The following is a 109,756-nucleotide window of genomic DNA, read 5'->3' as shown; positions in this document are numbered from 1 at the left end:
ATCTTGGCGCCCCGCTCTTTTCGGGCGCGCGCGGCATGAGTCATGACATTGACCTGCGTGTTCACCGGGTTCGTGCCCCAGATCACGACCAGGTCCGAGAGCGCCATTTCCCGCGGATCGACGCCGGCGATCTTCCCGGTGCCGATGGCAAAGCCGATACGCGCGACATTGGCGCAGATCGTCGAGTAGAATCGCGAATACTTCTTCACATGGGTGAGACGATTGAGGCCGTCGCGCATCACGAGACCCATCGTGCCCGCGTAATAATACGGCCATACCGACTGAGCGCCAAAATCCCGCTCCGCCTGGAGAAACCGCTCCGCGATCTCGTCCAATGCCTCGTCCCAGGAGATGCGTGCAAAATGCCCTGATCCTTTCGGACCGACGCGACGCATCGGATGCATCAGCCTTTCAGGATGATGAATCCGCTCGGCATATCTCGCGACCTTGGCGCAAACCACGCCAGCCGTATAGGTCTGCAGTTTCGAGCCGCGAACGCGGCCGATCGTCTTCCGATCGAGCACTTCGACGTCGAGCGCGCAGGCGGACGGACAATCGTGCGGGCAGGTGGAATGGCGGATATCGACGCGGGTCTGCTGGTTCATGCCCGATTGGTAGCATCAAAGAATGCATCCGCCGAGAGCATTCGCGAGGCATTCGCATGAACAAGATTCGTACGTGTCTGCATCACCGCAGATCTGGTTCTGGACGCGGACAAGTCGCCGCCGACGACGGCTGATCCGCCTTTAGGGGCGAGATGAAGACGGCAAGAAAAGACGATAGGCTTTGTTGCGTGCTCGTGTTTGCTGCCTGCGACGGCCTACATCGCAGCGCACCATCACGAGCCCTCAGCTGACGGCAATTTCGATTGCAAAGCGATTTTCATATATTAATATATCAGTTGAGGAAACGAAAATGTCCGGTCGCCCCCCGAGGAAATTGGCCGCAGCGCCACGGCCCGTGGTGGCCCGCATGCGCCGCAATGGTCGACCCCGCGGCGCGACAGCAGCGTCACGCATCTACACCGATCTCAGGTCGGAACTCGTGTCGCTCGTGCGCCTGCCGGGCGAACCGATTTCGGAAGCGCAGATCGCGACGGCCTATGGCGTCAGCAGGACACCGGTCCGCGAGGCCATTCTGAAGCTCTCGGACGAAGGGCTGGTCGAGATCTTTCCGCAGTCCGGCATCTTCGTCTCGCGCATTCCGGTCGCAGCACTCCCCGAGACCATCATCATCCGAAAGTCTCTCGAAGAGACCACCGCACGGATGGCGGCCGAGCATGCAACATCGAGCCAGTTGCTCAACCTGCATGCGACCCTCGAACGTCAGCGCGAGGCCTGCGCCGCAAAGGATCGCGAAGCCTTCCACCAGGCCGACGAGATGTTTCACGCTGGCATCGCCGAGGTCGCCGGCTATCCCGGTATCTGGAAGCTGATCGTTCAGGTCAAGGTTCACGTCGACCGCTATCGCCGCCTGACCTTGCCGCAGATCGGACGGATGGCCGAAGTGATCGCAGAGCACGAACCAATCCTTCAGGCCATCGAACGGCGCGATCCGGATCGTGCCCGGGCTGCCATGGCGAGTCATCTGGAACGCCTGCTCGACGACATCTCTGAAATTCAGACCAAGAATCCAGAGTATTTCGATCAACCAAGCTAGCGAGATGATCGCATCGAACCTTGCGGCGACACGATCACTTCGGCGGAGAGACGCCATGAAAAGACGCGATTTCATCAGACTGAGCGTGGGCTTTGCGGGCGTTGCAACGCTGCCGCCGATCTCGGCCGCCCTTGCGCAATCGAAGGCGGTGTTCAAGGCATCCGACGTTCAGCCGCCGGGGTATCCGACGGTTGCAGCAACAGAAAACCTCGGCAAGAAGCTTTCGGCGGCCACCAGCGGCAGGCTGTCGATCCAGATGTATCCGTCCGCTCAACTCGGCGGCGAGAAAGAGACCATCGAGCAGACCCAGATCGGGGCGATCCAGATGCTGCGGGTCAGCGCCGGCGCGCTCGGCCCGATCGTCGATGACGTCAACGTCGTCAACATGCCCTTCCTGTTCAAGAGCATCGAACATTCGGAAAAGATGATGGACGGTCCGATCGGTCAGGACCTTCTGGACCGCGTCAGCGCCAATGCCAGCGCAAATCTCGTCGCACTCTGCTGGATGAATTCGGGTGCGCGCAGCATCTACAATACCAAGAAGCCCATCAGGACGGTGGAGGACGTGAAGGGGCTGAAGATTCGCGTGATCGGCAATCCCATCTTCATCGACATGATGAACGCGCTCGGCGGCAACGGCGTCGCGATGGGGTACGATCAGGTCTTCAGCGCGCTGCAGACCGGCGTGATCGACGGGGCCGAGAACAATCTACCGAGCTACGTCTTCAGCAATCACTACACGGCCGCGAAGTACTATTCGCTCACCCAGCATCTCGTCATTCCAGAAGTCCTCGCGTTCTCGAAGCGCGCCTGGGCGAACCTGTCGACCGACGACCAGACCTTGATCAAGAAGTTCGCACGCGAAGCACAGATGGAGGAACGCGAACTCTGGAAGGTCTACGAGCGGGAAGCGATGGAGAAGGCCAGGGCCGCCGGCTCCGAAATCGTCGAAATCGCCGACAAGGCGCCGTTCCAGAAGGCCGTAAAGCCGGTCTGGGACAAATACGGTCCGAAGCACCAAGAACTGATTAAGCGCATTCAGGACATCGCGTAGACCGCGCGCTCGGTTCGGACGATCGGGAGGCTTACGATGGCCGGACTCCATCTCCGGCGATGGATGCGCTGCATCTCGCCTGCGTCATCGCGGGCGTGACGGCGCTCGTGCTGATCTCAGCCCTCATCCTTTGGGCGGTCTTCACGCGCCTACGTCCTGAACAGCGCGACCTTCTGGCCCGAACCGATGGCCGTCCTGTTGTACTGGCGCCACCAAGCCACAACGCCGTCCTGTACTCGCGCGCGACCGGTGGGGCGTTCTCGATCAGCGCGCTGCTCATGGCGGGTATATTCCCGGGACTGCTGCTCGGCTTCTCGCGGATCCTGCTCTGTACCGTGTTCGCCTATCGCGAAGACCATCCCCACAGCCGGCAGGTTCCAGCCAAGGATGCGGTCAAGATCACGATCGATCGCTGGCCGGATGCGGCCATCATCGGTTCAGCAGGACGCCGGAAAATGCCTCTCGGCCCCTACTCGTCCTCGTCTTGACCGGTCTCTGCCAATCCGCGTAGCGGCTCGGGATTCAGAAGAACGATCGCCCCGTGCTCGAGGCGGACCCAGTCCCGCGCGGCCCACGCACGCAATTGCTTGTTGATGCTCTCCCGCGTCATGCCGACCATTTCGCTGATCTCCTGCTGAGTGATGGCAATGGTGCGGCTCGCGGCATCCAGCTTGCGCTTGTCGGTCAGGCCGAGCAGTGCACTGGCAAGGCGGCGAGGAAGATCCTGAAGGATGACCTGCTCGACCTGGTCGCTGGTCCAGCGCAGCCGATCGCAAAGCAGCTCGATGAATTTCATTGCCAGCACCGGTTGGCTCTTCACGAACGGCAGGAATTCGCGCCGATCGATGACCAGTATCTCGCAATTCGTGTTGGCCGTTGCATCGGCTGTGCGTTCTCGTCCGTCGAGCACGGCGACCTCGCCGAATATCTCACCCGCGCTGATCAGGTTCAGGATGGCATTGCGGCCGTCGGGCGACGAGACACTGATTTTGACGGTGCCACTGATCACGGCATATAAGCTCGAGCCAGGATCGCCTTTTGAGAAGATGGTTGCACCGCGCTTGAGCGATGTCGGCTTGGCGTAGCGGCAGAGCTGATCGACCGCATCAGCCTCGAGCTCACGAAAAATCGGATGCTGACGCAGCACCGACAGTTTGCCGTTATTGGTAGGTCGGACGCTCGCCCGCTTTTCCTCAGTCACACCGCATCTCCCAGGCGTCCGAATACCGCCGCCCAAGGGAAATGTCCAAAGCTGGTGGCCAAGGCCCCGCGGATATCAGGGGACTATGGACACGCCTACAGCCACCAGCAAAAACGATCCCTCGGACTTGCGACCACCGATCCTCGATTTCATTGCATCTCGGAATACGGCAGATCGGCGGATTGTCCAGGAAAATGCGGCGAACGCTCAACGGCGAAGCCATGTGCCAATCGACGCCGGAGGCGTTTACGCCGCCGGGACGGGCCCTGCATACATTGTGCAACGCGTGAGAGTCGTCCAGCCGCCCCGTCGGACCGGCAGCGCTACTCTTCTGAGCGCAAGATGCCGCAGCCCAAGGGCAGCCTGTACCTCACACCCGATGCCTTGTCTGTGAATCAGCCCAAAGCAGGACCGCAGCGAACCCGACAAAAACCCCCACAACTGCAAAGCTGACCATCATAGCGTCCAGCGGCATGTCTCTCTCCCCCTGTTCGAGTTTGAGACACAGTTCCCTATCGGCTGCGCGACAGTCCTTGATCCAGATCAATGCAATACGGATTTCGCCCGCGATGTCAGGCAGCAGCCATTGCTTCAGCTCGCGCCGAGTCCCGAAGCGAGACGCCCCCGGGCAGGATCGCGATGATGCCCTCCCGTTCGAGCTTCGTGAACGTTCGACTGACGGTCTCGATGGTGAGCCCGAGATAGTCGGCGATATCCTGCCGACTCATCGGCAACGGTACCATGTTAGAGGCCCCCCGAAGCTCCACCAGCCGATCCCTCCAGCCAACGAGGAATGTCGCGACCTTCTCCTCGGCTGATCGGCGTCCGAGAAGTACCATGTGATCACGCGCCTGATTCAGCTCCTGCACGGCCAGTTCGTTCATCCGGCGCAGCAGATTCGGCTTGTCCTCGGCAAAGCGTCCGAACGGTCCCTTCGCGAACTGGCAGACGGTGACGGGACCGATCGCGTCAGCCGAAAATCCGTGCCGTTCCTCCGTCGTCATGCCGACGAAGTCGCCGGGCAGCGCAAATCCGACGATCTGCCTGCGTCCGTCGGGGAGAAGCTTGTAGAGCCTCATGACCCCATCCAATAAATTGTAGAAGCAGGACGACGTATCTTCTTGCGCGAAAATCGTCTCGCAGGTCGCAAAATGGGCTCGGCGGCTGAGGTGCTCGAATTCGCGCATCTCAAACTGGTCGAGCGACGCACAGACACTGAATCCCCGCACGGCACAATCGGCACAGGCCTGCCCGTGGAAATCGATTGCAACAAGAGACGTCTTCATACGAGGGCTCCGGTGGGCCAAGCGCAAAGCGAATGGTTGCATTCTAACGGACGCTCGAAGTTCCGATTGATTCAAATCAAACGAACCAACAATCCGGGCCCTATCGTGGCCGCCACTCCCAACACCAATGGATATCGTGAATGCAGCGGCTTGTTCTGTGCCACCTTCTCGCCGCCACGATGTTGGCGACACCGTCATACGCAGCGTCGACAGCAGAGCAACGCGGACAGGCTTTCGCGAAGGCCCACTGCGCACGATGTCACGCCATCGGTCGAACGGGAGAGAGCCCCTTCGAACCGGCCCCTCCGTTCCGCAGCCTGCATCTCCGCTACCCGATCGAATCGTTGGGCGAAGCGCTCGCGGAGGGGATCATGACTGGTCACCCGGCCATGCCCCAATTCCAGCTCGCGCCGCCGCAGATCCACGATCTGCTCTCGTATTTGAAGAGCTTGGAATAGCCCCGTCGATTCAGAGCGCCTGTATCGTCCAGGTCAAAATCGATTTGGCAATCCGGCCGAAGGCCTCGTCGAAGGCGGACACGGCATCAGCAGGATCAAGCCGGGCAACGGGCTGGTTTTCGTCAAACAGCCGAGACGCGATGGCCTTGCCGTTCTTGTCGACGAGGCGAGCCGACAGGCCGATCTCCACCGCGGCGGTATCGGCATTGATCCGGAAACGGCGGACATCAATCAGCAGCTGAAAATCCGGCTGGCCCAGATCGGATGTCCGCAGCGGAGCGTGGGCCACATCGTAATTCTCGAAGGCATCGATCAGACGTGATTGCAACAACTTGGGGATGCTGTCAGCCCACAGGAAATCACCGAACCCCGGGTAATCCTTTGTTGGCGTGAATAGCATGCGCTGAGTCTGCAGCATCGCCACGGCCGTGGGCTCAGGTATCGCAAGCTGCCCCTTGATGGTCTTGTTGACCGGCCCCAGTTCTCGCGGCGCGCTCAGATCATAGGTGACTTTCTGTGCTGGAGCACCGCCTCCCGTCATTTTCTCCAGACCCGAGACGATTCCATCGAGCTTGCCGGTATTCCGCGCAAGGCCGTCTGAGAATGTCTTGAGGTTGGCGATCGTATCTTTGAGCGGCCCTGCATTCTCCGCAAGAACTGCATCGACACGCCGCAGGGCGTCCCGGGCGGCCTGCGTCATGCTTTGTCCGGCGCCCGGTTCTGCAATCAAGGTCGATACGGCACTCGCCGCTCCTGCCGACGCGCCCCCCTCCAGCGCGATCACCGGCACTCCTGTCAGCCCCTGAAATTCCAACCCTACTTTGGTGTCGGCGCGCACGGGAGTCGTCGACGCCACGGAAATCGTTGCGTTGACCCGACGCGGATCGTTCGCCGCCAGACCGAGCTCGGTCACCTCGCCGACCCGGATTCCATTGAACAGAACGGCAGCCCCGACCAGCAGGCCGGGCACCGAGCCCTCGAACTGCACGTGATAGGTCGTGCGAGGACCGAGTCCTCCGGTGTTGTTGAGCCAGTAAACGAAGCCAAAGATTGCGACGATGGCCGCCAGCACGAAGCCGCCGATGACAGCGAAGGGTGCACGGGTTTCCATCTTTCAACTCGCTTTTGGTTGCAGCATCTGGGATCGCTTGCCGTGAAAATAGGCTTTGACCCATGGATGTTCTGATCGGAGGAGGTCGCTCATAGGACCAATCGCCACGATCCTGCCATCGGCCAACGCAGCGACACGGTCGCAGACCGTGTTGAGGCTGGCGAGGTCATGGGTCACCATAAACACCGTCAATCCCAACGTCAGCTGGAGCGTCTTGATCAGGGCATCGAAGTCGCCGGCGGAAATCGGATCGAGGCCGGAGGTCGGCTCGTCAAGAAATACGATCGCCGGATCGAGAGCGAGGGCGCGCGCCAGCGCCGCGCGCTTCGTCATGCCACCGGATAGCTCGGCTGGGAATTTATCACCGTCCTCTGCGCGAAGGCCGACCATTTCGAGCTTGGCTATCGCGATCTCATCCATCAACTCCTGCGACATCTGCAGGCTCTCGCGCAGCGGAAACTGAACGTTCTGCTTGACCGTCAGTGACGAGAACAGAGCTCCCTGCTGGAACAGAATTCCCCAGCGCTTCGCTGCCGCCTGCGTCGTCCGCTCCTCGGCGCTCCCAAGGGTTGTCCCCATGACCTCGATAGACCCGCTGCGCCGAGGAATGAGCCCGATGATCGTCCGCATCAGGACGGATTTTCCGCCGCCTGACGCGCCTACCAACCCGAGAATCTCACCGCGACGAACGTCGAGCGAAAGATCGTTCAGAACGAGCTGCCGGCCGAACCCGACAACGAGATCGGTCACGCGGATCGCGCTGGACACGCCAAGATCATCCATTGCTACATTCCAATGGACGCAAAGAACACGGCGAAAAGACCATCGAGCACGATGACCAGGAAAATGGATTTCACCACGGATGTCGTAGTCTGTTGCCCCAGCGATTCGGCACTACCTTTCACACGAAGTCCCTCACTGCAGGCGACAATGCCGATCACCAAGGCCATGAACGGCGCCTTCAATATTCCCACTTCGAAGTGCGTCACCGAGATGGCATCGTGTAGCCGGGCGATGAAGATTGCCGGTCCCATGCCGCCATAGAGCTGGGCCACCAGCCCTCCTCCATACAGGCCAGCCATCGAGCCAATGAAGGCGAGAATTGGCAAGGTCAAGATCAACGCAACGATACGGGGCAGGATCAGCACCTCGACAGGATCAAGTCCCATCGTCACCAGCGCATCGATCTCCTCGCGCATCTTCATCGATCCAAGCTCGGCCGTGTAGGCGCTTCCCGACCGTCCTGCCACCATGATCGCGACGATCAGAACGCCAAGCTCGCGCAGGACCAGAATTCCGACCATGTCGACGACGTAAGACTCGGCACCGAAACGTCGAAAATGGAAGATCCCCTGCTGGGCAATGATGGCGCCGATCAGGAAAGTGATCAACACCACGATTGGAATGGCCTGCCATCCGATGCGGTACATCTGATAGACGAGGGAGGTCACGCGCAGAGATCGCGGCCGGCGCAGCGTCCGCAGCAGCGCAAAGAACAGCGCGGCCAACATGTCCAGAAACACCTTGATATCCTGGGCGGCCCCCAGACTCGAACGACCGAGGTCGGTGAGTTTGGCAAGGATCGGGTTCAGTCTCGGTGCCGGCGCGACGGCTCGCCGATTGACCTGCCGGACCTCCTCGACGAGGCCGATGTAGTTTTCTGCCACCCCGGTCGTCTCGACCCGCCGACCGCCAACAGCAGCCCGGCGGCCGAGCTTCTCAAGCAACCAAGCCCCCACGGTATCGATTTCGCTGACGGCTCCAAGATCAAGCTTCACCGCAGTCGCGCTGTTGATGCTGTTGCCGACAGAGCTGGTCAAGCTCTCGAGCTCTGCCACGTTCAGGGACACCCATGATCCGCTCGGACGAAGCTCGAGCACATCCTCCGTCGTCGCGGCGGTAAGTCCCGGATGAGCACGCAATTGGATGTCTCCCTCATTCGGCGCGCCGAGGCACACCCGTTCCTAAATCGCGCCGATCTGCCTCGCTTGATCTGCGTCAATCCCGTCAGCGCAACGGGTTGAGCGAAATCAAGCATCGTGCCGAGCTACGTTCTACAGTGATTTTGACCCGAGGACAAAACATGGCCATCGACCCGACGACGCTCCGGACCGAGTTGGAGAGCCTGACGCGCGAGCTAAGCCAGCTGTTGCGGGGCGCGGGTGCGCCGCGTGACAACCCGGACGCGCAACCAGCTGCCGGAATGCTCGCTGCAGCGATCGAGGGGCTAGACATGCGTCTAAGTGAGACCGACGTTCAGGTGGAGCGGATGATCAGGGATCGTCCGATCGCGGCGACAGCTTCGGCCTTCGCCTTCGGGCTCGCGGTTGGCCTCCTGCTGCGGAGAACTTAAGTGGATACCGAAAATGTCGTTAAACATTTGCGCCTTCTCTGGCGGACGGACCGGGTCATTGCCGACATCAGGCTCCGGCATCTGCTCGTCGGACTCGGCCTCCGGGCCTTTGCGGCGCTGATCGCCGTCTTTGGCCTCCTGATGTTCGAGCTGGCGGCCTACCTTGCGTTGGTCCAGATCACCTCTGCAGTCGTGGCAGCCGCAGCACTCGGAGCCTGCAATATCGCGATTGCGGCGATCCTCCTGATCATCGCATCCCGTGCACCGTCCGGCCGGGAACTCGAACTAGCCAACGAGATTCACTCCTCGGCGATGGACTCGCTGCAGTTGGAAGCACGAGCTTTGCAGTCCCGGATATCGAGCGTGGTCAACTATCCGCTCAACAGCCTCATTCCGCTGCTCATCGTTCCCATTGCGACGATGATCATCAGAACTCTCCGCTCGCATGGCGCCTCCGAAGGCGAGGCGGCGAGGCCACCGTCCAATGACGACCACCATCCGACCTGAACCGATGGATCCGGTGAGAGGACACCAAACACCTAAGCTTAGAGCCTGAGTTTGACATTGCAAAGGTCGCGCTCGGTTGGATCGGTTCTGACCTCGAAACCGAGGTTCCTACACATCTCCAGCATGACGACATTCTCCTGCAGGACGTCACCGGAGATCATCTTCAGGCCCTCCGACTTGGCATATTCGATGATCAGCTGCATCAATGCCCAGCCGAGTCCGCGTCCCTTGAGATCCGACCGCAACAGGATTGCGTACTCCCCGCTCTCGTAAACCGAGTCGGAGTGAATCCTCACGACGCCGACCAGTTCGTTTGTCGCTTCATCGAACGCCACAAAAGCCATCGCGCGCGCATAGTCGAGCTGCGTCAGGCGCGCGATGAACTCGTGCGTGAACTCCTTCATGGGGGCAAAGAATCGAAGACGCAGGTCTTCCGGAGTGACATGCTTGAGGAACTCATGAATGGTTGGCTCATCCTCGGGTCGGATCGGTCGCGCAAGGATCCGCCAGCCGTCCTTGACCTGGAGATGCCGTTCCCATTGGCTCGGATAGGGCCGAACGGCGAAATTCGACGGACCAGAGCCTTTGAATTTCGGCGGAACCCTGCCGACGGCGACGCGCGCATCGACGGCCATGACGCCGCTCTCGTCGGCGAGCAGCGGATTGATATCGAGTTCGCGAATCTCGGGAACGTCTGCTGCAAGCTGCGCAAGCTTGACCAGCACCTGTGCGACTGCATCGGGCTTGACCGCGGGGACATCACGATAAGCGCGCAGCAATCGTGAGACGCGCGTGCGCTCGATGAGGTTTCGCGCCAGATGGAGATCGAGCGGAGGCAGACCGAGCGCCTTGTCGTTGATGATCTCGACGGCGGTACCGCCCCTGCCGAACACGATCACGGTTCCGAAGGTCGGATCGTCGGCAATGCCCATGATAAGCTCCCGCGCCTTGGCGCGGACGATCATGGCTTGCACGATCACGCCGGAAATCCGTGCGTCGGGCCGAAGGGCCTTCGCGCGGGCCATGATCTCGTTCGCCGCGTTACGCACGGCCTCGGCCGTGGTGAGATTGAGCACGACACCGCCGACGTCGGATTTGTGAATGATATCTCTCGACAGAATCTTGAGAACGACAGTTGTGCCTTGAGCGAACAACTGTTCCGCATACCCGACCGCCTCGTCGACCGAGGACGCAGCGAACGTCGGCACCATCGCAATATCGTAAGCCTCCAGCAGGCGACTGATCTCGACCGGATCGAGCCAGGTCCGCCCGTCGGCGAGGGCTGTCGCTATAATTCCGCGGGCTGCGTCGACGTCGGGCGCAAAAGAGCTCGGCATGGCCGGCGGGACAGCGGCAAGCGATTCGACCACCTCCCGATGACGAACGAGATGCATGAAGCCGCGAACGGCATCATCCTCGGTTGGATAGTTCGGAATTCCTGCCCCGCTCAAGGTCTCGATGACCGGCTGCTCCGCGCCGACCCATGCCGCCAGAACCGGCTTTGCCCAGCGCCGGTGCTGCTTTCGATAGGTACTGACGAACTCGGTGACAGCCGTGGCGATGGCGCTCGCGGATGCAATCGCGGTCTGAACATTCATGACGAGAATTGCATCGTTGGCTTGATCGGCGAGCAGCGCTTCGAGCGCGAGCGTGTAGCGTGCGGCATCGGCATCGCCGACGATGTCGACCGGGTTGGATCCGGACCAGGTCGGCGGCAGGATGGCGTCAAGTTTGTTGTGTACGACCGGCGAAAGTGCGGCAGGCACGCCTCCGAGCTCGACCAGTCGATCCACGGCGAGCACGCCGATCCCGCCGCCATTCGTGAGAATGGCGAGCCTCTTGCCCATGGGCGACTCCACCCGCCCCAGCGTTTCGGCGCAGTCGAACAACTCGCGCAGATCGGAGACCCGCAGAACGCCGGCCCGGCGAAAAGCCGCATCATAGACGGCATCGGCTCCCGCCAGAGCGCCCGTATGTGTCGCCGCAGCTTGCGCACCGACGGCACCGCGGCCCGACTTTACGACCACAACCGGCTTGACCCTTGCCGCCCCTCGCGCCGCGGACATGAACTTTCGCGCGTCCTTGACGGCTTCGATGTAGAGCAGGATCGCGCGGGTCCCACCGTCCAACGCGAAGTGGTCCAGAAGATCTGCGAGATCGACGTCCAACTGATCGCCGATCGAGACGATTCCAGAAAACCCAACACCGCGCTGAGCAGCCCAATCTACCATCCCCGCCGCGATAGCGCCGGACTGGGAAATGAGCGCCAGGCTTCCTGCAACCGGCATGTGTGCCGAAAAGCTCGCATTGAGCTTGATGGTAGGCATCATGATTCCGAGACAGTTCGGCCCGATGAGACGCATGCCGTATTTCTGCGCCGCCTTCTCGGCCTGGTCGGCGAGCGACCCCTCTCCGTGCCCGAGACCCGAGGTAATGATCAAAGCCCCTGCCGTCCCCAACGCGCCTGCGCGATGAATGAGATCCGGGATCGAAGGGGGGGGCGTCGTGATCACCACCAGTTCCGGCACAAACGCCAGTTCGGCGAGGCTGCCAACGGCTGCGATATTGGATATTTCCCGATAGCGAGAATTGACCAGGCCAAGCTTGCCCTCGAACCGCGCCTTGACGATATTGTCGAGGATGGCCTTCCCTACCGAGTTCGGTCGCGGACTTCCTCCGATCAGAGCGATGGAGCGTGGCAAAAGCAGGTTCCGCATTCGGTAGGTCGACATTTGCACGTCCAACATCAGTCGGTGAAAGGCGGGTGAATCCCGGAGACTGATCTTAGTTTCAATCCGCAGCCGGTCTAGCGCGACTTATCATCCCAGCATGGTGACGGATGCAACCCCGCTGCGTTCCCTGACTGCGCCTGCCGGTTCTGCTCGGTAGGCCGCAGTATTCGGACCAAGTCCTTGATGAGCATCAAACGATTGCCGGGCTGATTATCTTATTACCCTGCAAATTCGTCCGGGAGGCTCTCCGATGCGAGCGATGGTTCTGCGAAAGCCTGGAGCGCCTCTGCAGCCCGAGACACTCGCGGACCCCGATCCTGGTCCCGGTGAGATCCGCGTCAAGATCAGGGCATGCGGCGTGTGTCGCACTGACCTGCATGTGTACGACGGTGAGCTTCCCGACATCCGGTATCCGCTCATCCCCGGACACGAGATCGTCGGTCATGTCGATCAGATTGGTCCTGGTGTGACGACGCACAGGCTCGGCGAACGCGTCGGAATTCCATGGCTGGGGCATACATGCGGCCATTGCGCGTTCTGCGCACGTGGTATGGAAAATCTCTGCGACCAGCCGACGTTTACCGGCTATACGCGCGATGGCGGCTATGCGACCCACACCGTCGTCGACGCAAATTATGCATTCCCGCTCGATGGTCTGGAGGATGACATCGCCACCGCACCACTGTTGTGCGCCGGCCTGATCGGCTGGCGATCCCTGGTCATGGCAGGGGAAGCCGAGAGGCTTGGCATCTACGGATTCGGCGCGGCGGGTCACATCGTTGCCCAGGTGGCCCGCTGGCAGGGGCGTCATATCTATGCGTTCACCCGCGAGCACGACGAGGCTGCGCAGGATCTGGCTCGCCAACTTGGCGCCACATGGGCCGGAGCGGCGGGCCAGCGTCCCGATGTTGCTCTGGACGCGGCCATCATCTACGCGCCAGCTGGCGAGCTTGTTCCGGCCGCTCTGCGGGCTGTTCGGAAGGGTGGCCGGGTGGTCTGCGCAGGTATCCATATGAGCGACATTCCGACGTTTCCCTATTCCCTTCTCTGGGGAGAACGCCAAGTGGTGTCCGTCGCCAACCTGACGCGACAGGACGGTCTCGATTTCCTGCATGTCGCGCAGCAGGCTCAGATACGGACCCATACGACGCCCTATCCGCTGTCCGACGCAAATGACGTTCTGGCCCGCCTGAGGCGGGGTGACGTCGTCGGCGCGGCGGTGCTTATCCCGGACTTTTGAAGTGAATGTGGTAACCCCGCCCATGGCATCACCATCCGATCAGGAACTGGTCTTCTCCTTCTTGGGCAATACCACCCGACATCCAGGTGTCCGCCGGATCGACACGCACGCGGCTTCAGTGTTTCTGATCGGCGACCGCGCTCTGAAGATCAAGCGCGCCGTTCGGCTGCCATTTCTGGACTATTCGACGCTCGATCGGCGCAAGGCAGCGTGCGCGAAGGAAATGGAGATGAATCACCCGTTTGCTCCAGACATCTATCGGCGTGTCGTCGCCATCACCAAGGCGCCAGACGGATCATTCGAAGTCGATGGATCCGGCACTCCGGTCGAATATGCCGTCGAGATGCGTCGCTTCGATGACAGCCGGACATTCGATCACCTCGCTCGCCACCAGCAATTGGAGATCGGCTTGGGCGAACGTCTGGCGGAGACGATCGCGGCGTCGCATGCCGTGGCCACCCGGATGCCGTCCAACGCGTGGACGCAGTCGCTTCCAGTCTGGATCGACGCGTTCGTCGCCAGCTTTCGAAACGTCCCACTATTTGACGCTACGCAAATCGAAGAACTCCGCGCTCTTTGCCACTCGGCCTTCACACGGCTCTGTCCCCTGCTCGAGCAACGCGCAAAAGAGGGGCACGTGAAGCGCTGCCACGGCGACCTCCATCTCGCAAATATCGTTCTCATCGACGACAAGCCGGTACTGTTTGACGCCATCGAGTTCGACGACCGGATAGCCACGATCGACGTCCTCTACGATCTCGCGTTTCCATTGATGGACCTCTTGCACTTCGGGCAGTCGATCGCCGCCAACCATCTCTTGAATCGCTACCTCTCGATCGCTGCGCCCGACCAGACCGGTGGATTGGCTGCTCTGCCTCTGTTCATGGCGATCCGGGCCGCTATCCGTGCGCAAGTCTTTCTTGCAAGGCTCGACCGCAGTGATGCCGAACACTCGGAGGCAGACCGCTCTGCGACCATCGGGATCGCAGAGAGCTACTTCCAACTTGCGCGCAGCCTCATTCGGCCGGCGGAGCCGAGGGTGGTCGCCGTCGGCGGATTATCGGGAACGGGAAAATCTGCGCTCGCCCGGGCTCTGGCTCCCCTCTTGGCTCCTCCACCGGGAGCAATCGTGTTGCGCAGCGACGTGCTGCGCAAGCAACTATCCGGCGTGAAGGAAACCGAACGCCTCCCAGCTGCAGCCTATACGCTGGCATCGAGTGCACAGGTCTATCGAGAGTTGACGACGCAGGCCGGCCGCGTGCTCTCACAAGGCTTCACGGTGATCGTCGACGCCGTGTTTGCACGTTCGGATGAACGACAGGCGATCCATGATCTCGCGAACCGGCTGAAGGTGCCCTTTGCCGGCCTCTTCCTCGTCGCAGATTTGCGCAGCCGGCAGGAGCGGATCCACCATCGAGTCGACGATGCGTCCGATGCAACGGTTGGAATTGCCGAAGATCAGGAACGCTACGACATCGGCGCCCTGGATTGGCTCCGGGTGGATGCGTCGGGCACGGCCGAGACGACACTGGAACAAAGCCGATCATTGCTCCGGATCGGCACCTGAGTCCGGTGGAATAACGCTGCCTGACCGCCACAAGCGGCGACTACGTGTGCACGTAGTCGCCCGGCGCGTCTCCGAGATCATTTGAACGATCTGCCCCGAGTTGCGGCGGCGCGCCCGGTGCACCCGACTGCTGTCCAAGCCACGCCGTCCACGCCGGCCACCATGACCCCTCCAGTTTTGGCGAGGTGCTCTGCCACTCGTCCGGCCCGAGATATGGCGCGTCGGCTGCCTTGGTCCGCATCTGATGGGAGCGCCCCTGCTCGCCCGGCGGCGCCACGATGCCGGCATTGTGGCCGCCGCTCGCGAGCACGAAAGTGACGTCGGCATCAACTTCGTAGTGGACCTTGTAAGTCGACTTCCAGGGCGCAACGTGATCACGCAGGGTCCCGACCACGAACATCGGCGTGTGGATGTCCGAGAGCGAAACGGGTTTCCCCTCGACCCGATATCGCCCCTCGGCGAGATCGTTGTTCAGGAACAGCTTGCGCAGATACTCGGAGTGCATCCGATACGGCAGCCGCGTCGCATCTGCGTTCCATGCCATCAAGTCGCTCGGATTCGCGCGCTCACCGAGAAGATAGTCGCGCGAGACACGCGACCAGATCAGATCGTTGGAGCGCAGCAATTGAAATGCGCCCGCCATCTGCGTGGTGTCGAGATATCCACGCTCCCACATCATGTCTTCGAGAAAGGCGACCTGGCTTTCATTGATGAAGAGCGTCAGCTCTCCCGCTTCGGTGAAATCGGTCTGGGCCGCAAACAGCGTGATCGTCTTCAGACGCTGGTCACCGTCCCGTGCCATGGCCGCCGCCGTGATCGAAAGAAGCGTTCCGCCGAGACAATAGCCTGCGGCATGAACCGGCGTATTCGTAATGATCGTTCCGATCATCTCCAGGGCCGCCATGACGCCCAGCGAGCGGTAGTCGTCAAACGCAAGATCCCGGTCTTCCGCGCCGGGGTTTCGCCAGGAGATCATGAAAACCGTAAAGCCTTGGTCGGTCAGGTATCGGACCAGCGAATTGTGCGGCGATAGATCCAGGATGTAATATTTCATGATCCAAGCCGGTACGATCAGGACCGGCTCTGGTCGCACCTTCTCGGTCGTCGGCAGGTATTGAATCAGCTCAATCAACTGATTGCGAAGCACAACCTTGCCCGGTGCGGTCGCGACGGTCTTGCCGGCGACGAACTCACCATTGCTCGATATCTTTCCGGGCTGCATTACCTGCATGATATCGGCGAGCCAGTTCTGCCAGCCGAAGATCAGGTTCTCTCCACCGCTTTGAAACGTCTTTTCCAAGACTTCCGGGTTGGTCGCGGCAAAGTTCGATGGTGCGAAGATGTCGAGCAGTTGACGAATTGAAAAGTCGACGACGGCTTCGTTGGCGGGGTCGACACCACGAATGCCGGTCGTCGCCTTGTGCCACCAATCTTCCCCGAGCAGGAACGCCTGGGCGAACAAGTTGAACGGGTACGTCGCCCATTGCGGCGTGGAAAAGCGATGATCGTTCGCCTGCGGTTTGATCAGGTCCCAAGGACCACGATTCGGGTCTGCAAAATGCAGGGACCGTTCAGCGACCTGCTTTGCGCCGTACCAGGCATCTCGAACGATTTCGATCTGGCGCTGAGGTGCTGCGGCCAGATGACAAGCCCAATCCAGATACGCCATTGATAGAGCGGCCGGGGAAATTCCGCCGGTGAGCCGAGCCAGCATCGCGCTGAAGGCCTTGTCCAGCTCGTGATCCTCGCGCCGAAGCTCCCCGGAGTTCGCGTCGGCTTCGCGGGAGAGCAGCTTTGCGTCGGATGCGGCGAGCGCAGCAGCCGGCTTCAAAGAGGTCCCTGCAGAGACAACGGCACTGCTTCGGTCGTTGTCGGTCGTTCCTTCGCGTTCCCGTTCGGGACGCGACACACCCGCACTCTTCAGTTTCGCCACCGTTGCCCCATAAGATTCACGCTGGCATCAATCAGGCGCTGCCCGTGTTTGAAAAGTCGATCGCAATCACGCCTGACGAAATCAATCTGATGCCGTCCACATTCCTGAACCATCGCCTGGATTCCCGTCACGGAATGCACGCCGGCCAGCTTCGACACGAACTCGGCCAGCAGATGCGTCTCCGTACGCGCGCGATCCAGCACTTCGTTGCTGGCAAACAGAATCTCCTCCATGATGATCTGCTGGGAGCCAACGAGCAGCTCAAGTGCGTGCTTGTTGGAGAGAGCGACACGTTCGGACAGTTCGGCCGTTTCGTCGGCCAGGATCTTGGTCCCGGAGAACTCGGACATGGGCACCTCTCCTCTCGCTGGATCAGAAGGCCGTATAGCTGCAATTCAAAGCCAAGACCTTGAGCTGCGTCAATGACGGCGGCGGCACCTGCTTTGACCTGCGTCAATTCAAGACCGTGGCAGCGGGTTACTTTTTCTTAGCTTTTGACATTGGAGTTCGCCATGCGCGCCCATCAGATCATGACCCGCCCCGTCATCACCGTCACCCCTGACACTTCCATCGTGGATGCGGCAAATATCATGCTTCAACGGCACGTCAGCGGCCTTCCAGTGGTCGATCCCGGCGGAAAGCTGGTGGGCGTCGTCTCGGAAGGCGATTTCATCCGCCGAACGGAGATCGGCACCGGGCGAAAGCGCGGCCGCTGGCTGCGATTCATTCTCGGGCCCGGAAAGTCGGCGGCCGACTTCGTCCACGAGCATGGTCGCAAAGTGTCAGAGGTGATGACCAAGTCTCCCTTGACGATCACCGAGGACGCCGCGCTGGCTGAGATCGTGGAACTGATGGAAAAGAACCACGTGAAACGGTTGCCCGTGGTCAAGGGAGACCGAGTGATCGGCATCGTGTCACGGGCGAACCTGCTGCAAGCGGTCGCCGCGCTCGGGCGGCAGGTTCCGGATCCAACGGCCGACGACGATCACATCCGCAACCGCGTGATCGACGCCCTCGAGAAGAACGACTGGTGCCCGTTCGGATTGTCCGTCATCGTTAAGGACGGCATCGTTCATCTGAGCGGCGTCATTACCGAAGAGCGGTCGCGGCAGGCGGCAATCGTTGCCACCGAGAACATCTCTGGCGTCAAGAAGGTGCATGATCATCTGTGCTGGGTCGACACCATGTCGGGCATGTACCTGAACTCACCGGAAGACGATGAGATGGCCAAAGCCGGCTGATGGCTGCTGAGGACGCTGCCGCTCCTCCGTGTCCGGCAACAGTGACGATGCCCTCAGGCTCCCGGATTATTGCGTCCGAACGTCCCTACCCGACGCAGGGCTTCGATCTCCTGCTCGGTGTACCCAAGCCTGTGGCGCAGGATTGCGGCCGTATGCTCACCGAGCCGCGGCGCCGCCGTCGGCTCGACGGTTGGTGTGAGCTTCATGGTGATTGCAGGCTCGACGTTGGGTATCGAGCCTGCTGTCGGGTGCGGAATACGACAGGTGCGGTCGCGCATCCGGACCTCGGCCGCGTTGAACGCCTGCTCGACCGTTCGAACGCGTCCAACCGGAACTCCAGCCTGGTTCATCCGGGATATCCAGACATCCATCCGTTCCGTGGCAAGGATGTCGGCGATGAGGCCGCGCAGTTGCGCACGGTTGACCCATCGCGCCCTTCGCGTGGCAAAGCGAGGATCGCTCAGGAGATCCGGACGACCAAGCACCTCAGTCGACAGCCGGCGGTAGAGCCGATCGTTGGCACATGCGATGTAGAGCGGGCCATCTGACGCTTCAAAGACGCCGACCGTCGGAGAGTCGTTCGGCGAATTTCCCGTTCGCGTGGGGTTCACGCCATTCATCAAATACGCCATTCCGGAGAAGCCTGTCATCGCCAACGCGATGTCGAACAGCGCCACCTCGACGTGCTGCCCGCGACCGAGCCGCTGCCGGGCGGCAAGTGCCAACAGGATGGCATTGCAGGCGGACATGCCGGTGGCCAGATCAACGATCGGAGGACCGGTCCGCACCGGCGGACCGTCGGCGAAACCGTTGAGGGACATGAACCCGCTTTCGGCCTGGGTGATCGGATCGAACCCTGATCGCCACGCGAATGGACCGGAGCGTCCGTAAGCCGAGATCGAGCAATAGATCAGCCCGGGATTGGTGCTGGACAATGCCTGATAGTCCAGCCCGAACTTCTCCATGACGGACGACGAGAAATTCTCCACGACGATGTCGGCCTTGGCGATCAGCGCACGCGCGACGTCTCTGGCCTGCGGGATCGTGAGATCCAACACCATGCCGCGCTTGTTGCGATTGAGGCTGAGGAACGCAGCGCTCTCTCCGCCGAGCTCGGCGTGCTCGTATGCCCGGGTATCGTCCCCCGTGAGCGGCTGCTCGATCTTGATCACCTCGGCGCCGAAATCGGCCAGCGTCTGTGTGCACGCGGGCCCTGCGACGACACGTGTGAAGTCGATCACCAGCAGACCAGCCAGCGCGGTCGGCGCGTCAGGCGACCGTGGCGCACGCTCTGGCAGGGTGACCTCGGCCGGCATCCCAGAGTCCTTCCCGTTGCTTTGATCGTCTGAAGCGATCTTCCATTCACTGCCGGGCGCAGCTTGTCTCCAACATCCCGACAACGCATGGTTAGCTCAACGGCAGCCGCAAAAAAAGCCTGGCTCGGAGCTGTCGAGCCGGGCTAGTTCTGCTGCAGCGCAATGCAATCTGCATAAGGCGTCGGTCGACAGCTCACCGCCGGATCATCTTGCGCCAATAAAGCGAGTTCCCCCAGGCCCAGGGCCGGCCCGGTTGGAACAACACATATCCGCACCGAATGAAATTGTTCGCGGAAACGATGTTGCAGGTCGTGTCCGAAACGATGCAATCCAGTCCCGAGCGGCGCGCGCGCAGCTCGATCGCACGCATCAGCCGCCGCTGCAGGCCGTAACCACACCGCTCTTGGAGAACACCAACCCTCGAAAGGTAGGCGATGCCTTTGCCGAGGGATGACGGCGTCATTCCGGCGAAGGCAACGGGCCGTCCGAGCTCGGTCGATATCCACCATTGTCCGCTCTCGAAATCAGGCAGAGGCGCGCAATCGAGGAATGTGCGCGCATGGAGCTCCTTCAAGGTGTCGAGAACGTCAGGCTCGCAAGCGTCGACCTCCCTGATGCGGAAGCGGCGGTCTCGCCGTAAGGTCCTGGCTGGCACGGCATTACCTTCCGAGCACGACTTTGATGCCGAGCCAGATCGCGCCGATCAGACCTGTCGCGATGACCGTGATGACGGCCTTGAACGTGTAGCTCTGAGCCTGCTCCACGCTCTTGCGCCAGCGCCGCAGGTGCTGGAAATCGGCTCTCAGCTCCTTCCGATCCTCCTCCTCGATGCCGAACGAGGTGAGAATGGTCGCGATCGCCCTCATCACGACGGCATCGATCTCGTCGCGCTGAAGCTGACTCTGCTTGGCCAGGGTCTCGGCGACGACGGCCGTGATTTCGTCATGGGTGATGTTCATCGCCTGATGATCCTCGCTACATTTTCGAAGCCGCGCTTGGCAAAATAGAAGGAGATGACGAGATTCGCGGTCGTCGACGCGAAGCCCGCGAGCGGATCCGTCGAGCCGAGCCCGAGCACCTTGTCCCACACCAGCAGCTTGGCAAAGTAGATCGAGACGCAGTAGCCGATGAGCTTGTCCGGCTCGTACCAGCAGCCGATTTCGGCCGCACGCAGCCGGAGCTGCGCGTCGCTTTCGGAGACCTGCGCGGCGATCTCCGTCGCCGCCAGGTCTGCCGCGATCTTGGCATCCGCGTTGCCTGCCCTCAGCTTCGCCTGGTAGGCATCGATCAGCCCCTTGATCACCGGCCCGCCCAGGAATCCCAGAATGCTCATCCACATGTCACGACGCCCTCTTGAGCGAGCGCAGCCGTGCCAGAATCGTGATCAGCGAGATCGCGAGAAAAATCCGGCCGACGGCACGGGTATCGCCGATGGCGGCACTGATCTGATCTTTCAGGCTCGGGTCTCCGAGCGCGTCACTGACGTTGTCGGCGATCGACAGCAGAAACCCGATGACCGCCAGCGCGTAACCCCAGGCGATCGTCAGCGAATGACGACACGCGGCCTTGACTTTCGTCCACATGATGAATCCTTTCCGAAAAAAATGCGGAGACGACGCCGCCGGCCCTGCGCGAGCCGCGCTCGGCGCCCTGCAATAGTTGAATTTTGTCCGAGGCCCGCCCGTCCGTCGGTACACCGACGGGGAGCACGAGGATTGCGCCGGTCAGCGATCGCCGAGAATGCGTTTCACCAGGGCAGCAAAAAGGGCCCCAATGGAGCCCTTTGCCGGATGTCTGATGGATGCGGAAGCCGACGTCGGAGGCCCCTTGTCGGGTGGCCGTTCCGCCCCCACAAGACCGGGCGGGAAGCTGATGGTCGCATCGATCTCCATCATGGCCTTGAGCATCCCGGCGCAACCCGGCTGCCGGTCGACGGCCTGGGGATCGTAGACGCCGTCGCGGACATACTTGCCGGCACGATATTGATCGGTTCCGGCCCAGACATAGGGGGACGGCACGCCCCGGCGTGCATAACCGAGCCCATTATACTGCTCGAGAAGCGTCAAGGCGCCGCCAATCGACCAGTCCCGCCACCGCGCCGCATGCGGCGCGCAATTGACGAGCGCATCGACCGCGGCGTCCTCCCACGAGGCGAATGGTCCCCGTCCCGCAGGCACATGGACCGACACCCGGTCCCAGGGATCCCCCTGCGCCAGCGACCGCGACCAGCTCTGCGCCGATTCGCGCTCGTGGATGACGGCGATGATCGGCCAGGGGACGCCGGTACGCTGGGAAACGGCCTGATAGCGAGATTTTGCGGTCAACAAGCGCCGGGAAGCCAGGTCAAACGATCGGGTGAGCCTCGCCTTCCCCCAGCGTCGGACGTTGGCGTTCGTCAGCGTTTTCAGGTCCATCATGACTCCAAACAAAAAGGCCGCCATGGCTGGCGGCGTATGTCTTTCTCAGTTCCGAAAATTGCGCGCTTTTATTGCCTCGTGAACGTCCTGGTAGCTGTCGCTCGCCCTACCCGAAAAACGTCCCCCCCCTGCTGGTCACCGGTCTCTCGGAGACGCAGCTTCGGACTCAGAATGCGCAGGAATACGGGAATAGCTAGCAAGACATTTCCAGATATTGCAAACGGTGTCCAAGTGTGGTCTCGTATTCACTTACAGATTTAGACCGTTCGGACTGACAACTGTGACAAGTTTGATTTTCGGGGCGGGGGGGATGGTCGGAAGCCGCATCGCCCACGGCTCACCCGGGGCAATTTGCGTATCGCGCCAACCGAGACCAGGATGGTTAGTTGCCGACCTCGGACGCCGGGAAACGATCGATCTTCCCGAAGCAGAAGTCATCTATTGCGCCACAAGTCCCATAGCTTTTTCGATGGTTATGCCTGAGGTGCTCCGGCGTAAACCGCGCCGCATCGTTGTCATTACGTCAACGAGTGTTTTCAGCAAGATCCACTCCGAGGATGCACGCGAGCGCGCAGATATGACGAGTCTTCGAGCTGCGGAAGACCGCATCATCCACGCGTGCGAGAGGGCCGAGGTGGAGTGGACCATACTGCGGCCCAGCCTAATTTACTGCGAAGGCCGCGACCAGAACGTGACGCAGATTGCGCGCATCGTCCGCAAACTGCGTTTCATGCCGCTCTACGGACGAGGGAACGGCCTGCGCCAACCGGTGCACGCCGAGGATCTCGGACGTGGCGCACTTGCCGCTGCGATCAGTCCCGCAGCAGCAAACCGCGCCTATTCAACAACTGGTGAGACTATCACCTATCGGGAAATGGTAGGCCGCATTTTTGATGCGCTCGAGATGCGCCGACGCTTCATATCGTTGCCTCCGTTGGCATGGAATGCGGCCTTTGCGATCGCGCGGCCCCTCTACCCTGAAATTACCCCGGCTATGGGCAAGCGTATGGTCAAGGACCTTGCATTCGATTCGTCCGAGGCTACCGCAGATTTTGGATGGCAATCGCGATCATTTGCGCCGTCGTTCAGATGATTCGCATAATGTAGTTGCAAAGGATAGTTGGCTGAATGTTGTTGTGCACCCCGCCGCCCCCCGATGCATCGGTCGTGAACGGGTGCACATGGCGGCTACTCGCGCCGCTGGTCGAGGCCCCGCCGGTGCTTGTCGCCGCGGGAAAGCTTCCTCCTCCGAGTTGGTTAGCAGACACATTCGCAACGCTGTAGCTATGAGTGTGGTCTGGCGTATCGTTACCGGTATTGCCAGTATGGATATGCGATGGCATTTCGCTAACCGTTAGGGTATGCGCGTCCTCGCCACCGGCCCCACCGGAACTATGCCTCACACTTGCCAAAGCGCCGGCCACAAGCCTGTTTGCCGTCGTGCCGCCCATATTGTCGGGGCGCGCAGTCACGCGCCCGCGAAGGTCCGGTAGATTAAAAGTGGTCGTTCCGTCCCCCACCCCATAGGTAGTGCCGACCAAGGCGAACAGCGTGGCATAGGCTGTCCGGCTGATTGCTTGGCCGAACGGGAAGGCGAACGAACTATTCGGCGCAGTCGGCCCCCAGTAGTCGATCCCCCCCGCAACTGGAATACAGTACGGATTGCCGTAGTATCCGCGCAGATAAAATGCCCCATCACCATTGTTATAGACTGCTACATAGGGCGTCCCCTGGATCATCGATCCCGCTGGTAGATCGGCATTGGGCGCGCTGCGTAGCGGCTTCGGGCCCAAAGAGTCGACGTTTAGAGTGCACGTGCCGGTATTGGTGACGTGCGGGGTGAACGCGATGATCTGTCCGTTGAGATGCGGCAGCGAATCGAATTGCTGGTTGCTCGTTACGGCGTAGGCGGTGCTCGTGCCGCTCGTTGCGATCGCGCCCGCGATGTCGTCGCGATATTTTGCGGTCGCCGCCATCATGGCCCGAGCGGAGTCGTTGATGCTCGACGGGACCTGTCCTTCGGACCAGTTGATCGTTGGATCGGCCGTGGCATCCGCCGATGCGGTCTGCGACCATCGATAGAGTGTCATTCTGCTTCTCACATAGAAATGGCAGCCGCGCGGGCTGCAGGGGCCGGTTTGTGGCTGTTCGATGCGGGGATCGCGGCACGTGCCCGATGATCGATCACGCATCCATGGCTAGGTCTCTCGCCGTAGCGTCAGATACTGCTCGCATGCACAGGACGGCGCCCTGGCGATCAGCAGATTGCGGATCACCCCTTTGGGCACTCCGGGACTTTCTCTTGCGATCGCGTCCACACGCGTCTGCACGACGCGCTCGATCTCACCCCGAAGCTCCTGAATCCTGTCTTCGATGGTCAAATTGCTGCGATTCTGCTTCACCGTTCTGATCCTCCTTCATCGTACGCTCCGCCGATCGGAGCCGAACGAGCATCTTGTTCGTATGCGCGAGCGCGTGCTGCGTGCGTCTCAAGCTCTTCTCGCGCCTCGTCTCGTGGTCCGCGATGAAACGCTTCAGGTCGTGGGGCAAGGCCTTGAAGCGCTCCTTCCAGGGACCTGGCCAGGATTGCGGGGGCGAGAGCTTGGCGATGCCGTCGAGGACGATCGCGACCGGCGCTCCCGCCGTGGGATCAGCCAATCCCAATGAGACATGAGCTCTGGAGATGTCGAGAATCGCCTCCCAGAGCGGCTCGACACCGATGCCGCCGTGTTCTCGGGCAAAGCGGGCGACCGCCGCCGGCGAGGCCGGGCAGAACGTCTCGCGCTCCCGCTCACACCAGCGTGCAAACAGCGGAGCGCGCTGCCTGCGCGCCTCGGCAAGCGCAGCCAGAACGGGGTTTGCCATCGGTGGTCTCACGGCCTGCCGGACCTGCGAGCCTGATAGAGCGCCACCGCATCCTTGAGATCACCTGACGATGTCAGGCGGGCATTGAGCGCGCGCAGATCCGTCCGTCCCCGCTCCCCTGAGGAGACTGAGACACCCGGCCGCACCACGGGCGGGACAGCCTTCGTCACCGCGGCATCCTTTGCCCGCATCATCAGTCGATATCGCGCCGCGTCGTACATCATCCGCTGAAAGGTGGCGTGGCGCATCAGTGGCTCGGTCTGGAACAGCCGGTTGAGCTCCGACGCCGAGATCCCGCTCTCCTTTGCCGACGCCATGATCTCCGCGGCAACGGCCTGGCGTATAGCGCGCGGCTCGCTCTTCAGCATGTCCTCGAGCCGATCGTCCTGGTCGTGCGCAAAGGACTGGAAGCTCCGTTGAGCCGCTTCGGCGTGCTGGCGCTGCGCCTCGGCCTGCTGTGCCAGCAACTGATCCGACATCGCGACGGCTGCCTGGATGCGTCCAAACCTTGCCGGATCCTCGCGCGACATCCGTTCGAGCGCGGCGGGGACCTGCCCGGCAGGCATGCCGGCGAATTCGGGAAACTGGCTGAGAAAGCTCGCTTGCGCAATCTGGACGGCAGACGCCAGACCTTCCTGATAGGATTGGCGGGCCTGCTCGGCTTCGCCGATCTTCTCCTCGATCGCCTGCAGCACCTGCGGATGCTGCAACACCTTCTCCAAGTCAGGCGCAAGTCGCGACGAGGCATCGTGCTGCGCCGGATCGATCTCGGCAGCAGACTCGGCAGCCCGCGAGGCCGGTTCGAAGCCGTCGGGCTCACCATTTGCCGGCGAACCCAAGCGGTCGCCCGGATCGGAATCCGGCGTCCCGCGAGATACCTCACCCGCCTCAGCGGCCCGGACGCGCGCGTGATCACGCGCCGCGCGATCGAGCGTGACCGACTCGCCGCGATCGACCACGTTGCCGGCTTCGTCGACATACTCCCGAACCATCACCGGCGGGCGTGGATCGGTGCGCTGCTCGGCAGCGTCGCGCAGCGATGCAACGTCGCCGTCGAGCGGTTCGCGCTCCGGCCGCTCCTCCGGATCCGGCATCGGCCGATAGCCGGCATTCTCCAGTTCGAATGCCGCCCCCGTCAGGAGGTGCTCTGATTCATCTGACATTCACTACCGCTCCCTCGAGATGCTGCTCCGAGCTACTTCTTGCCAAACGCGCCGCTGAACGGCTGGAGCAGGCTGCCGATTCCGCCGGCGATCTTCGCAAACTGATCGGCACCGGACATCTCCTGTGTTCCGGTCATGGTGCCGTTGGTCTGCTGACCGAGCTGAGCGATCGGCGTTCCGATCTGTGCCAGGAGCCCCAGCGCCTGCACCGGAATTCCGCGGCGCTGCGCCTCCTCCGCCAAGGTGGCATTGGCGCCATAGTTCTGCGCATCGAGCGCCGCCTGCGACGCTGTCACGCCCTGCCCCTGGTTGGCGAGGGATTGCTGCTGCATGCCGCCGAGCATGTTGGCCGTCGTGTTGCCGGCGCCGTACAGCGCGTTGGCCGCGCTCAGCTGGTTCTGGACGTCCTGATTGTACTGGGCCGCGATCACAGGCGCTTCCGCCGCCGCCACGCCGCGGCCATACGCCATCTGGTTGGCGCCGCTGAAGTCGCGCCCGGCAGCTGCAAACTGGCCGTTGATGGACGTGCCGACATCGTTCTGGATCTGCGCCAGTTGCGCCGCGAGCGCAGGATTGTTGCCGATCATGCTGCCATTGGCGTAAGGCGTCAGCTGCCCCTGCAACGTCTGCAGATTGGCCTGGGCCGCCGGCGCCTGCGCCAGCGCGTTGCCGCCATTGAGCAGCGACTGCGCATAGGCCCCGATGCTGCCGGCATAGGGATTACCCTGCGCCGCGTTCTGCTTGAGCGTATCGAGCGCGCCAGTCTCGGCGCTGGTCAGCCCGGTATTGTTCAGGCCATTGCCGACCTGAGACAGGATGTTCTGCAACATCGGCTGCGCCGGCTGCCACGGCTGCGTCTGGGATTGCTGGGTCTGCGTGCTGGATGATTGTCCGCCCATTGGCGAGGAGCCTTCTTTTCTGAGAATCAATTGCCTAGCTGTTGATCGGATCAGCAGCTAACGCATCTCGAGCAAATGCCGGGATGGTTGAAGACTTCCATTTCACCAATAAGCCGGTCGCGACACGAGAGTGCGAACGCTGCGGCCATCTTGAGCAGACTGCGCCGAGGATCTTTCTGATTCCTGATCGACCGGACTGGTGTTTGTAGGCTGCGGAGCAGAAGTACCGCCCGCATGGCGGCCACTTACCCGCTTTTCGGCCCAGTCTCTGAGATAGCCGGCGGTCTTTCCTGCTAAGAACGGATTCGCCTTCATCGCGCTTGGCTTGAGTAACTGATCCAACGGTGTTGCAGGATCAGCCGTAAGAACAGATCTGGCACCACCTGCGCCGGCAAAGTGCGCGAGATACAAATTTCCGGGCGTCGTCGCCAGTCCCCACCTCTGAAGTTGCCTGCCGTTCTCGTGCAGGTACGCTTCCGTCATCTCGCGGGAAAGGTCGGGGTTGTTGCGGAGCGCTAGAAGTTCCTCCCGGGTTCCCCTGATCTCCGGGTGATAGCGAGCCATCAGCTCAAGCCAAGTGCCATCAATGAACTGTCCAAGTCCCGTAGCAGAGGATCGCGGGTTTTTAGCATTTGGGTTTCCACTGCTTTCAGCTCCGACGAATCTTTCCGTCAATGCTGACGGCGCAAGATGGCTATCACCCGCGGCAACTGGCTTGGAGACTTGCGGGCCCGCAATACCTTTCCGCGCTGTCGAGTCAAACGACGGAGGCGCGCTCGCACCTGTGGCTCCAGATGGCGCGTTTAGCCCCCTTGCCCAACCCAGCCGCTGCTGCTGACCTGAGTAGCCGCCCTGCTCCTGCTGCAGGCCGCGCATCCGGTCGATCAGCGCAGCCTGCGGATTTACCTCAGATCTGATATCGAAGCCGGGCCCTGCGGCGTTGCCTTGCTCCGGTACTGCCGGCTGCGACGGCATCAAACCCTGGAACGCCTTGAGCAGACCCTCGCCCCAGCTGCCATAGGTCTGCGGATCGAACTCGCTGTCGTCAAATCTCGGCATCAACTGATCTCCTTTTCCATGATCACGTGTGTCTGCGCGTAGCCCTCGAGCACGCGCTGCCAGCCTTTGCGCCCGAAGATGCGGACGCGTCGGCAGCCTTCTGCCTTCGCATAAGCCTCGATGCCGCCGATCAGCGGCAGCCAGCGATGCCGACGCCGGCCTTCGCAGGCGACGATCACGCACATTTTCCCTGCGTCGGTCTGTTCGATCCGGGTCGTCGCCACCGCATCGATCGCGACCTCGCCCTCGTCCCTGCTCAGCGCCAGCCACAGCAGCGCGCGGCCCTGGCGAATGTCACGCTCGACGTCAGCGAAGGCCGACAGGCCCGTGCGCGAGATGGCGCACTGCAGCCGCTGCGCCACCCGCGGCCAGATCAGTCCGACCTGGTCGGGATCGACGCAAGCGAGCTCAGCCGAGCAGCGCATAGAGAAACGTCCGCGTCGTGACTGCACTGCTGGCGTGGGTGAGCGTGAACGAGCCGTTGGCGACCGCGCTCACATAGATCGTCCCGTTGCCGAGCTCGGCCGCCGCGCTGGCGGTCGCCGGCGTCAGGATCGGGGTCGAACCGGCTGCACAGTTCTTGTCGGCGACCACTGTCGCCGTCGTGCCCGCCGCCAGGGTGACGCTGCCGACGGCGTTGGAGCGCCCGGCGGCGAGCTGCTGCAGCGCCAAGATGATCTTCTTGAGATCGGTCTCGGTGATGCCGGGGACGTAGGCCGTCATAGCGTGCCGCTCACGGTGAGATCCGGCACCACGCCCGCACAGAAGCTCCATGACGCGTCGGCCGGAATCCTGACCTTGAAGCGGGCATAGCGTGTGTCCTTGCGCAGGTCGCAGCGCCCCGTCCGCGTGTTGACCGAGACCTCTGCCCCCGCGACAGCAGCCGCCGACGGCTTGTCGCGCGAGGAGACCGATCCGAACAGCGAAGTCGAGTCGGTGACCGGCCGGAAGCCGCGGATCATGATCCGATTGTCGTCGGTGCCCTGCTCTGCGCTCTCCATTGTCGCCTCGAGATTGTTGCCCCGGAAGAAGCCGAGCACATGATTTGCCGAGAACTGCGCGATCTCGGGCTGGACAGCCGTCGCGTAGGCGTCGAGGCTCAGGGTCATTGCGTCGATCGACGACGAGATGCTGTCGAGATTCTCGAGCGTGAGGCCGGTCTGCGACATGCCGAGCAGATATTCGCCGGTTGCCGCGATCGAAAAGAAGCGGTCGAGCAGGAAATCATAGCCCAGCAGCTTGTCATAGGTGCCGATCGCGCCGGAAATCGACCTGTAGGACCAGAACACCCGCGTCGAGCGCGGATCGGCCGCCCCGATCAGCAATTGCAGATTGCCCTTGTCGAGATCGGCTAGGAAAGTGCGGTCGACCTTCTCGCGGCCGATCGGCTGCGGCAGGCCGCCGGGCTCGATCTTGTGAAAGCCCTGACCGGCATAGAAGAAGATCCGCTCGCCGGCACGGATGATCGAATACGGCGCGTAGAGACCCTTGTCCTGGGTGATGCGATCGATCTGGAAGATGATCGGCGATCCCGGGACGTAGGACATGCGCCTGATCGCCTGATCCTGGAAGATGATGCCGGCTTCCCCGCCGGCAACACCGCGAACGATGCCACCGTCGGGAAAGTCCTGATGATCGGACCCTGCCGTCAGGCCATCCCAGGACGTCGCCGAATTGAAGTTGTTGAGACCCGACCATTGGATGCGATAGGGCGTCGACAGCAGGCCGGAGAGCACCAGGAAGCGTCCAACGACGCTGATATAGGCGGCCTGCGGCGGTGAGCCCAGGGCGTTGTCGAACGCGGTCGACGACGTCAGATCGAACACCTGCAGCAGCGCATTCGCCTGGGTGGCGAACACGAGATTGCCGGTCTGCGCAAACTGCCACTGGGCCGCCGCTGAGAGCTGTGCATAGCTGGCGCCGCCCTTCGAAACATCGAGCCAGGTGAAGTCCGTGTTGTTGAGGCGGTAGAGCTTCGTCGCCGTCGCAGCGAAGGTCACGACGGTGCCGTCCGATTTCAGGGCGTAGAACGCACCGCGGCACGGCTCCGGCAGAGCCGACGTGTAGGCCGAGAAGGACGGAAATGGGCCGTAGCCATCGCCGCGCGGAACGACGTTCTGGATGTTCCGGGTGGCCTGACCTTCATAGTCGCTCACGTCGGGCCGATATTCGCCAAAGGCAAGGAGAGGCATGTCACCTCCAATCATCGATTACCGCCGGCGGACCTCCGCCGCGGTCAAGAGGAAACAGAAAAGATCGGTAACGCCGATGGTCCCTGGGCCTTGAAACGGCGGCGCGCATCAGGCTTGAACAGATGATGACCACGACGAGGACATCATTCGCCCGTCCAGGGCGGCGCCGAAGGAGACAACGCATTCCACGAGATCGACGATGCCGAAACACCGAGCCAATGGTCGGCCACAGCTGGCGCCGGCAACCAGGCCTGCTCAGGATCGGTGCTGCTGCTCCAATCGATCGTCCCCACGCCGAGAGGATACCAGGCCTCGAAGCCGCGCCCGTAGCCGACGTCGTATCCCACGAGTTGGTATGAGGTCTTCTGACCAGTCATTGCGCCAAGGAATGCCGATGATTGGCCGCTGACGGTATGAGCCCGCCCCGCGGCCTGCATCGTGCCGGCCGTCGTGATGGAATTTCCCGCCGCGACGAAATCGCCGCGGGCGGCGAAAGCACCGAACGAATACAGGACCGCGGTGCCCGCCGTCAGCCAGCTGTTCTGCGCGCCGAGAAGACCGATGCGCGCCCCCGCCGAGCCACCGGCATAGACGAGCGCCGCGGTAATCTGAGTGAGTGCAGACTGGAAGCTGGCTGCGCGGCCTGCAAGCGTGACGGCGGCCGGACTCGCAACGAAGATCGTATTCGTTGCGGAGCCGCGCGGGAGTTGCGCGATCGCCAGCCTGCCGACGGCGTCGAATCCGAGCAGTGACATCAGTAGTACTCGTCGATGATGATGATGCCGGAGCCACCAGCGCCGCCAGTCGTGCCGTTCGACCCCGCAGAACCGCCGCTGCCCGCTGCGCCGACCGAATACGCGTATGTCGCGGCCGGAGCAGCAATGTACTTCTCCACGTATCCTCCGGCGCCGCCCCCGGCAGCACCGCGCCCGCCCGAACCGCCGTCGGTGCCTCCGCCTCCTCCGCCGCCGCTGCCGCTATTTGTCGCCGCCGCACTTCCTGCGGAGCCGATCCATCCGCCTGCTCCACAGCCGCCGAATGCAGAGTTGGCGCCATTCCTGCCTTGAAGCACCGCGCCTGTTGAGCCGCCCGCACCATCGGTCGGCGTGCTGTGACTACCTCGGATATTGAGGTCACCGCCCGCCGCGCCACCACCACTCGCGTAAGCGTTGCCGTACGGGCCGCCGTTTGCTCCTCCTGAGGCGGTCAGGAACGACGAGCCGAACGTCGTGTCACCGCCGACGCCACCAAATGTCGCTCCCGTCGTGCCGCCGCCGCCCCCACCGCCCCCGCCGCCGACCATGCGGACCAGCAGCGCCTTGCATCCGGCTTTGAGAGTGTAGGTGCCAGATCCTGACGTCAGGACGGAGCGCGTCCAGTTGCCGGGACCTGCAGCCGCGGCGATATTGCTCCGCGCCTGCGCCTGCTGTGTGCTGGTGAAGGCGTTCGCCTCCTCGATCGAGATGAGATCTTCCTTCAGCGCGACGATCGCGACTTGTGGCGCAGCCGAAAAATTGATCTTCGCCGTCGTTCCGGCCGAGGTGAACAGAATCGTCGTCCGAGCGAAGGTGCCGGTCGACGAGGCGTAGGCGCCCTCGCCGATCTCCCATTGCGTCAGGTCGGCACTCTCGGCCCTGTATTTGTAGAGCCGGCCATTGACCGCGCCGGCTGCGGCCGGGCTCTGATAGCCCTGGACGGCCGCGGCATAGGTCCAGTCCGTCGTGCCGCCGGCGGTGGGCAGGAACCTGCAGATGTCGAGAAAAGCTGCCATGTCAGGTGATCGTCAGGATGCCGTTCACTTGGTCGAGGTCGACCGTGAACGTATTGCCGTTGGTAAGCGTGACCGAGGTGCCGTAGTCCCACCAGCCGATCAGTGGCTTGGTCGCCGATGTCGCGTTGTAGAGCACGGCGTATTGAAAGGGCCCGATCGAACCGCCGGCCGCGGTCCACGACGGATCGCTGCCGCCGATGAAGCGGAAGGTGCCGGAGGTCTGTCCGCCGGTGATCGCACCGATCGAGACGCCGCCTGCCGTGTAGCCGTTCCCGGTCGCCAGGTCGGCCGGCGTGTTGTAGACCGTATTGGTCGCGACCGGCGCCGTGCTGGTGAGATAGATCCTGTAGACATGCGATGTCCCGGTGAGCATGTCGTGCAGGGCGTGCGCGACATCCTGGACGAAGCAATTGAACTTGTTGAAGGCAGCCATGTGATCCTCTGTGTTGGACGGCGTCTCAGACGACTTGGCCCGAGAGCCGCATCGCCATCGGACCGGCGTTGAAGGTCGACGTCAGGCCAAGAGCATTGAGATCGGCGAGCGCGCTGGTGAAGCCGAGCCCCCAGGTCTGAATCCGTCCGTCCTCTTTGAGATACGGCGCCGACTCCAGGAGAGCGCCGTAGAGATAGAGATCGGGTGCCAGCGTGAGCAGCCAGTTCGAATCGTTCGATGCCAGCGGCGGAATGGTCCGTCGGTAGACCATCTCGATCGTGTAGGTCGCATCAGGCCGCGGCGCGAGCTCGATCTGATCGCCGAAGACCGAGAAGTAGCGCGGCTGGCCAGCGACGTCCGAGACGCGAAAGCGATACTCATCGAGTTGCACGCCTGACTTGAATTCCAGCGCAGGCTGACCGCGCGCGCTGGTCAGCCGTATCCGCCGCATCGACTGGAAGTCGGACGGCAGCGCGATGAACTCCGGCTCGCTCGCGCCGAGATCGACGACCGCAATGGCCCGCTGCTCCATCTGCCGCACGAAGAGCTGCCGGTTGAACTTGGCTTCGGCGAGCTGGATGAAGCTCGGGATCCGCGCCACCAAGGTCGCGTCCTGGTCGCGCGCTAGGTATTCGGTCACTGCGGACTGCAACGATGAATAGTTCGAGATCAGCGGCATGACGGCTCCGCCCTCCATCCGCTCTGCGGCGCAGGCTTGTCGGTGCGCAGATAGGCCCAATCCGGATCATTCAGCTTCTTCTGCACGATCGCGTCGAACTCGGGCGTGAACAGGCGAAGCCGGGTATTGCCCCTGGCATATTCCTCGTTCAGCCATTTGACGTAGATGACGTTCGGAATGCGCGCGACGTGGCGGCCCCAGTCGCTGTGCTGCGCGTCGCGGCGCGCTTCGCTGTTCCAGTCCAGGATGGGCGCAACATCCTGGAGATGCTCGATCACGAGGCCGGAGCCGTCGCGATCGAGATGCGGGCGAATGGTCAGCCCATCCATCACGACAGCTCCGTGATCCACAGCGTGCCGGCCGTCGCCGTGACCAGGCCATTGCTGGCCGCCTTGATAGCCGCGATGTTCTGCCCGGGCGTCACGGTGACGTATTCGACCGTGTTGGCCGGGAGAAAGACGTCGGACACGGTCGCAGTCTGGGCGCCGTCACCGATCCGGTAGCAGCAGGCCGAGCTCGCGGCCAGGCGAAGCTGGAACGTGCCCGGACCGAACTTGTTGGTGGCCCCGACGCTGCCGTCGTAGGCGATGGTCTGCGTGCCGCCGATCCGAGATGATGGCTGTTTGGGAAAGAACGACATCTCAGGCTCCCCTGACCGCAAGCGAAAAATGCATCGGCACTGATGTTCCCGACGCGCCGGAGGGCGACAGGGCGATGATATCGTCTTCGTTGAGGTAGACCGGCGACGCCGGCACCACCGAGAACAGCTGCCCCGCCGCGGAGCCTGACTGCGGGACAGCGAAGCTTGCGACCGGCGCCCCGTTCACCGTCACGGTGACAGTGCCGTCGGCCGTGGTGATGGCGCCGCCGAGGATGCCGGCGACTTTGAGCAGCCTGCCGCGGAAGGGCGCACGGACATAGGCGGCGACGGGACTGGCGCCGCAGGAAGGCGTGTAGGCCGTCAGATCGGCCGTGTTCAGGGGACGATTGCCGGGAAGCGGCATGAATGAACCTCCAAAAGAAACAGGCGGCCCGAGAGCCGCCTGCAGGTCAGGGTGATGAAAGATCGGACTATGCGGTGGTGTTGTCGAAGATGCCGCCGCTGGCCTTCTCGTTGCGCGCGACCAGCGCGTATTCGGCGAGGATCTGGCGCCGATCGGAATCGCCGGTCTTGGCCAATGGAATCGAGATCATGTTGCGACCGTTGAGATAGGCCACCGCCCACTTGTCCATCTCAAGCACGAGCACATCGCGCGCGCGTTGGAAGCGGCTGGCGACCACCTTCAGCTTGCCGAAATCGGATTCATAGGCATCGACGGAGGCGACGATCTTCTTCGACTTGGCCTCTTCGATCGCCGTCGAGCGGCCGGTGAAGGTCGAGAACACCTGCTTGTTGAACGCGCCGGTCAGGATCGTGCCCGGCTTGCCGCCGTTGATCCAGATCGACGACAGCACCGTCTTCAGCCGCGCCTCGGTGAAGGCGATCTGAGTACCGTCCGTACGGGTGCCCGAGCCGTCGGCCGCGGCCGGATCGGCCGCGCCGCCGGCGCTGCCCTTCGACGTGTTGGAGACGATCCATGACAGGATCGAAGCCGTCTTGCGCGGCGTCGTCGTGTTGCCGATCAGCTTGGCCTGGTTGGTACCGCAAAGAATGGTCTCGAGATCGCGCTTGAGCTCGAGACCCTTCAGCATTTCCTGATAGGCGAGCTCGTTGTCGCGACCGGCATGGTCGACCGCCTGCTGGGTGCCGGAGACGCGCGCGACCTTGTAGGAGATCTGGCACTGGTTTCCGAGCCGAACGGTCGGCGTGGTCACGTTGGTGTTGGGATCGTCGCCTTCGAGCTGGGCATTGGTGCCGTCGGCAGGCGCGAGCGCCTGGGTCTGCCACTCGTGATTGACGGCGGTCGCCTTCTCCTTGTCGACGCCGCTCATGAATGGGGTGTCGACCGGATCGATGCGATAGATCATGTCGCTGAGATCTTCGCGATTGCCGACCGCCTGATAGGTGACAAAAGTGGACGTAGGTGTGGTCATCGATGATCCTTGTTGATGGTTCGCCCAACGGAAGGCGTACGCCGCAATCGCACCGCCGTTGCGGTGGTCACGAGCGGACGTTTCGCCGATCGGCGCTGCGCAGTTCCGAAAATGGTCGAAGTCGTTCAGGTCCCGCCGGCGCGATGGCGCGGGAGATCGCTCCCGGTTCGGCTCGCGCGAGACGTCAATGCCGTAGCGCCCGTTGCGTGCAGGGTCGGCAGAACCGCCCATCGCGCACTCACCGCGTCTAACGCGGTGAAGCTCGACAGCACGGCACAGTCAATCGAAGCCGGGGATGTCCGCGGCTCGCAAAAAAGCCCGCGGCGGGGTCTCCGGCGCGGGCTTCATGTAAGTCTTTTGATGTTGCCTTTATGAAGGTGATTTGCCCGACGTGTCAATGGATCATGAGATGAACGTGAACGAGACATCGAGCTCCTCGCAGAGGCCCCCGACGCTGATCATCGTCTGACGGCGTGGGCGCCGGACCTGACCGTGCAGATCGAGAAGAGCGCGATCGAGATGAGGCTGGAAACGGTAACGAACGCACCCGCCGTCGCACCCGTCGTGACATCAAGACCAAACGAGAAAGACATAGCGATTGCTCCTGCAAACAATCACGAGCCACAGACTACAACGAGGGCCGGCCGCTATGCTGGGTGACTGCTGGTCCAAGTGCAGAGTAGCGAGGTCGCGCCTCTCTCTCCAGCATCAGAAACATGACATTCAGTTCCGCCAAAGTGGCCGCAAAAACAGCGAAACAAACGACACCTTCGCTGCCTTCCGGTACGACCGTCCCGAGCGACGCAAGGATGGCACCGCAGTAGAGCAGAACAAATTGGAGTAGGACGTCAAAAAGCCAGAGGCCATTTTCGAATCAAGTCGCTTACGGTGTCTTCCGACTTCTCACGGCTTCGGCTCCCGAGCAAATCTACTTTGCCGTGCGGCTAACCGGTCGTCTCACGGGGTGGCTCGTCGCGGCGCGGTCCAACCGCGAACCGACGGGATCCGCTGGAGTATCTCAAAACGATTCTTCACACCACTCCACCAATGCTTGTCCGCAGGACCATCCTCGCGCATTATTTCTGCTCATGGATATTTGGATGGTAATCTCTGCAATCTCTCATGGATCATAGATGACTTTCCCGAGGCGGTGCCGCGCGGCGAGCGCATCGACATCGTCTTGACTGGCGGGGTAGGCCTCATAGATGATCTTCGTCTTGAAGAAGACGTCGTACCGTGGATTGAGCGTCCACGCGACCCTCGAATAGATTCCGAACTGATCGTAGAGGTTCTTGACCATCCGCCTCGTATAGGGACTGTCCGGCGGACCCTCGAACTGGGGCTTCACCGCTCTCTCTGCGTAGAACGCCTGCTCCGCACGAATGGCGGCTCTACTCTTTTGTTCCTGCTCGGAAGACGTATCCGGACAGGATATCCGCCGCAATCTCTTGCCGCGCCCATCTTCAGCGTCGCCAACCGATACACAATCCGTCCGCAGGTCATCTACGACGCGCCACGCAACGATGGAGCCACTCGTCACATAGGCCTGGTCCGACGAGATCAGCAGAAAGCTTGCGCACGCGGCCATACAATAATCGTAGACGACGACCGCTGCATGGCGGTCTCGTAGCAGGCGAGACAGGGTCATAGCCGTCGCAGCCTGTCCTCCGAAACTTCTGACCACGAATAGACCACCATATTGGAGATCGTGTATGGTGGAAAGATCCATGCCGTCATCGATCCAGCCGTCGAAACAAACGATACGCCGGTCAGGTCCGGAGGCAATCGGACGCTGCAGCGGCCCCCGGCAATACTCGACAGCAAGGTGCTCGAGATCCCAATTGGCCTCGCTTTGAAGCGGATCAGCCTTTCCTGGTGGGACGATGATCAGAACCATCGCCAGAACGACTAACCAGCGAGCAGTCGCAAAGGTCCATGAGCCGAATGGCATTCGGCATCCTTCCTGAATTCACCTTGAGGAGGATCGATCACCAGGATTGGCAGCCATGAGCCTGGTCAGCAGGTCGAGCAGACCCCCACTTCCGATCTGGGCGCCAGAAACCTGCGGCTGGCTCGACGTGCCGAGGCCGAACAGCACGGCCGGGCCCGCAGCGCGCGCGGCCATCGCGTCCATCTGTCCGCTCCCGCCCTTAGCCGCCAGTCCATCAGTTGGCTGCAGCTTTGCTGCCAGAGCAGGCGCCATCATCTGGAACGATCGGCTGGAGACACCTTGAGAGACCGGGGAAGGCGACTCCGGCCGGAGCGGCGCCTCGTTACGACGATAGAACCACGGCGATTTCTCGATCCATTTCGGCGCTGGCGGCGGCACATAGACGGGCCGGCGGTTTCGATAGAGATCCTCGAAACTCGGAACGGTCCAACGGTCGGCGTATCCCGGAGGATCACCAGCGAAATTCGGATCAGGGACAATCGGCACGGAATGCAATGAAGCCTTGTCTCTCATTTTCCTACCTTCAAAAGAGCCTTGCTTCAAAAGAGCCTTGATGTTGATGACAATCCGGCGAGCTTGCCGATCATGGATCATAGATCACGTCGCGCGCGCCGAACTGGTTGGCCAATGCCGTCGCCTCCTCTTGCGACTGAGGATAGGCCTCGTAATTGATATCCGCCTTGAACAGACGCTTGAGCGAGGTCGGACTCAACATCCATCCGATCTCTGGAAAACGTCCTGTCTGATCGTAGAGCCGCTTCAAGCGCTTTCGGACATATTCGCTGTCCGGCAGCGGCTCGAAATGATACCGATCGACGACCCTGTCCTGATAAAATTGCCTGAGCACCGGAGCATCGCTCGCAAAAGAGAGACGCCATTCCTTTCCGTTCGGACACTCCGCACGCCACAATTTCGGAACGCTGGAATCATGCGGCTCACGAAACGTGACCTGGCAATCCGATAAGAAGTGCTGCCATACCACGATCGTATTCTTCACGACGTAGGTTCTCGCCGACGCCACGAAGTAATACTCCGCACAATGGTAGGCGCAGACGTCGAACACCACCACGGTTGCGTTGCGGCTGCGCAGCAGATCGGAGACGCTCATCGCGGTGTCGCGCTTGCCACCATAGCCGCTCAACACGAATAGCCCGTTATCAGCGATCTGGTTCACCGTCGACACGTCGACATCGAGGCCGGTCTTCGCGCTGAAGCAGACGATCGTTCGGTCAGGACTGATCGCCGTCGGTTGCGGGACGTCACCGCGACAATATTCAACGGCGCGATGATAGGCCTCGGGATTCGGTTTCGCGTCCTGGGCGGCCAGTCCGGTCGCATACAGAAGGAGAAAAATGGAGCCGGCCCACCGAAGCAATTTGCTGACCATCCGTGGCCCTCTGAACGGTCGCCGTCCTCTCTCCTGTCGTCCAGCCGCGCTCCAGCGCAGCCCACAACCTCGGTACTGGTATCGTGGCATTGTCGCTTCTCATCGTTTGCATTCTGGAGCCTGAACGGCCAAAAGGTGCGTGTTTCCGGAAACCTCCCTCCCAGCCACGTTCCTTGAAGTATGAGGTAACAGCCGTATTTGCTGAAGGAGAGGTTGTCGTTGGCACTCTCAAATTCCGGATACGGTAGCGAGAACGTTCGCCCGCCAGCGCGATCGATACGCACGATTCCGCGCGTCGTGTGCCGGCAAAATTCTCCAAAAAATCGGACCGAGAACTTTCGCGAAGCTTAGAACAAACAAAGAACATGTCAATACAGCTTTTGATTGTTCTCCGTCAAACCACCCTACAGCACGCCGAACCGTTTCCTGCGCTCCGCCGTCCGCGCGAGCTCCCTCAGCTCCGCCTCCGCCAGCTTGCCGTTGGCGATGATCGCGCCGAGATGGTCGCGCACTTTGCCGACGATGTTGATGGCGAGGAACAGCTTTTCGCGGCCGGCGACGTCGTCGATCTGGGTCTGCCGCCAGGCCGCGCTGTAGCTCGCCTCCAGCACGTCGAAGGCGCCGGCGAGCAGTTCGTCGTCGAGCAGCGCCTTGGCGCGAGTCCCCCGCGCCGCCGTCTGTTGCAGGATGCTCTCGTCAGTCATCGTGCCGCTCCTTCTGCTCATCAGACGCGCGATTGGCATGAGCTGCAGTTGCAAGGCCCACGGCCGCTTCGGCAATCTTCAGCTCGTGAGCCGCACGCACCTGTTCGCGCTTCTGCGCCGCCTCGATCGACTTGAGGTGCGCATCGAGCAGCGCGATCTTGGCATCCAGCCCGGCCTTGATCTTGGCCAGCTCGATCTCCGCCTGCATCTTCACCTGCTGATGGACCATGTCGTTGTGCGCCTGCTGCTGCGCCAGCTCCGCCTTGTGCGCGGCGATCGCCTGCTCGGTCTGCAGACGCGCCTGCGCCGCGAGCAGCTTCGGATCGGGTGGCGGCTGCAGCGGCGCCGGCGGCGGATGCAGCGGCCGGCCGGTCTGCGGGTCGACCGCGGCCGGATCATTGAAGAATCGACCGGGATTCTTGTGCCCCATGATCCGCGTCAGCTCGGCCGCCGTGTTGTAGAGCTCGCGATCGCCGACCAGGTTGATCTTGCCGGCCATCGCCAGCTCCTTCTGGACGTTGGCAATCGCCATGGTCTGCGCGAACTGCTGCGCCTTGCCGCCAGAGCCGAGCCCGACCTCGATCGTCATGTCGTCGCGCGTCTTCCAGCTGCGCGGATCGATTTGGACCCAGGCATTACGCAGCCGTACGGTCTGGCGCTGCTGACCGTGCTTGCGGATCGTGCCATGCAGCAGGCCGAACATGTCTCGCACGCCCTCCGCCATGATCCGCGCGATCAGCTTGATGCGCATCTGCGAGGCGGAGAATACTTGCGCAACTGCCGTCGCCGACTGGTTCTGCAGCGCGTTGGCGTCGATGCCCTGCGCCTGCTTCGAGAGCCCCGAGCGGCTCTCAAGCTCGGCATCGATATATTGCAGCATCGGATAGATCGAGCTGGTGATGTCAGGCACCACCTGCCAGTTCAGCCCGCCCGCCGTCTTGGTGCGAACCACACCGCCTGGACGCGAGACCAGGAGATCGTCCAGCGTGTTGGGGCCGGCGTTCGCCTCGGCCACCTCGACGCGGGGATTGTTGTGCAGATAGAGATTGTCCAGCGCGCCGCGCTTCAACGCCGTCTTTTCGCGCTGCAGCGGCATCACCAGATCGGCGATCGAACGCCCGAAGAAGCGGTGCGTCATCGGCACCGGCGTGGTCGCGGCGAACGGGATCGCGTCGAACGGCGTGATGCAGTCCTGTCCATCCTTGCGCAGGATCTCGCCCTGGTCGCCACCGGTGATGATCTGGTACAGGCACGGCCTGCCGTCGCCTTCATAGTCGATCCGGACATAGTGCTCGGTGATGCGCACGAGCCTGGTGCCCGAATTCGATGCGCTCGACGATGCCCGTGAATGCTCGTCGACCGTATCGCGCGCAAGCGTTTCGACCTGCGTCGTCCCGGTGTAGTCGCCGAGCGACTTGATCTGCGCAGGGTCGAACCCTTCGGCAATCAGCTGAGCCTCCGTTTTGGTGACGATCTCGTGGAAGCAGTAGTTGCAGTCACGGATCGAGCGCGCGCCGCGCTCGATCCCGAACTCCTCCGGCGGCACGCCCATCACCCGCGCATGGGCGAATTTTCGCGTGGTGACGATGGTGACGTCGTGCGTGATCGGTTCCGGCACCGGTTGCAGCGGCGCCGGCGGCAGAGGCATGGTCATGGTCATGGACTCGTTGATGCTGGAGAATGGACAAATCGAGCCGGCGCCTAACGGCTTTCGCCCCGTGACGCTTCGGTCAGGAGGTAGTCCTGAATCATCCCGAGCAGACCGCCAACGGGAGTACCGGCCTGCCCGCTCGCGACGGTGCCGCCTCTTGAGGGAGATTCGCCTACGCCGGGAAAGCCTGCAGCAGAGGCACGAGCCGCGTCTCGGATGTAGGGAATGGCCGAAGCTCCGGCGGAAAACGCTCGATCGGCCTCGTTGCGCGAAACTGTCCCAGCTGACGGTTCGTCACGACCGCCAGGGTACCCGGACGCCCAGGGAGCGATTCTCGAACCGAAGTCGTTTCTGTTCAACGAGGAGCCGGCATAAGGCACGGGTGGTTCGGAGGCGGGCTCCGTTCTTATCCGCCCGCTCTGAAAAGTCGGCATGGATGCTGAAGGTGGCTTTTCCGACCTTACACCCAAAATGTACTTCTTGATGAATTCTGCGATCCGTGCCGGCGCGACCGTATAGTTCGCACCGAACCCCGGAATGGCGACGCCCGCCCCGATCGACGAAACCTTTGCGTTCCAAGGTTCAGGGATGCCGTATGTGTCCGGAATCGTGGCGTTGACATTCAAGGACGGCATGTTGACCGAAGCGCCGTATCCTAGAGTATCTTCGGAGGTCATGCCCCTTCTGAGATGAATGAGGTGAGCCCCTCCTCCGCCCATGCCGACGCCTCTCGTCAAGGTGACACTCGGCGCAGCTGGCGCGCCCGGATTCCAATAATATGCACCTCCCCAACCGATGAACGGCAGCTCGAGAGAGATGCCATCCGGGCGAAGGTTGCCTTTCTCGTTGACCGACACTAAATTATCCTCATCAAGTGGAATGAACATCGACTGTGATCTATAATTCTGTTTCCCCTTGCGAACATGTCCTACACAGCAATCGGCATCCTTCTGATCTGGACGATCGTCCGCCTGACGCTGTCGGCGCGATGGCTGAATGATCTTCGCATCATCCACAACCACATTGCTCCAGACGCTTCAGACATGAAGTACATGATGCCGAGTTATTACAGACGATGGTGGTTGCTGAGATTTCGTTTCTCGGCAATGGACCCGACGAAACTGACGGAGCCCGGTCGTGACCGTCTGAAGACCGCAATATGGAACGAGCGTGCGATATGGGCGTGGTCGGCCATCGGGCTTCTGTTGATCTTGGTGCTCGGCGCGCTGGGCTGAGCATCGTGTCGGAAAACTGCAGGCGGCCGCCTCTGAAGCGAACGGGAGACATCGGCTGAAGGCAGGGCTATCGACCGCGTTCGGCTCTTTCCCGCGATACCAGCCGTCAGGACCAAGTCGTCATCGGTCCTTCACTCCGCGACCGCGCGATACGCCGCCCAGCCGAAGGAGAGCAGCACAAGACGGCCAAACACCGGATTGCCGGCGGCAAAGAATCTCAGAAGAACAGGCAGGCTGCGCAGGGCAAGCCCATAGCTCTGTCGCCCTCGGCTCGGATTTCTGCTGGAGCCGTCGGCTCGAATGCGTGGGCCAAGAATGGATAGCGATGTCCCATCGTCCTGAAACTGCGGAGGAAGTGCGCCGTGGATGACGATCGGCTTCCTGTCATGATCGCATCTACTCAGCTCACGCGAGCCGATGCGCGTCGGCGCCTGGCACCGAGGCTCCACCAGACACCATCAAGCCGGTCGCCGACGGCGCTCTTCCTGAAGACTGGTGTAGGCCGTCTTCTCCCCCGCGCACGCTATGCGCAACGATCCTCATCGCCCCGTCGGAGTCCATGACCGACTGCGCCAGCAGCGCGAATTGGTCCTCGCTGAGATCGTAATACGTCTCGCGGCTCTCCTCCTCGCGTTCCTCCCACCACACCTTGACGACACCGACCTTCGAGAGGAGAGCATCCTTGATGAAGGAATACAGGATCATGAAGCCGGGGTTCTGCTGCATGAAGACGTGATTGACGTAATCGGTCTCCTGCGCCGCGGCGGCCTCGTCCTCCGGACCGACGGGCTCGAACCGCACAACCTCGTCGGATCCGGCGAAGATGTCCATCAAATGCGGCATCAGTCCTTCTACCGTATCGGCGACATCGGTCGAGACCGCCCGCGAGCGCCCCTCCTGCGCCGGCATGTCCTTGCGCATGTTGCCGAGATAATAGTCCATCGCATCGGCGCGCTCTTCCGCCAGCCGTGCGGCGGAGATGGCGGCCAGTGCATCCGCCTTCTCGGCGGCGAGCATCGTCTTGAGGTCGGCGTTCGACATTTTCGGCATGGTCAGAACCGTATCGTTGACATGATGTGAGCGATGAGATGGGCCGACTGGTGCCGGGCACTGGAGAGCGGCATCAACGGGAAGGCGCCAGACGCGATCGCCGCGAGGCCTGCTCGCAGACGCGCCGCAAATCAGCGCGACGGGCCCCATGGCGAGCGCCGACGCCGAGTCCCGGCCCAATCCTCCAAACCAGGCGATGCCTCTCCAAACGCCGGAATCTCGAACGGATAATCCGGCATTGCATTCCCGGTGAGCACACCGCCCGAGCCTGCCGACTCCGGCAACGGCAAGAACGGCTGATAGGGCGAGAGCGGCGCGGTCACATTGCCGGTCGACGCCCAGCTTCCGAAACGATCGTCGAACGATGGCGCTTGATCCCCGACGGGCAATTGATTGGGAGCAGTCCCGGACGGTCCGAGGCTTGCTGTTGGCAGCATCTGATCTGCGCGGCGGGAGCGCAGGATGCGGATGGGAGACTTGACCGGATCGGGGCCGCCTCCACTCGCGGCGAGGTCGGCCGGGTTCGGCGGCTCTCCTGCCCCTCCAGGAAACAGCAGAGACGGCGGTGGGGACCCTGGCTGAAGCGGCTGAGCGCCAGCCGCCTCCGCAGTCCCGCGTCGCGCGAGCTCACGCAGGAGCGGTGATTGTGACGCCGCGGCATCGCTGGTCGCAGGGAACCATCGGCCGAAGCGGTCGTCGAACCAGGCGGGAGCATCATGAGCAGCCGACGGCGCACGCGATCCGACGGGACCGACCCGGTTGTCCGCAGTCACCGGTACGTCCCCCGCGGGACCATCGGCCAGATCAGGCGCGGACCACTCGTCTTTCTCCCAGGCCTTATCCTCGAACGCACGCTTGGCATAGTAAGGCGTCGACTTGATCTGCTTGTTCACATACGTTCGATCGTGTGACAGGCCGTTGTAGAGCGAGTAGATGTTTTCGACGCTGGGATCGTCCAGCCGCTTTGCGATCCCTGCCAGCAGCTTCGCGGTGAGCTCGATGTTGTCTCGCGGGGAGTGAACGTCAGATCCGGGAATGAGCTTCTGCCAACTGGAATCGATGTTGCCTGGCAGAATCGTGCGAGCAATCACGTCATGATCGAGTTGGAACAGCGATCTCACCGCCCGGCCTACAGCCTCGCCCGGATAACCGTATTCGCCGCCTCTCGAGACCTCCGTGTAGATCACGGCTCTCACGAGATCGGGGTTTACCCCATGGCGCCCGGCGGTCTCCTCGATCAACTTATTGTACGTCTTGACTTGCTGAGCACCCCACCGATGGTTCTGCAAAATATTATTTATGGCAGGTCGCTTATCCTTCGGAATGTCGGAGAACTTCTGGCTTTCGAATTCGAACTTGGTATCCGGCACATCATCCAGGAGCGCCCGCTTTCTATCTTCCGCAGTTCGCAAATAGGTCGTCATTCAATTCCCCTGGAAACGTCCATGCATGACTTTGATGAAGAGGCTTGAAACGAGGAGGATGGCATAGAGCGCTGCGGCCACAGTAAGGATCTGGAGTAGATGGGACACGAGGAGGCTCTCCCGCGCCTTCATAAAAAGAGCCAAGAACTGCACCCATCCGCACTCGTCGCAGCGGTAGTAGATGTCGTACCAATAGGTTTCGAGCACCAGATAGAGGTGGACAGGCGGCGCAAGTGCCGCAGGTGCGAACAGTACAAACCACCAATTCAGCCGAGCTGTCAGCTTCACGCCAAACCTTCCTGACACGGCCGCCAGGGCAAGCAGAAGGATCGCAATCAGATAGCCAGTCACGACGACCGCCAGCGCAAGCTGCGGAAGGTTCGAAACAACTGAAAACTGAAGCGGAAACCAAGCGGCGAGAATGAGCGTTACGGAGCCATACTTTAGAAGCTTGAACAGAAGCTGCATGTCGGCCTTCACGAAGTTCGGAGTCAGCGGGCGTGTCAGGAACAAATAAAGAACGCCGACGATTCACGATTGTCAATGACGATCGCGAAGAGTGCGGCACGCAGGACGTCGTGGACCACCGGCTTTCCAGCCCCTACGCCAGCTCTCGGCGCCGTTACCGCCACCCCGCATCCCGATATCGAATGGGACGGTTGAAGCTTGCGGCTCGCCCCGGAGCTTCGTAGCAGACCGCCATCAGTCCGAGCGCATCGGCGGCATGCGACGACCAGTCGTGCTCGGGGCCGAGCCCGACATTGCGTGTCTCGTCCCGGCGCTCGTGATAGAAGCCGAGCGCCTCGCGCCCGGCTTCGGTCGCTGCCTCGTTGAACCAGAGCTGCGGACCGAGTCGTCGCAGTGCCTCGATCCGCATCATCGCCGCACCCGTGCCCTGGTTCTTGAGCGGCGGTTCGACAGCGAAGCCGGCGTCGCGCAGATGGTCGGCATAGCGCTTGCCGGTCACGGCGTTGGTCGCGAGGCCATCATGCGGAAGATAGAGGATCGCGTTCTGATAGCCGCGCGTGCGGAGCCAATTGACGTGGAAGGCGAGGACCTGGCCGACCGCCTCATAATAGTCGAGCACGCGAATTTCGTTGCCGACCCACTGCGCGATCCAGATCGTGAAGGCGTCGGCCGTGGCGCCGGCGCCCCCGATATCCACGAAGGCGCGCAACGGCAGCAGCGGATCCGCCGCCACCCTGCCGATCCGCCCGTCGCGCTTCGCTTGCGCCAGCAGATCGGCGAAATAGGCTCCTTCGAACGCGCGCACGTAGTCGCCCTCCCAAATGTGCTCGTAGCGATCCGGATAGAGCGCAAGGTCGAGCCGCCGCTCTTCCTCCAGCACCGCCGGAAGCCACGGGTTGTCGCGCCAATTCGCCTTGACCACGACCGCCCCATCCGGCTTGCGGCTGCGCAGGAAGTCGTCGACGGCATCCGACTTGCGGCGCGGATTCCAGCTCGCCCACAGCTCCGAGCGCGGCGCGCGGATCGTCGGCCGCAGCAGCGACAGCGAGCGCGCGCTCAGGGTCTGTGCCTCGTCGATCCAGGCGATGCGGAATCCCTCCAGCGACTTGATCGACTCCGCCGTGTGATCCTGCATCCCGCGAAAGATGATGAGCCCATCGCCCGGCGTCGCGATGCGATCGCTGAACGGCCGGAAGCCCTGGCCGAGGCCCAGCGTTGCGATCTTGCCCTCGATCAGCCGCTTCGAGGATTGCGCCAGCGTCCGCTGCGCCTCGCGGATGCAGACCGCGAGCGTACCCCGCTCGGCCTGGCAGGTCTCGACCAGCAGTTCGCCGAAGAAGTGCGACTTGCCTGAGCCGCGCCCGCCGAACGCGCCCTTGTAGCGGGCCGGCGCGAGCAGCGGCTCGAACACTTTCGCGGTGGGAATCTTGAGGGTGGACAATGGTAGGCCTCGCAGCAGTCGGTCTGCAGTTCGGCGCGGTGGATCATCGCGCTCGCGACAGTGCAGGGATCAGATCAAGTTGTCGCCAAGACCCACGCCGCTCAGACAGCATGTTCGGTAAAGGCGCTCCCTAGACAGCCGCGCTCATGTCGCGATGACCATTTTCTTGAGAAGCTCTTTGGGCGATAAGATGCTCGGTGCCCGCGCTCCGTTCCGCAGCAATTGCCATCACTCATCCACCTGCTCCTCATCGTGCTCATCCGGATGCACGATGACCCGCTCGATGCGGTGGATCAGCTCCAGTGCACCGTCCTCACCGTTCTGTAGCGCTTGAGGCGCTTTGCCCCAGCCGCGATCGAGGATGGCATTGGCGGCCGACACGCGGGCCGCATGGGTCGCCTTGGGCGAGCGCATCACACCGACCAGCGTGTTGATCGCCGTCTTGGTGTGGCTGCGCGCCATCGAGCGGATTTCAGTGATCGTCTTCGACATGATCGCTTCCGGAATCTTGCAAAGTGGATTTGGAACGTGGTCACGACAGCGCATCGCCGGCGGCGATCGCGACGAGCCTTACCAGGGCGAGCGAAATCAGATAGACGGTCATCGTCCTGTCCCGATCGGTTGAAAACAGAAAGGCGCGGCGGATCGCGGCCAACGCGATCGCTTCGGGCGCGAACCTTATCCCTCGCGTGAGGGACCGCTGCGGGCACGACGACGATCATCGTGCCCGCGACCACCCCGTTCGCGCGGGACGGTCAACATCCGGATGACTATGAGAGCACACGCTGCCGAACGGCAAAATGAGGTGATCCGGAAGCAGTCGCGCCAGCATCCCCGAACAGGAGCCCACCGCTGTTGGCGGGCTGCGGCCACCGCAATTTCGGAAATTTCGATGCTGACATTTTGTCAGTGATTTGCCCGACGTGTCAAATTTGATCGAAATGCGGCGATCGGGTTTTTCGATTTCGATAACCGCCGCGCGAATTCCTTTCCTGAAACATAAAAAGCCCGCTGCCGACTGATCGGCGCGGGCTCTATGATTTTTTCGACGTTGGCAAAATGCGCCTGATTTGCCCGACGTGTCAAGCGCCCAAATGCGCGCCGATCGTCAGTTCATTTCGCAGCTCGTCGGGCTGAGCCGGAAGGAGGTTTCTTGATGTATGTCGTCGCAGTCGTTCTGGCCGCCTTGTCCGCGCTGTTCTACGCGGCCGCGCAGCATCAGCTCGGATCGGTCGGTGCCGACGTCTGCAGCTACGGCAGCCTGTTCTGCGATAAGCCGCACTACATGATGACGGGTGCGCTGCTCGCGGGCCTCTGGGGCAAGTTCGTCAGCATGCGATAGCAGCGTCGACGATCAGTTCTTGATCGCGTAGAGCGGCGTTCGCACGGTCAGCTGATAGACCGGCTTCGGCGCCCATGCGATCTGCGCCGTGATGCCGAACAGGCGATTGTCGTCGTCATCCATGCGATCGAGATCGAGCCTGACCAGTGGCTGCGTGTAGGCCGCGATCGGCGCGAGGGCGAGCAGCTGCGCACCGCCGAACGACTGCAGCCCGACCCGCGCGGAGACCTTCCAGTTGTTGTCCCACTGATAGAAGCCGCCGACATAGCCGGCGGTAGTATCGCCGATCCGCGCCAGAACCGTGTCGACCTCCGTGTGAGTATATTGGATGCCCGCCAGCCAGCCGCGCATCTCGTCGGGATCGAGCGCGTATTTCGCCTCGACCACCGTATTGAACGACGTTGTCGCCAACGGCGAGTCGGGCACCGACCGCGTCAGCGTCGACTGCAGCGTCAAGGTTGGGAATGCGCCGCCGTTCTGTTGATAGACATCGGCCTGGAAGCCGAGGAACCAGCTCGTCACCGCGACGTCAGACCAACCGGACAGGCCGTTGTAGGACGCGCTGCCGGTGAAGCCGCCATAGAGCGAGAGCGCGTCGCCGAGATCCGCCGTGAGCGGAACGTCGACGCCGACGCCCTGGTTGGTCGGAACCGAGAGCTGCGGGCGTCCCGGCAAGGTTGGCCGGTCGAGCAGCTTGCGCAAGGTTGCGAGCTGGGACAGCGTTCCGAACAGCGAGGTGTCGCCGAGGCCCGTCGACAACGCAGCGCCGGGCAGATAGGCGTAGTTCGTGCGGAAATCGATATAGACGTTCGCAAGACCCGCCGGCTCATCCGCCTCATCGTCCTTGGCAAGGGCACTGCCGCTCATGACCAGTGCCGCGCCCGCGACAAGAGCAGATATCCGCCGCTGCGTCCGACCGCCGCGCAGCCGCCATTCCTCGTGTGCCATGAGACTTCCCCCAGCACCGAAAATACGCCGGTCAAGCGCGATCCTTCAAGTGCTGATCGCGCGAAGCCGACCGGGGTCAGGGGAAAGCTGCCGCGCGTCTCATGCCGACGGCGCCGGCTTCGCGCCTGCCGCTCGCGTGGCCATGACATGGCGCAGCACGCGCGACAGCTCGTCGACCGAGTAAGGCTTCTGGATCAGGCTGAAACCGTGGCGGTCACCGTCAGCGAGGACATGACTGTAACCGCTGTTGAGCACGATCGGGATCATCGGCAACCGCCGGCGGATTTCCTGGCCGAGCGTCACCCCGTCCATGCCGGGCATCACGACGTCGCTGAGCACGAGATCGAAGCTCTCGGGATTCTCGTCGATCATCCGCAGTGCATCCGTTCCGCTGCGCGCAAGCACCGTCCGGTAGCCGAGGTCCTCGAGCAATTGCGTGGAAAATTCGCCGATCTCCGGGTTGTCCTCGACGACCAGCACGCTCCAGCGCGCAGCGAGCTGTTCGGCATCCTGCTCGCTCCGCTCGCGCGGTCCCAGTGGTTTGTCCGTCAGCGGAAGCAACAATGTCAGCGTCGTGCCCTTGCCGAGCTCGCTGTCGACCAGCACCCGTCCGCCGGACTGATGAACGAAGCCGTACACCTGGGACAGACCGAGGCCGGTACCGCGCCCAACGCCCTTGGTGGTGAAAAACGGCTCGAAGATCCGGTCGATCTGATCTGGAGGAATGCCGGATCCGGTGTCGCTGACCGCAATGGAGACGAACGACGACTGCCCGGACTGACCGCCCTCCCGGACGATCTCGCCGCGAATGCTCAGGACGCCCCGCCCCTCCATCGCATCGCGCGCATTGGCGACGAGGTTCACGAGCGCCGTCTCGAACTGATTGATGTCGACGTCGACCGGAAGCGGGCGCAAAGCGAGATCGAGCTCGATCACAGCCGGTGCGCCGAGCACGGTCTGCAGCATCTCCTCGATCCGCTCGATATGAACAGCGGCATCGAAGACGCGGCGCTCCATCGGCGTCCGCCGCGCGAAGGCGAGCAACTGTCCGGTGAGCTTGGCGGCGCGATCCGCCGTGTCCGAGATCGCATCCACGTAGCGCCGCATGCGCTCCGGGGACAGCTGGCGCCGGCGCAACAGGTCGGCCGACGACCGGATCACGGTCAGCAGATTGTTGAAGTCGTGCGCGACGCCGCCGGTGAGCTGGCCGATCGCCTCCATCTTCTGGGCCTGGCGGAACGCCTCCTCCGCCTTGCGCCGTTCGGTCAGCTCGACCGCCTCGGGCACGATGGCGGCCACCTGTCCGGTCTCATCCCGCACCGGCCGCATCTGAAAGTCGAACCAGCGTGAGCCGCCGACCGGCAGTTCGAGCTGCAACTCCTGGCGGGCCCCGTCGCCGCGAGCGACGGCGTCAACCAGGGATCTGATCACCTCGGGCATGCCGGGCGTACCCGCAAACCACGGCGTCTCCCAGAATGGCAGCCCTGCGACCTCGTGCAGCGGCGCAGCGATCGCTTCGAGCGAGGTCGCATTGGCGTCCAGAAGCGTCCCATCGGACGAGAGCAGCGCTTGGAACGTGTAGCTCGCCTCGAAGATCGTCCGCAGCCGCGCCTCCTTGGCCTGCAGCTCCGCGGTACGCTCGGAGACCTGCGTCTCCAGACGCTCGTTCAGCTCACGCAGCGTGATCTCGGCCTCGTGCCGCACCCGCGACAGATCGATGTTGGCGCGCACCCGCGCCAGCAGCTCGCGCGCGCTGAACGGCTTGGTGAGATAGTCGCTCGCCCCGGCATCAAGTCCCTCCACCTTGGCCTCTTCGCCGGCGCGCGCCGACAGCATGACCACAGGAATGTCGCGAAGCTGCGCATCGCCACGCAGCACTCTCAGCAGGCCGAAGCCGTCGAGCCCCGGCATCATAACGTCGGTCAGCACCAGATCGGGGCGGCGCCGTCGGACGGCCTCGAGGGCCGCGATGCCATCGCTGACCGCCTCCACGTCATAATCCTCGCCGAGCAAACGGCGGACGTAGTCGCGCATATCAGGATTGTCGTCCGCGAGCACCACGCGATCACGGGCCGATGCCGTCGCGGAGCGAACTCCGAGGTCATCGGATGACGACGGGTGAGGAAGCTCGAACCGCCCACCGCCGTTCAGCCATCCGAGCGCCTCCTCGATGTAGGCTTCGGCACGCACGTTGGTAACGGCCAGGACACGGGAAGGTCCGATCTGGCCCGCCGGCAGATGCGCCGAGCCTAGCGGAATTCGCACGGTGAAAACCGAGCCGCGGCCGAGTTCGCTGTCTACGGCGATCTCCCCGCCATGAAGCCTCACCAGTTCCTGAACGAGAGCGAGACCGATGCCGCTGCCCTCGAAGGATCGGCCGCGCGCACCTTCGATGCGACGAAACCGTTCGAACAAATGCGGCAGCTCACTGGGCGGGATGCCGGTGCCGGTGTCGCGAACCTCGAGCTCGGCATGATTGCCGTCAGTGGACAAGCCGATCGACACCGCGATTTCACCTTCGAGGGTGAACTTGAACGCATTCGACACCAGATTGAGAACGATCTTCTCCCACAAGTCGCGGTCGACATACACCGGCTCGGACAGGGGCGTGCGGTCGATGGTGAGACGCAGGCCGGCAGGATCCGTCGCCGAGCGGAAGTTGGACACGAGCTCGGCAGTGAAACCCGCAAGATCGATCGGCTCGAAATGCGCGGTCATGCGGCCGGCCTCGATGCGCGAAAAGTCGAGCAGCGTGTTCACGAGCTTCAGCAGACGAATGCCGTTGCGGTGGATCAGGCTGAGGGCGGATCGCGCCTCGGGGGTGAGTTGGGCCTCGGCGCGGCCGAGCAGCTCTTCCAGCGGGCTCAACATCAGCGTCAGTGGCGTACGAAACTCGTGGCTGATGTTGGAAAAGAACGTCGTCTTGGCGCGGTCGATTTCGGCCAGCGCTTCCGCCCGGCGCCGCTCTGCCTGATAGGCCCCGCCGTTGCTGACGGCCGCTGCAATCTGCCCCGCGACGAGGTTCAGGAAGCGGGCATAGCTCTCGTCGTAGAGGCGGAACGGATTGAGACCTGCGACGAGGAAGCCGCCCCGTCCGGCTTCCCCCGACGCGGGCAGCGGAAGCACAACGGCGTGCTGTGGCGGCTGACGCCATCCGCCGGTCGGAAAGCTGAGACCGAACCGCCGCGGAAGGTCACGAACCAGCACCGCATCCTGCAGCTTCAGCGCTTCGGCCAGAGGCCACGTTCCTTCCGGCTGAATTCTCAGCCTCGGCTGAGCAGCGGGATGATCGCGGTCGATGCCGGTCAAGGCCTGCAGTCGCGCCGCCTCGCCGTCCGGGTCGGTCATGTAGATCATCGCGAACGGAAGGTCGCGCGCCTCCCGCGCCAACGCGTCCGCGCAGCTTGCGCAGGCCTGATCGATGCTGCGGGCCCCGGCCCCGGCATTTGCGAGTTCGCGCAGCAACGAGAGCTGGCGCTCGCTGATCACGCGCTGAGTGTCATCGGTGTTGGCGCAGAAGATTCCTCCAGGTGATCCATCGTCGTCCGGAATGGGACTGTAGGAGAACGTGTAGTAGGTCTCCTCGGGAAAGCCGTTGCGCTCCATGATCAGGAGTTGCGCCTCGACATAGGTGCCCTGGTCACCGCCGCCGGCCTTGGCCAGCAACGGACCGATGTCCTCCCAGATCTCGTGCCAGACTGCAGAGATCGGTCGGCCGAGTGCCCACGGATGTTTGCCGCCGATGATGGTCTTGTAAGCATCGTTGTAGAGATAGATCAGCTCCCTTCCCCAACCGATCCAGATCGGCTGTTGGGATGTCAGCATGATCCTGACGGCCGTCTTCAGGCTCTGCGGCCAATGCTCCGGCGGTCCGATCGAGGTGCTCTCCCAATCGAACCGCAACATCAGTCCGGCCAGCTCACTGCCTCCGGAAAAAAGCCTCTCGCGCTCGGCCATGCCGAGCTCCTGATCATGCCCTGTTTGCCGCTCGTCCGGCACGCGCTCCCCCTGGTCGAAATCCGACGTGATCTGGAACGCAGGTACTCTCCTCCGGTTCCGGAGCCGGGAACAAAAAGGGGGCGTGCGACTTCGAGACATACACCGCCGGGGGAGCGCTGCCATGGCCACGACCGTTGCATCTGAACCGAACACACCGAGACGGTCGCCCTGGAGCGTATTCCGGCTGTTGGGTCCAGGTCTCGTGACCGGTGCCGCTGACGACGACCCGTCGGGAATAGCAACGTACTCCCAGGCCGGCGCGCAGTTCGGTTATGGGCTGTTGTGGACGGTCTTTCTGACAGCGCCTTTCATGATCGCGATCCAGCTGGTGAGCGCGCGCATCGGCCGTGTCACCGGCAAAGGGCTGGCGGCCAACATCACCGCGCTTGCGCCACGCGGGATCGTCTTCGGCCTCGTCGCGCTGCTGGTCGGCGCCAACACCTTCAACATCGCAGCCGATATCGCGGCGATGGCGGAGTCGCTGTCGCTGGTGATCGGCGGTCTCAATCATGAGCACGCGCTCATCTTCGCCGCCGGGTCGACGCTGCTCCAGGTATTCCTGCCCTACCGCCGCTACGCACCTTTCATCAAGGTGCTGACCCTCAGCCTGTTCGCCTACGTCGCGACCGCCTTGATGGTCAAAGTGCCCTGGAGCACGGCGCTGCTCGCGGCGGTTTGGCCCAGCCTCTCGACGGAGGCCGACTATCTGCTGACGGTGGTGGCTGTGCTCGGCACCACCATCAGCCCCTACCTGTTCTTCTGGCAGGCCTCGCAGGAGGTCGAGGAGATGAACCAGGGCAAGGTCGACCGTCCCTTGCGCGAGCTGTCGAAGAAGGACCACCCCGACCTCCGCCGGATCAGGATCGACACCACGATCGGCATGATCTTCTCCAACGCGATCGCGTTCTTCATCATCGTGACGACCGCCACGGTGCTGCACGCGCATGGCATCACCAAAATCGACTCGGCGACGCAGGCGGCCGAAGCCCTGCGCCCGCTCGCGGGCGACTTCACCTTCCTGTTGTTCGCGCTCGGCATCATCGGGACCGGCATGCTGGCGATCCCGGTGCTGGCGGGCTCGGCCGCATACGCCGTCGCCGAGATCTTCGGCTGGCACGCGACCCTGGAGGCCAAGCCGGACGAGGCGGTCGGCTTCTACAGCATCATTGCTGCCGCCACGATCATCGGCTTCGGGCTCGGCTTCACCGGCATCGACCCGATCCACATGCTGGTGTGGAGCGCCGTGCTCAACGGCATCGCCGCCGTGCCGATCATGGCGATGATGATGGTGATCGTGTCCAATGCCGGGCTGATGGGCCGCTTCCGCGGACGGTCCTGGCTGATCGCCCTGGGATGGATGGGGACAGGCATCATGGCCATCGCCGTGCTGGCGCTGCTGTGGTCATTCGTCACGGGCCGCGCCTAGCGGCCATCGCATGTCCCTCTGCGTCGGCTGCAACGCAGTTGCACAACGTCATTGGTGCAACGCGGAACGTAAACTGTGTTAACAGTCCGTTCCCGCCATCCCGCCGCGATTGATGCCGATCAACGCCGGGCGCGCGCCGGTATGGCGGTGCTCGAACAAAGGACCTCGGAGACTGCCTTGACCCAGCCGCAACGCATGAGCGCATCGACGCTCCCCCCCTATTCTCCGCGCGGACTCGCGCTGCTGCGCGATCCGCTGCTCAACAAGGGCACCGGCTTCACCGAGCAGGAGCGCGATGCGCTCGGCCTGCGCGGCTTCCTGCCCGCCGGGGTCATGTCGATGCCGGCCCAGGCCGAGCGGATCCTGGTCAATCTTCGCAGCCTGTCCAGCGACCTCGAGAAGTATGTGGCACTGAACGCGCTGCATGACCGCAACGAAGCGCTGTTCTTCCGGGTGGTCTGCGACAACATCGACGAGATCCAGCCGCTGATCTACACGCCGACCGTCGGCCTCGCCTGCCAGAAATACGGTCTGATCTTCCAGCGTCCGCGCGGCCTGTTCATCTCGGCCAACGACCGCGGCCGGATCGCGGAGATCCTCGCCAACTGGCCGTATCGCGCCAGGCTGATCGTCGTCACCGACGGCGAGCGCATCCTGGGTCTCGGCGATCTCGGCGCCAACGGCATGGGCATTCCGGTCGGCAAGCTGTCGCTGTACTCGGCCTGCGCCGGCATCCATCCGGAAGAGTGCCTGCCCGTCATGCTCGATGTCGGCACCAACAACGAAGAGCTTCTGGCCGACCCCTACTACATCGGGCTGCGCCAGAAGCGCCTTACTGGCGAAGCCTATGACGCCTTCGTCGACGAGTTCATGACCGCGGCCCGCGCCGCCTTCCCGGGCGTGCTGATCCAGTTCGAGGATTTCGCCAACCACGCCGCGTTCAAGCTGCTGCACAAATATCGCGACGACGCCTGCGTCTTCAACGACGACATCCAGGGCACCGCGGCGGTGGCGCTCGCCGGCTTGTTTTCGGCGCTGCGCATCACCGGCGGCAAGCTCCGCGATCAGACGGTGCTGTTCCTCGGCGCCGGCGAGGCGGCCACCGGCATCGCGGATCTCGTCGTCTCCGCCATGATGGCCGAGGGCCTGTCCGAAGCAGAGTCGCTGCGGCGCAACTGGCTGACGGACTCGCGCGGCCTCGTCATCAAGGGGCGGGAGAACCTGCACGGCCACAAGCTGCGCTATGCGCACGACCAGGCGCCGATCGCGGACTTCCTGACCGCGATCAGGACGCTGAAGCCGACCGCGATCATCGGCGTGGCGGCCGTCGGCGGCGCCTTCACGCCGGAAGTGCTGCAGGCCATGGCCGAGCTGAACGAGCGCCCCATCATCTTTGCGCTCTCCAACCCGACCTCGAAGGCGGAATGCTCGGCGGAGTCGGCCTATCGCTATACCCAGGGCCGCGCGCTGTTCGCCTGCGGCAGCCCCTACGATCCGGTCAAGCTCGACGGCAAGACCTTCGTGCCGCGTCAGGGCAACAACTCCTACATCTTCCCCGGCGTCGGCCTCGGCGCCATCGCCAGCGGCGCGCGGCTGGTGACCGACGAGATGTTCATGGCCGCCGCGCATACCCTGGCGAACTGCGTCACCGGCGCCGATCTCGAGCAGGGCAGCCTCTACCCGGCGCTGCCGCGCATCCGCGAGGTGTCTGCCCATATCGGCGCCGCGGTGGCCGGCGTTGCCTATCAGAACGGGCTCGCCACGGGCCCCGCGCCGAACGATTTGCTCGGCTTCGTCGAGTCGAAGATGTACGACGCCCGCTACTGAGCCCGAGATCGCGGATGCCTCGGGCTCACCGAGGTCGAGCGAGGAGGCATCCGCTCTATTGATCCGGAACGATCGCATTGGTCGGCGTCGGCCGGTCCGTGATCTGCTGACCGAACAGGCTCGCGATCAGTTCGACCGCGACGCGCGCAGTCTTGCCGCGCTCGTCGAGGAACGGGTTGAGCTCGACGATGTCGACCGAACGGACCAGGCCGGAATCGTGCAGCATCTCCATGATGAGATGCGCCTCGCGATAGGTCGCGCCGCCAGGTACGGTCGTGCCGACGCCGGGGGCCACCTCGGGATCGAGGAAGTCGACATCGAAGCTCACATGCAGGACGCCGTTCCGCGCACGAACCCTGTCGAGGATCCGGCGCATCAGCACGCCGACGCCGAATTCGTCGATGGCGCGCATGTCGGCGATGCTGATACGCCGGAGACGCAGCAGCTCCTTTTCCGCCCTGTCGATCGAGCGGATGCCGAACAGCTCCAGCTGATCCGGGGGGATGGACGCGCGTGCCTCGTCGCCGAGCAGGCCGTCGAGACCCGGCTCGCCGCACAAGAACGCGGCGGACATGCCGTGCATGTTCGCCGTGATCGTGGTGTCCGGCGTGTTGTAGTCGGCATGTGCGTCGAGCCACAGCACGAACAGCTCCCGCCCGATCTCGCGGCAATGGCGCGCGACCCCGTTCACCGACCCCATCGATAGCGAATGGTCGCCGCCGAGAAACACCGGAATGGCGCCGGTCCGGGCCAGGTCATGGCTGCGGCGCGCCAGCACCCGCGACCAGCGCTGGATCTGGCTATAGTGCTTGGCCCTCGCCGGCGGCTCGTCTGCAGACTCCGTCATGTCGGCGATGCCGACATCGCCGTAGTCGGTAACGTCGAGCCCTAGGCTTTCCAGCACGTTGATGAGACCTGCGGTGCGCAGCGCAGCCGGCCCCATCAGCGTGCCGCGGACCGACGCGCCGAGATCGATCGGCGCACCAAGGACGGCAATGCGATGTGGCGCTGTAAGGTCTGGAGAAGCCAAGACGGAATCCTTTCATCGACGGCCGGCCGCCCAGCGTAGCGCGATTTTGCACCGCGTGCTTCGCCGGCGATGCGTCTCGGTCCATGGGAACCAATCGCATCAGACGGCATTTTCAGGAACGTCACATCCGCCCTCGGCCGAATCGCGTCGGCACGGGGGGCCAATCCGACGAGCCGCGGCAGGAAGGCGACCAAAGTGAGCAGCGAAACGTTCGAAACTCCTCCACAGCCGGGCGTCACCGAACGCGCGCTCGACACCGCGACCGACATGTCGCGCACACTCGGGGAGATGGTCGGCACCTTGAGTGCGGCCGTCGACCGGCTCAGCGAAGCGGCAAGGGACGCGCGGCGGCCCGGGACCGCTCTGTCGACCGTCAGCGCGATCACCCGCGAGGCGCCGCTCGCGAGCCTGTTCGTCGCCTTCCTGTTCGGGGTCGCGGTCGCGCGCCGGCGCTGAAGGGTGGCGCTCAGAACAGCCGCGGTCCACGCCGGTCGAGCTGCGACTCCCAGGTCAGGAGCGTGGCGACCATGATCATGATCGCGATCCCCGCGACACTGATCAAAATTTGCATCGCGAACCCGCTCGCCACATCGGTCAGCACGACCTGGCCGAGAAAGGCCAGCAGCACACCCACGCAATAGATCGAGAGCGAGCTCTCACCGCACCTGATCATGGCCGTCGTCAGCGGACGGATCGGCCCCTTCCATTGCGGCGGCGCCAGCCGTGACACCACGAAGGCAAGCGCCAGGAAATGCAACAGCCGCACCGGCGCAAGGTGGCTCTTGTAGATCGGATAGATCAGGCCGCTGATGCCGGACGGGATCAGGCTCTCGAGACTCTTGAACTCCCAGCTGAGCGCCATCAGCAGACTGAAGACGAGATAGCCGATCGCCACGACCAGCAGCATCGGCGAGTCGAGGAGCCGGCGCAGCCGCGTGGTGCCGGCATAGCTGTACCAGGCGCCGATCACGAACAGGAACTGCCAGGCGAACGGATTGAAATACAGCTCGCCGCTCGGCCACGCCGGCACCTGCCAGCTGAACAGCTGAACCATCATGTAGAGCAGGAATGAAAGCACCAGCGTCAGCGTCGCGCTGGTCATCATCAGCCACAGGATGACGGGAAAGCAGAAGTGCAGGATTGCGAACGTCAGCAGGATGTCGGTGTTGACCGGCGCGAATTGCAGCAGCGCCACATGCACCAGCGTGGGCCCGGGCTCGCGGAAGAAGAAGCCGGTGTTGGTCTCGTCGACGAAGCGCGTGCCGCCGCCGATCACCCAGACCAGCGCCGCATAGGCGAGCAGCAGGACCAGGAACGCCGCATAGATCTCCCAGGCACGCCGCAACGCCCGCACCACCGTGGTCGCCCAGCCCTGGTCCCGCAGCGCTCCGCCATAGGCCAGCATGCAGGTGTAGCCGGAGATGAAGACGAACACCTCGGAGGTGTCGCTGAAACCGTAATTGCGCAGCGTCAGCCACGCCAGCGAGTTGTCTGGAACATGATCGATGAAGATGAACCAGAGGGCGAGACCCCGGCACGCGTCGACCCGGAGGTCACGCCGTCCGTTGCCGTTCCCGTTGCCGGCTGCCACGCTATCTGTCTTCGCCAACTCTTGATCATCGGCAAACAAGATGGACCTCGTCTCGGGATGGCGGACCAACATCGACTCCGGCATGTCGTGCCTTAATATCTCCTGCCGGTCATCGATCGGAACTCGAATCCGAAACACGCGTCGTCCGCCCTTCTGGCAGATTTCGGGCCCTCGAACGCGCCCCCCCGTCTGCGTCTTCAGGTTGCCCCGCGCGATTTGCCGATTGTGCACAGCCGATATCCGCACTGGAAAAGTGTGCACGGAAGCCGGGTACCTGCGGAACATTGTCGGCATGGTGGTGTTAACCATCTCACCAACCGCGGAGCTGGCAATTGTTCCAGTCCCGTATTTGCCCGGATTGATTGTAGATTGGTTAGACGTTGACTTTGAGTGGAAGTGTTGACAGGGGGGTTCCGTGATCCACCGAGGTGTCCAATATACGGTCGTGGCGACTGCTGAACCGGACATTTGGGAATGGCGGTACGAGTTTGGCGATCAGATCAAGACCGGACGCACCCAGACCAGACTCGCCGCGCTCGCGGCGCGGCGCGTGAAGTCGAAGATCGATGCGGCCCTCCGTGCGGCCCAGACGGGTTCCGTGTCCACGGTGAACGTCGCCGAACGGATCGACAGGGCGAAGGCTGTATCGCATAGCCTGACCTGACATTCTGTTCCCTGGCAGTCCGGCGAGCGCCGGTCGGCTCATCGTCTGTTGAGACAGATCAAGGCATCGATGCCGGCATTTGTCATATTCAGGCTATGGAAACTCTCGTTTTTCGCTGCTCCCAGACGGGATCGAACGTTCAGATCGGCTTGGCCACACCGGCTCTTGCCGACCAGTTCGACGCCTGTGAGGCGGCCGCATGCCCCGCATGTGGCGGTACGCACCTCGTCAACAGGCTGAGCGGAAAGATGCTGAGCGACAGGGAGGGCTCGACATGTCCTACGTTGCGGAAGAGTTGACGATCACCGCCTCGACCGACGTGTCTCGCCCGACCGATATGTCTTGGCTGCGCCGTGCGACCGCGCTCCTGAAGGCGATCGTCAGCCGGATCGACCTGTCCCACTTTCCCAAATCGTGCTGTAATTGACGTCGAGATTCATCGACGCGCCGCGTGCCTGCGCGGCGGAACGGCCAAGATCGCCCCTCTCCAGGGGCGAAACATTCCTTCATGAGCCGCTCGCCGCCACTTGGGCGAGGTGCGCCACCACCCAACAGACAAAGATCAGGAGTTTCTTGATGCACGCCTCGGTGATGAGAGTTATCGCGATCGCGATCGCGGCTGCGGCATCGACACCGGCCTGGGCCGCCGATCCGGATCACGGCGGAGATCTGGCCCGTCGCTGGTGCGCCTCATGCCACCTCATCGAAGGGACGCAGAAGCAGGCCAGCGCGGACGTTCCCTCCTTCGCCCAGATTGCTAAGAAGACGGATTTCACGCCAGAGAAGGTCGCGTTTTTCCTGCTCGACCCGCATCCAAAGATGCCAAGCTTTCCGCTCAACCGGCTGGAGGCAGCCGACATCGCCGCCTATATCGGCAGCCTGCGAAAATAGGGCTGGGCTCCTTCGCCCGTCTGGTCCGCCCGCGCCCATTCGGCGGCAGCGCTGCCGCCGAGCTCCGTCCATGCAGACCGTCGCTCCTGCGACGGCAAGGCTCGCGGTTCAGCTCTTGGGCTCGGTCGCCTTGCTCGCGGCGGACATGATGCTCGCCGTGATCGTCTTCATGTGTTCACCGGCGTTGGTGAACTGGCTGCGCAGGAACTCGGACTGGATCCGCATCGCCTCCTCGAGCTCAGTGGCGTGAACGAGCTTTCGCGCGTGCTCGAAAGCCGTCTTGATGTTCTGCTCGGTGAGAGTGAGCGCCTGCTTGGACATGTCCGCGGCTGGGCCCGGAACCGTGCCGATCGATTTGCCGGCTGCGTCGAAGAACATCTCGAACGCTTTTTCCGCCTGCGAGATGGTCTTTTCGGCCAGGTCCCGCAGTTCAGCGGGCACTTCGAGTTTGGTTTGGGTCATCGTTGCGTCCTCCACGACAGATCCAACTACCACATCCGACTCCCTGCGTCGCCGTGCAAATGGATGCGGAAAGAGGGCGGCAAGCGCCTGTCAGAGCGCGGCCAGACGTTGGCGCGCGACCTGCAGCGCGCGCTCGATCGAAGCGAGATGACGATCATAGGTCAGCCGCGCGCGCTCGTCCGAAACGAAGCCTGAGAGTTCTCGCGCATGCTGCAGGGCAAGATCGAGGAGGAGGACAGTTCTTCTCACATCTTCCCTGACGCCGAATGCACCGGCTCGCACGTTGTCCGTGTGGACGGCCCCGGCCACCACAACCGCGGCCTTCGCTTGCGCCCTTGCAAAGGCGGCGTGAGGCAAGAGTACTCTCGTGCGAAAGGGAACGATGTTGGTCATTGGCCTTTTCCCACTGCTCTGCAGGGGCGGATCTGCATCGAATTTTCAGCGTTTTACCCGTGGCATTTTACGGAAGCCTTAGAGCGATCGCACACTTCATGGCCGCTCTGGCCGCAACGCGAGCGACGGGATTAACTTGAAGGCAAACGGAGCGGCCTCGACTCCGGCGAAAAGTGTCAGCCGCGGTTGCGGCAAGCGCCGATCAACCCGAAAAGCGACGCCGATACTCCGACGGCGACACACCGAGATGCCGCAGGAACGCCCGCCGCATGCGCTCGTCGTCGCCAAAGCCAGCCCGTTTGGCGATTTCGACCACGTTTTCGACCTGGCGGCTTTCGAGCAGGAGGCGTGCCGTCTCGACCCTGAGCGCCTCGACTCCCTGTGCCGGTGTCATCCCGGTGCGGCTGACATAGGTGCGGGCAAAGGTACGCGGCGTCATGCCGGCTCGCGCGGCCAGCGCCTCGACCCGCAGATCGCTGGCGATGTTCTCGATGATCCAGGCATGCAGCGCACTGAACCGACCCTCGACGTCGGACGCTTGCGCCGCCAGCACGGTCGAAAACTGACTCTGGCCGCCCGGACGCTTTAGGAAGACGACGAGCCGGCGCGCCACGTCGAGTGCGATCGTATGACCGAAATCCTCCTCGATCATCGCCAGCGCGAGATCGATGCCGGCGCTCACGCCTGCGGATGACCAGACCCGGCCGTCCTGCACAAAGATGGCGTCGGGCTCGACCTTCACGTTTGGAAAGCTGTCCTGCAGGCGCGGACAATAGCGCCAATGTGTCGCGGCCCGCCTGCCCTCCAGCGCTCCGACCCAGGCCAGCGCAAAGGCGCCGAGGCAGACGGACGCGATGCGGCGCGCGCCGGGAAGCACCTGGCCGATCCACTGCATCACCGTCTCGTCCTGCCGCAGCTTCCAGATGCCGGGCCCCCCCGGAATCAGCAGCGTATCGACCTCCTCAGGCTTCAGGGATGAGAGTGGCGCAGTGTCGATCATCAGGCCGACATCGGTCGGCACAAGCCCGCCTTCCTTGGACACGTAGCTCAGCACATAGCCCGGCGCCGGCAGCTCGATCTCGCTGAGCTCGGCAAACACCTGTGCCGGGCCGGAGACGTCGAGCAGTGTCACTCCAGGAAAGGCGAAGATCGCCAGCCGCCTTTCGGCACCATCTCGACGCACCGCAGCACGCCGGGGAGAGTTGGCAGAATTCGAGGGCATATTGTCCTTTAAGCCATCGGAGCCCCGCCTGTATAGCTTGACCTTGCAGTGCTGGAGTTCACGCGATGTCGCGCAACCTGGACGGCCGATACAAGACGGTCGCCTCGCCCTGGGACGACTACACCGTCTACAGCTTCTCCGATGCGTCGGAGATCCAGCAGCCTGATCGGCAGCCGATCATGGATGCGATGAATTCGATCATTGCCATTAACTGGAAAGCAATCGAACCCCACTGGACCGCGACCTCGTCGCCATTCGACAGCAAATACAGCCTCGTTCTGGTCTACGATCACATCGGACTGGTCGCGTTCTCGGTCTATCGCGTGATGACGATCGCGCAGCGGCTGGCCATCTACCGCAGTGGGACCGAAGTACTACCCGCACATCAGGGCCGTGGCCTGTATGGGTTCTTTACGTCGCAGATCCTCAAGCATCCTGGGTCGGCCACGCCCGGCGAGGAAATTCTGTACGGATGGCGAACGCGCAACCCGATCGTGTGGGCGGCCAACGCCAAGATTTGCGAGAGAGTCGCGCCGTCGCTGCTCGACGAGTCCGCGGATGCCGAGCTGCAGGCCGCCTGCGTCGAGATGTGTGCGACGATCTATCCGGGCAAGCAGCTCGAGGTGCCCCACATGATCATGCGTGGCGCCTATGGACACATCCAGCACATCAGGCAGGACTATCACGGCAGGGCCTCGCTGGTTGAGACCGCGATGTCGCGGATCATCCCGGATTCCGCCGACGCCCTGTTCTCCGTCGGCTACGCGAGGGTGTGATGGCGGCGCTTGGACAACAGGCGGTCGCGTCCTCTCCGCTCCGGTTCTTCGATCGCGCCTATGTCGCGTGGGGAACGGTCGCGTTCGCCTACGCCATCGCCTTCCTGCAGCGAATGTCGCCGCAGACCGTAGGCCTCGACTTCATGCGCGACTTCGGCACCGACGCCTCCGGCGTCGCGATGCTCGCCTCCAGCTACTTCTGGGGCTACACCTTGATGCAGATTCCCGCGGGCGTTCTGGTCGACCGCTACGGCGTGAAGCGCGTCGTGCTGTGCAGCATGACGGCGTCCGTGCTCGGCAGTGCCGCCTTCGCCCTGTCGCCCACCCTGCTCGACGTCTTCATCGCGCGCGTGGTCGTGGCCTGCGGCGATGCGCTGGTGTTCACGGCGCTGCTGAAGCTCGTCGCGCAGAGCTTTTCCGACCAGCGTTTCGGCCTGATGTCCGGCGTCTCCCAGGTATCGGGCTATGTCGGCGGCGTCCTCGCCACGACTCCGCTCGCGGCTGCTGTCAGCGGCTTCGGCTGGCGCGCCTGTTTTCTCTTCATCGCCTGCGTCGGCGTCGTCAACTTCGCCTGCGCGTCCGCGACCCTGAAATCCGCACCGGCGAACTATACCAGTAGGACGCTGAAGAGCGTCCTGATCACGAGCTGGCATGCGCTCGGGTCGGCCGCGACCTGGGGCTGCGCCATGAGCTTCGCTGCGCATTTCGCGGTCGTGACCACGCTCGCCGGGGTATGGGGCATCCCGATGGTCGCGCATTATTTCGGCATCTCGCCTTCGGCGGCCGGCGGCCCCCTGCTCGCTTTCATGGTCGGCAACGCCATCGGATCGATCTTTCTTGGCCATGCCGCGGACCGGATGCAGTCGCTCAATGCAGCTCTGATCTCCATCACCTTGCTGCGCATGCTGCTCGTCGTGATGCTGTTGCCGGCACTGGCGCACAGCTTCGGCTTCTTCTATGTCGGCGCGGTGTTCGCCCTGCTCGGCCTGGTGGCCGGGGGCACCGTGCCGCTGATCCTGAAAAGCACCAAGCATCTCTACACGGCGGAGCGCATCGGCGTCGGCGCATCGATCAATACGACGGCCGCCGGCATTTTTGCCGGACTGGCTCAGCCGGTGATCGCCTTTGCCATGGTGAGTGCGAGCGGCCTCACCCCCGACATCGGATCAAGCCTGCGCAGTGCTGCCAGCGATTCCGGCTACGCAGCCCTGATCGAGATTCTTCTCCTGATGTCGCTTCCTGGACTGCTTGGGCCGCTGATGATGAGGCGCAAATTGATACTTCGTACTTAAGCATAAAAAACAGAGAGGGTCAGTATGTCGCGTTTGTATTTGAGAAGGGACGAAGTCCGATCCGGCCATCAGGCCGGCAGCTGGCAGAGCGTCCTGTTTTCGGAATTCGAGGCTCAGATGAGCAGCGAAGCAAGACCCTTTCCGTGCGTATACGGCGTCGCGGGCTATCGTCACGATCAGCTTCGCTATCTGTTTCTCGACCCCATCGACATCGATGTGCTCGGCCAGCAGCTCGCCTTGTTCGTCTCCGAGAGCCGCTCGCACGGGCCCAACACCTCGCTGGTCCTGTTCACCCGCCCGCGCCCGGTTCAGACCATCGACTCCTACTACAAGAAGTTCTGGAAGATCCTCGATCAGTTGGCCCGCGTCGACAGCCAGCCGTGGCCGGCCGAAATTCCCGAGACCGTCGATCATCCGATGTGGGAGTTCTCGTTTGCCGGAGAGCCGATCTTCGTGGTCTGCAGCACACCCGCGCATGTGATGCGGCAAAGCCGTCGCTCGAGCGCATTCATGCTGACCTTCCAACCGCGCTGGGTGTTCGAACGGATGCTCGGCACCGATGAGGCCGCCGCCAAGGCCTTCGGCGAGGTGCGCAAACGGCTGGTCCCGTTCGACACGACGGCGCCGTCGCCCCAGCTCGGACGCTACGGCAATCCGGAGGGCCGGGAGTTCAAGCAGTATTTCCTCTACGACGACAACCAGCCGCCGCCGGCCTGTCCCTTCCACAAGCTGGCGCAGACCAAGCCATCGTCCATCGCAGACAAGGAGCAGGCCGCATGACCCAGATCATCGCTGGAACGAAGACCAGCTTTGCGATCGATCCCGACATCCTGGCGCTGTTGCCGACGCAGGGCTGCATCGAGCTGCAGCACGATGCGGCCGGCAAGGTTCACGCCTTTCATACCCACCCGGTCGACGAAATCCTCGTCGTGATCCGGGGACGGCTCACGTTTCGTTGGGAAGGCGGCGAGCGCATCTGCACGGCCGGCGACAAGATTCTGCTGCCGGCCGGGACGCTGCACGAATCGGAAGCGCTGGATGATGCAATCTACGCGATCGCGACGCGACCGCCCGCAACCATTGCATGCAATCGGGAGGGATGAGCTCAGGACAGAGGGCGATCGGTCTCCGAAAGGGACTCCGCGGTCAACCGCTCAACCATCTCGATCACCTCGATGCGCTGGCCCGGAGCCAGCTTCAGGAATGCCTTCAGCAGACGAAGGCTTTCCACGGCTTCGCTCGATGGGGCTCCGAGCTTCGTGTGCAGCTCCGCGATGAATGTTGAATTCTTCATCTCGCACCTTTGGCAGGAAACAGTAATGCCAGTCCTTAGCAAACGTGAAGGCCTTGCACGCAAGGTAGATACTGCAGCAATCGAGGCTGAAAGTCTTGGTCTGACGACTGCGACCCTGATCCTCAGGATGGCCCGCCTGGAAATCGACCGTGCGGAACCCGAAGAGGTTGAAAGTATGCCAGCGAACAACTCTTGCAGCAAGCCGAACTGACCGGTTGGTTGATTTCGGCGTCACAATTTGAGCCTTCTGGCAGTTTCTGGCTGACGATACCAGTGGAAACGGTCGTTTACCGAACGAGGCGGGGGGATTACGGAAGCGGTAAGCTTGTCCTCCACATTAGAGGTCTTCTATAGTTTGCTTGGGGGAAGAATGGGTTGCGGATCCTGTCCGGGATCCGTGCCCACTCCCGCGACACAGCGGCTGCAGGAAGACCATGCGCACTTATTATTTCGATATGAAGGATGGCATTCCGACCAGAGACCGGACCGGCCTGGAATTTGCGACGAGTGCAGGGGCGATCGAGCACAGCCGGGATTTGGCCCGGCGCCTCCGGCACGACCCGCGCATCACCGACCGCAGGCTGTCCATCGTCGTCGTCGACGAATCTGGCGCGGAGGTTCACCGCGAGCCGGTTTATCCGGCCGCAGTGAAAGCTAGCCTGTCCTGATTTTTTCATAGGCGTGCCAGCAGTGACTGCGCGCCGACTGCTTTTTCTACTTTTCGTAGAGGATACGAAAAGCCGAACAACTCTTGAGTGTGCACATCGGGCGCGCGATCGGGCCGCTTCGGCATCAAGAGCCCCCTGAGTGCCAGACGCCCCGCCGATCGACTCGACCGGCTCTCCCTTTCCTCGGCCTCCAACGCACGCCGCCGCTGCACCACCGAGGGCCTATTGCTGCTTCTCCCAGAACGAGAGCAGGCCCTGGGAGGCCGAACCGCCGATCACGCACGGGATGCCGACGGCGACCTGCCCCAGCGCTGCCGCCGAGACACAACCGAGCGCAAGGGCGCCGACGCCGAGCTGTCCCCAGAAATCCATGTTGCGCCGGGCATCCGAGCCCTTGGTCTTCAGCTCCTCGACGGCGGCGACGGCATCCTTGCGGACGGCGCCGAGCTGCACCGTATCGGCGGCCTCGACCACCTCCCTGAGCGGCTCCTTGACCGGTCCCGACTGCCGCGCCAGTTCCTCCCGGAGATAGTCGCGCAGGCTGGCATCGCGCACCGAGTAGCTGGCAAGCGTATAGCGCGCCATGCTGCCGATCGTCAGCTTGTCGACCGTGTCGCGGCTCTTCGACCAAGGCAGCATCTGGACGATACGCTGGATCGGTACGCGCGAGCCGGTTGCGAAGTAATAGCCCCAGAGGATGTCGAGCAGATCCTGGTGGGTCGCGTAGCTGAGCCGCGTGTCGAGCTTGCGTTCCTCCTTCTTGAACGGATTCTGCGTCAATGCGCCACGCAGCTTGTCCATCACGCCAGGCTTCGTTTCCTCCAATGGGATGTCCATCAAGGTCGGCTGTGCGCCGCTGAGATAGCCGTCGATCATCACGCGGCGGCCCGGCATCTTCGGCGCCACCCTGCGCATGAGATTGCGCCAGTCAGGCAGACCTGAATAAGCGATGGCTCGCACGACCACCCACTCCTCCTCGGGAGGCACGGGAAAGAAGCTGTTGACGAGTTGTTCGGCCTTGGCGGGATTGGAGCCGATCGCCCCCGCGATGAAGCCGAGATAGATGCCCGCGTTCTCCGGCTCCTTGAACGTCTGTGAATGGAATAGCACCCGGACCGCCGCCGGCACATGGGCGTAGTCGGGTTTGGTGCGATAGTTGTAGATCCAGTTCTGGACGACACCGAGCGACGCGCGTGGGTCGATCTCCGGGACGACCGCAGCAGCAAGAGCTGATTGAACGAAAGTGCAAGCGATGAGGGCCAAGGCGATCGCGCGCATGGTCTGCTCCCGACAAACGTTCGCCGCATCAGCATCTGCTGGCGCGTACGGATGAGGACGATGCTGCACGCCGTTTGAATCGACTCTGCGTCGAATCTGCGGCCGTGCTCGGTTCCCTGCCGGTCACCCTTCGCAGGCGTGATCGCAGGCCGCCAAGTCTCCACGGCCTCGACATGATTTGGCCGTCCACCGGCTCTTGCATCTGGGCATGACGAGCAGGCAGATGCGTGCATGTTGACCGCCCGGAACAGCCGTCACCGCGGAGACAGCAGATCGCGACACGTCGCATTGATCGTTGCGACACTGTCGGTGCTGACGTCTGCGCCGCCGGCCGTAGCGGGCGAAGCCCTTGCAGTACAGGGCAATCGGCGCGTCGATGCCGACACCGTGCGATCCTATTTTCACGCTGACGTCAACGGGCGATACGACGCCGCCGCGCTCGACGCCGGCTTGAAGGCGCTGGTTGGGAGCGGACTGTTCGACGACGTGAAGATCAGCCGTGCCGATGGACGGACCGTGGTCCGCGTCTCGGAAGCAAAAGTGCTCGATCGCGTCGCCTTCGAAGGTAACAAGAAGGTGAAGGATGCGGAGCTCACGGGCGCGGTGCTATCAAAGCCGCGAGCCGGCCTCCAGCGCGCAACTGTCCAGGGCGACGTCGCCCGCATCATCCAGGCGTATCATCGTGTGGGACGCGACGACGTCCGCGTGGTCCCGGAGATCATCGATCGCGGCAACGACCGCGTCGATCTCGTCTTCACGATCACCGAAGGCAGGAAGACGCCGGTCAGGGCGATCAGCTTCACGGGCAACCGGGCCTACGGCGCACGGCAATTGCACGCGGTGATCAAGACCTCGGCCACCAACGTGCTGAGCTTCGTGACCGGCGGCAATGTCTACGACGCCGATCGCGTCAACGAGGACCGCGAACTGCTGCGGCAATACTATCGTAACCACGGCTACGCCGATGCCGAGGTCACGAACGTGAGCGTCGACTATGACGCGGCAAATGGCGGCTACAACCTCACCTTTGCGATCGAGGAAGGCGTCCTCTATAGGATTGCGGTGGTCGACATCTCCTGTAACGTGCAGGGGCTGACGTGCGATCGCCTGCGTCCGCTGGTGCTGGCGCAGCAGGGCGACACGTTCGACCAGAGCAAGATCGACAAGACCTCCGAGGTCCTGACGGCCGAGCTTGGCAAGCTCGGCCTTCCGTTTGCGCAGGTCGAGCCCAGGATCAATCGCCATGCGCAGGATCGGCTGGCCGACGTCACCTTCCAGATCGAGCAGGGACGCCGCACCTATGTCGAGCGCATCGAGATCCACGGCAACACGCGCACGCATGACGACGTGATACGACGCGAGTTCGACGTCAGCGAGGGCGACGCCTACAACAGGACGTTGATCGACCGCGCCGAACGTCGCCTGCGCAACCTCAACTACTTCAAGACCGTCAAGATATCGACGCGGCCGGGCTCGGCCAGGGATCGCGTGGTGCTGGATGTCGAGGCAGTCGATCAGGCGACCGGGGACTTCAACGTCTCTGGCGGCTATTCGTCCACGGACGGATTGCTCGCCGAGGTCAAGATCGGTGACCGCAACGTGCTCGGCACCGGCAACACCGCGCAGGCCACTTTCACCTACGGCCAGTTCGCGCGAGGCGCCAGCCTGTCGTTCACCTCGCCCTACGCCCTCGGTCGAACGACACCTGGCATGGAGCTGTTCGCACGGCAGAGCATGGTCAGCACGTTCCAATCGTTCGGCAGCAACACCTATGGCGGCGCCCTCACCCTGGGCATGCCGGTCAGCGAGCAGACGGCCATGCTGTGGCGCTATTCGCTCTATGACCAGAGGGTGGTGCTCGCACCGGGGATCTCGCCGGCGGCGGTGTCTCTGCCGGTTCGCCAAGCGGTCGCAGCCGGGCGGCAGACGGTGTCCTCGCTCGGCAATACCGTCACCTATAGCACCCTTGACAATAACAAGGTGCCGACCAGCGGCATCCGTTCACAGTTGACGCAGGATCTCGCCGGCCTCGGCGGCGATGTTCGCTTCTTACGGACCACGGGCGACGTCCGCTATTATCGGTCGATCAACAGCGACCTGACCGGCATGGTGCGCGCGCAAGGCGGCTATATCACCGGATGGGGCGGCCAGCAGGCGCCGCTGCTCAACAGCTTCTTCGGCGGTCCTACCATGGTGCGCGGCTTCGCGCCGGGCGGCTTCGGACCGCGTGATCTGACGCCGGGATCGACGATGGACAATGTGGGCGGCAGCCTGTTCTGGGCGACCACGGCGGAGCTGCAGGGCAACATTCCCGGATTGCCGCAGGAATACGGCCTGCGTGCATCGGCCTTCGTCGACGCCGGGACCGTGTTCGGCTATCGCGGCCCGACCCAGAATGTCCAGGTGGCGAACAGGAACGTGCTGCGGTCCTCGGTCGGCGTCGGCATGACCTGGGCATCACCGTTCGGACCGCTTACCGTCGACTACGCGGTGCCGATCAGCAAGGCGGCGTATGATGTCGTGCAGCCGCTCCGTTTCAGCGCCGGTGGCTTCTGAGCCAACGCCGCAACGTCGACGGAGCGCCGCGTCACCTCAGTACGGATAATAGTAACCGCGCGGGCCGTAATACGGGTGACCGTAATACGGGCGAACATAGTAGGGCCGCGGTGCGTAGTACACTCGCGGCGGCCCGTAATAGCCGGGGCCGGGATAATAGCCGGGCCCATAGTAATAATAGTCGTCGTTCTGATGCGCGGCGATTGCGCCGAAGGTGCCGATCATTGCACCCATGATGGCCAAGCCGGCGGCTGGATTGCCCCTGTAGACGCGGCGGTAGCGCCGGCGAGCGCTGAGATCGGTCAAATCGCCGGCTGTCGCCGTCGCGACCGCCGGCTTGTTGGCCGGACCCGCCACCCGCGCATGGGCCGGCGCCGGCGCGCTTGCCACCACGGCGATGGCCGCGACGGCCGCAATCGCGATTTTTCCACCGGCCGAAGGAGATCGATATTTCCCGCTGAACATGGCATCACCCTTCACTTCGCTCATTCCCGAATACAACATGGCCGGGCGTGCAGCTTGACCTGTGTCAACTCAGGACGAACCGGCCGTCCGGCGGCACGTACGCATCCCGCAATCGTGCTTAGACGCGACGTCACGCCTCCTGGTTCAGCCCACCGCCGCATCGATTTCTGCGAACCGATGGCCGCCCGTCGGGAACCAATGGCTGCACACCGACGCCGTCCATCATGCCGTCGGCAACAGGAGTCCTCATGCCTTCCAGACTGACACGCCCATTCTTCAGCGCCGTCGCCACGCTGGCGCTCACCGCTTCGATGGCGAGCGCCGGCGACAGCGCGACCTCGCTGTTCAAGGTGGTGACCGTCAAGGATGAGATCGTCATCGGTCTCAATAGCGAAGAGCTGGCTACGATCGGCGGGAACGATGCCAGCGCCGTTGCGCGCGCATTGGCGCAGAAAGGCGACCTCGCAGCCTGGCAGTACAACGTTCATCGCGGCCCGAACGGCGAGCTGCAGATGGCACCTTCGGCCAAGATTGCTCTGCTGTCGCATGCCTCGCTGCGCGTCGAGCCCTACAGCACCACTTATGTCGTGGCGCCCCATCCCTGAACGAAACGATTGTCCGACCGGCGCTCGTACCGTCGACGACGGAACGAGGCCGGTCGGGCCAGCCGTTAGCTCTCGCCCCGATGGCCCGATCGCACGGCCCCATCGCATGTCCTGGGGACCCTGTCGGTGGAAAACCCGTAGACCACGGCCAGCCGGTCCAGGCACTCCTTGAAGCGGCGGGCGAAATAGTCGTTCCAGCGCTGGCTGGCGAGCCCCCGCTTGTGTCCGACCTGCTCCATGGTCAGGCCGTGCACCAGGATGTCATGGGTAATCGCCGCGCCGTCGGCGCCGAGCTCGCGCTCGGCGCGGTTGAGCCGCAGCACCGCCCGCCTCTGGCCTTCGGTGACCGGCTCGCGCCCGCGGGCGCCGTCAACGTGCTCGCGCGAGGGATCGATCGCCTGCGGGCCTCGCTCGGCCCGCTCCCAATCGTTCTGGAACGCCCGTCCGGCCCGGTATTGGGCGTCATCGAGCTGCTTGTGCGCGTGCAGCCGGCCGAGCGGGTCGCTGCGGACCGATCGCAACGCGACGATCTTTTCGCCGGGCTCAAGCGCCAGCGGGTCGTCGATCTCTACGGGAATCACGTCTGCATTTCGCGGCAGGTCGTGAGCTCTGCGGTCGTGGGTCTTGGACATGCGATGGGGCTTGCTGCGTCGGGGGCGCGCCATGTCTCGTCTCCGGAAAATGAATGGGGTCGGTTCGGGTCGGGCTTGCCGCGCTCTACGCGGCCGCGACCAGCCGCAGGATCAAACGGCCGGCGGGACGCGAAGCGGTTTCCTCGGGCGGAAGCCGCGTGAGATGGTAATGCGGCGTGCAGTAGCAGGAGCCGGGCTGGCGCGGATGACCGCAAAAAGTGATGGGATCGTCGTCCCGGTCGCCGCCATAGGGGTAGCGGCAATCGTTGCGCTCGAGCTGGTCGAGGGACAGCAGGCGCGGGCTGATGCCGACGCAACGCAGCTTGACGGCCGCCGCGGGTTTCGCCGCGGATGGCATCGGCCGGGCCGCCGCGTCCGGGCTCCGCCGTCCGGTTCGGGGCGCCGCGGACATCGGCCGGGGCGTGGATCGCGCGGCTTTCGGCCCGCCCGGCGCGGCCAGCCCGATCCGCTTGCCGCGGCCAAGCGTCGCGTTCCGGGTATAGGCGGTTCCGAACTGCGCATTGAGGGCGCGCGCGATCTCGGCATAGGACCGCCCCTGGGCATGAAGCTCGCACAGCATCTTGGAATGCTGGTCTGGCCAATCTGTGGATTGCATTCTCGCCTCTTCCTTCTGGGTCGGGGCCGCCGGACCCGCCGGCTCACCCGACGGCCAAATCTTCCGATATTCCGAAGAAAAAGTCAAGCTTGAGTTCTGATTATTCGAAACATATAATGTCTTCCGAGATTCGCAAAAGAGGTCAAAGCCATGTTGGACGTTGCCATGATCGAGCGTGCACTCGAGAAGCCAGGAAAGACGAAAGGAGGGTTGGCCCGCGCCATGGGCGTGCGGCCGGGCGCGGTCTCCGAGATCCTCGGCGGCCAGCGCCTGATCAAGGCGGCCGAGATTCCGCTCATTACGGAGTATCTCGAGCTCAATTCCGTCCCCATCATGGGCCGGGTCGGCGCCGGCTCGGTGATCGAGCCCGATTACGAGCAGGTGCCCGTCGAGGGCCTCGGCGAGGTCGCCCTGCCCTTCCCGATCTCCGAGGAGACCATCGCCTTCGAGGTAACGGGCGATTCGATGCTGCCGAAATACGAGAACGGCGATGTGATCGTGGTCTACCGCGAGCAGCGCCACCCGCTGTCGAGCTTCTACGGCGAGGAGGCGGTGGTGCGCCTCAAGTCCGGCGAGCGTTACCTGAAGACGATCGAACGGGGCAAATCGCCGTCCGTGGTCAATCTGAAGAGCTTCAACGCCAAGCCGATCGTGGGGGTCAAGCTGGACTGGATCGGCGAGATCTTCGTCACCCTGCCGCGCGGCCAGATCTCGCGGATCCGCGCCAAGGCGGCCGCCAAGTCGCGCGCCCGCGCGGCAAACAAGTAAGACTCGAGGCCGGATGCAGGGGACGCCGAGGCGCTCCCCCTGCATCCCCTCCCTCCAGGGGAGGGTGGGCACCGCGCCTGTGGCGCCGTCGTGATCAACAATTCTGAGCGACATATGGGGATGTGCGTCCATGGTCTCGCGGCGCCCCAGGCGTCCGAGTGATACAGTGGTCTCACCCTCTTCAAACGAGAGGGTGCAGGGAAGGCCGGACCTCGACTGAGGCCCGTGGCCCGCCTGCTCAAAAAATGCAGGCGGCAGGTACCACAGGTCCAGCCGGAACGATCCGGCCCTCCCTGCGCGATGGTTTTCACGGCTGCTTCGCGTTCTCCCCGGTGCGCCGGGCTTGTTGGTCACCGTCACCCACGCGGCGCTGTCAGCGCCGGCGCAGGCTTGATACTGGCATCGGAGTATCAGGACCACGCGACTTGACCGTGCGAGCCGATGTTGTTCGTCCGCGCGAATGACCACGCTGCAAACCGGCTCGCCCATCACTCCCCGCCTCCACGTGTCGTGACGACCGCGATACGCCCTCTCCACGAGGCGGGATGCGCCTAGACAATCACGAATTCTGAAAAAGAGAAAGAAGAATTTTTCGGCCCGGCGGGCCGGACCGGGGCAATGCGTTGAAGCCTCGCCCAAAACAAGCGTTTCCGCACACGTCGTCTGCAGGCGATCGAAGGCCATGAAACGGACCATCGTGCGGGCGCATCGACCCTGATTCGCCCGACGGGCGTGACGCCTTGCCACCAGCCGCGCCTGGCGCCCGGATCAGTCCTCGGCCCGCAGCTCCTCGCCATCTCTCGCGGAAGGCAGCCCAATTCGAAAGCGCCTGAACGCTGCAATCCTGGATACGACGCAGAGCGACTGGTGGGACAGGCTGGTCTTGCGCTATCTCGGCTCCAAGCGGTGGCCCGCCCCGACGATACACGCGCCCGCCAGCGAGCCGGACCTGCTGCGCCGTCGCGTCATCGCCGATGTCCGGCCGAGGTCGACGACGTCGCGCAAGCGGATTGATCCCGATCAAGGACCAGGCGCCGCGCCGGAGCAAACTCACCGTCAACCTGTAGCTGCACAGGCAGGACATGAGGAAACGCCATCATGGGAAACGCCATGCGGAGATATCTTCTTGCCTTTAGCTTGGTGATCGCCGCACTCGGCTTCACGTCGTCGGCGCGTGCGGGATGCTGGCCGAACGAAAACTTCCACCTCGTGTGCTGGCTGGATACCTATGGAACGGCGTGCGAAGCGCACCACGCGCTGACCAGCGTCAGGGCCGTGCTGTATCCGGAGCCGCGCTACTCGTACTACGAATTCGAGGTTTCGCACTGGTGGACGGCCCACAAGACCGTGGCCTGTCCGCCGAATCAAAAGACGACGTTCAGCGGTGTCTGGGACCGGGAAACCGGAAAGGCGGAGGAAACGGCGACCACCGGCATTTCGTCGGTGACGAGACGAGTCTCTTGCAGCAACAATCCCTGGACGGGCCAGGGGCCGCCAACGGTGCCGATCTGCTCATATCCGGCCGATGATCCGAACGTGGGACTGCCCGTCACCTCGGCGATGCTCACGCAAAGCCAGCGAGACGATCTGCTTCGCGTTCAGGAGCCGTTGCATACCCGTTGCCAGCAGATCAAGCCGCTCGAGGACGAGGTGTCGTGGCTGAACGGCCGCCCCATCGTCGAGGTGGTCGCGTCCCACCATGAATATCAGAAGCTCGAATGGCATCTGTGGTTCATGGACTTCGGCGAGTTCGGACCATGGCATGAGGTCGCGGCACCGAAGCCGAAGGGCCCCTTGATCTGGAAGGGCACGACCTATACCGAGCGCCGCATTGCGACATCGAGGCACAGATATTGGCTGAACAAGCCCGGCCGCTGGAAGGTGGTTGCGAAGCCGAAGCCGACGGCGGCGGCGGCGCAGGCGATCCCGATCAGCGTGACCACCGAATGTCCCGGCGCGACGTTCAACGTGCAGTAACGGGCGATGACGCGGTCTTCATGGCGTGCGGGACCATGCTTCCGCACGCCACGCTACATCGCCTGGACTATTTCCGCGGCTGATGCCGGTGTGGTGATCGCCGCGCAGGCCGGGGATCGAGTCGGCGAAGCAAGGGTGGACCGAATCTGCCTTGACAAAATTCTGATTTAAAGAAATAATGGAGCGATCACAGTCAGCCGAAGGCGAACCGGCGCTCCATGCAGTACTTCGTCGTGATGATCGACTACGGCCGGCGCGGACGCGAGGCCGTAGTCGATCCTGAGATGACCCGGCGCGACGTCGTGGCGCGCATCGCGTCGGGCGAATATTCGAACGTCAGCTTCATCCACGAGATCGTCGACCGATCGGTTGCCGACGTCACCGCCGACATCATGTCCGAAGCCGCCCTGCCCGAGATCGATGGGCGGGACGCCGACCTGCAGGCCGCCCGGTTCGATCACCTCCGCGACCTGCGCAAGCACGAGCAGGTTTGATCCGGCTGCGCCAGATCAGACCAGAAAGACGGTCGAACCGGTCGTCTTGCGTGCCGCGAGATCGGCGTGGGCCCGGGCCGCCTCCTTGAGCGGATAGGTCTGGTTGACCTCGATCTTCACCGCGCCCGATTTGACCACGTCGAACAGCTCGTTGGCCATCGCGACCAGGCTCTCGCGCCTGGCGGCGTAGGTGAACAGCGTCGGCCGGGTCACGAACAGCGATCCCTTCTGGGCGAGCAGCCCGAGATTGAGCGGATCGACCGTGCCGGAGGACTGGCCGAACAGCACGGCGTAGCCGAGCGGCGCGAGGCAATCGAGCGACTTGAGGAACGTGTCCTTGCCGACGGAATCATAGACCACCGGCACCTTCTTGCCGCCGGTGATCTCGCCGACGCGTGCGACGAAGTCCTCCCGCGTATAGATGATGGTGTGCTCGCAGCCGTGGGCCTTGGCGAGTTGCGCCTTGTCGTCGCTGGATACGGTGCCGATGACGTGAACGCCGAGATGCTTGGCCCATTGGCTGAGGATGAGGCCCACGCCGCCGGCCGCGGCATGCAGCAGGATGGTTTCGCCCGCCTTCACGCGGTAGGTCTGCCGGATCAGGTACTGGGCGGTCAGGCCCTTGAGCATCATCGCGGCGGCGGTCTTGTCGTCGATCTCGTCGGGCAGCTTCAACAGCAGCGCGGCCGGCATCAGCCGCGCCTCGGAATAGGCGCCGAGCGGCGACGAGCCGTAGGCGACGCGGTCACCCACCTTCAGGTCCGTCACCCCTTCGCCCAGTTCCTCGATCACACCGGCGCCCTCGCTGCCCAGCCCGCTCGGAAGCTGGACCGGATAGAGCCCGGAGCGATTGTAGATGTCGATGAAGTTGAGCCCGACCGCCGTGTGGCGGATGCGCGCCTCGCCGGGGCCGGGCTTGCCGACCTCGATCTGCTCCCAGGCGAGAACCTCGGGACCGCCGGTCTTGTGGAAACGAATGGCGTTCGTCATGGGTTGTCATCCTACCTGTTCGGATTGCGCGACGCCGCGCCGCCCGGTCGCGCGTCGGCCTCTTGCGGGCCGTTCGAGCCTGCGCTTCTCCGCGACCGAACCTCGGTCTTCCGTAGCCGCAGTCGGCTGGGTTTGGCAATCGGCTTTGCCAGCCGGCACAGGAACAACGATCACCGTTCCAGCGTTCATCGGCCATAGCGTGGAGTCCGAGCCCATGCCGCCCAAGCGACGCAGCGCAGTAGTCAATCCGGCCATCCTGATCGAGCTGGCCTGCCACACCTTGATGGGCATCGCCATGGGGCTCGGCTTCGCCTTCGGGCTGACCCAACTGGATGCGTTCGGCATCTCGACCCTGATCGCCCACAGTGTCGATCCGCACGTGACGTTCGTGATCTTCGTCGGTGTGTTGACGCTGTCATTTGCCGTCGGCGCGACGATGACGGGCTTCGTGTTCACGATGATGGAGGAGAGATAGAAAGCCGCGCGCCGATGGCTGCATGGGCGCCCGCAATGTCATCAGCGCGTCGCGCAAACCATGCAGATGGAGATCAGGTTCGACCGGCGCGGAGACGACCAGATGGCCGGACTGATCGGTGCAAGCGATCCGCGGCTTCGCGAAGCAGGCTTCAGAGCCGCGGGCGTTGTCGCGCGCCTGGGCGCACGGCCGTCATGAACGGCTGGCTTGCTCTGTTTGCGGCTGGAATGCTCGAGATCATCTGGGCGCTCGGCCTGAAGCATTCCGACGGCCTGACACGCTTCTGGCCCAGCGTCGCGACCGTGACCGCGATCCTGCTCAGCTTCGCGATGATGTCGCTTGCGCTGCGCTCACTGCCGTTTGGCACCGCCTATGCGGTATGGACCGGCATCGGCGCGGCCGGGAGCATCCTCGCCGGCATGGTCCTCTACAGCGAGCCGGCGGATCCGACGCGACTGTTCTGCCTCACGCTGATCATCACCGGCATGATCGGGCTGAAGCTGAACTCGCCGATCTGACACCGTCGACGGCCTCCGGCAGGATCGTGACAGCTCGACGCTGCCGAAGACGATGAGGGCGATCACGAACGGCAGCAGGTGATAGAGCGCACGGAAGATCAGCAGCGCCGCGAGCAGCCGCTCCTGATCAACGCCGCCCAGACCCAGCAGGATCGTTGCATCGAACAGGCCGATGCCGGCCGGGGCATGGCTGGCGAATCCAAGCAAGGTCGCGGCGATGAAGACCGCCATCAGCCGCGCGAGGTCGATGCCGAGCTCGGCCGGCATGAGCACATACATTGCCAGCGCCGCGGTGCTGAGCTCGAACAGCCCGACCGCGATCTGCAGCAGCACGGCAGGCCCGGACGGCAGCCGCACCGGCCATCGTCTGCTTCGCCGCCCCGGCCAGCTCCACACCACGAAGGCGGTGACGGCGCAGAGCAGCGCGGCCGCAACGACCCGGTTGAGCGCCGGCGGCCAATACTCCACCCAGCCGAAGGCGTCCGGATCGATCATCAAGCTCAGGCCGAGGGCGGTGAGATTGCCGAGCCAGAAGGTAAGCCCGGTCAGGAAGCTGATATTGGCGATGTCGATCGCCCCGAGCCGGTACGGCGCGTAGATCCGGTATCGAACCAGCGGCGAGATCAACGCGACCGCGCCGATGCCGTGCGCGATCGGATAGCTCGTGAAGCTGCCAAGCGCGGCCGCACGATAGGGAATGTCGCGGCGGCCGATCGTCCGCAATGCGAACAGGTCGTAGAGCGTGAGGCTGGCGTAGGAGAGGAGGACGAATGCCAGCGCCGCCGCGATCAGATGACGGTCGGTGGCCTCGACGATCGACAGGACATGGGCAAAGTCGAGCTTCTTGACGGCGCGTGTGAGAACGTACACCGCCACAGCCGCGATCGACAGGCTCAAGGCCAGTCCGCCCAGGCTGCGCCACCAGATTCTGCGGTTCGACGGCAGCGGCGGAACGTCGATCAGGTCAGCCATTCAACGTGTTTTCGCTTCAAGCCTGCGCCGGCCGATTCGAGCAGGACGATGGCGCCGTGTGACACACCGATGTGACAGCGGCGTTACCATTGTGCGCTGCCCCAATGCCTTAATTATTTGTTAACGACGGACGATCGTTCACCGCTACCAACACGGCGAGCTGCAATGCAGCACCACATTTGCGATCATTCAAATTTGAATTAATCGCGGACGGGTTCGAGCGTAATGACGTGGACCGTATCAGTACGGATGCATGAAGGTCGCATCTTCGTCACGCGGACTTTCTAAGACGGGTGCGGGACGCCAACATTCGAGGCAGCATGAACGCGGAATTCGAACACGAGCTCACGCCGGACCAATGGGAGACGCTGAAGGCGCTTCGCATTCCCGCGCGTGAACGCCGCAGGCTGAACGGCATGATTGTCGACGAGCTCACGGCATTTGGACTCGTCTCTATGGACAATGGCGCGGCGACACTCACGATGGCCGGCCGCAAGGTGCTCGTCAGGGGATCCTCACGCCTGCTCGATGTCGCAGCCTGATGTTTCGGAGCGCGGCCCGCCCTTCGAAGCGCTGCGCGCCGAACTCACCACATGGATTTCCGCGCACGCTCGGGCCACTCGCGATCGTACGCCGCGCCGTCGATGTCGTTGGCCGTCATCGCCGCGAGAATCTGCCCCGGCGTCGGCAGTTGCTGCGGATCGACACGTCTATCCGGGTTCCAGAGATCGGCACGAACGATCGCGCGGGCACATTGGAAGTAGATCTCTTCCACCGTCATGATGAGGACGGAGCGCGGCAGCTTGCCTTCCATCCGGAACGACTCCAACAGATCGGGGGCCGTCGACAGATGACCATGCCCGTTCACACGTAGCGTGTTGCCTGATCCCGGAATCAGGAACAGCAGAGCGATCCGCGGGTCGCGCACGATGTTGCGCAAGGAATCCACGCGATTGTTGCCGCGGCGGTCCGGCATCATCAGCGTCTTGTCGTCGTGGATGCGGATGAATCCGGGGAGATCGCCGCGCGGCGAGCAATCGAGACCTTCGGGACCACATGTCGCGAGCGCCACGAACGGCGACTGCTCGATCATGATCCGGTAGTGCGGCGTCACGCGATCGGCCACCTTCGCCGTCGAGGCCAGCCCCGTCTCGCCATAGATCGCCTCGAGCTGTTCAATCGTGGTGATGATCGACATGGCCGCTGCCTCCGTTTGATCCGATCGGCTCTGCGTCAATCGGCCGCTTGATGATGTCCGCAAGCCTGTGACCGTGCGGCTCGGGGTCTCCGACATTGACGATCGTGACATCCGCTACGGCGTCTTCGGTCACCGCGCGGTGGAGACGCTCGCCGATGTCGCCGTCACTCGGACGGTGCCGCTTGCCGAGCCGTTCGGCGAGAACATCCGCGGGCGCGGTGATGGCGACGACGATGACGTTGGCATAATCCCGGCGCGCGGCGGGAATGATCGTTCGCGAGACGTTCACGACGACGGTGCGGCCGGCCAGGATGTCATCCTTGATCGCGCGCGGCACGCCGTAGTCATGACCATGGGCCTCCCAATGCAGCGCGAACTCTCCAGCACTGAGCGCCTGACGAAAGGCGGACACGCTCATCTCGAGATTGTCCTCGAAGGCCGAGGCTTCGCGCGTGACGATCCGCCGCGGAAAGACGATCCGGTCATCGCCGGCGCATTCGCGACGCGCCACGTTGAGCAAGGTGTCCTTGCCCGCGCCGCTCGGCCCGACCACCAGGATCAGGCGTCCCGGACCAAGCTTCTGGGATGTCGTCGCTGAGGCAGGCTCGATTCCGCTCATGCCACCCGCAATCCTTCCCGCCAGACGCTGCGCACGACCGACAACTGGCCCGCGACATGAACCCGGATCAGGTCCGCACGCTTGCCCACGGCGATCTCGCCGCGATCATGCAGGCCGACGGCGTCCGCAGGCGCCTTGGTGACGGTGCGGACGGCGGCGGCAAGATCAATGGACGGCACCCGCTGCGGCAATTGCAGCGCGCCCATCAGCAGACTCGACGGCACATAGTCCGACGACAGAATGTCGAGCAGGCCCTCGCGCGCGAGGTCCACGGCTGCGATATTGCCGGAGTGAGACCCGCCACGCACGACGTTCGGCGCGCCCATCAGGATGCTGATGCCCGCCTGGTGAAGGCCCCGCGCGGCCTCCATCGTGGTCGGAAACTCCGCGACCGCGATGCCGTCCTTGATTGCGTCGGCGACGTTCTCCTCCGTCGTGTCATCGTGGCTGGCCAGCGGCACGTCATGGGTCTTTGCCAGCGCAATGATGTCGCGCATGTTCGGCGCCGCGTAGGCCTGCTGATAGGCGAAGCGGCGCGCGAACATCACGTCGAGCTCGGCATCGGTCTTGCCGCCGCTCTTGCCGCGATAGTAGTCGCGCAGCTTGCCTTCGTCGCGAAACTGGCGCTGCCCGGGCGTATGATCCATCAGCGACATCAGCCGCACATCCGGACGCCCCGCCAGTTGCCGCGCCTCCTCGACCACGGTCGGCATCGGCACTTCGCAGCGCAGATGCAGGAAGTGATCGGACCGCAGCAGGCCGCCGTCGCGCGCCGTCGCGATCGCCTCCGCGAGCACATTGGCTTGACCGTCGACGCCCTCGGCGCCTTCCTCGCTCCACACGCGCAGCGAATCCAGCACCGTCGTGATGCCCGCGGTCGCAAGCTGCCCGTCATAGGAAATGACCGCAGCAACCGGATCCCAATACACCTTCGGGCGCGGCACGAAATGCGCTTCGAGGTGATCGGTATGCAGTTCGACCAGTCCGGGCATCAGCAGGTCGCCGCCCGCATCCAGGCTGCCGGCCGGCGCAGCCCCTTCGCCCAATTCCGCGATCCGGCCTCCGGCGATCGCCACCCAGCCCTGCTCGACGACGCGGTCGGCGAGGACCAGCCTGGCATTGCCTATCACGATATCGGACATGTTCGCGCTCATCTGCAATGTCTACCTCTATGCCGCCGCGGCGAATGTCGTGACGTCGACCGTGCGATCCGCAATCTGCCCGCGGATCTCGTCATCATGGACGATCGCGAGCATGGCCACTCCGTCCCTCTTCTTTGCCGCGATCAGGTCGACCACGACCGCACGGTTGGCCGCGTCGAGCGACGCGGTCGGCTCGTCCAGCAGCAGCACCGGAAGGTCGGAGATGAAGCCGCGGGCGATATTGACCCGCTGCTGCTCGCCGCCCGAGAAGGTCGATGGCGGCAGCGACCACAGCCGCTCGGGAATGTTCAATCGCCGCAGCAGCGCGCCTGCCCGCACCCGAGCGTCCTCGCGCGGCAGGCCGGCCGCGATCAGCGGCTCGGCGACGACATCGAGCGCAGGGACCCGCGGCACCGCCCGCAGGAATTGGCTGACATAGCCGATGGTCTGCCGCCTCGCATTCAGGACCAGGCGCGGCTCGGCGCCGGCGAGATCGGTCATCGCGCCGAGGTGCCGGACGCCGATGCGTCCGCCATCGCAGCGGTAATTGCCGAAGATCATCTTCAGGATCGACGACTTGCCCGCACCGGACGGTCCCGACAACACGACGCATTCGCCGGACCTGACCTGGAACGACACGCCGCGCACCACGGGCAGCGAGATGCCGCCCTGCAGATGCATGGTGAAGGTCTTCTCTGCACTTTCGACATCGATCATCACGGTCATCGCGTTGGACTCTTGCATCATGGCGGCAGGATCGAGGACACGAGGAGCTGGGTGTACGGCTCGCGCGGATCGTCGAGCACCTGGTCGGTGAGGCCGGTCTCGATCACCCGCCCCTCCTTCATGACCATCACGCGGTGCGACAGCAACCGCGCCACGGCCAGATCGTGGGTCACGACGATGGCGGCGAGGCCGAGCTCGTTGACGAGGCTGCGCATCAGATCGAGCAGGCGCGCCTGCACTGAGACGTCGAGGCCCCCGGTCGGCTCGTCCATGAACACCAGCCGGGGCTCGGTCACCAGATTGCGCGCGATCTGCAGCCGCTGCCGCATGCCGCCGGAATAGGTCCGCGGCGCATCGTCGATGCGGGCGACGTCGATTTCCACGCGCTCGAGCCAGGACGAGGCGGTCTGCCTGATCCGACCATAGTTATTCCAGCCGACCGCCATCAGCCGCTCTCCGACATTGGCGCCGGCCGAGACCGCCATGCGCAGGCCTTGCGCCGGGTCCTGATGGACATAGCCCCAATCGGTGCGGAACAGAAAACGGCGCTCCGCCTCGCCCAGGCCGGCAAGATCGCGCAGCACCCCGTCGCGCATCCGATAGGACACGCGGCCCAACGTCGGCGCCATTTGCGCCGACAGCATCTGCAAGAGTGTCGATTTGCCCGAGCCGGACTCGCCGACGATGGCGAGCACCTCGCCGGGATAGAGCACGAAGGAGACATCGCGGCAGGCTGCCAGCCGGCCGTAGCTCTTCGCGAGCCCGTCCGCGACGAGCAGCGGCTGATCGGATGCGCTGATCATCTCAGCCATGGGCGCTCTCCTTGTGCGGGGGGACGCTCTGCGCGCCACAATGTCCGGATGCCTGGCGGCCCTCGCAATAGTCGGTGTCGGAGCAGACGAACATGCGGCTGCCCTTGTCGTCGGTCACGATCTCGTCCAGATAGGACTCCTCCGCGCCGCACAGCGCGCAGGGCGCGTCGAACTTGTAACGCGTGAACGGATGGTCCTCGAAATCCAGCGAGACGACCGACGTATACGGCGGAATGGCATAGATTCGCTTCTCGCGTCCCGCGCCGAACAATTGCAGCGCCGGGCAATTGTCCATCTTGGGATTGTCGAACTTCGGCGTCGGCGACGGATCCATCACGTAGCGCGCATTGACCTTGACCGGATAGGCGTAGGAGGTCGCGATGTGACCGAAGCGCGCGATGTCCTCATAGAGCTTGACGTGCATCAGGCCATACTCGGCCAGCGCATGCATGCGGCGGGTCTCGGTCTCGCGCGGCTCGAGAAAGCGCAGCGGCTCGGGGATCGGCACCTGATAGACCAGCACCTGCCCCTCGTGAAGCGGCGCCTCGGGAATGCGATGCCGGGTCTGGATGACGCTCGCCGCTTCCGTCGAGGTCGTGGTGGCGACACCCGCGGTCTTGGCGAAGAACTTGCGGATCGAGATCGCATTGGTCGTATCGTCCGAGCCCTGGTCGATGACCTTGAGCACGTCGCAGGGACCGAGAATGGCCGCAGTGACCTGCACGCCGCCGGTGCCCCAGCCATAGGGCATCGGCATCTCGCGGCTCGCGAACGGCACCTGATAGCCGGGAATCGCGATCGCCTTCAGGATGGCGCGGCGGATCATCCGCTTGGTCTGCTCGTCGAGATAGGCGAAGTTGTAGGTCGGTGCGTTCATTCCGCAGCTTCCTTCAATTCGGGAGCGGCATTGGCCTCGGCGAACTCCCGGCGCAGCTTGCGCAGCAGGCCGAGCTCGGACTGGAAGTCGACATAATGCGGCAGCTTCAGATGCTCGACGAACCCGGTCGCCTGCACATTGTCGGAGTGCGACATCACGAACTCCTCATCCTGCGCCGGTGCAACCATGTCCTCGCCGAGCTCGCGCGCCCGCAGGGCACGGTCGACCAGGGCCATCGACATCGTCTTGCGCTCGCTCTGCCCGAAGGCGAGGCCATAACCGCGGGTGAAGCACGGCGGCTCGGTCGCCGAGCCCTTGAACTGGTTCACCATCTGACATTCGGTCAGCTCGACCGATCCGAGCGGCACCGCGAAGCCGACCTCCTCGGCCACGAACTCGACCTCGACGTCCCCGAAGCGGATTTCGCCGGCGAAGGGATGGTTGCGGCCATAGCCGCGCTGGGTCGAGTAGCCGAGCGCGAGCAGAAAGCCCTCATCGCCACGGGCCAGGTTCTGCAGCCGCAGATCGCGGTCGGCGGGAAAGCTCAGGGGATCACGGGTGAGATCGCCGACCGGCGCGCCAACCTCGGCTTGCGGCGACGGCTCGATCAGTCCGTCCTGACCGAGAATATCGGTGACACGCGGCGTCGGCGCATTCGGCGCCTCGGCACGGGCCGGCAGCTCCGGCTCGACGCCGGCCGCCAACTGCGGATCGAGCAGCCGATGCGTATAGTCGAAGGTCGGCCCGAGCACCTGGCCGCCGGGAATGTCCTTGAAGGTCGACGAGACACGCCGCTGCACCCGCATTGCGCCGGTATCGACCGGCTCGCTCGCGCCGAAGCGCGGCAGCGTCGCGCGAAAGGCGCGCACCAGAAAGATCGCCTCGATCAGATCACCGCGCGCCTGCTTGATCGCCAGCGCCGCGAGCTCGCGATCGTACAGCGAGCCTTCGCTCATCACGCGATCGACGGCGAGCCCCAACTGCTCGGAGACCTGCGCCAGCGACAGCTCCGGCACATCGCGATCACCCCGGCGCTCATGCGCCAGCAGCCGGTGCGCGTTCTCGATGGCGCGCTCGCCACCCTTGACGGCAACATACATGCCTCACTCTCCTGCGGAAACGAGCCGGGTCGTTCGCGGGATGGCGACGATGGACGAGCCATCGACCAGCACGACGTCGACACCACGCGGAAACAGCCTCTCATTGATCGACAGCCGCTCGAACAGGTCAGTCGGCGCGACCGTCGCACGGAACGATGTCGTCCCGTCGATGCCCGGACCACGCAGCTCGAACGCCGGACCTCTGGACAAGCCCGGCACCTGCAGGACCAGCGTCGTCGAGCGATCGGGATATTCGGCACTGCCGAGCGCGAATGAAGTCAGATCGGGAAGCGTTTCCGGATCCGCCGCGACCGCAAAGCAGGCGAGCGCCGCGTCGGCGACGATCGGCGCCCCCGTGTGAAACTTGAGCCAGGCGCCGACCTCGGACGTGCCGGCGAGCGAAGCATCAAGCCAGATCGGCGTATCGTGATCGAACAGGGTCAACGCGATCGCGGCGGCACCAGGCATCAACGACGACGGCCGGCCGACATGGCCCTCGACCTGTCGCACGCTTCCCGGACGCGCCATGGCCTCCATGACGATACGGAAGGTGGATTGCGCGGACAGCACATTGTCGGCGAAGCCGGGCTGCAGATCGGAAGCGGCGGCACCCATCAGCCTTCTCCTCGCACCATCGTATAGAAATCGACACGCGTGGCCGCAGCCTGCTCCGCGCGGTCGGCCCGCGATGCACGCATCTGCGCCTGCAACGGTGCGACCACCTGCGTCTCGATCGATCGCACATGGCTTGATGACTGGATCATCGCGTCACACAGCGCGATCAGGCGCGCCTTGTCGGCGTCACGTCCCAGCACATAGCCAAACCCGACCTCGCCGCTCTCGAGCCGCACCGCGGCGCGCGACACCGTCGCCTCGCCGACATTGAACGGCGCACCGTCGCCGCCGATCCGTCCCCGCAGCATCACCAGGCCATTCTCCGCCGGACGAAGATCGCGATACTCAGGCACCGCGAGGTCATTCAGCCTGGCGCGGATGTCCGCATGCGAGGCATGCGCCAATACCCGCATAGCCGCCCTGCGCCGGTCCTGCATCGTGGTCTCGCCGTCCATCGTCATCCCGATCTTGCCGTCTCGAAGTTGTCTATGTTAATAGACAACTTCGTAGCGAAGCGCCATGACTGTTTGATGACATGGGCGTGATTTCAGGCCGGACAGCGGAGAGCCGTGGATGAGCATGCAAGGCGCCGACTCGGGCGTGGCGCTGTGGCGGCGGGTGGCCGACGGCATCGAGCGCGACATCGCCGACGGCCGCTTCGCGGCCGGAACGCGCCTGCCCGGCGAGACCGAAATCGCCGAAACCTATCGCGTCAACCGTCATACGGTGCGTCGCGCGCTCGCGACCTTGGCGGAGCGCGGCCTCGTGCGCGCCGAGCGCGGCAGCGGCACCTATGTCGAAGCGCCTCGTCTGTCATATCCTCTGAGATCGCGCACCAGGTTCTCCGAGATCGTGGGGGCCGGCGGGCGCGAGCCGCGTGGACAGCTGATCGCAGCGTCCGAAGAGCCCGCGACGCGCGAGCTCGCGCGCGAGCTGCGATTGAAGACGGGCGCACCATTGGTGCGGATCGAGGCGCTGCGTCTCGCCGACAAGACGCCGATCTGCGTGAGCACATCCTGGCTGTCGGCCGAGCGTTTCCCCGAGGCCGGCCACATCTTCGCGTCGGTGCGCTCGATGACCGCCTTGCTCGCCCATTACGGCATTCGCGACTATCGCCGCGGCGCGACCAGAATCACGGCGGCGATCGCCGACGCGAGCGACGCCGCGCGGCTCGACCTCGCGCTTGGCCGTCCGGTGCTGGTGGTCGACAGCACCGATGTCGATGCCGACGGGACGCCGCTCGTCAGCAAGCGCTCGCGTTTCGCCGCGGAGCGCGTGACGTTCGAGGTGGAGAGCTAGACCAGACGTCCGCTACTCCCCCGTGCGCGCTCAGTCGATGAGCGAGCCGTCCTGATTGAAGAACGGATGCGGCCCGTCGAAATCGCCGATCGGCACCTGATGGGTGACGACCGTTCCGAAGCCCGGTCCTGGAAACCAGGCATGAAGGTGAAAGGCCGGCGGCTCGACCCGGAAGGATGGCGGGCGCAGCTCGGCCAGATCGAGCGCGACGGCATGGTTCGGCGCTGGACAGATCGTGCAGGGAATGCCCGCAAACCGGGTCAGCGTCGCGCGATGAACGTGACCGCATCCGATCAGTTGCACCCGCGGATGGCGCGCGAGGATCGCCGCGAGATCGTCGGCATTGCGCAGGTTCTGCCGGTCCATGTGCCAGATGCCGGTGGTGAATGGCGGGTGGTGCAGGAACAGCAGGGCCGGCCTTTCGCTGGAGGTGGACAGCCTGGCATCGAGCCATTGTAGACTCGCCTCGTCCAATTCGCCATGCGGATGGCCGGGCACGCTGGAATCGAGCAGAAGCAGATCGAGACCGGCCAGTTCCACATGCTGGTTCAGTGGCGCCGACTGCTCATGAGCAGCGCCGGGAAACGCCGCGCGCATCAGTTCGCGGGAATCGTGATTGCCTGGTACGGCGGCGAATGGAATCTCGAGGCCGGCAAGAAGATCTTTCAGATGATCGTACTCGGCCGGCGACGGCGTATCGGCGAGATCGCCCGAGATCACCACCAGATCGAGCTTCGGCGCGAACCGGTTGAGCTCCATGATGCAACGGGCCAGCGCACGCGCCGTATCGACGCGGCGGTAGGCGAGCCGGCCGGGCGCCTTGATGTGCAGGTCGGAGATCTGGGCAATGGTGACGGGGCTCTTGGTCATCGGCTGATCAACCCTTCTCCGGCAGCAGACGAATGGACCCGGGCGCAATCCGCAGGCCGATCCGCTCGCCCGCAGCGACCCTGATCGTATTCGGCGCGTCCACGGTCAGTGCGATCGAGGCGGCATCGCGGACAACGATCCGCTGCCGGTCGCCGGCAAAGCGGACGCTGTCGACGACGCCGGTCAGACTCGATACCGCGGCGTCGACGATCGCGATCGTTTCCGGCCGAACCATCGCCACCGCCAGGTTGCGTGGACCGGGATCCGCGATCGGCTGCCGGCCTCCCGGCAGAACGAGCTGGCCGCCGTCGAGCGGCGCCTCGATGATGTTGGCCGCGCCGACGAACTCCGCGACGAAACGATCGGCCGGCGCAAAATAGACCTCTTGCGGCGTCCCGATCTGGGCGATCGCGCCCTTGCGCATCACGACGATGCGGTCGCCGAGCTCCATGGCTTCAGCCTGATCATGCGTGACGTAGATCGCCGTGATGCCGAGCGTGCGCAACAGGCCGTTGAGCTCGCCGCGCAGGCGCTCCCGCAAGGCGGCATCGAGTGCGGTGAGCGGCTCGTCGAGCAGCAGCACGCTCGGGCGGATGGCGACTGCGCGCGCCAGCGCGACGCGCTGACGCTGACCGCCCGAGAGCTGATCGATGCGCCGGTCTTCAAGACCGCCCAGATTGGTCAGCGCGACCAGCTCGGCGACGCGCGCGGCGCGCTCCGGCTTGGCCACGCGGCGGATCTTGAGCCCGTAGCCGATATTGTTCGCGACCGTCATGTTGGGGAACAGCGCGTAGGACTGGAACACCATGCCGACATTGCGCTTCTCGATCGGCTGTCGCGTCAGATCCCTGCCGTCGAACAGCACGCGCCCGCCCGCATCGGGCGTTTCGAGCCCGGCCACGATCCGCAGCAGCGTGGTCTTGCCGCAACCGGACGGCCCCAGCAGCACCAGCGTCTCGCTCTGCGCGATGTCGAGCGCGGCGCGCGCGAGCGCGCACGTCCCGTCGGCAAAGGTCTTGCCGCAATTCTCCACCTTGAGGGCGGCTCCATGCCGGGTCATCGTGCTCACCGCAGGCTTCCTCTCTCGCCGACCCATTGCATGGCCACCAGCAGCGGGATGATCATGACGAAGAAGATCAGCGTGTAGGCGGATGCGACCTCGAGCCGCATCGATGCGTAGCTGTCGGCGAGACCGACCGGCAGTGTCTTGGTCAACGGCGTATGCAACATCCAGGTCAGGTTGAACTCTCCAAGAGATAGTGTCACCACCATGAGGCTGCCCGCCAGGATGCCGGGCGCGGCGTTGGGAACGATGACGTCGATGAAGCGGCGCCATGGCGCGGCTCCGACCGATGCGGCGCCTTCGTCGAGCGATGTCACGTCGATCGTCGAGAACACCGCCATGACGGACCGCACCATGAACGGCATCGTGAAGATCACATGGCCGACGAGGATGAACAGCCACGAGCGACGGAAGCTTCCGGCCCCGCCATAGGTGAGCAACAGCGCCAGCGCGATGGCGAGCCCGGGAATCGCGAGCGGCAAGGTGATGATCTCCTCGACCAGCCGCGCCAGCCGTCCGCCGCGAACGTACAGCGCGTAGGCCGCGGGAACACCGACCACGAGCGTGACCGCCAGCGTACCCAGCGCGATCAGGATCGACGCCATGATCGTGCCCGCGTAGAGCTCCCAGACCTGGGCCACCCACTGCAAGGTCACGCCGGACTGAATGCCGCGGAAGTAGTTGACGGTCACACCCGCCACGATCGAAAGGCCGGCCGGCACGGCCAGGAAGGCAGCGACCAGCAATGTGAACAGCAGTTGAAGGATGAAGATGGCTCCGTCGCGCACGTGCCTACCCTGCCGCTGCCACGGAGCTGCCGGCGAAGGAGCGCGCCAGTGCCAGCATCAGCCAGGTCATCAGGCCAAGCCCGACCGAGAGCGCCGCCGAGGTGGCAAGGTTTCCGGCCAGCGTGAACTCCGTGTAGATCAGCATCGGCAACACGTCGATGTTCGTGGCCAAGGTGAATGCCGTTCCGAACGCGCCCATCGCCGTCGCGAACGCGATCGCGCCGGACGCGATCAGCGCCGGCGTCAAGGCCGGCAGGATCACGTCGCGCAGCACGGCCCAGGGGCCGGCGCCGAGCGAGCGCGCGGCCTCCTCCAGGCCCGGATCCAATTTCTGCGCGGCAGCCATGATCGTGAGGATCACCCGCGGAATCGAGAAATAGAGATAGCCGAGGAACAGCCCGTAGATCGAATAGGCGAATACGAGCTTGTCGCCGGTGAGCCGGGACGAGATCTCGCCGATCAGCCCCTGGCGGCCAGCCAAAAGGATGATCATGAAGCCGACCACGACGCCCGGGAACGCGAGCGGAAACGTCAGGATCGCGACCAGGAGCGCGCGGCCGGGAAACCGGTGACGCTGCAGGAACAGGCCGGCGATCGTCGCGATGACCAGGGTCGCGATCGTGGTGGCCGCCGCCAGCGCCAGCGTGTTGAGAAGTGTCGTGCGGTAGCGCGGCTCGAGGATGATCGCGAGATATTCGGCCAGACCGTGCGGTCCCTCGGCGCCGGTGACGAGCAGCCTCGCCATCGGAAGCAGGAAGAAGGCCGCGGTGACGGCTGCCAATGGCAGCAGGCAGAGCCGGACGAATGAACTGTGCGACATGTGATCAAGTGCGCCTCCGCCGGATCCTCTCCGGCGGAGGCGCGGTGCTCCTTCAGCGGACTTCGGACAGATAGCGATCGACGAAGCCCTTTTGCGCGGCTTCCATATCGCCCCAGTTCACGCTCTTGGCGCGGGCGTAGTCGCTGTCCGGCAGGAACTTGTTCTTCACCGCGTCCGGCAGCTCGATCGGTCGCGCCGGGCGCAGATAGGCATTGGTCCAGATCGCCTGGCCCTTGTCGGAGAGCAGATAGTCGATCACCTTCTTCGCCTTGTCCTTGTCGGGTGCGTTCTTCACCAGGCCGACGACGTAGGGGAAGACCACCGAGCCTTCGCAGGGAATCACGAACTCGAAATTGCCCTTCTCGGTATATTTCGCGCGGTAGGCGTTGAAATCGTAGTCGAACAGGATCGGGATCTCGCCCGAGACGACACGCGCGTAGGACGTCTGCTTTGGCACAATCGGATCGTTCTTGCGCAGGTCCTTGAAGAACGTGACGGCAGGTTCGAAATTCGCTTGCGAACCGCCGAGCGCGAGATTGACGGCGACGGCGCCGACATAGCCGACGGCAGCCGAGCTCGGGTCGAGATAGCCGACCAAGCCCTTGTAGTCCGGCTTGAGCAGATCCTTCCAGCAGGCCGGGACCGGCTTGCCGCCAAGCGCATCCTTGTTCACGAACAGGCCGAGCGTACCGGAGTGGATCGTGGTCCAGTAGCCATCCGCATCCTTCAAGCCGGCGGGGACCTGATCCCAGTTCGCCGGCTTGTAGGCCTCGAGCGCGTCCTGCGTCTTCGCCTTCATTCCGAAGGTGACTCCGAAATAGCCGATGTCGCCGACTGGGTTGCTCTTCTCGGCAAGGATCTGCGCCAGCGCCTGGCCGGAGTTCTTGTTGTCGTGCGGAATGTCGTAGCCGAGATCGGTCTTGATCGCCTTGAGCATCGAGGCCCAGTCGGCCCATTCCGGCGGGCAGTTGTAGCAGATGACGTCCGCAGCCTTGGCCGGCTGCCACGATGCGGCGACGCACAGCGCGAGCAGCGCGAGAACGAGGCGGGTGAGCTTCATGAAGATAGACTCCGTATTCCTGGCATCACGGCCAGTTCCGGAGCTTCCCCTAAAGGCGGCACATGAAGGATTTGCGACACCGGGTGCAGCACACACAGCGGACGCCGCACCCTGATCGCTCGTAGGCAAACGATCGCAACCTTCGGATGCCACGCCCTTCAAGCGATGGCGCGGCGGCCGATGATCGCAAAGCGCAGCTTGCCCGAGATCCAGTCGATCGCAGCCACCGCCACAAGGATCATCAGGATCAGGAACGACACCTTCTGCCATTCCAGCACGCGGATCTGCTCGGCGAGTTGCAGCCCGATCCCGCCGGCGCCGACGATGCCGATGATCGTCGCCGAGCGCGTGTTGGATTCGATGAAGTAGAGCACCTGGCCGGCAATCACGGGAAGAACCTGCGGCAGGAGGCCGAAGCGGATCTCATGCAGCGCGCTGCCGCCGGCTGCACGAACGCCCTCGACCTGGCGCCGGTCGGCCCCCTCGATCGCCTCCGAGAACAGCTTGCCCAACGCGCCGAAGTCGGACACGGCAATCGCGAGCACACCGGCGAATGGACCGAGTCCAACGACGTTGATCCAGACCAGCGCCCAGATCAGCGTATCGACGCCGCGGATGCTGTCGAACAGCCGCCGTACCGGAAAGCGGAAGATTGCGGACGGGACGATATTGCGCGCCGCGAGCAGGCTGACGGGCAGCGCGAGCACGGCCGCGAGCATCGTGCCGAGCATGGCAATCGACAGCGTCTCTCCCATCGATTTCAGATAGGTCGGAAGCGACGCGCCGGGATCCGGCGGCAGCATCATCAGGGTGATCCAACCGAGTTGACTGATGCCCGTCAACAGCCTCGTCGGCGAGAAGCCGAGCTCGACGAGGCCGAACACGAAGATCCCCATCGCGGCAACCGCCACCAGCGGCGTCGCCAGACGGGCGGACGCTGGCCGCTCGAACACGCCTGGGTATCGCGATCGCAGCGCGGCGGTATCGATCTCGTCCAGCTTTCGCATCATGCCCGGCCTTCGCTGCCGAAGAGACGGCTGCGCAGCAGCCCCGTGCCAATGTCGATGACAAACACCGTCAAGATGATCAGAACGAGGATCGCGCTGACGTCGGAATAGTAGAACTTGCGGATCGCGACGACAAGCTCCTGGCCGATGCCACCCGCACCGACGAAGCCCATCACCGACGCCTCGCGGACGTTGATCTCGAACCGCAGCAACGTGTAGCTCGTGTAGCCTGCGACGACCTGTGGCAGGACGGCAAAGCGCATGCAGGACAGCCAGCCGGCACCGGTCGCGCGGACTCCCTCGACCGGCTTCATGTCGACGTTTTCGACGACCTCCGAAAACAGCTTGCCGAGCGCACCGCAGGAGTGGATCGCGATGGCGAATACGCCGGCCATTGGCCCCAATCCGAAGGCCATGACAAAAATCAGAGCGAACACGATGCCCGGCACCGTGCGGGCAAACTCGAGCAGGCGCCGGACCGCGAAGCGCAGCCAGGATGCAGGAGAGGTGTTCTCGGCCGCGAGGAAATTCAATGCAAACGCCAGGACGGCGCCGAGCATGGTTCCGACATAGCTGATCAGGATCGTCTCACCGAGAAGCCGCGTCCATTTGCGCAGGCCCCAGAGCCATTCCGGCAGGTTGGTCCACACGCGGTGTCCGTCGTCGAGCGTGAAGAGCCGGTCGAAATAGCTGAGGAAGTTGCCGAGATAGGTGACGAGCGTTCGGAGGTTGACCTCCGAACCGATGGCTGAAACGAACAGCACGAGGCCGGACGCAACCAGCACGACGACGGCACGCAGACGCTTGCGCGCCACCGCTTTGCGGTAGGCGCGCTGCAAAGGTTCGAGCTGCTGTTCAGGCAGGATGGCGACGGCTGACGACATGTTTGTCGGTGCAAAGCGCAAATAGGCCGGCGGGGCTTCGATGACGCGGTCCCCCGCCGGCCCGGTGCAACGCTTACGAGCCCTTCTTGCGGAGAGAGTCAACGAATTTGATCAGCTCGACAGTCTTGTTGTAGTCCTCCGTCGAGATCGCCTCCCACGGCTTGTTCTTGCCGTCGGACAGCTTGGCGAAGGCTTCCGGATCCTTCTTCGCCGCGTCGAGGAAGGCCTGCTTGATTGCGGCCTTCATGTCGGTGGGCAGGTCGCTGAGATAGGCGTAGGGCGAGTTGATGATCATGTCCGACTTGCCGATGATGCGGAAATCTTCCTTCTTCAGCGGCGTGCCGTCGGCCGACTTCACCATGTTCTTGGTGAGCATGCGGGTCAGGTTGGAGTCATCTCCGTTGTTCCACCAGTTTGCGGCGACGTCGACGGTTCCTTGCGCCAGGGCAAGCACGGCGTTCTCGTGGCTGCCCGTAAAGATGACCTGGGAGAAATAGGTGTCGGGGTCGATGCCCATCTGGCTCATCTTGAAGCGCGGCATGTTGTTGCCAGAGGTCGAGTTCGGGTCCACCAGGCCGAGATTCTTGCCCTTCAGATCCTCGAGCTTCTGGTACGGGCTCTTGGCGAGCACGTAGAACACTGAATAATAGCCCTTCGAGCCGTCCGAGTTGACGTCGATCACGAAAGCGTCCGTCTTTACGCCCGTCACGCGCGCGCGGGCGAAGGAGGCCGGACCATAATAGCCGATGTGAATGTTGCCGGCGCGCTGGCCCTCGATGACCGCGGCGTAGTCATTGGCGACGCGCAGCGTCACCTTGACGCCGAGCTCCTTGGAAAGATAGTTCACGAACGGCGTGTAACGCTCGACGACACCCGAGCCGTTTTCGGCCGGGATCGCGGCAAAGGTGATCTCCGGATATTTGGTTCGCCAGTCCTCGGCCGAGGCGGACGAAGCGAACGACAGAGCGGCCAAACCGGCCAGAATGAGACGACGATTGATCATGGAACGTCCTTCAAGTTTCAGGGGACGATGTCAGGATTGACACGACAGATGCGCCCGCAGCACGCAGGCAATCAGGCGACGGCAACTTTGCCGACAGCCGGAACGGATTCGGGAGCTTTGGGCATTGCCGGCGGCATCACCTCGTCGGCCTCCAGATCGTACAGCTCGCGCGCGATCTGGCCGGTGAGTGCCGCCGGCAGATCGTCGAACACGACCCGACCATTCGCCATTCCGATCAATCGGTCGCAATAGCTGCGCGCCAGATCGAGCGAGTGCAGATTGCAGATCACGGTGATGCCGAAATGCTTGTTGATGCGCAGCAGCGCGTCCATGACGATCTTGGTGTTGCGCGGATCGAGCGAGGCGATCGGCTCATCGGCCAAGATGATTTCCGGATTCTGGACCAGCGCGCGCGCGATCGCGACGCGCTGCTGCTGCCCGCCCGAAAGCTGATCGGCGCGCTGCGCGGCGAGGGAGGCCATGTCGAACTGCTCGAGCGCGGACAGCGCCATGGCAACATCCGCCGCCGGCCAGAGCTGCGCCAGAGAGCGCCACGACGGGATTTCGGCGAGTCGCCCCATCAGGACGTTCGTGAGCACGTCCAATCGGCCGACCAGATTGAACTGCTGGAAGATCATCGCCGAGCGCGCGCGCCACTGCCGCAGGTCGCGGCCGCGCAGCGCCGTCACATCGAGATCCTTGAAGAAAATGCGGCCGCCGCTCACAGGACTCAGGCGATTGATGGACCGCAGCAGGGTCGACTTGCCCGCGCCGGAACGCCCGATCACGCCGACGAAGCTGCCGGGTGCAACAGAGAAGGACGCATTGTCGACCGCGGCTTTCATGCCAAAACGGCACGTCAGGCCATCCACCACCAGCATTGAATTCTCCAGACGCCTCGCTTTGGCCTATCGCTAACGTCTGGATTCTACAGTTATGTGACAGCAACACTGCGGCGCCACATCCGTCCACATGCCGGTCGGTAGTCATGTAGATGTCACGCCTCTGTCATAGGGGAGACCCAACACCTTCACAGGCGTAGAGACAGGACGCGAGATGGCCGGCAAGCTGCTTTCGATTGAACCTACCGTTGACCCTTCGGCCAAGCTCCAGGACGTGACGCTCGGCGCCTATTGCGAGATCGGCGCCCGCACCATCCTGCAGGAGGTGACGATGGGCGACTACTCCTACGTGGTCAACGATTCCCAGATCACCTACACGACGATCGGCAAGTTCTGCTCGATCGCGGCGATGACCCGGATCAACCCGGGCAACCACCCGATGCAGCGGGCGACGCAGGCCCATTTCACCTATCGCGCCAGCGCCTATTTTCCAGGCGAGCCCGACGATGCCGAGTTCTTCGCCTGGCGGCGAGAGCATCATGTCCGGATCGGACACGACGTCTGGATCGGCCATGGCGCGATCGTGCTGCCGGGCCGCAACATCGGCACCGGCGCGGTCGTGGCGGCTGGCGCCATCGTCACCAAGGACGTTCCGGCCTATACGATCGTCGCCGGCAATCCGGCGCGCCCGGTCAAGCGCCGGTTTCCGCGCGAGGTCGAGCAGCGGCTGCTGGATCTGGCGTGGTGGGATTGGAAGCACGAGGCGCTGCGCGCGGCGCTGCCCGATTTCCGCAAGCTCGAGATCACCGCGTTCCTGGATAAATACGAGGCCGCTCTCGACGCCCGCGTCCCGGTACGGCAGAGTGCCGCCCCATGACCGATATCTCAATCTCGCGGGGCCGCTGCCTCGTCGACACAGAGCTCGTGGACACCTCCTTGATCATATCCGGCGACGTCATCGCCGGCATCGGGACACCGGGATGCCGGTCAGGTCTCGAACTCGATGCGGAGGGGCTCACCGTGCTCCCCGGCATCGTCGACATCCACGGTGATGCGTTCGAGCGCCAGATGATGCCGCGCGCCGGGGTCGATTTCCCGACCGACGTCGCGCTGATCGACAGCGACCGCCAGGCCGTCAGCAATGGCATCACCACGGTCTTCCACGCAACGACCTGGTCATGGGAGCCGGGCCTGCGCAGCGCCGACAATGCGCGGCGGCTGCTCGAATCGATCGAAGCGCTGCGCCCGCAGCTCGCGGCCGACACGCGCTTTCATCTGCGCCACGAGACCTTCAATCTCGACGACGAGGAGGAAATCGGCCAGTGGCTCGCCGATCGGCGCGTCGACCTGTTCGCCTTCAACGATCACATGGACTCGACGGTCGCGAGCCTGGACACGCCGCACAAGCGCCAGCGCATGGTCGACCGCACCGGCCTGCCCGGCGCGGAGTTCGACCGGCTGGTCGCGCGCATCGCCTCTCGCGCGGATGCCGTTCCAGCCTCGATCGCGCGGCTGGCCGACATCGCACGCAAGGCTGGCGTCCGCATGCTGTCGCACGACGACGACAGCCCGGCCATGCGCAAGGCGTTTCGCAGCCAGGGCGTGACCATCGCGGAATTTCCGGTCAACGAGGAGACTGCGCGCGAGGCCGCTCAGGGCGGAGACGCGATCGTCTTCGGCGCGCCCAACGTCGTCCGTGGCGGCAGCCATACCGGGTGGACGCGAGCCAGCGACATGATCGCCAAGGGCCTCTGCTCGGTGCTGGCCTCCGACTACTACTATCCAGCGCCGCTGCTGGCGGCGTATCGGCTCGCGGCCGACGGCGTTCTGCCGCTGGCACGCGCCTGGGATCTGATCTCGGGCAGCCCCGCACGCGCGGCCGGACTGGCGGACCGCGGGACGCTGGCCGAAGGCCGCCGCGCCGACGTCATTCTGGTCGATGACCGCGTGCCGTTGCGCCCCCGCGTCGTCGCCGTCATCGCGTCCGGCCGGCTGGTCTATCTGGCCGAGACCCATCGGCTGAACGCAGTGCCCGTGCGCACCATCGCGGCGGAGTAGCAGATCATGGTCGATGCGCCCCGCTACGCGATCTACTACGCCCCGGCGGCGACGACGGGCTTGGCCGGATTCGGCGCGAGCCTGCTGGGTTACGACGCCTGGAGCGGCGACGAGCCGAGCTTTCCGGAAGAAGTCGTTCGCGCGGTTCCCGATTGGGCCGAGCTGAGCGCGGACCCGCGCAAATATGGCTTCCACGCCACTTTGAAGGCGCCGTTCGAACTGGCCGATGCGCAGAGCGAAGCCTCGCTCCGCGACGCCTGTGCGACGTTCGCGGCAAGGCCGCGCGCCATTCCGATCATTCGTCCCATCGTGGACTCGATCAGCGGCTTCGTCGCGATGATCCCTGGCGAGCCCTCGCCGGCGCTGCAACAGCTCGCAGCCGATTGTGTCCGGGCGTTCGAGCCGTTTCGCGCGCCGATGACCGCCGCGGACCGTGCACGGCGCAAGCCGGACCTGCTGACACCACGACAGCGCGATCATCTCGATCGCTGGGGCTATCCCTATGTCATGGAAGATTTCCGCTTCCACATGACGCTGACCTGCCGGCTGTCCGACGAACGACGCCGACCGATCCTGACGATGCTGCAGCAGAGATTCGCGGCGCTGTCGCTGACAGAGCTCCGGATCGACCGGATCGTGTTGTTCCGCCAGCCCAACGCCCGCCAGCGGTTCGGCATCATCGGAGACTGGCCGCTCACGGCCGTCCAGCGCATCTAGGGGCGTCGGTTCGGCATGGCCGCATGGTGCGGCCGCGCCTGCCGGTCGAACAGCGCGACCGGCAATCTCGTCGGACCTACACCGCCTTCGTCAGGGCGCCATCGATGATCAGATTGGTTCCCGAAATGCGGCTTGCGAGCGGGCTTGCGAGCATCACGACGCCGTAGGCCACCTCCTGGGCTGTTCCCATGCGCCCCGTCGGATTCAAGCCCATTGCGGTCTTGAACAGGTCAGGCGATCCATTCTCGATGTTCTGCCAGATGCCGCCCTCGAAATAGGTGTTGCCCGGCGACACCGCGTTGACGCGAACGCCTTTGCCGACCAGTTGATGCGCGAGGCCCTTGGCGTAGTGGATCAGCGCGCCCTTGATGGCGCCATAGGATCCGGCGGCAAAATCGACTTCAAAGCCCGACACGCTGGAGATGATGACGATGGAGGCCGACTTCGACTGCTCCAGATAAGGAATGGCTGCCGCGATCGCGTTGACCGTGTGCATCATGTCGGTGCGAAAGGATTTCTCCCAGGTCTCCGGAGAGTCGCCGACGGCGAGCGCACTGACGTTGCAGACCAGGCAATCGATCCCGCCCAGCTCCTTTGCCGCGCCGTCGACCCAGCCCTTCAAAGCCACGGGGTCCGCGACGTCGATCCCCTGCCCCCAGCCCTTCACGCCTTTCGACGCCAACGTCGTCACGACCTTGCCAACCGCCTCCGCGTCTCGCGCGCAGATCGCAACACCGGCGCCCTCAGCGGCGAACAGTTGCGCGATCGCGAGGCCGATGCCCTTGCTGCCGCCGGTCACAAGCACGCTCTTACCGGCCAATCCCAGATCCATGATCGTCTCCTTCCAATCAGTATCGGCTTTCAGCCGTGATAGCCGGCGAGCAGGGCCTTGTTGACCTTGCAGATGTAGGTGTATTTCGGATTGACCACCTGGGTGCAGCGCGCCTCGGCGACCTGCCCGAGCAGCATGTAGGCCTCCGGCGCCGGAATCCTCCAATCGTCCTCCAGCCAGTTGATCATCTCCTCGAACGCGATCCGCATCGCGTCCTCGAGCGGGCGCGCGCAGCCCAGCGTGCAGATGTGCGTCGGCGTCTCGATTCGCGGATGGTTCAGCCGCGCCGGCGCCTTGTCCAACGACACCTTCACGGTGAGGTTCGCGGCGATCTCGATCGCGCCCATGCCGTTGGCTTCGCCGTCGCCCTGGATGGCGTGGCAATCGCCGAGGAAAAGATGCGCGCCGTCCTTGTTGACGCGGAAGAACACCGAGTTGCCGGAGGTGATCTCCTGAACGTCGAGATTGCCACCATGCGGCCCGTTGTCCACCGTCAGCACCGCGCCATGCACCGGCGCGACCCCGGCAACGCCGATCATCGGCCGGACCGGAAGCTTCACATGCTCGTTCCACAGCACGTGGCCGTCCTCGACCGCGACGACGCGGGTCTGGATGCCGAACTCCTTGCGCCGGACCCAGTCCGGAAACATGCCGATGCCTGGCCACAGCGCGGTGAAGCCGAGCCGGTCGAGCTCCATGTCAATGATGTCGAGCCGCAACATGTCGCCAGGCTTGGCGCCGCGCACCTCGATCGGGCCAGTCGCACCGTTGACGTAGGGCAGCGTCACGTCGCTCTCGACCAGTTGCTGGCCGAGCGCGCGGATGGTGCCGTCGTTGACATTGATCGCGCATTCGACGACGAAGATCTCACCGGGATCGACGGTCGCGATGAACTCATTGTCGCCCGAGAGCGCGTATTTGATGTTGCCGGCCTTGCCGATGCGCTTTGACATGATCACTCCTGCTATCTCCAACGTCGTTGCATCATCGCGGCTGCCGCCGCCACGGCATCAGCAGCCGCTCGATCTTGCCGACCGCAAAAGTCAGAACCAGCGCCAGCGCGATCGTCGCAACCAGCGCGGCGAACACCTTCGGAATGATGTAGAGCGACCCGGCCTTGAAGATGGCGTGCCCCAGCCCTTCGGAGGAGGACATGAACTCGCCGACGATCGCGCCGATCAGGGCAAAGCCGACGGTGAGCTTCAGCCCCGCGAAGATGTCCGTCAGCGACGCCGGCACCACCAGCTTGCGGAAGATCTGGAACTTGGACGCGCCGAGAGTGCGGAACAAATTGATCTGGTCGGGATCGACGCCGGTGGCACCCTTGTACGAGGTCACCAGCGCGACGATCACGACCGACAAAGTCGACATCGCGACCTTCGAGATCAGCCCGGTGCCGAACCAGATGATGATGATCGGCGCGAGCGCGATGATCGGAATCGAGCCGAGCGCGATCACGAACGGCTCGACCACGCGCGAGACGAAGCGCGAATACCACAGCGATAGTCCGATCAATGTGCCGATGCAGTTGCCGACGAAGAAGCCGAGCAGCGTCTCCAGCCCGGTGACGGAGGTGTCGCGCCACAGGCTGCCGTCATAGGCCATCTGCGCGAGAAACTTGAGGATGGCGGACGGCGAGCCGAACATGAAGGCGGCAGCCTTGTTCTGCCCGGTCGCATATTCCCAGAAGGCGAGGAAGGCCGCCAGGACGAGAAGCTGGGTGACGAGCACGGCAAGCGTGGTGCGCAGATGCAGCCATCGCCGCCCACGTGTCGGCGTCCGAACCGCCCGTGCCTCGGAGACCGGTGTCGGTGCCGAGCGGACCGGCGGCGCGTCGATGTCGGCGGTCATTGCAGCACCACGTCGAGATCGGCCCAGATGCTGCGGACGTAGTCACTGAAGCCTGGCGTCTGCCGCACCGAGATCACGTCGCGGCGCTCGCTGCCGAGCGCAATGTCGTAGACCGCCTTGATCTGCGTCGGCCGCTTCGACAGCACGATCACCCGGTCGGCGAGTGACACCGCCTCCTCGATGTCGTGGGTGATCAGCAGCAGCGAACGGCGCCCCTGCCGGACCAGGCCCACCGTGTCGTTCTCGATCAGGAGCTTGCTTTGGAAATCCAGCGCGGCGAACGGCTCGTCGAGCAGCAGCACGTCGGGCTCATTGACCAGCGTGCGCGCGAGCGCCACCCGCTGGCGCATGCCACCGGACAGGGTCGCGGGATAGTGGTCGGCAAAGCCGTGCAGCCCGAGCTGGTCGAGCAAGGCCCGGCAGCGGTCCTCCGCTTCGGCGGCCGGAACGCCATGTATCTCGAGTCCCAGCATGGTGTTGCTGAGCGCGGTCCGCCACGGCAGCAGCAGATCCTTCTGCAGCATGTAGCCGACATTCTGCGGTTGGCCGGCGACCTCGCGGCCGTGCCAGCGGATGCGGCCGGCATCCGGCGCCAACAATCCGCACAGCGTGTTCAGGAGCGTCGTCTTCCCGCAACCGGACGGGCCGACGATGCTGACGATCTCCCCCTCTCGCAATGTCAGGCTGAGATCGCCGATCACCGGCACCACGCGGCCGCCCTCAAGCTCGTAGCTCTTGGCAACATGCTCGACGACGAGCGGCGGCGCAGGCGCTGCGATGGCGCCCGGCGCGGCCTGCATCATGCCGGTCACCTCGGTCATTTGAGGCTGGCGATCGCCTTCTCTGCAAAGGAGTTGTCGATGATCTGATCGAACGGCACCGAGCCCTTGGCGTTGCCGAGATAGACCTGCATCTCCATCAGGTTCGCCCACTGGTCCGTCTTGGTGATCACCGACTGCGCCGGAATGAGATATTTCAGCTCGGCGTCGATCGCCTTGTCGACGACCTCGCCGGGCAGGTCCGGGAACTCCTTGCGTGCGACTTCCTTGGAGAAAGCGGGGTCGGCGTAGGTCTTGCGCGAGGCTTCCTCGAACGAGGTCACCAGCGCCTGCACCATCTCGGGATCCTTCTGGATCGTGGTCGGCAGCACCATGATCCCCGTATTGCAGAACGGACCGATGTAGTTCGAGAAGTCGAACACCACCTTGGCGCCCTGCGCCTCCGCCGCTGCGACGCTGGGCTGATAGGCGATCGCGATGTCGGCCTGGCCCGCCAGCATCGCGGCGATTTCGGTGCCGGGGTTGACGGGGACGATGGTCGCATCGACGCCGACCTTCAGTCCCGCTTTCTCCAGAAGGCGCTTCGCCACGCTGTAGTTGGTGTTCGGCTCGGGCGAGGTCACGATCTTAAGGCCCTTGAACGCTTTGGGATCGGTGATCGGCTCGAGTGTCTTGGAGACGCCGAAATAGTGCGCCCTCTGCACCACCGTCCCGACCACCACACCAGGACCGCCGTTCTCGCGCGAGATCTGTGCCATGGTCGCGTCGCCGATGGCAAAATCAGCCGAGCCGCCGAGCACTGCGGCGAAGGTCTGGGTGTCGCCCCCGGCGGCGCTCACCTGCATGTCCAGACCGTTCTTCTTGAAGATCCCGGCGTGCATGCCGACGTAGAGATTGATGTAGCCGAGATTGTGCACGGCCTCGCTGAAGCGCACCGTCTTCAGGCCCGCCGCCGTCGCGCTCCTGGCTCCGACCAGCGAGGATGCTCCCCATCCTGTCGCGAGCGCGGCTGAGTTCGCCAGAAATCGTCGTCGGTCGATCGACAGGCTCGCGCTTGCATTTGATGCCGAGACAGTTTCGCTCATGGTGATGAACTCCTCCCAGGCCAATGAAAATCTGCGAGGAGACTATGGTCGGGTCGTCGTGCAGCAAGGCGAAATAACAGACGCGATCTGCTGAAAAGCTGACAACACTGTGCGCTGTGCGACACCTTGCGCCGTGCCGCGCCGTGATCTGCCGACGGCTTGTCGCCTTGCTGCCGCTTCAGGAGTCGCCGTGGTCAAACGTGCATCGCAACAAAGGCGATAATGTCAATTTTGCCACTTGGGCCGCACAAAGAAATTGCACGTCGGCCGCCGGCTCGACCGTCAATACGAGGTCGCGCGGCGCCCAGACCAGGCGGGACGTCAACCTCCTGTTGACGAGACAACGATGCGTGCCCTCCGGCTGCCGGCGCTCAATGTCGGACCACCATGTCGCGAAGCCGACGTTCGAAACCGCCCAAGCGGGCGGCATCTGCAAGCTCCCCGCCGCCACGTCCTCGCATTTGCAGCATGGCGCCGCCGAGTGTCGGATTTTCGACAATCCCCTGATACTAAAAACGAATGGCATATCGCTTGCAATGCACAATGCGCCTCGCTATTGCAGCGCAATAATTTTCTTGGAGTGCAAAATGCTCGGAATTGGAAGCAAGCTGCCATCGTTTGAAATCGTCGGCGTGAAACCCGGCTTTCATCTGCAGGAGGAGAAGGGCGAGAGCGCCTTCGAGACCCTGACCGAGACCAGCTTCCCTGGAAAGTGGAAGATCATCTTCTTCTATCCGAAGGATTTCACTTTCGTCTGTCCGACCGAGATTGCCGAGTTCGCGCGCCTGGCGAAGGACTTCGCGGACCGCGATGCCGTGGTGCTCGGCGGCTCGACCGACAACGAGTTCTGCAAGCTCGCCTGGCGCCGCGACCACAAGGATCTGCACAAGCTGCCGATCTGGCAGTTCGCCGACACCAAGGGCGCATTGGTCGACGGCCTCGGCGTCCGCTCGCCTGACGGCGTCGCCTACCGCTACACCTTCATCGTCGATCCCGACAACACCATCCAGCACGTTTATGCGACCAACCTCAATGTCGGCCGCGCTCCGAAGGATACGCTGCGCGTGCTCGACGCGCTGCAGACCGACGAGCTCTGCCCGTGCAATCGCGAAGTCGGCGGCGAGACCCTGAAGGTCGCCTGATCATGTCGATCGAGCAGCTGAAGGACCAGATCCCGGACTTCGCCAAGGACGTCAGGCTCAATCTGTCATCCATGGCGTCCGACGAGACGCTGTCGCCGCAGGCCAAATATGGCCTGTTCGTCGCCTGCGCGATTGCGACCCGCAATCCGACCGTCGTGGCGGCGTTGGAATCGGTTGCGGCCGCGCAGCTGTCGCCCGCCGCTTTGGCGGCGGCAAAATCGGCCGCCGCGATCATGGCCATGAACAACGTCTACTACCGCTTCGTGCACCTTGCCTCGAACAAGGAGTACGCGACGATGCCGGCCCGGCTGCGGATGAACGTCATCGCCAACCCCGGCATCGACAAGGCCGATTTCGAGCTGTGGTCGCTCGCGGTGTCCGCCATCAACGGCTGCGGCACCTGCATCGATTCGCATGAGAAGGTCCTGCAGGATGCGGGCGTGCCCGCGGCCACGATCCAGACCGCCGTCCGCTTTGCCGCCATCATCCAGTCGGTTGCCGTTGCGATCGAAGCCGCTTGTGTGTCCGTCGCGCTGGCGGCGGAGTAAAATCGATCGGATATGTGAATGCGGCCGGCATTGTCCGGCCGCATTTGTTTTTCCCCACCTCTCGCCTAAGTTGCAGAATTTCCTGGCGCGCCTGCAACTCCTCGGCCCGCTAAGCCCCTGACCTCGCGGCAAAGTCGAGAGGATTGCGGCATCCAGATACTCCACCCGATCTTTCTGCAAAGCGCAGAACTCGCCCCCGGTCTCGCGCATCGCGAGCAATCACCGATGCGGCGCGCCGGGAAATTTCCATCAAATAGCCTTACCTGCTCACCCTTCCCGACAAGAACATTGATCAGCTTAGGGACCAAGCAACATCGATTGTGACCAGGGCGCGCGAAAACAATGGCGTGCATGTCGGAAGGAAACCGGACCTGTCGGTCTCGACGGAAGCGTTGATGCAATGTCCCCGATGTCGCATCATGTGCGCTTCGGTTGGACCGCGCGCGCCCGACGTCCTGAAGCTATCTCCCACGACCCGTTCGTCGGAGACAGGAGGCTAGTGATGAGTGCTCCAGATCAGAACGATCCGGCAAAGCCAGCGCCGCCCTGGGCGAGCGAAGAGCTCCGCAGATATGCGCCGCGCCGCCGCCAGACGGAGGCCGGCCCGACGACGTTCGATCCGCCTGCCGACGGCGTGCCCCTGCCGCATCATCTGGTGTCCCGGCCAAGCTCCCTGCCGGCGCGGCCGGCGGCCCTTGACCTCGACGATGAGGAGGTGCATCGCGCCTGGAGCGCGAAGCTCGATCCCGTCGTGATGCCGCTGCCGCCGGAGGATCCGGACAAATCGTTCCGGCTGGGCAGCATCATCAAGATCGGTGCCGCCGTCGGCATCGCGGCCTCCATCGCCATGATGGTGGTCAACATGGTCTCCTTCGAGAATGGCGGGCCGACACCGGGCAGCAAGAGCCCGATCATGCCGACCGCCGTGCTGGAAAGCCTGGCCCAGATCGATCCCGCGGAAGCCAAGGTTGCCCAGGAAGATCCCCCGCAGACGGTCGCCGCGCTCGCGGCTCCCAGCAGTACAGAACTGGCGATGCGGCCATGGCCCTCGACGCCGACGTCGCCAGCGCCGGCCGCCGCAGCGCCGGCGGTCTCCCCTCCCTCCCCTGCGCTGCCGATGGCCTCGCCCCGCCCGACCGTTCCGCTGCCGCGAGACGAGGTCGACGGGCTGATGAAGCGCGGACGCGACCTGCTCGCCGCGGGCGACGTCGCCAGCGCGCGGCTGATTCTGACGCGGCTTTCCGACGCCGGCATTGCGGACGCTTCCCTCCTGCTCGCGCGCACCTACGACCCGGCCGAACTGACGAAATCACGGTTGCTCGGTGCCGTTCCCGACGCAGCCAAGGCACGGGCCTGGTATCTCAGGGCTGCGGAGCAAGGATCGCCGGAAGCCAGCCGACGCATCTCGGCTGCACGCTAACGCATCAATCTCGGAGCGCTCGAGACGCGACCCGGACCGCTCCCGGCGAGACGGGCGGCCGCGATCTGCTGCGCGCGTGAACCACATATCGATGGGAGGACTGGTGATGCAGGGCATCCAAGCTGCAGCTCGCGCCTGCTTGGCCGCTAGATGGAGCCGACGTCGCAAACCACGGGATGCAACGAACAGCCGCTCTCGAACAGCCGCATGCCTCGTCCTGGCTCTGTCCGCAACATTGGCGCTGGCCGGGCATCGAGCGGTCGCCGCCGACAACGAGATCCGCATCGGCAACACCATGCCCTATAGCGGCCCGGCTCTCGCCTATGGTGTCATCGGCAAGACGATCGCGGCCTACTTCAACAAGATCAATTCCGAGGGCGGCATCAACGGCCGGCGCATCAACTTCATTTCCTACGACGACGGCTATGCGCCGCAGAGGACGGTGGAGATGACGCGCAAGCTCGTCGAGGAGGACAACGTCCTGCTGATGTTTGCGAGCCTGGGCACGGCCCCCAACCTGGCGGTGCGCCCTTATCTCAACGCCAACAAAGTCCCGCAATTGTTCGTGGCATCCGGCTCCTCGCAATGGGACCAGCCGCACGACTTTCCGTGGACCATGGGCTTTCAGCCAAGCTACCAGGCCGAGGCGCACGTCTATGCCCAGTACCTGCTGGAGACCCACAGCCGCGGCAAGATCGCGATTCTCTATCAGGACGACGATTTCGGAAGGGACTACGTCAAGGGATTGAAGGACGGCCTGGGCGGCAAGCTTCCGATCGTCGCGGAAGCCGGCTACAAGGTGACGGACGCCAACGTCAATCAGCAGCTCGCCACGCTGAAGGCCTCCGGCGCCGACATCTTCTTCGACGTGACCACACCCAAATTTGCCGTGATGGCGATCCGCCGCGCGGCCGAGCTCGGCTGGCATCCGGACCACATCATCTCGACAGTCTCGGAATCGGTCTCCGCCGTGATGCAGCCGGCCGGCCTGCAGAATGCCGAAGGCATCCTGTCCGCGGGCTACTACTACGAGGGCGAGGAGGCCGCGGCGGCGGGCGATCCATCCTACCGCGAATGGTCCGCCTTCATGGACCGCTATCTGCCGGACGTACCGAGAAGCAATGGTCTTGCGACCTTCGGCTACCTCGCGGCAAACGCGATGGTCGCGGTGTTGCGGAGTTGCGGCGACGACCTGTCGCGCGACAACATCATGAAGCAGGCGGCATCCCTGAAGAGCCTCAAATTGCCGATGCTGACGCCCGGCATCACCGTCAACACCAGCCCCCATGATCACGCGCCGCTGGAGCAGATGCAGATGATGCAGTTCACCGGCGGGAAGTGGCAGCGCTTCGGTCCGGTGCGGAGCGGTATCGATCCCGGCAGTGTCAGCGATTCCTTCAAGACCATTTTCCGTTACGGTACGGCGAAGCGCGATCTGGCCAACCAGCTGAATGCCAATACCGTCACGCTGATGACCGGCTCGTTCGGCAGCACCTATGCCAACATGGGTGCGGACCTCGCATCGGCGCTCGACAAGGGGACGGAGCTGCGCATCCTTCCCGTGATCGGCCGCGGCTCGGTGCAATCGGTCGCCGACATCCTGCTGCTGCGCGGCGTCGACGCCGGCATCATCCGCAAGGACACCCTGGCCTTTCTCGAGCGCAAGGACTTCGCCAACAACATCCGCGAGCAACTGGTCTATGTCACCAAGCTGTTCAACGAGGAGATGCACGTGCTGGCGCCGAGATCTATCACCAGCCTGAGCGAGCTTGACGGCAAGACCATCGCCGTCGACCTGCCCGACGGCGGCACCTTCGTCACCTCGATCAACGTGTTCGAGCGCCTCGGGATCAGGCCGCATCTGCTCTATATCGAACCGCGGCTGGCGCTGGATATGCTGCGCAAGGGCGACATCGACGCGATCATCACGGTCGAGGGCAAGCCGGTGCAATGGCTGAGCCAGGTCAACGATCCCAATCTGCACCTGGTGCCCGTCGACTACGACAAGGCTCTGCACGACGACTACCTGCCGGCGCAATTGTCCGCCGAGGACTATCCGAACCTCGTCGGCGCCTCGGCGCCGGTGAACACGATCGCGGCCGAGGCCGTGCTGGCGTCGTTCAACTGGCCGGCCGGCAGCGACCGTCACCGCCGGCTGTCTCTGCTGGTCGAAGCCTTCTTCAGCAACATGCAGGCGCTGCAACGGCCGCCATACCACCCGAAATGGCAGGAGGTGGCGCCGCTGGCGCCGATCGCGGGCTGGACAAGATTCAAGACGGCGCAGGACTGGCTCGATCGCAATACGCCGCCTCCCCAGATGCTGGGGGCGAATGCACAGGTCAACGATATGCAGGCGAGCGGCGTTTCGGCCGATCCCCGGTTGTTCCGTGAATTCATGGAATGGCGAGCCAACCGCCAGAAGCGCGCCGCGCCGCGGCACCCACAGTAGCCAGGTCGTGCGGTCAAGCCGTGGCTGAGGCAGGGCTGATCCGCACCTGCACGTCGCAGGGACGTGCGAGGTAGGGCGCCGAGGTGACCAGCACGTCCGCGCCCGCCGCAGCATAGGCGGCGGCGTTCTGCGCATTCACGCCCCCCGCGGCCGCAATGATCGGCCGACGCTGTAGCGCCGCGCTGATGGCGATCCGCTCCGCCAGCGTAGCGATCTGGGCAGGCAGAAATTTCTCGGCCTGGATCACGTCGAAGCCGGCCACGGCGGCGGCGACCGCCTGCTCGACCGTGGTGACCTCGATCACGATCCGCTTCTCCGGCGCGCTCCGCCGCAACCGCTCCGCGACGTCGGCAAGCGACGCATCGCCGAGAAACGCCCGGTGCTCCGGAAAGACCAGCACGGTCTCCGACAGGCCGAGCCGATGCATCACCGCGCCGCCAGCCTTCACCGCGGCGACGGCGAACGGCTTGGTGCCGGGGACGTTCTTACGCGTGCAGGCGACCGCAATGCCCGGCCTGATCGCCCGCGCCGCGCCGACGATCGCAGCCGCCCCGGTCGCGACGCCGGACCAGATCTCGATGAGCGTCTGCGCCACCTTCCAGCTCCGCAACAGGCCTGCCGCCGCGCCGTCTGCACGGAGGATCGGAGCCCCCTCCTCCAGCACCGTTCCGCTGCCGGCGAACAGTTCGACATGGCAGCCCGTGAGCTCGATCAACGCCGCCGCATCCTCGGCCAATGCCAGCACCATGCGGCCGCGCGCAGCGAAGTGCATCAGGCCCGGCTCGGCGCCGATCCCGAGCGTCTCCGTCGTCAGGTCGCCATAGGGGACATCGTCGCGGAGCAGCGCTTCGAGATCATTGTGCGTAGCGATGGTCGGCGCGCGCGACATCTGCTCTTTCTCCACAGGCTGCATCCTCTATATAAACCCTGGTCGCTGCCCGTCTCCGATCGCCAGGCCCCGCATGATCCCGCACGATCTTCCTGCCCCCGTTGAGCTCAATCAGCCCCGTCTCGCCGCGATTCTCTATGGACCGGGCGACGATGCCGATGCCTTGCTGGACGCCTTTGCCCAGGAGCTGCTGCGACGGGGCGTCCGGGTCGGCGGCATCGTTCAGCGCAATACGAGAGACGAGGTCGGCAAGAAAAGCGCAATGGACGTGATCGATCTCGGCAATGGCGACACGATCTCGATCTGCCAGGACCTCGGCGCCGGTTCGACGGCCTGCAAGCTCGACACCGCGGGCCTTGCCGAAGCCGGCATGGCCGTTCACCGCGCGATCGCAGCCCATGCCGACCTCATCGTGATCAACAAGTTCTCCAAGCAGGAGGCTGCGGGAAGCGGGTTGCGCGGCGAGCTGGCCGACGCGATCACCTCGGGCATTCCGGTACTGACGGCCGTGCCGCAGAAATGCATCGACGACTGGCGGAGCTTTGCGGGCGACTTCGGCACGCTGCTGCAGCCGTCACGTTCGGCGATGGAAACCTGGTGGCTCGGCCT

Annotated in this window: 121 protein-coding genes (2 of these 121 only partly in view); 41 read left to right on the top strand and 80 right to left on the bottom strand. The window is 63.7% G+C overall.

Annotated features, from left to right (window positions below; translation table 11 throughout):
• Positions 1-605, bottom strand: the 5' portion of a protein-coding gene (locus tag ACQR1D_RS08405) for a molybdopterin oxidoreductase family protein (protein ID WP_434893844.1). It extends 1,483 nt beyond the left edge of the window; only the first 605 of its 2,088 coding nucleotides appear in the window; the start codon lies at positions 603-605; its stop codon lies beyond the left edge, outside the window.
• Positions 606-972: 367 nt separating this feature from the next.
• On the opposite strand from ACQR1D_RS08405, the gene ACQR1D_RS08400 reads away from it, so the two are divergent.
• From ACQR1D_RS08400 to ACQR1D_RS08390, 3 genes are read left to right on the top strand one after another with little or no spacing between them, the layout of a single operon-like run.
• A complete protein-coding gene (locus tag ACQR1D_RS08400) occupies positions 973-1,659 on the top strand; it encodes a GntR family transcriptional regulator (protein ID WP_316180167.1) in 687 nt (228 codons plus the stop codon).
• Positions 1,660-1,714: 55 nt separating this feature from the next.
• Positions 1,715-2,713, top strand: coding sequence for a TRAP transporter substrate-binding protein (locus tag ACQR1D_RS08395; RefSeq protein WP_434893845.1), 999 nt, complete (start codon positions 1,715-1,717; stop codon positions 2,711-2,713).
• Positions 2,714-2,772: 59 nt separating this feature from the next.
• Positions 2,773-3,201 carry a TRAP transporter large permease subunit gene (locus tag ACQR1D_RS08390; protein ID WP_315803584.1) on the top strand — a complete coding sequence of 143 codons (429 nt, stop codon included), beginning with the start codon at positions 2,773-2,775 and terminating at the stop codon, positions 3,199-3,201.
• On the opposite strand, the gene ACQR1D_RS08385 is transcribed toward ACQR1D_RS08390, so the two are convergent.
• Together ACQR1D_RS08385 and ACQR1D_RS08380 are read right to left on the bottom strand one after the other, a co-directional pair.
• Positions 3,183-3,914, bottom strand: coding sequence for a Crp/Fnr family transcriptional regulator (locus ACQR1D_RS08385; RefSeq protein WP_315803585.1), 732 nt, complete (start codon positions 3,912-3,914; stop codon positions 3,183-3,185). The genes ACQR1D_RS08390 and ACQR1D_RS08385 overlap by 19 nt on opposite strands.
• Positions 3,915-4,486: 572 nt before the next feature.
• Positions 4,487-5,200, bottom strand: a complete 714-nt coding sequence (locus tag ACQR1D_RS08380; protein WP_434893846.1) for a helix-turn-helix domain-containing protein — start codon at positions 5,198-5,200, stop codon at positions 4,487-4,489.
• A 140-nt stretch (positions 5,201-5,340) separates the two neighbouring features.
• Here ACQR1D_RS08380 and ACQR1D_RS08375 point away from each other — a divergent pair, with 140 nt between their 5' ends.
• Positions 5,341-5,658, top strand: coding sequence for a c-type cytochrome (locus ACQR1D_RS08375; RefSeq protein ID WP_315803587.1), 318 nt, complete (start codon positions 5,341-5,343; stop codon positions 5,656-5,658).
• A 10-nt stretch (positions 5,659-5,668) separates the two neighbouring features.
• Here ACQR1D_RS08375 and ACQR1D_RS08370 read toward each other — a convergent pair whose 3' ends face one another.
• Genes ACQR1D_RS08370 through ACQR1D_RS08360 form a run of 3 tightly spaced genes read right to left on the bottom strand, consistent with a single transcriptional unit; the run spans position 5,669 to position 8,691 of the window.
• On the bottom strand, positions 5,669-6,769 hold the full coding sequence (locus tag ACQR1D_RS08370; RefSeq protein ID WP_316180045.1) for an ABC-type transport auxiliary lipoprotein family protein: 1,101 nt from the start codon (positions 6,767-6,769) through the stop codon (positions 5,669-5,671).
• A gap of 3 nt (positions 6,770-6,772) precedes the next feature.
• A complete protein-coding gene (locus ACQR1D_RS08365; protein WP_315803589.1) occupies positions 6,773-7,552 on the bottom strand; it encodes an ABC transporter ATP-binding protein in 780 nt (259 codons plus the stop codon).
• 2 nt (positions 7,553-7,554) lie between these two features.
• On the bottom strand, positions 7,555-8,691 hold the full coding sequence (locus tag ACQR1D_RS08360; protein WP_315803590.1) for an MlaE family ABC transporter permease: 1,137 nt from the start codon (positions 8,689-8,691) through the stop codon (positions 7,555-7,557).
• A gap of 161 nt (positions 8,692-8,852) precedes the next feature.
• On the opposite strand from ACQR1D_RS08360, the gene ACQR1D_RS08355 reads away from it, so the two are divergent.
• Both ACQR1D_RS08355 and ACQR1D_RS08350 read left to right on the top strand, forming a co-directional pair.
• Entirely contained in the window at positions 8,853-9,122 is a 270-nt protein-coding gene (locus tag ACQR1D_RS08355) for a hypothetical protein (RefSeq protein WP_315803591.1), read from the top strand.
• Complete coding sequence (locus ACQR1D_RS08350) at positions 9,123-9,629, top strand: phage holin family protein (protein ID WP_434893847.1); 507 nt, start codon at positions 9,123-9,125, stop codon at positions 9,627-9,629.
• A 38-nt stretch (positions 9,630-9,667) separates the two neighbouring features.
• On the opposite strand, the gene ACQR1D_RS08345 is transcribed toward ACQR1D_RS08350, so the two are convergent.
• On the bottom strand, positions 9,668-12,361 hold the full coding sequence (locus tag ACQR1D_RS08345) for a bifunctional acetate--CoA ligase family protein/GNAT family N-acetyltransferase (protein WP_434837780.1): 2,694 nt from the start codon (positions 12,359-12,361) through the stop codon (positions 9,668-9,670).
• A 250-nt stretch (positions 12,362-12,611) separates the two neighbouring features.
• Here ACQR1D_RS08345 and ACQR1D_RS08340 point away from each other — a divergent pair, with 250 nt between their 5' ends.
• Complete coding sequence (locus tag ACQR1D_RS08340) at positions 12,612-13,601, top strand: zinc-dependent alcohol dehydrogenase family protein (protein WP_434837779.1); 990 nt, start codon at positions 12,612-12,614, stop codon at positions 13,599-13,601.
• A 22-nt stretch (positions 13,602-13,623) separates the two neighbouring features.
• Positions 13,624-15,168: an AAA family ATPase gene (locus ACQR1D_RS08335; protein ID WP_434837778.1), complete on the top strand. Its 1,545-nt coding sequence runs from the start codon at positions 13,624-13,626 to the stop codon at positions 15,166-15,168.
• Between the two features lie 40 nt (positions 15,169-15,208).
• On the opposite strand, the gene ACQR1D_RS08330 is transcribed toward ACQR1D_RS08335, so the two are convergent.
• Together ACQR1D_RS08330 and ACQR1D_RS08325 are read right to left on the bottom strand one after the other, a co-directional pair.
• A complete protein-coding gene (locus ACQR1D_RS08330) occupies positions 15,209-16,882 on the bottom strand; it encodes a PHA/PHB synthase family protein (RefSeq protein ID WP_434837936.1) in 1,674 nt (557 codons plus the stop codon).
• A gap of 206 nt (positions 16,883-17,088) precedes the next feature.
• Positions 17,089-17,451: a hypothetical protein gene (locus ACQR1D_RS08325; RefSeq protein ID WP_315803596.1), complete on the bottom strand. Its 363-nt coding sequence runs from the start codon at positions 17,449-17,451 to the stop codon at positions 17,089-17,091.
• Positions 17,452-17,613: 162 nt separating this feature from the next.
• Between ACQR1D_RS08325 and ACQR1D_RS08320 the strand changes: the two genes are divergently transcribed.
• A complete protein-coding gene (locus ACQR1D_RS08320; protein WP_315753506.1) occupies positions 17,614-18,342 on the top strand; it encodes a CBS domain-containing protein in 729 nt (242 codons plus the stop codon).
• Positions 18,343-18,395: 53 nt separating this feature from the next.
• On the opposite strand, the gene ACQR1D_RS08315 is transcribed toward ACQR1D_RS08320, so the two are convergent.
• From ACQR1D_RS08315 to ACQR1D_RS08290, 6 genes are all read right to left on the bottom strand, one after another.
• Positions 18,396-19,658 (bottom strand): CaiB/BaiF CoA transferase family protein, encoded by a 1,263-nt coding sequence (locus ACQR1D_RS08315; protein ID WP_316180037.1) that lies wholly within the window; start codon positions 19,656-19,658, stop codon positions 18,396-18,398.
• Between the two features lie 193 nt (positions 19,659-19,851).
• A complete protein-coding gene (locus ACQR1D_RS08310; RefSeq protein ID WP_316180036.1) occupies positions 19,852-20,313 on the bottom strand; it encodes a GNAT family N-acetyltransferase in 462 nt (153 codons plus the stop codon).
• A 4-nt stretch (positions 20,314-20,317) separates the two neighbouring features.
• On the bottom strand, positions 20,318-20,617 hold the full coding sequence (locus ACQR1D_RS08305) for a hypothetical protein (RefSeq protein WP_316216926.1): 300 nt from the start codon (positions 20,615-20,617) through the stop codon (positions 20,318-20,320).
• The gene (locus ACQR1D_RS08300) at positions 20,614-20,997 is read right to left on the bottom strand and encodes a hypothetical protein (protein ID WP_315739049.1); all 384 of its coding nucleotides are present in this window, start codon (positions 20,995-20,997) and stop codon (positions 20,614-20,616) included. The genes ACQR1D_RS08305 and ACQR1D_RS08300 overlap by 4 nt, the downstream gene beginning before the upstream one ends.
• Position 20,998: 1 nt before the next feature.
• Complete coding sequence (locus ACQR1D_RS08295) at positions 20,999-21,241, bottom strand: hypothetical protein (RefSeq protein ID WP_316216927.1); 243 nt, start codon at positions 21,239-21,241, stop codon at positions 20,999-21,001.
• 141 nt (positions 21,242-21,382) lie between these two features.
• Complete coding sequence (locus tag ACQR1D_RS08290) at positions 21,383-22,072, bottom strand: hypothetical protein (RefSeq protein ID WP_434893848.1); 690 nt, start codon at positions 22,070-22,072, stop codon at positions 21,383-21,385.
• A 313-nt stretch (positions 22,073-22,385) separates the two neighbouring features.
• Between ACQR1D_RS08290 and ACQR1D_RS08285 the strand changes: the two genes are divergently transcribed.
• A complete protein-coding gene (locus tag ACQR1D_RS08285) occupies positions 22,386-23,168 on the top strand; it encodes an NAD-dependent epimerase/dehydratase family protein (RefSeq protein WP_434837776.1) in 783 nt (260 codons plus the stop codon).
• Here ACQR1D_RS08285 and ACQR1D_RS08280 read toward each other — a convergent pair.
• The 22 genes from ACQR1D_RS08280 to ACQR1D_RS08175 all read right to left on the bottom strand — a co-directional run bounded on the left by ACQR1D_RS08280 (position 23,161) and on the right by ACQR1D_RS08175 (position 41,750).
• Positions 23,161-24,165 (bottom strand): phage tail protein, encoded by a 1,005-nt coding sequence (locus tag ACQR1D_RS08280; protein WP_434837775.1) that lies wholly within the window; start codon positions 24,163-24,165, stop codon positions 23,161-23,163. The genes ACQR1D_RS08285 and ACQR1D_RS08280 overlap by 8 nt on opposite strands.
• A 253-nt stretch (positions 24,166-24,418) precedes the next feature.
• A complete protein-coding gene (locus ACQR1D_RS08275; RefSeq protein WP_434837774.1) occupies positions 24,419-24,940 on the bottom strand; it encodes a hypothetical protein in 522 nt (173 codons plus the stop codon).
• Positions 24,941-24,948: 8 nt separating this feature from the next.
• Complete coding sequence (locus tag ACQR1D_RS08270; RefSeq protein ID WP_434837773.1) at positions 24,949-26,103, bottom strand: hypothetical protein; 1,155 nt, start codon at positions 26,101-26,103, stop codon at positions 24,949-24,951.
• 32 nt (positions 26,104-26,135) lie between these two features.
• The gene (locus ACQR1D_RS08265) at positions 26,136-27,002 is read right to left on the bottom strand and encodes a tail fiber domain-containing protein (protein WP_434837772.1); all 867 of its coding nucleotides are present in this window, start codon (positions 27,000-27,002) and stop codon (positions 26,136-26,138) included.
• A 102-nt stretch (positions 27,003-27,104) separates the two neighbouring features.
• Positions 27,105-28,061, bottom strand: coding sequence for a transglycosylase SLT domain-containing protein (locus ACQR1D_RS08260; protein ID WP_434837771.1), 957 nt, complete (start codon positions 28,059-28,061; stop codon positions 27,105-27,107).
• A complete protein-coding gene (locus ACQR1D_RS08255) occupies positions 28,061-28,423 on the bottom strand; it encodes a hypothetical protein (RefSeq protein ID WP_434837770.1) in 363 nt (120 codons plus the stop codon). Before ACQR1D_RS08255 ends, ACQR1D_RS08260 begins: the two co-directional genes overlap by 1 nt.
• Positions 28,424-28,469: 46 nt before the next feature.
• Positions 28,470-28,784: a hypothetical protein gene (locus ACQR1D_RS08250; protein WP_434837769.1), complete on the bottom strand. Its 315-nt coding sequence runs from the start codon at positions 28,782-28,784 to the stop codon at positions 28,470-28,472.
• The gene (locus ACQR1D_RS08245; RefSeq protein WP_434837768.1) at positions 28,781-30,253 is read right to left on the bottom strand and encodes a hypothetical protein; all 1,473 of its coding nucleotides are present in this window, start codon (positions 30,251-30,253) and stop codon (positions 28,781-28,783) included. The genes ACQR1D_RS08250 and ACQR1D_RS08245 overlap by 4 nt, the downstream gene beginning before the upstream one ends.
• A 143-nt stretch (positions 30,254-30,396) precedes the next feature.
• Positions 30,397-31,008, bottom strand: a complete 612-nt coding sequence (locus ACQR1D_RS08240) for a hypothetical protein (RefSeq protein ID WP_434837767.1) — start codon at positions 31,006-31,008, stop codon at positions 30,397-30,399.
• Positions 31,008-32,024: a hypothetical protein gene (locus tag ACQR1D_RS08235; protein WP_316216939.1), complete on the bottom strand. Its 1,017-nt coding sequence runs from the start codon at positions 32,022-32,024 to the stop codon at positions 31,008-31,010. The genes ACQR1D_RS08240 and ACQR1D_RS08235 overlap by 1 nt, the downstream gene beginning before the upstream one ends.
• A 1-nt stretch (position 32,025) precedes the next feature.
• Positions 32,026-32,457 carry a hypothetical protein gene (locus tag ACQR1D_RS08230; RefSeq protein WP_316216940.1) on the bottom strand — a complete coding sequence of 144 codons (432 nt, stop codon included), beginning with the start codon at positions 32,455-32,457 and terminating at the stop codon, positions 32,026-32,028.
• A gap of 25 nt (positions 32,458-32,482) precedes the next feature.
• Positions 32,483-33,136: a phage adaptor protein gene (locus ACQR1D_RS08225; RefSeq protein ID WP_434837766.1), complete on the bottom strand. Its 654-nt coding sequence runs from the start codon at positions 33,134-33,136 to the stop codon at positions 32,483-32,485.
• On the bottom strand, positions 33,127-33,465 hold the full coding sequence (locus ACQR1D_RS08220) for a hypothetical protein (protein ID WP_434837765.1): 339 nt from the start codon (positions 33,463-33,465) through the stop codon (positions 33,127-33,129). Before ACQR1D_RS08220 ends, ACQR1D_RS08225 begins: the two co-directional genes overlap by 10 nt.
• Entirely contained in the window at positions 33,465-33,776 is a 312-nt protein-coding gene (locus tag ACQR1D_RS08215) for a hypothetical protein (RefSeq protein WP_316216943.1), read from the bottom strand. Before ACQR1D_RS08215 ends, ACQR1D_RS08220 begins: the two co-directional genes overlap by 1 nt.
• 1 nt (position 33,777) lies before the next feature.
• Positions 33,778-34,140 (bottom strand): hypothetical protein, encoded by a 363-nt coding sequence (locus tag ACQR1D_RS08210; RefSeq protein WP_434837764.1) that lies wholly within the window; start codon positions 34,138-34,140, stop codon positions 33,778-33,780.
• A gap of 67 nt (positions 34,141-34,207) precedes the next feature.
• Positions 34,208-35,170, bottom strand: a complete 963-nt coding sequence (locus ACQR1D_RS08205; protein ID WP_315739071.1) for a DUF5309 domain-containing protein — start codon at positions 35,168-35,170, stop codon at positions 34,208-34,210.
• Between the two features lie 1,120 nt (positions 35,171-36,290).
• Positions 36,291-37,121, bottom strand: a complete 831-nt coding sequence (locus ACQR1D_RS08200) for a hypothetical protein (protein ID WP_434889063.1) — start codon at positions 37,119-37,121, stop codon at positions 36,291-36,293.
• A gap of 18 nt (positions 37,122-37,139) precedes the next feature.
• Positions 37,140-37,715: a hypothetical protein gene (locus ACQR1D_RS08195; protein WP_434837762.1), complete on the bottom strand. Its 576-nt coding sequence runs from the start codon at positions 37,713-37,715 to the stop codon at positions 37,140-37,142.
• A complete protein-coding gene (locus ACQR1D_RS08190) occupies positions 37,705-38,508 on the bottom strand; it encodes a hypothetical protein (protein WP_316216945.1) in 804 nt (267 codons plus the stop codon). Before ACQR1D_RS08190 ends, ACQR1D_RS08195 begins: the two co-directional genes overlap by 11 nt.
• A 404-nt stretch (positions 38,509-38,912) precedes the next feature.
• The gene (locus ACQR1D_RS08185; RefSeq protein ID WP_316216946.1) at positions 38,913-39,212 is read right to left on the bottom strand and encodes a hypothetical protein; all 300 of its coding nucleotides are present in this window, start codon (positions 39,210-39,212) and stop codon (positions 38,913-38,915) included.
• A complete protein-coding gene (locus ACQR1D_RS08180; RefSeq protein WP_434837761.1) occupies positions 39,205-40,866 on the bottom strand; it encodes a portal protein in 1,662 nt (553 codons plus the stop codon). Before ACQR1D_RS08180 ends, ACQR1D_RS08185 begins: the two co-directional genes overlap by 8 nt.
• 47 nt (positions 40,867-40,913) lie before the next feature.
• Positions 40,914-41,750 carry a hypothetical protein gene (locus ACQR1D_RS08175; protein WP_434837760.1) on the bottom strand — a complete coding sequence of 279 codons (837 nt, stop codon included), beginning with the start codon at positions 41,748-41,750 and terminating at the stop codon, positions 40,914-40,916.
• A gap of 36 nt (positions 41,751-41,786) precedes the next feature.
• Here ACQR1D_RS08175 and ACQR1D_RS08170 point away from each other — a divergent pair, with 36 nt between their 5' ends.
• Positions 41,787-42,098, top strand: coding sequence for a hypothetical protein (locus ACQR1D_RS08170; RefSeq protein ID WP_316216949.1), 312 nt, complete (start codon positions 41,787-41,789; stop codon positions 42,096-42,098).
• Between the two features lie 405 nt (positions 42,099-42,503).
• Here ACQR1D_RS08170 and ACQR1D_RS08165 read toward each other — a convergent pair whose 3' ends face one another.
• From ACQR1D_RS08165 to ACQR1D_RS08140, 6 genes are all read right to left on the bottom strand, one after another.
• Complete coding sequence (locus tag ACQR1D_RS08165) at positions 42,504-43,148, bottom strand: portal protein (RefSeq protein WP_316216950.1); 645 nt, start codon at positions 43,146-43,148, stop codon at positions 42,504-42,506.
• Positions 43,149-43,279: 131 nt separating this feature from the next.
• Positions 43,280-44,572, bottom strand: a complete 1,293-nt coding sequence (locus tag ACQR1D_RS08160; protein WP_434893849.1) for a hypothetical protein — start codon at positions 44,570-44,572, stop codon at positions 43,280-43,282.
• On the bottom strand, positions 44,573-45,040 hold the full coding sequence (locus ACQR1D_RS08155; RefSeq protein WP_316216952.1) for a hypothetical protein: 468 nt from the start codon (positions 45,038-45,040) through the stop codon (positions 44,573-44,575).
• A 154-nt stretch (positions 45,041-45,194) separates the two neighbouring features.
• The gene (locus ACQR1D_RS08150; RefSeq protein WP_434893850.1) at positions 45,195-46,481 is read right to left on the bottom strand and encodes a PBSX family phage terminase large subunit; all 1,287 of its coding nucleotides are present in this window, start codon (positions 46,479-46,481) and stop codon (positions 45,195-45,197) included.
• Positions 46,482-46,709: 228 nt separating this feature from the next.
• Positions 46,710-46,973 (bottom strand): hypothetical protein, encoded by a 264-nt coding sequence (locus tag ACQR1D_RS08145; RefSeq protein ID WP_316216954.1) that lies wholly within the window; start codon positions 46,971-46,973, stop codon positions 46,710-46,712.
• A 40-nt stretch (positions 46,974-47,013) separates the two neighbouring features.
• On the bottom strand, positions 47,014-47,136 hold the full coding sequence (locus tag ACQR1D_RS08140; RefSeq protein ID WP_315803599.1) for a hypothetical protein: 123 nt from the start codon (positions 47,134-47,136) through the stop codon (positions 47,014-47,016).
• Between the two features lie 501 nt (positions 47,137-47,637).
• On the opposite strand from ACQR1D_RS08140, the gene ACQR1D_RS08135 reads away from it, so the two are divergent.
• Complete coding sequence (locus tag ACQR1D_RS08135) at positions 47,638-47,823, top strand: hypothetical protein (protein ID WP_315803600.1); 186 nt, start codon at positions 47,638-47,640, stop codon at positions 47,821-47,823.
• A 12-nt stretch (positions 47,824-47,835) separates the two neighbouring features.
• Here the strand turns inward: ACQR1D_RS08135 and ACQR1D_RS08130 are convergent, their stop codons facing one another.
• Positions 47,836-48,771 carry a hypothetical protein gene (locus ACQR1D_RS08130; protein WP_434893851.1) on the bottom strand — a complete coding sequence of 312 codons (936 nt, stop codon included), beginning with the start codon at positions 48,769-48,771 and terminating at the stop codon, positions 47,836-47,838.
• A gap of 99 nt (positions 48,772-48,870) precedes the next feature.
• Positions 48,871-52,728 carry an ATP-binding protein gene (locus ACQR1D_RS08125; RefSeq protein ID WP_434893852.1) on the bottom strand — a complete coding sequence of 1,286 codons (3,858 nt, stop codon included), beginning with the start codon at positions 52,726-52,728 and terminating at the stop codon, positions 48,871-48,873.
• Between the two features lie 163 nt (positions 52,729-52,891).
• On the opposite strand from ACQR1D_RS08125, the gene ACQR1D_RS08120 reads away from it, so the two are divergent.
• Both ACQR1D_RS08120 and ACQR1D_RS08115 read left to right on the top strand, forming a co-directional pair.
• The gene (locus ACQR1D_RS08120) at positions 52,892-54,196 is read left to right on the top strand and encodes an NRAMP family divalent metal transporter (RefSeq protein WP_315803603.1); all 1,305 of its coding nucleotides are present in this window, start codon (positions 52,892-52,894) and stop codon (positions 54,194-54,196) included.
• Between the two features lie 195 nt (positions 54,197-54,391).
• Positions 54,392-56,023, top strand: a complete 1,632-nt coding sequence (locus tag ACQR1D_RS08115) for an NAD-dependent malic enzyme (protein WP_315803793.1) — start codon at positions 54,392-54,394, stop codon at positions 56,021-56,023.
• Between the two features lie 55 nt (positions 56,024-56,078).
• On the opposite strand, the gene rocF is transcribed toward ACQR1D_RS08115, so the two are convergent.
• A complete protein-coding gene (rocF, locus tag ACQR1D_RS08110) occupies positions 56,079-57,053 on the bottom strand; it encodes an arginase (protein WP_434893853.1) in 975 nt (324 codons plus the stop codon).
• A 195-nt stretch (positions 57,054-57,248) separates the two neighbouring features.
• Here rocF and ACQR1D_RS08105 point away from each other — a divergent pair, with 195 nt between their 5' ends.
• The gene (locus ACQR1D_RS08105; protein ID WP_434837755.1) at positions 57,249-57,509 is read left to right on the top strand and encodes a hypothetical protein; all 261 of its coding nucleotides are present in this window, start codon (positions 57,249-57,251) and stop codon (positions 57,507-57,509) included.
• A gap of 10 nt (positions 57,510-57,519) precedes the next feature.
• Here ACQR1D_RS08105 and ACQR1D_RS08100 read toward each other — a convergent pair whose 3' ends face one another.
• The gene (locus ACQR1D_RS08100; RefSeq protein WP_410051950.1) at positions 57,520-58,716 is read right to left on the bottom strand and encodes an OpgC domain-containing protein; all 1,197 of its coding nucleotides are present in this window, start codon (positions 58,714-58,716) and stop codon (positions 57,520-57,522) included.
• Between the two features lie 343 nt (positions 58,717-59,059).
• Between ACQR1D_RS08100 and ACQR1D_RS08095 the strand changes: the two genes are divergently transcribed.
• The 3 genes from ACQR1D_RS08095 (at position 59,060) to ACQR1D_RS08085 (ending at position 60,199) form a co-directional block, all read left to right on the top strand.
• Complete coding sequence (locus ACQR1D_RS08095) at positions 59,060-59,308, top strand: hypothetical protein (RefSeq protein WP_315803607.1); 249 nt, start codon at positions 59,060-59,062, stop codon at positions 59,306-59,308.
• A 274-nt stretch (positions 59,309-59,582) separates the two neighbouring features.
• Entirely contained in the window at positions 59,583-59,735 is a 153-nt protein-coding gene (locus ACQR1D_RS08090; protein ID WP_316216958.1) for a hypothetical protein, read from the top strand.
• Between the two features lie 149 nt (positions 59,736-59,884).
• On the top strand, positions 59,885-60,199 hold the full coding sequence (locus ACQR1D_RS08085) for a c-type cytochrome (protein WP_315803609.1): 315 nt from the start codon (positions 59,885-59,887) through the stop codon (positions 60,197-60,199).
• Positions 60,200-60,307: 108 nt separating this feature from the next.
• Here ACQR1D_RS08085 and ACQR1D_RS08080 read toward each other — a convergent pair whose 3' ends face one another.
• The 3 genes from ACQR1D_RS08080 to ACQR1D_RS08070 form a co-directional block, all read right to left on the bottom strand.
• On the bottom strand, positions 60,308-60,661 hold the full coding sequence (locus tag ACQR1D_RS08080; RefSeq protein WP_315713636.1) for a phasin: 354 nt from the start codon (positions 60,659-60,661) through the stop codon (positions 60,308-60,310).
• Between the two features lie 90 nt (positions 60,662-60,751).
• Positions 60,752-61,054: a hypothetical protein gene (locus tag ACQR1D_RS08075; RefSeq protein ID WP_434837754.1), complete on the bottom strand. Its 303-nt coding sequence runs from the start codon at positions 61,052-61,054 to the stop codon at positions 60,752-60,754.
• 202 nt (positions 61,055-61,256) lie between these two features.
• Positions 61,257-62,276 carry a GlxA family transcriptional regulator gene (locus ACQR1D_RS08070; RefSeq protein WP_315803611.1) on the bottom strand — a complete coding sequence of 340 codons (1,020 nt, stop codon included), beginning with the start codon at positions 62,274-62,276 and terminating at the stop codon, positions 61,257-61,259.
• A gap of 65 nt (positions 62,277-62,341) precedes the next feature.
• Between ACQR1D_RS08070 and ACQR1D_RS08065 the strand changes: the two genes are divergently transcribed.
• The 4 genes from ACQR1D_RS08065 (at position 62,342) to ACQR1D_RS08050 (ending at position 65,447) form a co-directional block, all read left to right on the top strand.
• Positions 62,342-63,052 (top strand): hypothetical protein, encoded by a 711-nt coding sequence (locus tag ACQR1D_RS08065; protein ID WP_315803612.1) that lies wholly within the window; start codon positions 62,342-62,344, stop codon positions 63,050-63,052.
• The gene (locus tag ACQR1D_RS08060) at positions 63,052-64,344 is read left to right on the top strand and encodes an MFS transporter (RefSeq protein WP_434837753.1); all 1,293 of its coding nucleotides are present in this window, start codon (positions 63,052-63,054) and stop codon (positions 64,342-64,344) included. The genes ACQR1D_RS08065 and ACQR1D_RS08060 overlap by 1 nt, the downstream gene beginning before the upstream one ends.
• A gap of 117 nt (positions 64,345-64,461) precedes the next feature.
• Positions 64,462-65,124, top strand: a complete 663-nt coding sequence (locus tag ACQR1D_RS08055; protein WP_315803614.1) for a YqcI/YcgG family protein — start codon at positions 64,462-64,464, stop codon at positions 65,122-65,124.
• Positions 65,121-65,447 carry a cupin domain-containing protein gene (locus ACQR1D_RS08050; protein WP_315803615.1) on the top strand — a complete coding sequence of 109 codons (327 nt, stop codon included), beginning with the start codon at positions 65,121-65,123 and terminating at the stop codon, positions 65,445-65,447. The genes ACQR1D_RS08055 and ACQR1D_RS08050 overlap by 4 nt, the downstream gene beginning before the upstream one ends.
• Before the next feature lie 2 nt (positions 65,448-65,449).
• Here the strand turns inward: ACQR1D_RS08050 and ACQR1D_RS08045 are convergent, their stop codons facing one another.
• Positions 65,450-65,638: a hypothetical protein gene (locus tag ACQR1D_RS08045; RefSeq protein WP_315712988.1), complete on the bottom strand. Its 189-nt coding sequence runs from the start codon at positions 65,636-65,638 to the stop codon at positions 65,450-65,452.
• On the opposite strand from ACQR1D_RS08045, the gene ACQR1D_RS08040 reads away from it, so the two are divergent.
• Together ACQR1D_RS08040 and ACQR1D_RS08035 are read left to right on the top strand one after the other, a co-directional pair.
• A complete protein-coding gene (locus ACQR1D_RS08040) occupies positions 65,619-65,849 on the top strand; it encodes a hypothetical protein (RefSeq protein WP_315803616.1) in 231 nt (76 codons plus the stop codon). The genes ACQR1D_RS08045 and ACQR1D_RS08040 overlap by 20 nt on opposite strands.
• A gap of 223 nt (positions 65,850-66,072) precedes the next feature.
• Positions 66,073-66,306: a DUF6894 family protein gene (locus tag ACQR1D_RS08035; RefSeq protein ID WP_315712992.1), complete on the top strand. Its 234-nt coding sequence runs from the start codon at positions 66,073-66,075 to the stop codon at positions 66,304-66,306.
• 222 nt (positions 66,307-66,528) lie between these two features.
• Here the strand turns inward: ACQR1D_RS08035 and ACQR1D_RS08030 are convergent, their stop codons facing one another.
• Complete coding sequence (locus ACQR1D_RS08030) at positions 66,529-67,584, bottom strand: hypothetical protein (protein WP_315803617.1); 1,056 nt, start codon at positions 67,582-67,584, stop codon at positions 66,529-66,531.
• A 234-nt stretch (positions 67,585-67,818) separates the two neighbouring features.
• Here ACQR1D_RS08030 and bamA point away from each other — a divergent pair, with 234 nt between their 5' ends.
• Positions 67,819-70,140: an outer membrane protein assembly factor BamA gene (bamA, locus tag ACQR1D_RS08025; protein WP_434837935.1), complete on the top strand. Its 2,322-nt coding sequence runs from the start codon at positions 67,819-67,821 to the stop codon at positions 70,138-70,140.
• Positions 70,141-70,176: 36 nt separating this feature from the next.
• Here the strand turns inward: bamA and ACQR1D_RS08020 are convergent, their stop codons facing one another.
• On the bottom strand, positions 70,177-70,605 hold the full coding sequence (locus tag ACQR1D_RS08020; protein WP_315803619.1) for a hypothetical protein: 429 nt from the start codon (positions 70,603-70,605) through the stop codon (positions 70,177-70,179).
• Between the two features lie 248 nt (positions 70,606-70,853).
• On the opposite strand from ACQR1D_RS08020, the gene ACQR1D_RS08015 reads away from it, so the two are divergent.
• Entirely contained in the window at positions 70,854-71,210 is a 357-nt protein-coding gene (locus ACQR1D_RS08015; RefSeq protein ID WP_316180018.1) for a hypothetical protein, read from the top strand.
• A 65-nt stretch (positions 71,211-71,275) separates the two neighbouring features.
• Here the strand turns inward: ACQR1D_RS08015 and ACQR1D_RS08010 are convergent, their stop codons facing one another.
• Positions 71,276-71,875 carry a DUF6456 domain-containing protein gene (locus ACQR1D_RS08010; RefSeq protein WP_316216966.1) on the bottom strand — a complete coding sequence of 200 codons (600 nt, stop codon included), beginning with the start codon at positions 71,873-71,875 and terminating at the stop codon, positions 71,276-71,278.
• A gap of 52 nt (positions 71,876-71,927) precedes the next feature.
• Positions 71,928-72,458 (bottom strand): GcrA family cell cycle regulator, encoded by a 531-nt coding sequence (locus tag ACQR1D_RS08005; RefSeq protein WP_434837752.1) that lies wholly within the window; start codon positions 72,456-72,458, stop codon positions 71,928-71,930.
• Positions 72,459-72,608: 150 nt separating this feature from the next.
• On the opposite strand from ACQR1D_RS08005, the gene ACQR1D_RS08000 reads away from it, so the two are divergent.
• From ACQR1D_RS08000 to ACQR1D_RS07990, 3 genes are all read left to right on the top strand, one after another.
• A complete protein-coding gene (locus ACQR1D_RS08000) occupies positions 72,609-73,226 on the top strand; it encodes a LexA family transcriptional regulator (protein ID WP_315713004.1) in 618 nt (205 codons plus the stop codon).
• A gap of 1,110 nt (positions 73,227-74,336) precedes the next feature.
• Complete coding sequence (locus tag ACQR1D_RS07995) at positions 74,337-75,203, top strand: hypothetical protein (RefSeq protein WP_434837751.1); 867 nt, start codon at positions 74,337-74,339, stop codon at positions 75,201-75,203.
• Positions 75,204-75,421: 218 nt separating this feature from the next.
• A complete protein-coding gene (locus ACQR1D_RS07990; RefSeq protein WP_434837750.1) occupies positions 75,422-75,697 on the top strand; it encodes a hypothetical protein in 276 nt (91 codons plus the stop codon).
• A 15-nt stretch (positions 75,698-75,712) separates the two neighbouring features.
• On the opposite strand, the gene ACQR1D_RS07985 is transcribed toward ACQR1D_RS07990, so the two are convergent.
• Entirely contained in the window at positions 75,713-76,687 is a 975-nt protein-coding gene (locus ACQR1D_RS07985) for a quinone oxidoreductase family protein (RefSeq protein WP_315803625.1), read from the bottom strand.
• On the opposite strand from ACQR1D_RS07985, the gene ACQR1D_RS07980 reads away from it, so the two are divergent.
• The 3 genes from ACQR1D_RS07980 (at position 76,674) to ACQR1D_RS07970 (ending at position 79,194) form a co-directional block, all read left to right on the top strand.
• Positions 76,674-77,162: a hypothetical protein gene (locus tag ACQR1D_RS07980; protein ID WP_434893854.1), complete on the top strand. Its 489-nt coding sequence runs from the start codon at positions 76,674-76,676 to the stop codon at positions 77,160-77,162. The two genes, ACQR1D_RS07985 and ACQR1D_RS07980, sit on opposite strands and share 14 nt — an antisense overlap.
• 194 nt (positions 77,163-77,356) lie before the next feature.
• Entirely contained in the window at positions 77,357-77,680 is a 324-nt protein-coding gene (locus ACQR1D_RS07975) for a DMT family transporter (RefSeq protein WP_434837749.1), read from the top strand.
• 1,292 nt (positions 77,681-78,972) lie between these two features.
• Complete coding sequence (locus ACQR1D_RS07970) at positions 78,973-79,194, top strand: hypothetical protein (protein WP_316180012.1); 222 nt, start codon at positions 78,973-78,975, stop codon at positions 79,192-79,194.
• Between the two features lie 44 nt (positions 79,195-79,238).
• Here the strand turns inward: ACQR1D_RS07970 and ACQR1D_RS07965 are convergent, their stop codons facing one another.
• Genes ACQR1D_RS07965 through phnG form a run of 9 tightly spaced genes read right to left on the bottom strand, consistent with a single transcriptional unit; the run spans position 79,239 to position 86,196 of the window.
• Positions 79,239-79,850, bottom strand: a complete 612-nt coding sequence (locus tag ACQR1D_RS07965; RefSeq protein ID WP_315803794.1) for a pyridoxamine 5'-phosphate oxidase family protein — start codon at positions 79,848-79,850, stop codon at positions 79,239-79,241.
• On the bottom strand, positions 79,828-80,469 hold the full coding sequence (gene phnN / locus ACQR1D_RS07960) for a phosphonate metabolism protein/1,5-bisphosphokinase (PRPP-forming) PhnN (RefSeq protein WP_434837748.1): 642 nt from the start codon (positions 80,467-80,469) through the stop codon (positions 79,828-79,830). The genes ACQR1D_RS07965 and phnN overlap by 23 nt, the downstream gene beginning before the upstream one ends.
• Positions 80,466-81,623: an alpha-D-ribose 1-methylphosphonate 5-triphosphate diphosphatase gene (locus ACQR1D_RS07955; protein WP_316180007.1), complete on the bottom strand. Its 1,158-nt coding sequence runs from the start codon at positions 81,621-81,623 to the stop codon at positions 80,466-80,468. The genes phnN and ACQR1D_RS07955 overlap by 4 nt, the downstream gene beginning before the upstream one ends.
• Before the next feature lie 15 nt (positions 81,624-81,638).
• Positions 81,639-82,337 carry a phosphonate C-P lyase system protein PhnL gene (gene phnL / locus ACQR1D_RS07950; protein ID WP_434837747.1) on the bottom strand — a complete coding sequence of 233 codons (699 nt, stop codon included), beginning with the start codon at positions 82,335-82,337 and terminating at the stop codon, positions 81,639-81,641.
• A gap of 17 nt (positions 82,338-82,354) precedes the next feature.
• Entirely contained in the window at positions 82,355-83,149 is a 795-nt protein-coding gene (gene phnK, locus ACQR1D_RS07945; RefSeq protein WP_434837746.1) for a phosphonate C-P lyase system protein PhnK, read from the bottom strand.
• A complete protein-coding gene (locus ACQR1D_RS07940; RefSeq protein WP_434837745.1) occupies positions 83,142-84,026 on the bottom strand; it encodes an alpha-D-ribose 1-methylphosphonate 5-phosphate C-P-lyase PhnJ in 885 nt (294 codons plus the stop codon). Before ACQR1D_RS07940 ends, phnK begins: the two co-directional genes overlap by 8 nt.
• A complete protein-coding gene (locus ACQR1D_RS07935; RefSeq protein ID WP_316180001.1) occupies positions 84,023-85,126 on the bottom strand; it encodes a carbon-phosphorus lyase complex subunit PhnI in 1,104 nt (367 codons plus the stop codon). Before ACQR1D_RS07935 ends, ACQR1D_RS07940 begins: the two co-directional genes overlap by 4 nt.
• Positions 85,127-85,129: 3 nt before the next feature.
• Complete coding sequence (gene phnH / locus ACQR1D_RS07930; protein ID WP_434837744.1) at positions 85,130-85,741, bottom strand: phosphonate C-P lyase system protein PhnH; 612 nt, start codon at positions 85,739-85,741, stop codon at positions 85,130-85,132.
• Entirely contained in the window at positions 85,741-86,196 is a 456-nt protein-coding gene (gene phnG / locus ACQR1D_RS07925; protein ID WP_434837934.1) for a phosphonate C-P lyase system protein PhnG, read from the bottom strand. Before phnG ends, phnH begins: the two co-directional genes overlap by 1 nt.
• A 118-nt stretch (positions 86,197-86,314) precedes the next feature.
• Here phnG and phnF point away from each other — a divergent pair, with 118 nt between their 5' ends.
• Positions 86,315-87,040: a phosphonate metabolism transcriptional regulator PhnF gene (gene phnF, locus ACQR1D_RS07920; protein WP_316179998.1), complete on the top strand. Its 726-nt coding sequence runs from the start codon at positions 86,315-86,317 to the stop codon at positions 87,038-87,040.
• A gap of 30 nt (positions 87,041-87,070) precedes the next feature.
• Here the strand turns inward: phnF and ACQR1D_RS07915 are convergent, their stop codons facing one another.
• The 9 genes from ACQR1D_RS07915 to phnC form a co-directional block, all read right to left on the bottom strand.
• Positions 87,071-87,910, bottom strand: a complete 840-nt coding sequence (locus ACQR1D_RS07915) for a phosphodiesterase (RefSeq protein WP_315803636.1) — start codon at positions 87,908-87,910, stop codon at positions 87,071-87,073.
• 7 nt (positions 87,911-87,917) lie between these two features.
• On the bottom strand, positions 87,918-88,970 hold the full coding sequence (locus ACQR1D_RS07910) for an ABC transporter ATP-binding protein (RefSeq protein WP_434893855.1): 1,053 nt from the start codon (positions 88,968-88,970) through the stop codon (positions 87,918-87,920).
• Between the two features lie 5 nt (positions 88,971-88,975).
• The gene (locus ACQR1D_RS07905) at positions 88,976-89,761 is read right to left on the bottom strand and encodes an ABC transporter permease (protein ID WP_434837742.1); all 786 of its coding nucleotides are present in this window, start codon (positions 89,759-89,761) and stop codon (positions 88,976-88,978) included.
• A 4-nt stretch (positions 89,762-89,765) separates the two neighbouring features.
• Complete coding sequence (locus ACQR1D_RS07900; RefSeq protein WP_315803639.1) at positions 89,766-90,581, bottom strand: ABC transporter permease; 816 nt, start codon at positions 90,579-90,581, stop codon at positions 89,766-89,768.
• A 52-nt stretch (positions 90,582-90,633) separates the two neighbouring features.
• Positions 90,634-91,641 (bottom strand): ABC transporter substrate-binding protein, encoded by a 1,008-nt coding sequence (locus tag ACQR1D_RS07895; RefSeq protein WP_434837741.1) that lies wholly within the window; start codon positions 91,639-91,641, stop codon positions 90,634-90,636.
• Between the two features lie 158 nt (positions 91,642-91,799).
• Positions 91,800-92,648, bottom strand: coding sequence for a phosphonate ABC transporter, permease protein PhnE (gene phnE / locus ACQR1D_RS07890; RefSeq protein WP_315803797.1), 849 nt, complete (start codon positions 92,646-92,648; stop codon positions 91,800-91,802).
• The gene (gene phnE / locus ACQR1D_RS07885; protein WP_316216980.1) at positions 92,648-93,532 is read right to left on the bottom strand and encodes a phosphonate ABC transporter, permease protein PhnE; all 885 of its coding nucleotides are present in this window, start codon (positions 93,530-93,532) and stop codon (positions 92,648-92,650) included. Before phnE (ACQR1D_RS07885) ends, phnE (ACQR1D_RS07890) begins: the two co-directional genes overlap by 1 nt.
• A 73-nt stretch (positions 93,533-93,605) precedes the next feature.
• Positions 93,606-94,535, bottom strand: coding sequence for a phosphonate ABC transporter substrate-binding protein (phnD, locus tag ACQR1D_RS07880; protein WP_315803642.1), 930 nt, complete (start codon positions 94,533-94,535; stop codon positions 93,606-93,608).
• A 71-nt stretch (positions 94,536-94,606) separates the two neighbouring features.
• Complete coding sequence (gene phnC, locus ACQR1D_RS07875; RefSeq protein WP_434837740.1) at positions 94,607-95,416, bottom strand: phosphonate ABC transporter ATP-binding protein; 810 nt, start codon at positions 95,414-95,416, stop codon at positions 94,607-94,609.
• 175 nt (positions 95,417-95,591) lie between these two features.
• On the opposite strand from phnC, the gene ACQR1D_RS07870 reads away from it, so the two are divergent.
• From ACQR1D_RS07870 to ACQR1D_RS07860, 3 genes are read left to right on the top strand one after another with little or no spacing between them, the layout of a single operon-like run.
• Positions 95,592-96,254, top strand: coding sequence for a DapH/DapD/GlmU-related protein (locus ACQR1D_RS07870; RefSeq protein WP_434837739.1), 663 nt, complete (start codon positions 95,592-95,594; stop codon positions 96,252-96,254).
• Positions 96,251-97,435 (top strand): alpha-D-ribose 1-methylphosphonate 5-triphosphate diphosphatase, encoded by a 1,185-nt coding sequence (locus ACQR1D_RS07865; RefSeq protein ID WP_434837738.1) that lies wholly within the window; start codon positions 96,251-96,253, stop codon positions 97,433-97,435. The genes ACQR1D_RS07870 and ACQR1D_RS07865 overlap by 4 nt, the downstream gene beginning before the upstream one ends.
• Positions 97,436-97,441: 6 nt before the next feature.
• A complete protein-coding gene (locus tag ACQR1D_RS07860) occupies positions 97,442-98,152 on the top strand; it encodes a DUF1045 domain-containing protein (protein ID WP_434837737.1) in 711 nt (236 codons plus the stop codon).
• Between the two features lie 76 nt (positions 98,153-98,228).
• On the opposite strand, the gene ACQR1D_RS07855 is transcribed toward ACQR1D_RS07860, so the two are convergent.
• Genes ACQR1D_RS07855 through ACQR1D_RS07835 form a run of 5 tightly spaced genes read right to left on the bottom strand, consistent with a single transcriptional unit; the run spans position 98,229 to position 102,699 of the window.
• Complete coding sequence (locus ACQR1D_RS07855) at positions 98,229-98,984, bottom strand: SDR family NAD(P)-dependent oxidoreductase (RefSeq protein ID WP_434837736.1); 756 nt, start codon at positions 98,982-98,984, stop codon at positions 98,229-98,231.
• A 29-nt stretch (positions 98,985-99,013) separates the two neighbouring features.
• Positions 99,014-99,937 carry an acetamidase/formamidase family protein gene (locus tag ACQR1D_RS07850; protein ID WP_315803648.1) on the bottom strand — a complete coding sequence of 308 codons (924 nt, stop codon included), beginning with the start codon at positions 99,935-99,937 and terminating at the stop codon, positions 99,014-99,016.
• Positions 99,938-99,968: 31 nt separating this feature from the next.
• The gene (locus tag ACQR1D_RS07845; RefSeq protein WP_316179977.1) at positions 99,969-100,835 is read right to left on the bottom strand and encodes an ABC transporter permease; all 867 of its coding nucleotides are present in this window, start codon (positions 100,833-100,835) and stop codon (positions 99,969-99,971) included.
• Positions 100,832-101,635 carry an ABC transporter ATP-binding protein gene (locus tag ACQR1D_RS07840; RefSeq protein ID WP_316238978.1) on the bottom strand — a complete coding sequence of 268 codons (804 nt, stop codon included), beginning with the start codon at positions 101,633-101,635 and terminating at the stop codon, positions 100,832-100,834. The genes ACQR1D_RS07845 and ACQR1D_RS07840 overlap by 4 nt, the downstream gene beginning before the upstream one ends.
• 17 nt (positions 101,636-101,652) lie before the next feature.
• On the bottom strand, positions 101,653-102,699 hold the full coding sequence (locus ACQR1D_RS07835; protein WP_316179975.1) for an ABC transporter substrate-binding protein: 1,047 nt from the start codon (positions 102,697-102,699) through the stop codon (positions 101,653-101,655).
• Positions 102,700-103,286: 587 nt separating this feature from the next.
• Between ACQR1D_RS07835 and ACQR1D_RS07830 the strand changes: the two genes are divergently transcribed.
• The 4 genes from ACQR1D_RS07830 to ACQR1D_RS07815 all read left to right on the top strand — a co-directional run bounded on the left by ACQR1D_RS07830 (position 103,287) and on the right by ACQR1D_RS07815 (position 108,258).
• Positions 103,287-103,841, top strand: a complete 555-nt coding sequence (locus ACQR1D_RS07830; RefSeq protein WP_315713058.1) for a peroxiredoxin — start codon at positions 103,287-103,289, stop codon at positions 103,839-103,841.
• Positions 103,842-103,843: 2 nt separating this feature from the next.
• Positions 103,844-104,389, top strand: a complete 546-nt coding sequence (locus ACQR1D_RS07825) for a carboxymuconolactone decarboxylase family protein (RefSeq protein WP_434837735.1) — start codon at positions 103,844-103,846, stop codon at positions 104,387-104,389.
• Positions 104,390-104,891: 502 nt separating this feature from the next.
• Positions 104,892-105,809: a sel1 repeat family protein gene (locus ACQR1D_RS07820; protein WP_315803652.1), complete on the top strand. Its 918-nt coding sequence runs from the start codon at positions 104,892-104,894 to the stop codon at positions 105,807-105,809.
• A 106-nt stretch (positions 105,810-105,915) separates the two neighbouring features.
• Positions 105,916-108,258, top strand: coding sequence for an ABC transporter substrate-binding protein (locus tag ACQR1D_RS07815; protein ID WP_434837734.1), 2,343 nt, complete (start codon positions 105,916-105,918; stop codon positions 108,256-108,258).
• A 13-nt stretch (positions 108,259-108,271) separates the two neighbouring features.
• Here ACQR1D_RS07815 and modD read toward each other — a convergent pair whose 3' ends face one another.
• The gene (gene modD, locus ACQR1D_RS07810) at positions 108,272-109,147 is read right to left on the bottom strand and encodes a ModD protein (RefSeq protein WP_434837733.1); all 876 of its coding nucleotides are present in this window, start codon (positions 109,145-109,147) and stop codon (positions 108,272-108,274) included.
• Between the two features lie 73 nt (positions 109,148-109,220).
• Between modD and ACQR1D_RS07805 the strand changes: the two genes are divergently transcribed.
• A protein-coding gene (locus ACQR1D_RS07805) for a DUF2478 domain-containing protein (RefSeq protein ID WP_434837732.1) crosses the window boundary here: on the top strand, positions 109,221-109,756 show its 5' portion. Its footprint extends 28 nt past the window's final position; 536 of the gene's 564 nt are visible here — the first part of the coding sequence; it begins with the start codon at positions 109,221-109,223; its stop codon lies beyond the right edge, outside the window.

The sequence above is a fragment of the Bradyrhizobium sp. HKCCYLRH2047 genome (assembly GCF_051168175.1).
Lineage (GTDB): Bacteria > Pseudomonadota > Alphaproteobacteria > Rhizobiales > Xanthobacteraceae > Bradyrhizobium.
This window is presented reverse-complemented; position numbering and strand designations above follow the sequence as displayed.

Bases quoted from the DNA above. Each gene is read 5' to 3' on its own strand.
- ACQR1D_RS08130 (WP_434893851.1), bottom strand. From the start codon at position 48,771: ATGGCACACGAGGAATGGCGGCTGCGCGGCGGTCGGACGCAGCGGCGG.
- ACQR1D_RS08000 (WP_315713004.1), top strand. From the start codon at position 72,609: ATGTTGGACGTTGCCATGATCGAGCGTGCACTCGAGAAGCCAGGAAAG.
- ACQR1D_RS08345 (WP_434837780.1), bottom strand. From the start codon at position 12,361: ATGTCGACCTACCGAATGCGGAACCTGCTTTTGCCACGCTCCATCGCT.
- ACQR1D_RS08090 (WP_316216958.1), top strand. From the start codon at position 59,583: ATGTCCTACGTTGCGGAAGAGTTGACGATCACCGCCTCGACCGACGTG.
- ACQR1D_RS07990 (WP_434837750.1), top strand. From the start codon at position 75,422: ATGCAGTACTTCGTCGTGATGATCGACTACGGCCGGCGCGGACGCGAG.
- ACQR1D_RS07895 (WP_434837741.1), bottom strand. From the start codon at position 91,641: ATGAAGCTCACCCGCCTCGTTCTCGCGCTGCTCGCGCTGTGCGTCGCC.
- ACQR1D_RS08290 (WP_434893848.1), bottom strand. From the start codon at position 22,072: ATGGACCTGAAAACGCTGACGAACGCCAACGTCCGACGCTGGGGGAAG.
- ACQR1D_RS08215 (WP_316216943.1), bottom strand. From the start codon at position 33,776: ATGTCGTTCTTTCCCAAACAGCCATCATCTCGGATCGGCGGCACGCAG.
- ACQR1D_RS08375 (WP_315803587.1), top strand. From the start codon at position 5,341: ATGCAGCGGCTTGTTCTGTGCCACCTTCTCGCCGCCACGATGTTGGCG.
- ACQR1D_RS08280 (WP_434837775.1), bottom strand. From the start codon at position 24,165: ATGACACTCTATCGATGGTCGCAGACCGCATCGGCGGATGCCACGGCC.
- ACQR1D_RS08115 (WP_315803793.1), top strand. From the start codon at position 54,392: ATGAGCGCATCGACGCTCCCCCCCTATTCTCCGCGCGGACTCGCGCTG.
- ACQR1D_RS08205 (WP_315739071.1), bottom strand. From the start codon at position 35,170: ATGACCACACCTACGTCCACTTTTGTCACCTATCAGGCGGTCGGCAAT.
- ACQR1D_RS07840 (WP_316238978.1), bottom strand. From the start codon at position 101,635: ATGCAGGCCGCGCCGGGCGCCATCGCAGCGCCTGCGCCGCCGCTCGTC.
- ACQR1D_RS08230 (WP_316216940.1), bottom strand. From the start codon at position 32,457: ATGGCTGCCTTCAACAAGTTCAATTGCTTCGTCCAGGATGTCGCGCAC.
- modD (WP_434837733.1), bottom strand. From the start codon at position 109,147: ATGTCGCGCGCGCCGACCATCGCTACGCACAATGATCTCGAAGCGCTG.
- ACQR1D_RS08320 (WP_315753506.1), top strand. From the start codon at position 17,614: ATGCGCGCCCATCAGATCATGACCCGCCCCGTCATCACCGTCACCCCT.
- ACQR1D_RS07940 (WP_434837745.1), bottom strand. From the start codon at position 84,026: ATGAACGCACCGACCTACAACTTCGCCTATCTCGACGAGCAGACCAAG.
- phnN (WP_434837748.1), bottom strand. From the start codon at position 80,469: ATGAGCGGAATCGAGCCTGCCTCAGCGACGACATCCCAGAAGCTTGGT.
- ACQR1D_RS08070 (WP_315803611.1), bottom strand. From the start codon at position 62,276: ATGCCCTCGAATTCTGCCAACTCTCCCCGGCGTGCTGCGGTGCGTCGA.
- ACQR1D_RS08300 (WP_315739049.1), bottom strand. From the start codon at position 20,997: ATGTGGATGAGCATTCTGGGATTCCTGGGCGGGCCGGTGATCAAGGGG.
- ACQR1D_RS08390 (WP_315803584.1), top strand. From the start codon at position 2,773: ATGGATGCGCTGCATCTCGCCTGCGTCATCGCGGGCGTGACGGCGCTC.
- ACQR1D_RS08175 (WP_434837760.1), bottom strand. From the start codon at position 41,750: ATGTTCATTCCACTTGATGAGGATAATTTAGTGTCGGTCAACGAGAAA.
- ACQR1D_RS07815 (WP_434837734.1), top strand. From the start codon at position 105,916: ATGCAGGGCATCCAAGCTGCAGCTCGCGCCTGCTTGGCCGCTAGATGG.
- ACQR1D_RS08100 (WP_410051950.1), bottom strand. From the start codon at position 58,716: ATGTTGGTCCGCCATCCCGAGACGAGGTCCATCTTGTTTGCCGATGAT.
- phnL (WP_434837747.1), bottom strand. From the start codon at position 82,337: ATGACCGTGATGATCGATGTCGAAAGTGCAGAGAAGACCTTCACCATG.
- ACQR1D_RS08330 (WP_434837936.1), bottom strand. From the start codon at position 16,882: ATGCTGGCTCGGCTCACCGGCGGAATTTCCCCGGCCGCTCTATCAATG.
- phnD (WP_315803642.1), bottom strand. From the start codon at position 94,535: ATGATCAATCGTCGTCTCATTCTGGCCGGTTTGGCCGCTCTGTCGTTC.
- ACQR1D_RS07900 (WP_315803639.1), bottom strand. From the start codon at position 90,581: ATGTCGCACAGTTCATTCGTCCGGCTCTGCCTGCTGCCATTGGCAGCC.
- ACQR1D_RS08185 (WP_316216946.1), bottom strand. From the start codon at position 39,212: ATGACTGACGAGAGCATCCTGCAACAGACGGCGGCGCGGGGGACTCGC.
- ACQR1D_RS08260 (WP_434837771.1), bottom strand. From the start codon at position 28,061: ATGCCGAGATTTGACGACAGCGAGTTCGATCCGCAGACCTATGGCAGC.
- ACQR1D_RS07910 (WP_434893855.1), bottom strand. From the start codon at position 88,970: ATGACCCGGCATGGAGCCGCCCTCAAGGTGGAGAATTGCGGCAAGACC.
- ACQR1D_RS08210 (WP_434837764.1), bottom strand. From the start codon at position 34,140: ATGCCGCTTCCCGGCAATCGTCCCCTGAACACGGCCGATCTGACGGCC.
- ACQR1D_RS08240 (WP_434837767.1), bottom strand. From the start codon at position 31,008: ATGTCACTGCTCGGATTCGACGCCGTCGGCAGGCTGGCGATCGCGCAA.
- ACQR1D_RS08265 (WP_434837772.1), bottom strand. From the start codon at position 27,002: ATGGGCGGACAATCATCCAGCACGCAGACCCAGCAATCCCAGACGCAG.
- ACQR1D_RS08380 (WP_434893846.1), bottom strand. From the start codon at position 5,200: ATGAAGACGTCTCTTGTTGCAATCGATTTCCACGGGCAGGCCTGTGCC.
- ACQR1D_RS07870 (WP_434837739.1), top strand. From the start codon at position 95,592: ATGGCCGGCAAGCTGCTTTCGATTGAACCTACCGTTGACCCTTCGGCC.
- ACQR1D_RS08395 (WP_434893845.1), top strand. From the start codon at position 1,715: ATGAAAAGACGCGATTTCATCAGACTGAGCGTGGGCTTTGCGGGCGTT.
- phnF (WP_316179998.1), top strand. From the start codon at position 86,315: ATGAGCATGCAAGGCGCCGACTCGGGCGTGGCGCTGTGGCGGCGGGTG.
- ACQR1D_RS07985 (WP_315803625.1), bottom strand. From the start codon at position 76,687: ATGACGAACGCCATTCGTTTCCACAAGACCGGCGGTCCCGAGGTTCTC.
- ACQR1D_RS08125 (WP_434893852.1), bottom strand. From the start codon at position 52,728: ATGGCCGAGCGCGAGAGGCTTTTTTCCGGAGGCAGTGAGCTGGCCGGA.
- ACQR1D_RS07915 (WP_315803636.1), bottom strand. From the start codon at position 87,910: ATGACCAAGAGCCCCGTCACCATTGCCCAGATCTCCGACCTGCACATC.
- ACQR1D_RS08270 (WP_434837773.1), bottom strand. From the start codon at position 26,103: ATGTCAGATGAATCAGAGCACCTCCTGACGGGGGCGGCATTCGAACTG.
- ACQR1D_RS08155 (WP_316216952.1), bottom strand. From the start codon at position 45,040: ATGCAGCTTCTGTTCAAGCTTCTAAAGTATGGCTCCGTAACGCTCATT.
- ACQR1D_RS07975 (WP_434837749.1), top strand. From the start codon at position 77,357: ATGAACGGCTGGCTTGCTCTGTTTGCGGCTGGAATGCTCGAGATCATC.
- phnG (WP_434837934.1), bottom strand. From the start codon at position 86,196: ATGGACGGCGAGACCACGATGCAGGACCGGCGCAGGGCGGCTATGCGG.
- ACQR1D_RS07830 (WP_315713058.1), top strand. From the start codon at position 103,287: ATGCTCGGAATTGGAAGCAAGCTGCCATCGTTTGAAATCGTCGGCGTG.
- ACQR1D_RS08060 (WP_434837753.1), top strand. From the start codon at position 63,052: ATGGCGGCGCTTGGACAACAGGCGGTCGCGTCCTCTCCGCTCCGGTTC.
- ACQR1D_RS07995 (WP_434837751.1), top strand. From the start codon at position 74,337: ATGCGGAGATATCTTCTTGCCTTTAGCTTGGTGATCGCCGCACTCGGC.
- ACQR1D_RS08195 (WP_434837762.1), bottom strand. From the start codon at position 37,715: ATGATCCATGATCGGCAAGCTCGCCGGATTGTCATCAACATCAAGGCT.
- ACQR1D_RS08075 (WP_434837754.1), bottom strand. From the start codon at position 61,054: ATGACCAACATCGTTCCCTTTCGCACGAGAGTACTCTTGCCTCACGCC.
- ACQR1D_RS08165 (WP_316216950.1), bottom strand. From the start codon at position 43,148: ATGCCGAAAATGTCGAACGCCGACCTCAAGACGATGCTCGCCGCCGAG.
- ACQR1D_RS08190 (WP_316216945.1), bottom strand. From the start codon at position 38,508: ATGGTCAGCAAATTGCTTCGGTGGGCCGGCTCCATTTTTCTCCTTCTG.
- ACQR1D_RS07825 (WP_434837735.1), top strand. From the start codon at position 103,844: ATGTCGATCGAGCAGCTGAAGGACCAGATCCCGGACTTCGCCAAGGAC.
- ACQR1D_RS07970 (WP_316180012.1), top strand. From the start codon at position 78,973: ATGAACGCGGAATTCGAACACGAGCTCACGCCGGACCAATGGGAGACG.
- ACQR1D_RS08315 (WP_316180037.1), bottom strand. From the start codon at position 19,658: ATGCCGGCCGAGGTCACCCTGCCAGAGCGTGCGCCACGGTCGCCTGAC.
- ACQR1D_RS08145 (WP_316216954.1), bottom strand. From the start codon at position 46,973: ATGTCGAAGACGATCACTGAAATCCGCTCGATGGCGCGCAGCCACACC.
- ACQR1D_RS07820 (WP_315803652.1), top strand. From the start codon at position 104,892: ATGAGTGCTCCAGATCAGAACGATCCGGCAAAGCCAGCGCCGCCCTGG.
- ACQR1D_RS07980 (WP_434893854.1), top strand. From the start codon at position 76,674: ATGGCGTTCGTCATGGGTTGTCATCCTACCTGTTCGGATTGCGCGACG.
- ACQR1D_RS07955 (WP_316180007.1), bottom strand. From the start codon at position 81,623: ATGAGCGCGAACATGTCCGATATCGTGATAGGCAATGCCAGGCTGGTC.
- ACQR1D_RS08085 (WP_315803609.1), top strand. From the start codon at position 59,885: ATGCACGCCTCGGTGATGAGAGTTATCGCGATCGCGATCGCGGCTGCG.
- ACQR1D_RS08170 (WP_316216949.1), top strand. From the start codon at position 41,787: ATGTCCTACACAGCAATCGGCATCCTTCTGATCTGGACGATCGTCCGC.
- ACQR1D_RS08400 (WP_316180167.1), top strand. From the start codon at position 973: ATGCGCCGCAATGGTCGACCCCGCGGCGCGACAGCAGCGTCACGCATC.
- ACQR1D_RS08295 (WP_316216927.1), bottom strand. From the start codon at position 21,241: ATGTGGACGAAAGTCAAGGCCGCGTGTCGTCATTCGCTGACGATCGCC.
- ACQR1D_RS08285 (WP_434837776.1), top strand. From the start codon at position 22,386: ATGGTCGGAAGCCGCATCGCCCACGGCTCACCCGGGGCAATTTGCGTA.
- ACQR1D_RS08135 (WP_315803600.1), top strand. From the start codon at position 47,638: ATGTATGTCGTCGCAGTCGTTCTGGCCGCCTTGTCCGCGCTGTTCTAC.
- ACQR1D_RS07845 (WP_316179977.1), bottom strand. From the start codon at position 100,835: ATGACCGCCGACATCGACGCGCCGCCGGTCCGCTCGGCACCGACACCG.
- ACQR1D_RS08355 (WP_315803591.1), top strand. From the start codon at position 8,853: ATGGCCATCGACCCGACGACGCTCCGGACCGAGTTGGAGAGCCTGACG.
- ACQR1D_RS07865 (WP_434837738.1), top strand. From the start codon at position 96,251: ATGACCGATATCTCAATCTCGCGGGGCCGCTGCCTCGTCGACACAGAG.
- ACQR1D_RS08225 (WP_434837766.1), bottom strand. From the start codon at position 33,136: ATGCCGCTGATCTCGAACTATTCATCGTTGCAGTCCGCAGTGACCGAA.
- ACQR1D_RS08180 (WP_434837761.1), bottom strand. From the start codon at position 40,866: ATGACCATGCCTCTGCCGCCGGCGCCGCTGCAACCGGTGCCGGAACCG.
- phnH (WP_434837744.1), bottom strand. From the start codon at position 85,741: ATGGGTGCCGCCGCTTCCGATCTGCAGCCCGGCTTCGCCGACAATGTG.
- ACQR1D_RS08045 (WP_315712988.1), bottom strand. From the start codon at position 65,638: ATGAAGAATTCAACATTCATCGCGGAGCTGCACACGAAGCTCGGAGCC.
- ACQR1D_RS08160 (WP_434893849.1), bottom strand. From the start codon at position 44,572: ATGACGACCTATTTGCGAACTGCGGAAGATAGAAAGCGGGCGCTCCTG.
- ACQR1D_RS08080 (WP_315713636.1), bottom strand. From the start codon at position 60,661: ATGACCCAAACCAAACTCGAAGTGCCCGCTGAACTGCGGGACCTGGCC.
- ACQR1D_RS08335 (WP_434837778.1), top strand. From the start codon at position 13,624: ATGGCATCACCATCCGATCAGGAACTGGTCTTCTCCTTCTTGGGCAAT.
- ACQR1D_RS08235 (WP_316216939.1), bottom strand. From the start codon at position 32,024: ATGGCAGCTTTTCTCGACATCTGCAGGTTCCTGCCCACCGCCGGCGGC.
- ACQR1D_RS08370 (WP_316180045.1), bottom strand. From the start codon at position 6,769: ATGGAAACCCGTGCACCCTTCGCTGTCATCGGCGGCTTCGTGCTGGCG.
- ACQR1D_RS08250 (WP_434837769.1), bottom strand. From the start codon at position 28,784: ATGACGGCCTACGTCCCCGGCATCACCGAGACCGATCTCAAGAAGATC.
- ACQR1D_RS08365 (WP_315803589.1), bottom strand. From the start codon at position 7,552: ATGGATGATCTTGGCGTGTCCAGCGCGATCCGCGTGACCGATCTCGTT.
- ACQR1D_RS07850 (WP_315803648.1), bottom strand. From the start codon at position 99,937: ATGTCAAAGCGCATCGGCAAGGCCGGCAACATCAAATACGCGCTCTCG.
- phnE (WP_316216980.1), bottom strand. From the start codon at position 93,532: ATGTCGTCAGCCGTCGCCATCCTGCCTGAACAGCAGCTCGAACCTTTG.
- ACQR1D_RS08340 (WP_434837779.1), top strand. From the start codon at position 12,612: ATGCGAGCGATGGTTCTGCGAAAGCCTGGAGCGCCTCTGCAGCCCGAG.
- ACQR1D_RS08325 (WP_315803596.1), bottom strand. From the start codon at position 17,451: ATGTCCGAGTTCTCCGGGACCAAGATCCTGGCCGACGAAACGGCCGAA.
- phnK (WP_434837746.1), bottom strand. From the start codon at position 83,149: ATGGCTGAGATGATCAGCGCATCCGATCAGCCGCTGCTCGTCGCGGAC.
- ACQR1D_RS08305 (WP_316216926.1), bottom strand. From the start codon at position 20,617: ATGAACATCACCCATGACGAAATCACGGCCGTCGTCGCCGAGACCCTG.
- phnE (WP_315803797.1), bottom strand. From the start codon at position 92,648: ATGCGAAAGCTGGACGAGATCGATACCGCCGCGCTGCGATCGCGATAC.
- ACQR1D_RS08020 (WP_315803619.1), bottom strand. From the start codon at position 70,605: ATGTTCAGCGGGAAATATCGATCTCCTTCGGCCGGTGGAAAAATCGCG.
- ACQR1D_RS08010 (WP_316216966.1), bottom strand. From the start codon at position 71,875: ATGGCGCGCCCCCGACGCAGCAAGCCCCATCGCATGTCCAAGACCCAC.
- ACQR1D_RS08030 (WP_315803617.1), bottom strand. From the start codon at position 67,584: ATGCGCGCGATCGCCTTGGCCCTCATCGCTTGCACTTTCGTTCAATCA.
- ACQR1D_RS08220 (WP_434837765.1), bottom strand. From the start codon at position 33,465: ATGGATGGGCTGACCATTCGCCCGCATCTCGATCGCGACGGCTCCGGC.
- ACQR1D_RS08120 (WP_315803603.1), top strand. From the start codon at position 52,892: ATGGCCACGACCGTTGCATCTGAACCGAACACACCGAGACGGTCGCCC.
- ACQR1D_RS08200 (WP_434889063.1), bottom strand. From the start codon at position 37,121: ATGCCATTCGGCTCATGGACCTTTGCGACTGCTCGCTGGTTAGTCGTT.
- ACQR1D_RS08040 (WP_315803616.1), top strand. From the start codon at position 65,619: ATGAATGTTGAATTCTTCATCTCGCACCTTTGGCAGGAAACAGTAATG.
- ACQR1D_RS07855 (WP_434837736.1), bottom strand. From the start codon at position 98,984: ATGGATCTGGGATTGGCCGGTAAGAGCGTGCTTGTGACCGGCGGCAGC.
- ACQR1D_RS08015 (WP_316180018.1), top strand. From the start codon at position 70,854: ATGCCTTCCAGACTGACACGCCCATTCTTCAGCGCCGTCGCCACGCTG.
- ACQR1D_RS07935 (WP_316180001.1), bottom strand. From the start codon at position 85,126: ATGTATGTTGCCGTCAAGGGTGGCGAGCGCGCCATCGAGAACGCGCAC.
- ACQR1D_RS07965 (WP_315803794.1), bottom strand. From the start codon at position 79,850: ATGTCGATCATCACCACGATTGAACAGCTCGAGGCGATCTATGGCGAG.
- ACQR1D_RS08275 (WP_434837774.1), bottom strand. From the start codon at position 24,940: ATGGCAAACCCCGTTCTGGCTGCGCTTGCCGAGGCGCGCAGGCAGCGC.
- ACQR1D_RS08050 (WP_315803615.1), top strand. From the start codon at position 65,121: ATGACCCAGATCATCGCTGGAACGAAGACCAGCTTTGCGATCGATCCC.
- ACQR1D_RS08055 (WP_315803614.1), top strand. From the start codon at position 64,462: ATGAGCAGCGAAGCAAGACCCTTTCCGTGCGTATACGGCGTCGCGGGC.
- phnC (WP_434837740.1), bottom strand. From the start codon at position 95,416: ATGCTGGTGGTGGATGGCCTGACGTGCCGTTTTGGCATGAAAGCCGCG.
- ACQR1D_RS08035 (WP_315712992.1), top strand. From the start codon at position 66,073: ATGCGCACTTATTATTTCGATATGAAGGATGGCATTCCGACCAGAGAC.
- ACQR1D_RS07835 (WP_316179975.1), bottom strand. From the start codon at position 102,699: ATGAGCGAAACTGTCTCGGCATCAAATGCAAGCGCGAGCCTGTCGATC.
- ACQR1D_RS08245 (WP_434837768.1), bottom strand. From the start codon at position 30,253: ATGCCTCTCCTTGCCTTTGGCGAATATCGGCCCGACGTGAGCGACTAT.
- ACQR1D_RS07860 (WP_434837737.1), top strand. From the start codon at position 97,442: ATGGTCGATGCGCCCCGCTACGCGATCTACTACGCCCCGGCGGCGACG.
- ACQR1D_RS08005 (WP_434837752.1), bottom strand. From the start codon at position 72,458: ATGCAATCCACAGATTGGCCAGACCAGCATTCCAAGATGCTGTGCGAG.
- ACQR1D_RS08065 (WP_315803612.1), top strand. From the start codon at position 62,342: ATGTCGCGCAACCTGGACGGCCGATACAAGACGGTCGCCTCGCCCTGG.